General features: G+C 59.3%; 107 protein-coding genes and 1 pseudogene (2 of these 108 cut by a window edge). 16 read left to right on the top strand and 92 right to left on the bottom strand.

Annotation, left to right across the window (positions count from 1 at the left end; translation table 11 throughout):
* The 25 genes from V7773_RS06945 to mtnA form a co-directional block, all read right to left on the bottom strand.
* Positions 1-218, bottom strand: partial view of an acyltransferase family protein gene (locus V7773_RS06945; protein ID WP_336072779.1) — the 5' end (the start) only. Its footprint begins 976 nt before the window's first position; the window shows 218 of its 1,194 coding nt (coding positions 1-218); the start codon lies at positions 216-218; its stop codon lies off the left edge, out of view.
* A gap of 363 nt (positions 219-581) precedes the next feature.
* Positions 582-1,610 (bottom strand): MraY family glycosyltransferase, encoded by a 1,029-nt coding sequence (locus V7773_RS06940; RefSeq protein ID WP_336072778.1) that lies wholly within the window; start codon positions 1,608-1,610, stop codon positions 582-584.
* Between the two features lie 2 nt (positions 1,611-1,612).
* Positions 1,613-2,563: a UDP-glucose 4-epimerase family protein gene (locus tag V7773_RS06935; RefSeq protein WP_336072777.1), complete on the bottom strand. Its 951-nt coding sequence runs from the start codon at positions 2,561-2,563 to the stop codon at positions 1,613-1,615.
* Positions 2,560-3,744: a glycosyltransferase family 4 protein gene (locus tag V7773_RS06930; protein ID WP_336072776.1), complete on the bottom strand. Its 1,185-nt coding sequence runs from the start codon at positions 3,742-3,744 to the stop codon at positions 2,560-2,562. Before V7773_RS06930 ends, V7773_RS06935 begins: the two co-directional genes overlap by 4 nt.
* Before the next feature lie 2 nt (positions 3,745-3,746).
* A complete protein-coding gene (locus V7773_RS06925; protein WP_336072775.1) occupies positions 3,747-5,396 on the bottom strand; it encodes a heparinase II/III family protein in 1,650 nt (549 codons plus the stop codon).
* An 8-nt stretch (positions 5,397-5,404) separates the two neighbouring features.
* Positions 5,405-7,549, bottom strand: a complete 2,145-nt coding sequence (locus tag V7773_RS06920; protein WP_336072774.1) for a bi-domain-containing oxidoreductase — start codon at positions 7,547-7,549, stop codon at positions 5,405-5,407.
* 21 nt (positions 7,550-7,570) lie between these two features.
* A complete protein-coding gene (locus V7773_RS06915) occupies positions 7,571-8,665 on the bottom strand; it encodes a hypothetical protein (RefSeq protein ID WP_336072773.1) in 1,095 nt (364 codons plus the stop codon).
* Entirely contained in the window at positions 8,662-9,624 is a 963-nt protein-coding gene (locus tag V7773_RS06910; protein ID WP_336072772.1) for an AAC(3) family N-acetyltransferase, read from the bottom strand. Before V7773_RS06910 ends, V7773_RS06915 begins: the two co-directional genes overlap by 4 nt.
* A gap of 4 nt (positions 9,625-9,628) precedes the next feature.
* A complete protein-coding gene (locus V7773_RS06905; RefSeq protein ID WP_336072771.1) occupies positions 9,629-10,489 on the bottom strand; it encodes a glycosyltransferase family 2 protein in 861 nt (286 codons plus the stop codon).
* Entirely contained in the window at positions 10,486-11,820 is a 1,335-nt protein-coding gene (locus tag V7773_RS06900; protein WP_336072770.1) for an O-antigen polymerase, read from the bottom strand. Before V7773_RS06900 ends, V7773_RS06905 begins: the two co-directional genes overlap by 4 nt.
* Positions 11,813-13,075: an oligosaccharide flippase family protein gene (locus V7773_RS06895; RefSeq protein ID WP_336072769.1), complete on the bottom strand. Its 1,263-nt coding sequence runs from the start codon at positions 13,073-13,075 to the stop codon at positions 11,813-11,815. The genes V7773_RS06900 and V7773_RS06895 overlap by 8 nt, the downstream gene beginning before the upstream one ends.
* Positions 13,076-13,304: 229 nt before the next feature.
* Positions 13,305-14,573 (bottom strand): UDP-N-acetyl-D-mannosamine dehydrogenase, encoded by a 1,269-nt coding sequence (gene wecC, locus V7773_RS06890; protein ID WP_336072768.1) that lies wholly within the window; start codon positions 14,571-14,573, stop codon positions 13,305-13,307.
* 102 nt (positions 14,574-14,675) lie between these two features.
* The gene (wecB, locus tag V7773_RS06885; RefSeq protein WP_442963446.1) at positions 14,676-15,755 is read right to left on the bottom strand and encodes a non-hydrolyzing UDP-N-acetylglucosamine 2-epimerase; all 1,080 of its coding nucleotides are present in this window, start codon (positions 15,753-15,755) and stop codon (positions 14,676-14,678) included.
* A gap of 334 nt (positions 15,756-16,089) precedes the next feature.
* Positions 16,090-17,136 (bottom strand): LPS O-antigen chain length determinant protein WzzB, encoded by a 1,047-nt coding sequence (locus V7773_RS06880; protein WP_336072765.1) that lies wholly within the window; start codon positions 17,134-17,136, stop codon positions 16,090-16,092.
* A 192-nt stretch (positions 17,137-17,328) separates the two neighbouring features.
* Positions 17,329-17,553 carry a lipopolysaccharide assembly protein LapA domain-containing protein gene (locus tag V7773_RS06875; RefSeq protein ID WP_336072764.1) on the bottom strand — a complete coding sequence of 75 codons (225 nt, stop codon included), beginning with the start codon at positions 17,551-17,553 and terminating at the stop codon, positions 17,329-17,331.
* A gap of 26 nt (positions 17,554-17,579) precedes the next feature.
* Positions 17,580-17,876 carry an integration host factor subunit beta gene (gene ihfB / locus V7773_RS06870; RefSeq protein ID WP_003199243.1) on the bottom strand — a complete coding sequence of 99 codons (297 nt, stop codon included), beginning with the start codon at positions 17,874-17,876 and terminating at the stop codon, positions 17,580-17,582.
* Positions 17,877-18,012: 136 nt separating this feature from the next.
* A complete protein-coding gene (locus V7773_RS06865; protein WP_092222892.1) occupies positions 18,013-18,291 on the bottom strand; it encodes a hypothetical protein in 279 nt (92 codons plus the stop codon).
* A gap of 226 nt (positions 18,292-18,517) precedes the next feature.
* A complete protein-coding gene (gene rpsA / locus V7773_RS06860; RefSeq protein ID WP_014337228.1) occupies positions 18,518-20,212 on the bottom strand; it encodes a 30S ribosomal protein S1 in 1,695 nt (564 codons plus the stop codon).
* A gap of 119 nt (positions 20,213-20,331) precedes the next feature.
* Complete coding sequence (gene cmk / locus V7773_RS06855; protein ID WP_014337227.1) at positions 20,332-21,021, bottom strand: (d)CMP kinase; 690 nt, start codon at positions 21,019-21,021, stop codon at positions 20,332-20,334.
* A complete protein-coding gene (locus V7773_RS06850) occupies positions 21,018-23,225 on the bottom strand; it encodes a bifunctional prephenate dehydrogenase/3-phosphoshikimate 1-carboxyvinyltransferase (RefSeq protein ID WP_057448475.1) in 2,208 nt (735 codons plus the stop codon). Before V7773_RS06850 ends, cmk begins: the two co-directional genes overlap by 4 nt.
* 28 nt (positions 23,226-23,253) lie before the next feature.
* The gene (gene hisC / locus V7773_RS06845) at positions 23,254-24,366 is read right to left on the bottom strand and encodes a histidinol-phosphate transaminase (protein WP_336072763.1); all 1,113 of its coding nucleotides are present in this window, start codon (positions 24,364-24,366) and stop codon (positions 23,254-23,256) included.
* A 13-nt stretch (positions 24,367-24,379) separates the two neighbouring features.
* Complete coding sequence (gene pheA / locus V7773_RS06840; RefSeq protein ID WP_003199233.1) at positions 24,380-25,474, bottom strand: prephenate dehydratase; 1,095 nt, start codon at positions 25,472-25,474, stop codon at positions 24,380-24,382.
* Positions 25,474-26,559 carry a 3-phosphoserine/phosphohydroxythreonine transaminase gene (serC, locus tag V7773_RS06835; protein ID WP_003199231.1) on the bottom strand — a complete coding sequence of 362 codons (1,086 nt, stop codon included), beginning with the start codon at positions 26,557-26,559 and terminating at the stop codon, positions 25,474-25,476. Before serC ends, pheA begins: the two co-directional genes overlap by 1 nt.
* 304 nt (positions 26,560-26,863) lie before the next feature.
* Positions 26,864-29,527, bottom strand: coding sequence for a DNA gyrase subunit A (gene gyrA, locus V7773_RS06830; protein WP_336072762.1), 2,664 nt, complete (start codon positions 29,525-29,527; stop codon positions 26,864-26,866).
* A gap of 442 nt (positions 29,528-29,969) precedes the next feature.
* Positions 29,970-31,046: an S-methyl-5-thioribose-1-phosphate isomerase gene (gene mtnA / locus V7773_RS06825; RefSeq protein ID WP_336072761.1), complete on the bottom strand. Its 1,077-nt coding sequence runs from the start codon at positions 31,044-31,046 to the stop codon at positions 29,970-29,972.
* A 106-nt stretch (positions 31,047-31,152) separates the two neighbouring features.
* On the opposite strand from mtnA, the gene V7773_RS06820 reads away from it, so the two are divergent.
* From V7773_RS06820 to V7773_RS06800, 5 genes are all read left to right on the top strand, one after another.
* Positions 31,153-32,484, top strand: a complete 1,332-nt coding sequence (locus V7773_RS06820; protein ID WP_336072760.1) for a TRZ/ATZ family hydrolase — start codon at positions 31,153-31,155, stop codon at positions 32,482-32,484.
* A gap of 61 nt (positions 32,485-32,545) precedes the next feature.
* Positions 32,546-33,244 (top strand): bifunctional 2-polyprenyl-6-hydroxyphenol methylase/3-demethylubiquinol 3-O-methyltransferase UbiG, encoded by a 699-nt coding sequence (gene ubiG, locus V7773_RS06815; RefSeq protein WP_063322361.1) that lies wholly within the window; start codon positions 32,546-32,548, stop codon positions 33,242-33,244.
* 4 nt (positions 33,245-33,248) lie between these two features.
* Positions 33,249-33,920 (top strand): N-acetylmuramic acid 6-phosphate phosphatase MupP, encoded by a 672-nt coding sequence (gene mupP, locus V7773_RS06810; RefSeq protein ID WP_063322362.1) that lies wholly within the window; start codon positions 33,249-33,251, stop codon positions 33,918-33,920.
* A gap of 167 nt (positions 33,921-34,087) precedes the next feature.
* Positions 34,088-34,828, top strand: coding sequence for a YciK family oxidoreductase (locus V7773_RS06805; RefSeq protein WP_018602937.1), 741 nt, complete (start codon positions 34,088-34,090; stop codon positions 34,826-34,828).
* Positions 34,829-35,181: 353 nt separating this feature from the next.
* Positions 35,182-36,108 (top strand): GGDEF domain-containing protein, encoded by a 927-nt coding sequence (locus V7773_RS06800; RefSeq protein WP_336072758.1) that lies wholly within the window; start codon positions 35,182-35,184, stop codon positions 36,106-36,108.
* Positions 36,109-36,247: 139 nt separating this feature from the next.
* Here the strand turns inward: V7773_RS06800 and V7773_RS06795 are convergent, their stop codons facing one another.
* From V7773_RS06795 to V7773_RS06765, 7 genes are all read right to left on the bottom strand, one after another.
* Positions 36,248-37,018 carry a TenA family transcriptional regulator gene (locus V7773_RS06795; protein WP_219737843.1) on the bottom strand — a complete coding sequence of 257 codons (771 nt, stop codon included), beginning with the start codon at positions 37,016-37,018 and terminating at the stop codon, positions 36,248-36,250.
* A gap of 77 nt (positions 37,019-37,095) precedes the next feature.
* Positions 37,096-39,555, bottom strand: coding sequence for an EAL domain-containing protein (locus V7773_RS06790; protein ID WP_063322365.1), 2,460 nt, complete (start codon positions 39,553-39,555; stop codon positions 37,096-37,098).
* Between the two features lie 190 nt (positions 39,556-39,745).
* Positions 39,746-41,572 carry an ABC transporter ATP-binding protein gene (locus tag V7773_RS06785; protein ID WP_336072756.1) on the bottom strand — a complete coding sequence of 609 codons (1,827 nt, stop codon included), beginning with the start codon at positions 41,570-41,572 and terminating at the stop codon, positions 39,746-39,748.
* Complete coding sequence (locus V7773_RS06780; RefSeq protein WP_336072818.1) at positions 41,565-42,167, bottom strand: DsbA family protein; 603 nt, start codon at positions 42,165-42,167, stop codon at positions 41,565-41,567. The genes V7773_RS06785 and V7773_RS06780 overlap by 8 nt, the downstream gene beginning before the upstream one ends.
* Positions 42,168-42,203: 36 nt before the next feature.
* Positions 42,204-43,145 carry an oxygen-dependent tRNA uridine(34) hydroxylase TrhO gene (gene trhO / locus V7773_RS06775; protein WP_336072755.1) on the bottom strand — a complete coding sequence of 314 codons (942 nt, stop codon included), beginning with the start codon at positions 43,143-43,145 and terminating at the stop codon, positions 42,204-42,206.
* Positions 43,146-43,413: 268 nt separating this feature from the next.
* A complete protein-coding gene (locus V7773_RS06770; RefSeq protein ID WP_336072754.1) occupies positions 43,414-43,713 on the bottom strand; it encodes a BolA family protein in 300 nt (99 codons plus the stop codon).
* Positions 43,714-43,725: 12 nt separating this feature from the next.
* On the bottom strand, positions 43,726-44,244 hold the full coding sequence (locus V7773_RS06765) for a DUF2059 domain-containing protein (protein WP_018602923.1): 519 nt from the start codon (positions 44,242-44,244) through the stop codon (positions 43,726-43,728).
* Positions 44,245-44,446: 202 nt separating this feature from the next.
* On the opposite strand from V7773_RS06765, the gene V7773_RS06760 reads away from it, so the two are divergent.
* A complete protein-coding gene (locus V7773_RS06760) occupies positions 44,447-45,841 on the top strand; it encodes a class II fumarate hydratase (RefSeq protein ID WP_336072753.1) in 1,395 nt (464 codons plus the stop codon).
* Positions 45,842-45,895: 54 nt separating this feature from the next.
* On the opposite strand, the gene V7773_RS06755 is transcribed toward V7773_RS06760, so the two are convergent.
* Entirely contained in the window at positions 45,896-46,858 is a 963-nt protein-coding gene (locus V7773_RS06755) for a DMT family transporter (protein WP_072340428.1), read from the bottom strand.
* Between the two features lie 190 nt (positions 46,859-47,048).
* Here V7773_RS06755 and V7773_RS06750 point away from each other — a divergent pair, with 190 nt between their 5' ends.
* Positions 47,049-47,246 carry a DUF6316 family protein gene (locus tag V7773_RS06750; protein WP_063322371.1) on the top strand — a complete coding sequence of 66 codons (198 nt, stop codon included), beginning with the start codon at positions 47,049-47,051 and terminating at the stop codon, positions 47,244-47,246.
* 150 nt (positions 47,247-47,396) lie between these two features.
* Here V7773_RS06750 and V7773_RS06745 read toward each other — a convergent pair whose 3' ends face one another.
* Positions 47,397-48,581 carry a thiolase family protein gene (locus V7773_RS06745; protein WP_336072749.1) on the bottom strand — a complete coding sequence of 395 codons (1,185 nt, stop codon included), beginning with the start codon at positions 48,579-48,581 and terminating at the stop codon, positions 47,397-47,399.
* A gap of 103 nt (positions 48,582-48,684) precedes the next feature.
* Complete coding sequence (gene pap / locus V7773_RS06740) at positions 48,685-50,202, bottom strand: polyphosphate:AMP phosphotransferase (protein WP_336072748.1); 1,518 nt, start codon at positions 50,200-50,202, stop codon at positions 48,685-48,687.
* Between the two features lie 151 nt (positions 50,203-50,353).
* Between pap and mnmC the strand changes: the two genes are divergently transcribed.
* The 5 genes from mnmC to V7773_RS06715 all read left to right on the top strand — a co-directional run bounded on the left by mnmC (position 50,354) and on the right by V7773_RS06715 (position 57,899).
* Entirely contained in the window at positions 50,354-52,336 is a 1,983-nt protein-coding gene (mnmC, locus tag V7773_RS06735) for a bifunctional tRNA (5-methylaminomethyl-2-thiouridine)(34)-methyltransferase MnmD/FAD-dependent 5-carboxymethylaminomethyl-2-thiouridine(34) oxidoreductase MnmC (RefSeq protein ID WP_336072747.1), read from the top strand.
* Positions 52,337-52,599: 263 nt separating this feature from the next.
* On the top strand, positions 52,600-54,372 hold the full coding sequence (locus V7773_RS06730; protein WP_092144937.1) for an N-acetylglutaminylglutamine amidotransferase: 1,773 nt from the start codon (positions 52,600-52,602) through the stop codon (positions 54,370-54,372).
* Positions 54,373-54,375: 3 nt separating this feature from the next.
* On the top strand, positions 54,376-56,121 hold the full coding sequence (gene ngg / locus V7773_RS06725) for an N-acetylglutaminylglutamine synthetase (protein WP_063322376.1): 1,746 nt from the start codon (positions 54,376-54,378) through the stop codon (positions 56,119-56,121).
* Between the two features lie 178 nt (positions 56,122-56,299).
* A complete protein-coding gene (locus V7773_RS06720; RefSeq protein WP_063322377.1) occupies positions 56,300-57,490 on the top strand; it encodes an osmoprotectant NAGGN system M42 family peptidase in 1,191 nt (396 codons plus the stop codon).
* A 181-nt stretch (positions 57,491-57,671) separates the two neighbouring features.
* A complete protein-coding gene (locus V7773_RS06715; protein ID WP_003199186.1) occupies positions 57,672-57,899 on the top strand; it encodes a YheU family protein in 228 nt (75 codons plus the stop codon).
* Here the strand turns inward: V7773_RS06715 and csrA are convergent.
* The 3 genes from csrA to V7773_RS06700 form a co-directional block, all read right to left on the bottom strand.
* Positions 57,888-58,088, bottom strand: coding sequence for a carbon storage regulator CsrA (gene csrA / locus V7773_RS06710; RefSeq protein WP_072349382.1), 201 nt, complete (start codon positions 58,086-58,088; stop codon positions 57,888-57,890). The two genes, V7773_RS06715 and csrA, sit on opposite strands and share 12 nt — an antisense overlap.
* Before the next feature lie 151 nt (positions 58,089-58,239).
* A complete protein-coding gene (locus tag V7773_RS06705; protein ID WP_063325143.1) occupies positions 58,240-58,572 on the bottom strand; it encodes a YnfA family protein in 333 nt (110 codons plus the stop codon).
* Positions 58,573-58,629: 57 nt separating this feature from the next.
* A complete protein-coding gene (locus V7773_RS06700; RefSeq protein ID WP_336072746.1) occupies positions 58,630-59,445 on the bottom strand; it encodes an SDR family oxidoreductase in 816 nt (271 codons plus the stop codon).
* A 232-nt stretch (positions 59,446-59,677) separates the two neighbouring features.
* Between V7773_RS06700 and V7773_RS06695 the strand changes: the two genes are divergently transcribed.
* Entirely contained in the window at positions 59,678-59,830 is a 153-nt protein-coding gene (locus V7773_RS06695; protein ID WP_018606531.1) for a DUF3309 family protein, read from the top strand.
* 62 nt (positions 59,831-59,892) lie between these two features.
* Here V7773_RS06695 and V7773_RS06690 read toward each other — a convergent pair whose 3' ends face one another.
* From V7773_RS06690 to ccmA, 11 genes are all read right to left on the bottom strand, one after another.
* Positions 59,893-61,986 carry an LTA synthase family protein gene (locus tag V7773_RS06690; RefSeq protein WP_336072745.1) on the bottom strand — a complete coding sequence of 698 codons (2,094 nt, stop codon included), beginning with the start codon at positions 61,984-61,986 and terminating at the stop codon, positions 59,893-59,895.
* A gap of 426 nt (positions 61,987-62,412) precedes the next feature.
* Positions 62,413-62,820, bottom strand: a complete 408-nt coding sequence (locus tag V7773_RS06685) for a hypothetical protein (RefSeq protein ID WP_336072744.1) — start codon at positions 62,818-62,820, stop codon at positions 62,413-62,415.
* Positions 62,821-62,834: 14 nt separating this feature from the next.
* A complete protein-coding gene (gene ccmI, locus V7773_RS06680) occupies positions 62,835-64,037 on the bottom strand; it encodes a c-type cytochrome biogenesis protein CcmI (RefSeq protein ID WP_336072743.1) in 1,203 nt (400 codons plus the stop codon).
* Positions 64,030-64,503, bottom strand: coding sequence for a cytochrome c-type biogenesis protein (locus V7773_RS06675; RefSeq protein ID WP_003199166.1), 474 nt, complete (start codon positions 64,501-64,503; stop codon positions 64,030-64,032). Before V7773_RS06675 ends, ccmI begins: the two co-directional genes overlap by 8 nt.
* Positions 64,500-65,036, bottom strand: a complete 537-nt coding sequence (locus V7773_RS06670) for a DsbE family thiol:disulfide interchange protein (protein ID WP_063322384.1) — start codon at positions 65,034-65,036, stop codon at positions 64,500-64,502. Before V7773_RS06670 ends, V7773_RS06675 begins: the two co-directional genes overlap by 4 nt.
* Entirely contained in the window at positions 65,033-67,021 is a 1,989-nt protein-coding gene (locus V7773_RS06665; RefSeq protein WP_336072742.1) for a heme lyase CcmF/NrfE family subunit, read from the bottom strand. Before V7773_RS06665 ends, V7773_RS06670 begins: the two co-directional genes overlap by 4 nt.
* A gap of 3 nt (positions 67,022-67,024) precedes the next feature.
* Positions 67,025-67,480 (bottom strand): cytochrome c maturation protein CcmE, encoded by a 456-nt coding sequence (ccmE, locus tag V7773_RS06660; protein WP_063322386.1) that lies wholly within the window; start codon positions 67,478-67,480, stop codon positions 67,025-67,027.
* Positions 67,477-67,653, bottom strand: coding sequence for a heme exporter protein CcmD (gene ccmD, locus V7773_RS06655; protein WP_003199159.1), 177 nt, complete (start codon positions 67,651-67,653; stop codon positions 67,477-67,479). The genes ccmE and ccmD overlap by 4 nt, the downstream gene beginning before the upstream one ends.
* Positions 67,650-68,405, bottom strand: a complete 756-nt coding sequence (locus tag V7773_RS06650) for a heme ABC transporter permease (protein WP_063322387.1) — start codon at positions 68,403-68,405, stop codon at positions 67,650-67,652. The genes ccmD and V7773_RS06650 overlap by 4 nt, the downstream gene beginning before the upstream one ends.
* A gap of 94 nt (positions 68,406-68,499) precedes the next feature.
* Complete coding sequence (ccmB, locus tag V7773_RS06645; RefSeq protein ID WP_003199151.1) at positions 68,500-69,168, bottom strand: heme exporter protein CcmB; 669 nt, start codon at positions 69,166-69,168, stop codon at positions 68,500-68,502.
* Positions 69,165-69,800, bottom strand: a complete 636-nt coding sequence (gene ccmA, locus V7773_RS06640; RefSeq protein WP_336072741.1) for a cytochrome c biogenesis heme-transporting ATPase CcmA — start codon at positions 69,798-69,800, stop codon at positions 69,165-69,167. Before ccmA ends, ccmB begins: the two co-directional genes overlap by 4 nt.
* Positions 69,801-69,999: 199 nt before the next feature.
* Here ccmA and fliK point away from each other — a divergent pair, with 199 nt between their 5' ends.
* Together fliK and V7773_RS06630 are read left to right on the top strand one after the other, a co-directional pair.
* Positions 70,000-71,571, top strand: coding sequence for a flagellar hook-length control protein FliK (gene fliK / locus V7773_RS06635; RefSeq protein ID WP_336072740.1), 1,572 nt, complete (start codon positions 70,000-70,002; stop codon positions 71,569-71,571).
* Entirely contained in the window at positions 71,568-71,897 is a 330-nt protein-coding gene (locus V7773_RS06630; RefSeq protein ID WP_063322390.1) for an EscU/YscU/HrcU family type III secretion system export apparatus switch protein, read from the top strand. The genes fliK and V7773_RS06630 overlap by 4 nt, the downstream gene beginning before the upstream one ends.
* A gap of 248 nt (positions 71,898-72,145) precedes the next feature.
* Here the strand turns inward: V7773_RS06630 and V7773_RS06625 are convergent, their stop codons facing one another.
* From V7773_RS06625 to V7773_RS06555, 15 genes and pseudogenes are all read right to left on the bottom strand, one after another.
* Positions 72,146-72,541: a DUF2802 domain-containing protein gene (locus V7773_RS06625; RefSeq protein WP_003183966.1), complete on the bottom strand. Its 396-nt coding sequence runs from the start codon at positions 72,539-72,541 to the stop codon at positions 72,146-72,148.
* Between the two features lies 1 nt (position 72,542).
* Positions 72,543-73,028, bottom strand: coding sequence for a chemotaxis protein CheW (locus V7773_RS06620; RefSeq protein ID WP_003199144.1), 486 nt, complete (start codon positions 73,026-73,028; stop codon positions 72,543-72,545).
* A 72-nt stretch (positions 73,029-73,100) separates the two neighbouring features.
* Positions 73,101-73,976, bottom strand: a complete 876-nt coding sequence (locus V7773_RS06615) for a CheW domain-containing protein (RefSeq protein WP_063322391.1) — start codon at positions 73,974-73,976, stop codon at positions 73,101-73,103.
* A 96-nt stretch (positions 73,977-74,072) separates the two neighbouring features.
* Complete coding sequence (locus V7773_RS06610; RefSeq protein WP_053120309.1) at positions 74,073-74,864, bottom strand: ParA family protein; 792 nt, start codon at positions 74,862-74,864, stop codon at positions 74,073-74,075.
* A 49-nt stretch (positions 74,865-74,913) separates the two neighbouring features.
* Entirely contained in the window at positions 74,914-75,798 is an 885-nt protein-coding gene (gene motD / locus V7773_RS06605; RefSeq protein ID WP_336072737.1) for a flagellar motor protein MotD, read from the bottom strand.
* Between the two features lie 231 nt (positions 75,799-76,029).
* Complete coding sequence (locus tag V7773_RS06600; protein WP_063322393.1) at positions 76,030-76,770, bottom strand: flagellar motor protein; 741 nt, start codon at positions 76,768-76,770, stop codon at positions 76,030-76,032.
* On the bottom strand, positions 76,770-77,903 hold the full coding sequence (locus tag V7773_RS06595; RefSeq protein WP_336072736.1) for a protein-glutamate methylesterase/protein-glutamine glutaminase: 1,134 nt from the start codon (positions 77,901-77,903) through the stop codon (positions 76,770-76,772). Before V7773_RS06595 ends, V7773_RS06600 begins: the two co-directional genes overlap by 1 nt.
* Positions 77,904-77,951: 48 nt before the next feature.
* Complete coding sequence (locus V7773_RS06590; protein ID WP_336072733.1) at positions 77,952-80,204, bottom strand: chemotaxis protein CheA; 2,253 nt, start codon at positions 80,202-80,204, stop codon at positions 77,952-77,954.
* Between the two features lie 30 nt (positions 80,205-80,234).
* On the bottom strand, positions 80,235-81,020 hold the full coding sequence (locus V7773_RS06585) for a protein phosphatase CheZ (protein ID WP_063322395.1): 786 nt from the start codon (positions 81,018-81,020) through the stop codon (positions 80,235-80,237).
* An 18-nt stretch (positions 81,021-81,038) separates the two neighbouring features.
* Positions 81,039-81,410: a chemotaxis response regulator CheY gene (locus V7773_RS06580; RefSeq protein WP_003199125.1), complete on the bottom strand. Its 372-nt coding sequence runs from the start codon at positions 81,408-81,410 to the stop codon at positions 81,039-81,041.
* A gap of 167 nt (positions 81,411-81,577) precedes the next feature.
* On the bottom strand, positions 81,578-82,321 hold the full coding sequence (gene fliA / locus V7773_RS06575) for an RNA polymerase sigma factor FliA (protein ID WP_014337177.1): 744 nt from the start codon (positions 82,319-82,321) through the stop codon (positions 81,578-81,580).
* Positions 82,318-83,148, bottom strand: coding sequence for a flagellar synthesis regulator FleN (gene fleN / locus V7773_RS06570; protein WP_003184001.1), 831 nt, complete (start codon positions 83,146-83,148; stop codon positions 82,318-82,320). The genes fliA and fleN overlap by 4 nt, the downstream gene beginning before the upstream one ends.
* Positions 83,149-83,264: 116 nt before the next feature.
* Entirely contained in the window at positions 83,265-84,614 is a 1,350-nt protein-coding gene (gene flhF / locus V7773_RS06565; RefSeq protein ID WP_063322396.1) for a flagellar biosynthesis protein FlhF, read from the bottom strand.
* 11 nt (positions 84,615-84,625) lie between these two features.
* Positions 84,626-86,755 carry a flagellar biosynthesis protein FlhA gene (gene flhA / locus V7773_RS06560; RefSeq protein ID WP_063325144.1) on the bottom strand — a complete coding sequence of 710 codons (2,130 nt, stop codon included), beginning with the start codon at positions 86,753-86,755 and terminating at the stop codon, positions 84,626-84,628.
* A gap of 358 nt (positions 86,756-87,113) precedes the next feature.
* Positions 87,114-87,272 (bottom strand): annotated as a pseudogene (locus tag V7773_RS06555) (flagellar biosynthetic protein FlhB); the annotation flags it as partial.
* A 261-nt stretch (positions 87,273-87,533) separates the two neighbouring features.
* Here V7773_RS06555 and V7773_RS06550 point away from each other — a divergent pair.
* Positions 87,534-88,631, top strand: a complete 1,098-nt coding sequence (locus tag V7773_RS06550) for an RHS repeat-associated core domain-containing protein (protein ID WP_336072728.1) — start codon at positions 87,534-87,536, stop codon at positions 88,629-88,631.
* A gap of 64 nt (positions 88,632-88,695) precedes the next feature.
* Here V7773_RS06550 and flhB read toward each other — a convergent pair whose 3' ends face one another.
* From flhB to V7773_RS06410, 28 genes are all read right to left on the bottom strand, one after another.
* On the bottom strand, positions 88,696-89,832 hold the full coding sequence (gene flhB, locus V7773_RS06545) for a flagellar biosynthesis protein FlhB (RefSeq protein WP_336072727.1): 1,137 nt from the start codon (positions 89,830-89,832) through the stop codon (positions 88,696-88,698).
* A gap of 3 nt (positions 89,833-89,835) precedes the next feature.
* Complete coding sequence (fliR, locus tag V7773_RS06540) at positions 89,836-90,612, bottom strand: flagellar biosynthetic protein FliR (RefSeq protein ID WP_336072816.1); 777 nt, start codon at positions 90,610-90,612, stop codon at positions 89,836-89,838.
* 10 nt (positions 90,613-90,622) lie between these two features.
* Complete coding sequence (fliQ, locus tag V7773_RS06535; RefSeq protein ID WP_024618176.1) at positions 90,623-90,892, bottom strand: flagellar biosynthesis protein FliQ; 270 nt, start codon at positions 90,890-90,892, stop codon at positions 90,623-90,625.
* Positions 90,893-90,915: 23 nt separating this feature from the next.
* On the bottom strand, positions 90,916-91,665 hold the full coding sequence (fliP, locus tag V7773_RS06530; RefSeq protein WP_003199111.1) for a flagellar type III secretion system pore protein FliP: 750 nt from the start codon (positions 91,663-91,665) through the stop codon (positions 90,916-90,918).
* Complete coding sequence (gene fliO / locus V7773_RS06525) at positions 91,665-92,075, bottom strand: flagellar biosynthetic protein FliO (protein ID WP_063325145.1); 411 nt, start codon at positions 92,073-92,075, stop codon at positions 91,665-91,667. Before fliO ends, fliP begins: the two co-directional genes overlap by 1 nt.
* Before the next feature lie 27 nt (positions 92,076-92,102).
* Entirely contained in the window at positions 92,103-92,561 is a 459-nt protein-coding gene (fliN, locus tag V7773_RS06520) for a flagellar motor switch protein FliN (protein WP_003199107.1), read from the bottom strand.
* Between the two features lie 72 nt (positions 92,562-92,633).
* Complete coding sequence (gene fliM / locus V7773_RS06515; protein WP_003184019.1) at positions 92,634-93,602, bottom strand: flagellar motor switch protein FliM; 969 nt, start codon at positions 93,600-93,602, stop codon at positions 92,634-92,636.
* 9 nt (positions 93,603-93,611) lie between these two features.
* On the bottom strand, positions 93,612-94,115 hold the full coding sequence (gene fliL / locus V7773_RS06510; RefSeq protein ID WP_060738644.1) for a flagellar basal body-associated protein FliL: 504 nt from the start codon (positions 94,113-94,115) through the stop codon (positions 93,612-93,614).
* Between the two features lie 229 nt (positions 94,116-94,344).
* Positions 94,345-95,721, bottom strand: a complete 1,377-nt coding sequence (locus V7773_RS06505) for a flagellar hook-length control protein FliK (protein ID WP_336072725.1) — start codon at positions 95,719-95,721, stop codon at positions 94,345-94,347.
* Between the two features lie 88 nt (positions 95,722-95,809).
* Complete coding sequence (locus V7773_RS06500; protein ID WP_063322400.1) at positions 95,810-96,154, bottom strand: Hpt domain-containing protein; 345 nt, start codon at positions 96,152-96,154, stop codon at positions 95,810-95,812.
* 31 nt (positions 96,155-96,185) lie between these two features.
* On the bottom strand, positions 96,186-97,892 hold the full coding sequence (locus V7773_RS06495; protein ID WP_072341619.1) for an ATP-binding SpoIIE family protein phosphatase: 1,707 nt from the start codon (positions 97,890-97,892) through the stop codon (positions 96,186-96,188).
* 5 nt (positions 97,893-97,897) lie between these two features.
* The gene (locus V7773_RS06490; RefSeq protein WP_336072722.1) at positions 97,898-98,203 is read right to left on the bottom strand and encodes an STAS domain-containing protein; all 306 of its coding nucleotides are present in this window, start codon (positions 98,201-98,203) and stop codon (positions 97,898-97,900) included.
* A 102-nt stretch (positions 98,204-98,305) separates the two neighbouring features.
* Complete coding sequence (fliJ, locus tag V7773_RS06485) at positions 98,306-98,755, bottom strand: flagellar export protein FliJ (protein WP_003199091.1); 450 nt, start codon at positions 98,753-98,755, stop codon at positions 98,306-98,308.
* 6 nt (positions 98,756-98,761) lie between these two features.
* The gene (gene fliI, locus V7773_RS06480; RefSeq protein WP_063322402.1) at positions 98,762-100,120 is read right to left on the bottom strand and encodes a flagellar protein export ATPase FliI; all 1,359 of its coding nucleotides are present in this window, start codon (positions 100,118-100,120) and stop codon (positions 98,762-98,764) included.
* Positions 100,110-100,955 carry a flagellar assembly protein FliH gene (gene fliH / locus V7773_RS06475; RefSeq protein ID WP_336072721.1) on the bottom strand — a complete coding sequence of 282 codons (846 nt, stop codon included), beginning with the start codon at positions 100,953-100,955 and terminating at the stop codon, positions 100,110-100,112. Before fliH ends, fliI begins: the two co-directional genes overlap by 11 nt.
* A gap of 7 nt (positions 100,956-100,962) precedes the next feature.
* Positions 100,963-101,982 carry a flagellar motor switch protein FliG gene (gene fliG, locus V7773_RS06470; protein ID WP_003199086.1) on the bottom strand — a complete coding sequence of 340 codons (1,020 nt, stop codon included), beginning with the start codon at positions 101,980-101,982 and terminating at the stop codon, positions 100,963-100,965.
* Entirely contained in the window at positions 101,975-103,759 is a 1,785-nt protein-coding gene (gene fliF, locus V7773_RS06465) for a flagellar basal-body MS-ring/collar protein FliF (protein ID WP_336072719.1), read from the bottom strand. The genes fliG and fliF overlap by 8 nt, the downstream gene beginning before the upstream one ends.
* A gap of 15 nt (positions 103,760-103,774) precedes the next feature.
* Positions 103,775-104,101, bottom strand: a complete 327-nt coding sequence (fliE, locus tag V7773_RS06460) for a flagellar hook-basal body complex protein FliE (RefSeq protein WP_003199082.1) — start codon at positions 104,099-104,101, stop codon at positions 103,775-103,777.
* Positions 104,102-104,301: 200 nt separating this feature from the next.
* Positions 104,302-105,696 (bottom strand): sigma-54-dependent response regulator transcription factor FleR, encoded by a 1,395-nt coding sequence (fleR, locus tag V7773_RS06455; protein WP_092222861.1) that lies wholly within the window; start codon positions 105,694-105,696, stop codon positions 104,302-104,304.
* Positions 105,697-105,701: 5 nt separating this feature from the next.
* On the bottom strand, positions 105,702-106,910 hold the full coding sequence (locus V7773_RS06450; protein ID WP_442963443.1) for a sensor histidine kinase: 1,209 nt from the start codon (positions 106,908-106,910) through the stop codon (positions 105,702-105,704).
* A gap of 110 nt (positions 106,911-107,020) precedes the next feature.
* On the bottom strand, positions 107,021-108,496 hold the full coding sequence (locus V7773_RS06445) for a sigma-54 dependent transcriptional regulator (RefSeq protein WP_003199076.1): 1,476 nt from the start codon (positions 108,494-108,496) through the stop codon (positions 107,021-107,023).
* A gap of 169 nt (positions 108,497-108,665) precedes the next feature.
* Positions 108,666-108,962 (bottom strand): flagellar protein FliT, encoded by a 297-nt coding sequence (locus tag V7773_RS06440; protein WP_072341599.1) that lies wholly within the window; start codon positions 108,960-108,962, stop codon positions 108,666-108,668.
* A gap of 11 nt (positions 108,963-108,973) precedes the next feature.
* Entirely contained in the window at positions 108,974-109,369 is a 396-nt protein-coding gene (gene fliS, locus V7773_RS06435; RefSeq protein WP_336072718.1) for a flagellar export chaperone FliS, read from the bottom strand.
* Between the two features lie 131 nt (positions 109,370-109,500).
* A complete protein-coding gene (fliD, locus tag V7773_RS06430; RefSeq protein WP_336072717.1) occupies positions 109,501-110,931 on the bottom strand; it encodes a flagellar filament capping protein FliD in 1,431 nt (476 codons plus the stop codon).
* 82 nt (positions 110,932-111,013) lie between these two features.
* Positions 111,014-111,379 carry a flagellar protein FlaG gene (locus tag V7773_RS06425; protein WP_072341590.1) on the bottom strand — a complete coding sequence of 122 codons (366 nt, stop codon included), beginning with the start codon at positions 111,377-111,379 and terminating at the stop codon, positions 111,014-111,016.
* Between the two features lie 72 nt (positions 111,380-111,451).
* Complete coding sequence (locus tag V7773_RS06420) at positions 111,452-112,300, bottom strand: flagellin domain-containing protein (protein ID WP_072341585.1); 849 nt, start codon at positions 112,298-112,300, stop codon at positions 111,452-111,454.
* Between the two features lie 276 nt (positions 112,301-112,576).
* The gene (locus V7773_RS06415) at positions 112,577-113,503 is read right to left on the bottom strand and encodes a ketoacyl-ACP synthase III (protein WP_072341701.1); all 927 of its coding nucleotides are present in this window, start codon (positions 113,501-113,503) and stop codon (positions 112,577-112,579) included.
* Positions 113,504-113,736: 233 nt separating this feature from the next.
* Positions 113,737-115,343 carry the 3' end of a glycosyltransferase gene (locus tag V7773_RS06410; RefSeq protein WP_336072715.1) on the bottom strand. It continues 1,882 nt past the right edge of the window, so 1,607 of the gene's 3,489 nt are visible here — the last part of the coding sequence; its start codon lies off the right edge, out of view; the stop codon is at positions 113,737-113,739.

Raw genomic sequence — 115,343 nt, 5'->3', positions numbered from 1 at the left:
CTGAAAGAAGGCAAAGCCCAAGCATTAGAATGCAAGTAGTAATACCATATATAGGAATGATGAAGAAATACAAAAAATGCAAGATACCCACGCAAACCGTCGAGTGTTACAAACCGACCATGGGAGGAAGGAACCACCAACTTACTCAAAAACAAATTAGTCGATAACAATGCGACCAAAATCGCTATTAACGCAGCGAATGCACCTATAATTTCCACTTGAACACTACTTTTTAAGATAACAAAGAACTATAATATCTGATTTTTTCAGGTACAGCATTCTCTGTGAGATTTTCGGGGATTGCTCTGTACTCTTCGAAGTCACGTCGACTGCCAGACAATCGCGTCCGTACTCGGAACCTTCAGGCCGTCCTCAGCGTCTGGGCAGACAGCGCCAGATACCCTAGCGCCGCTTGCGTCATCTGTTTTTCCTGTCCAAGGCGTCCGCATCCAAAAGGGTATTCGAACCCCTAAACGCGCTGCCGACTCACATCAATCCTGGCTGTTCAGCGCCTCTGGACGCGAGAGCTGATTGAATCAGCCATAGCATTCGAAATCCCCCATGACATGGTCTCATCCAGGCTATGCTTGAGGGTCTGCGAGCTCCACGCCCCCGCCATTAAATTTTATCGCCAGAGCGATCAGTGGCACATACGCAAGAATCAGTACCCAAGAGCCATCGACTTGAAATAGCAGCGTGCACAGCGCAAGGGGTAACAGCCAGAACAGATTGATAGCGGCAACAGCCAAGGTCACCGGCAAATGTTTGCCAAATCGCCGGGATGCGAATTGATAAGCATGACTACGATGCGCTTCGTAAACCCTTTCGCCACGTAACAGACGACGCATCAAAGTGAGCGAAGCATCCACAATAAATACGCCTAGCAGAATCAACCACGCCCAAAGCAGTTGCGATGAAGCGCCTGCTGCCTGGATGGACAAAATGCCCAACGTGATCCCTAGAAAACCGCTTCCGGCGTCCCCCATGAAGATCTTGGCAGGTGGAAAGTTCCAAAATAAAAATCCCAACACGGCCATCGCAAGCAACAGAGGAAGCCAAAGCAGCTCTTGCATCCCTGTTAGCCAATAAATCAAACAAGCCCCTAAACAAGTACAAATGGCCTCTACGCTGGCAATACCGTCTATACCATCCATAAAGTTGTATAAATTGAGCATCCATACCAAATAAAAGGCTGCCAAAATGCTGCCAGCCCAACCCAAGTCAAAGGTCATCCCCAAAATACTGAGTTGGGGCAAGCCCCCCAGCCAGAACAATGCCCAGGTTCCGGCACAAAAATGCCCCAGTAAACGCCAGCGCGCAGCAATATGACCATGATCGTCCATAAATCCAATAATTGCGATTAAGGCACCGGCCCCTCCGACTGCGATCAACACGTCAAGAGTGATGAGCTGCGCCCACCCCAAAATTGGTAAAGCCAAAAGAAACGCGAGAACAATCGCGACGCCTCCCCCACGAGGGGTGGGAACCGCATGGGAACTTCGGGCATTAGGAATATCAATGATATTGCTAGCAAGGGCGTATCGTCGCAGACCGGCAGTCAGCAAAAAAGATAACAATAGAACGACAGGAATCAGCCACCAAAAAGTCATTATTATTTACTTTCCATATATTGTTCAGCGACGAGTTTCAGCGCAGCGTCCACTGAAAGGGGCGGCTCCCACTGAAGCAAGGAGCGGGTTTTACTAATATCTACCTGCAGAGAGCCGCATAGCCGTTGAGCAAGTGCTTTCTTGCCAAACAGATTGGCCGCCAAGTATAAAAATGCGCTAGGAACAGGAAGAAGACGCGTTGGACGTCCCAACGCGCGTGCCATACGACGCAACAACATGGAGGAAGAAAGATCCTCTCCGTCGCTGACCAGAAATGTTTGATTGACAGCCGCTGGATGGTCAAGGGTCGTGATTATCAAGTCAATAAGGTTATCCAGTGCTACCAAACTTCGGCTGTTATAAATTGAACCGAAGGGTAACGGAATACCTTTATCCAACCAACGCACCATACTAAGGAAATTAGCCTTCACACCTGGACCGTAGATCAATACCGGACGGATAATTACTACCTCCATTCCGGTCGCCGCAGCAATCTCTCGCAAACCTTGTTCGGCCTCCCACTTGGAAATACCGTACGGATCAATAGGCTCAGGAATATCGTCAGCGGTATAGGGCCTACCTGGCTGAGTCTCCTCGCCATTGACTTTGATTGAACTGATAAAAATGAAGCGTTTCACTCCACTAGCAGCCGCATGCCTGGCTAAATTGAGTGTTCCTTCTACGTTGACTTTGCGAAACTCGCTTAACGGATCAACCGACTGCTCGTTCATCACGTGCACCCGTGCGGCGCAGTGCACTACCACCGACTGGCCGTCGAGCGAGGAGGTCCAATCATAAGTAGCCATATCGTCGAAAATCACAGGCTCAATACCTTGTACCAAGGCTGTATCAGGATCACGCAAGGCAGCCCTCACCCGATGCCCCGTCTGCATCAATCGTTTCGACGTGGCGCGCCCGACAAATCCGGTAATTCCGGTCAGAAACACGTTCATTTCGACCTACTTCCTGCCAACAACACAATATCTTGCGCCAGCGTCTGCATGATCTTATTCCGAGCAAAGCGTTCGACAAACTCATGTCGAGGCTTGGTCACCATACTTAATGACTCGAATGCTGTAACAGCTTGCTCAACATTACAGGGACTAAACACCGCGGCATTTGGTACGTGCTCGCGAACAAACTCTGCCGAGTAGCCCGCTACGCCAGCCCAGATCGGCTTGCCCAGAGCAGCATATTCGAAAAGTTTCGAGGGTAGGACCTTGCGAAAAGCATCATAGTCATTCAAATGAAGAAATAGCACATCCGCTTCCTGATACGCTGCGATGAGCGCGTCACGGCGAATAGGCGGAGTGATTTCGACATTTTTACATGCGCCGGACTCAATCGCGCTTTGCAGTTGTGTCCGGCGCCCACCATCACCGATACAGCGAAATTTCAGGCGCCCTTCAAAACGTCGGGCAACGTGCGGAATAATCGTATGAAGCCCCTGTCCTTCACCTATGTTACCGGCATAAAGGACTGTCAGTTCTCCCTGCCCGCTTGGCTTTTCGTCAAGAGGCTGAGCCTCAATGAACTCATCATCGATCCCATTGGTAAAAACTACAAATTGGCCTTGGGGATAACGACTTTTGAAATAGGGCAAAAAACCCGCGGAAACAACATTGACACGAGTTGCGGCATTGATGGTCAGGCGTTCAACAATGGAAAACAGTGGTTTGAGTAACCATGTCACCTTTCCCGGCAACACGTCTTTGATGGTGTCGACAAAAATGTCCCGGATATCCAGATACAACGGACACCTAGCCCGCTTGGCCACCAATGCGCCCAATGATGCGGTCATCAGGCGCGACGATGTCGCATAGACAACATCGTACCGCTGGTTACGGGTCATTTTTAAAACAGCTTTGAGGTAACCAAAGAAAGCCTTCGATTGATCAACCATTCCGCTGTTGTGCTCCGACAACGCGATGCGCCGGATCGTCAACCTTGGATGTTGTTCAAGCAACGGAGCCTCAAGTGAAAAGCTGCTGTAGCGATTCGGTTGAGTGGTTATGACCTCGACGCTGGCATCCTCTGGCAGGGTATCAAGCAACGCATTCACCAGCGCCGTGGTGCGAAACGAACCCGCCGACAAATCAGGTTGGTAGTAAAAACTCAACAGCAATACTTTCAAAATCAACTCCAATGTATGTGCGTGGTCAGCGGACGCCCGCTGAATGTCGCTTCAATGCACTGATTGGCAATTGAGCAACCGAATCCAGGGTGCCAAGTCGAAGCAACAACGCGCACTTGGTCGGCGCCAGATAACTCGATCACAACCTTTTTCCCCGCTCCCATGTCGGCCACGAAACGGGAGGCGTCCTGAGATAACAAAACATCGGGATGAATGTAAAGACGGGCCACCGCGACGAACTGATCGCTAGTAACCTGATCGATCATCTCCAGTTTTTCTTCGCTGAAAGTCCAGGTACGACGATGAAAGAGACTGCTGCTCAGGCGCTGGTAACCATTGTGACTGGCCTGGATGCACGAAACGCCGTCCTGTAGATCGAAGCGCTCGATAGCAGGTCTTGCGCGCCTGGCAACACGAAACCCGGCCCATACCTCGGAAGAGTCCCGTCCAGCGACTTCTACTGTACTGTGAGCGCCAGTGCTGCGTTGCCGTTGGCGTTCGGCACCTTCCCCGTACTGTGACGTTCCCGAATTGACAACCAGACGCTGTCCAAAGACGCTCAGCTCGAAGCTCAGCGTATCGGCGTGTGCATGGCCAGGTTGATAGTCGGGGCCGACCTGAGCCAGGTCAAGCAAAGCCTTCACACCTGTCTTGGGTGTTACAACGGCATAACCAGTGGCGGAATTGAGGAAAGCGATGGAATCCGCCGCGACGCCCAGGGTAACAGAGATGCCAAGACGCGCTGCGTACTCCTCGATATGCATGAAGTCGGGGGCAACTCCGAACGCCGCATCGTTGAAAAAACCAATCTTGCCATCGGGATGTAACATACTGCGCAGCCAAACCAAGCCTCGACCAATCACCGCTTGCCAGCGTGGCAAACGCTGGGTTAGGTCAGACAACCCCGAGCGTTGGGCAAGATTGACCAGATCACACATATCCCACAGAAGCGTCGCGTGGTACATGGGAGAAAGTTCAAAGTGTCCTCCATCCTGCAAAAATTGCTCAGCAATTTCCTCATCGAGAATCTGCAACCCCTTGGCCAGCCATTCATCCGCCTTGGCACCCGATAGATAAGCGCCGACAAATACAAGAGCCTTGCCATTGGCAAATAGATGGTTGCCTAAAATTTGATACTCCAGTTGCTGAGACAATGCATCCGCCTGGGTGGCTAGACTATTTAATCGAGGGCCAGCCAGGGATTCATTACGAGAAAACCACTTGACGAGGTTGACTATGCGCAACGAAAGCGGATAGGGCTCCCAACCATTACCCGAAATAGGGGGATTGGCCTGAGTCCAGTTCTGAATAAGCGTCTCAGCGAGGGCAGGCGTCGTATCTATATTCTTCGCGTTTAAGTCATCAAGGTAATGCAGATTATAGAGCCAAAGCTTACTGTGCTGCCCCGCATGCCAGTCTGCGGAATCAGCTAAATATCCCTTTTCGCCAAGGAAGGTAAACGCGATACCATCTTCAGTCGACAACTCACTCCACGCCGGGGCGGACCAGTCAACGGCCCAGATTCTGGGCCTGACGTCATGGTACTCGCGGGGCCGCACCCGAGCAAAACGATAGTAGAGACGAAACACCACCTGCCTCAATTTTAGGTAGCGGATGGTATTAAAAAAGCGACTGGCCTTTTGAAATGTCATTGCTGCGATCAACTTTTTTGGTTGCGCAGCAGCGCTGCCACTTCAATAGATACCTGTGCGACTTCCATAACCTCTTCGAATGGGATGACCGATTTCGTCCCTTTTTCAATGGTTTGCAAAAATGCGCCTGCACATTGTCGTTGCCCCTTGTCCTGCTTCCACAAATTTAACTTACTGAAACCAGGCCAACCAAAACCTTTCAATTTACGGAAATTGTCCAGTTGCAATACTCTGCCAGCAGTGAATATCTCAACACGTTCTTTCGGAAAGCTGCTGGCGCCGTTTGCCAAGTACAAGATGGTCCCAAATGAACCGTCTTCAAAACCCAGCGTTATGGAGGCTTTGTCCTCGCATACTTCAACAGCCGGGGAATCACCCATTCGCCGGGCCTGGATGGAAACAATCGGAGAACCGGCTAAATAGCGCATTAAATCAATGAAATGACAGGCCTCGCCGATGATTCGGCCGCCTCCCGTGGCGATGTCCTGAGTCCAATGGCTGGAAGGAATGGCTCCGGCATTCATCGTCATGATGAACGTTTTAGGCTCTTTCACCGCCTCCAACAGACTCTTCATCTTTTGCACCTGAGGCGCAAAGCGGCGGTTGAAGCCCACCATCAACTGCGGACCATTTCCTTGTTTATGAGCTGTTTGGTAGGCCGTCCGCACCTCTTCCAGCTCGGCCATTGTAATGGCCAAGGGTTTTTCGACGAATACGTGTTTGCCAGCCAACAGCGCCTTGGATACAAACCGCGCATGACTGTCATGTCGAGTCACAATTGCAACAGTGTTGATCGCCGGATCCACCAGCATCTTGTCCATATCTGTCGAAGCCTGAGCGAAACCAGCCTTCTCACCATGGATGACACTATTGATGCCACCTGCAGTGACAATCGTGTGGAGCTGCGCACCAGCCGCCTTGAATGCAGGAATCAGTACCCGAGAGGCATAGTTACCGGCACCAATGAATCCCATGACCGGACGCTGGGAGTCAAACGTAGCGCAACCGGAAAGAGGTACCTCACGCACGGCACGATCTTCGGCTTGGGCTGTGTACAACAGCAGCATCCCGAGGCCTGACTTGTCATCCGTCAGAGCAGCATAAGCGTCAGGCGCATCTTCGAATGCAAAGCGGTGAGTAATCAACGACTTTACATCCAATTGCCCGCTGTCGAGCATATCCAATACTGCTTCAAAGTTACGCTGCTGTGTCCAGCGCACGAACCCCAACGGGTAGTCCCGTCCCTGTTCTTCATATTCGGAATCATAACGCCCAGGTCCATAGGAACAGGACACTTGGAAACTCAGTTCCTTTTCGTAGAAATCAGCGCGATTGAGCTCCAGACCAGTCACCCCGACCAGAATGATTCGCCCACGCTTACGGCTCATTCGCGCCGCCTGGGTCACTGGATCGTTGGATTTGGTCGACGCAGTGATGATGACTCCATCAACCCCCTGGCCGCGACTGAAGGCCATACCGGCAGCCACCGGGTCTTCCCCCTTACCCGGATTGCAAACCTGCGCGCCATACTTTCGAGCAAGCTCAAGTTTGGCTTCGTCGAAGTCAATCGCCAGCACTCGGCACCCGTGCGCCCGCAACAACTGCACAGTCAGTAAGCCAATCAGGCCTACACCAGTAACTACGAAAGCTTCACCCAGTGTAGGTTGTGCCAGGCGGATGCCCTGCAAGCCGATGCTCGCTACCACCACGAACGCCGCTGACTCATCGTCGACCGTATCGGGAATCCGGGCGCAAAGATTCTTGGCGACTTTAACAACGTCAGCATGGGGGCCGTTTGAAACTACGCGATCTCCCGCCTTGAAACCTTCCACTCCGGCGCCAACCTCGGCGACGACGCCCACGTTGCAGTAGCCAAGGGGCAGTGGCTGGGCAAGCTTGGACTGCACAGCTTCAATTGTGGTCATCAGGCCGTCAGTCTTGACCTTTTCCAACACCATCTTGACTTTTTCTGGCTGTTGACGGGCTTTGTCCAAATAGGATGCCTTACCGAACCCGACCAACATCCGCTCGGTACCCGCAGATATAAGCGAAACACTGCTGTTGATGATCACGTGTTCACGGGACACCTGTGGCGCAGGGGCAACCGTCACGGTTGTACCGCCTTTGGCCATATCTTGAAGAATCTGCTTCATATCACCCTCAACACAAAAATATTACTCAGAACCCAAGTTATAAACTTCGGTAGAAAGATCATTTACCCTGTTACCAATAGAATAAGCGAACAGAGTATTATCACGTGCCACGCCGTGAGGAAAAAGAATTGCACCAAACTGAAAAAGCCGATATGGCAAAAAGTCTTTATCTTTAGAAAACAATACGCTGCAAGACAGATCCATTTTGCTCACTACCAGTACATCTGACTTATTTTCGACTATTCCAGGACCAGGCCGGCGATCCAGCAGCGCCAGGACCGGATTGGATTTCTGATCAGAAGGCTCGGTAGCCGTGGAAAAGACAAAATAATCACGCAACTGGCAACCGTAAATGCAAGAACCATTTATTTCCAGTAAAGAATCGGAACGCCACTCACCGTCACGACATGCCAGCAATCTGATTGCGTTGCGATTAATCTGCGTATCTGTCGCATACAGTAGACCCTGCGCTGTCGGGAACGCGACACAGGCACGATACGCCTGTTCCCCGCGAAGAATGGGGTGTACGTCTTTAAAATTATCCTTGACCATCCAAATACTGGCGGAATGCTCAAAATCCCCGGCCAACAACCAAATACAGTTACGCTGCGGATCCGGTACCAGGCCATGTATATGATTGATTTCGCCTTGAGCAAAAGAATAAACTACATTCCAACTGCCATCTTTATCGCGCTTGTAAACATGGACCGGTTCGCGCTTACGATTTCCGAAATACTCACCAAAGTAGATTCCATCTTCAACGCCTGGAACACCTTCGACAACAGTAAAGCTCAACGGTCCACGACCTACCCGGAAAGAAAACTCACAATTTAACAGTGCTCGTTCCGGACAATAGCTATAGAGCCTAGCGCCATAAGAAAAAAAATACAGTCCTTGGAAGAATGCGCCCGTCCCAAAGCCCAACCGCGCCAGACGAAAAGCCCAGCGAGACATCGCCAGGAGACGTCGCTTGCGTGATTCAGGCACCGAGACCAATCGCTCAAGCTCACCGTCGGCGGTGCGTCGATAGAGCGTATTGGCCTTGCCCAGCACCAATCGCCCCCTATCATCCAAGAACAAAGGCTTCAGCTTGGGCAGAATAGCGTCCGGGCTCATGAGCCCACCCAGAAATAAGGGTAGCCTGAACGGTTTCTGGCATCGAGAAATTCGATCAATGCCTTGGCCGAAAGCACCTCGACAATAATCCCGTCAATGGTCGCGGATTTGAGCAAACCAGCCGCCATAAGATCTTTGCACAAAGTACGCTCACCAAAGTGCAACGCTCCCCAACGAGGCGCCCGTTCCCGCAACACACGGGTTTCCTCGAAGTCACCATCCTTGATGACAAACTTTTTCTCTACATACCAGTCCTTGACTGGCCACTGTGCGTCTTTTACATCTTCTGCCACATGAATCATGGTGAGGCTATGGGTCAAGTCAGTGCCCAAGCCGATTATCAATGCGTCCTGTTCGACACAACGCTTCCAAGAGGAATTGACACCACAAGCAAGGGGTGAATCCCCCTCCAGATTACCTTCCATAAGTGCTTCTGCGAGCTTACCGATGGCAACCATGGTATTGATTGGATGACGGCTTCTTACCGATTTTTTTCGTTTGTGCAACGCCGTCGGCAGAATTCCGGTTTTTATCCGCGACTTTTGCACGTTATAGATATAAACATTTTCATCGGGCTCAGGCGAAAGGTACTCCTCCACCGAGCGAGCGTTGGTAAACAACGGCATCGCCGGCATTGCCAAGGTCCCTTCGGTACCAAGATGCTGGAGAAAAAAATCAATCACTTCATCTGGCCCGGCTACGCGCCCTTTAAAGGGGGCAAAGGCAGAATGCACCACCAGCAAAGAACCCGCGCTTACACCGCAATCGACAAGATAACTTTTAAGCGCAGAATAATCGAAAGGCTTGACATCCGACTCTTCGACGAGACGTTTTTTCTTGGCGCTTTTTTTGACCTTGCCCGCCAGACGCTGCACGTTCCGCCAATACAAGCGTCGAGCGAGCATTTCTACATGCGGCGACAAGGCAAAGACTTTTTTAACCAATCCTGTATTAGCCATAATGCTAGGACCTGTCCTTTAAAAAATTCGTATAAAAATAATCGTACGATTTCTTGTGCTCGGCACAGATGAAGTCCAATTTTACCTGGGACGTCGAGGCGTGCTCCTTATCAAAAACCCGCACGCTGGGGACATGCTCGATGTTCAACGCATGCCTGCGCAATTGTTCGGCAACAAACCCCTCCTCTCCAAACAAAAATCGAGGGTAGGCGACGTCCGCGCCCTTGGCAAAGTAACGTCGGGTGAAAATCATGAACGAGCCATGAGCCCCATACATTTGTGGCTGCGGCGAACTGACCGTCATGGTCTTGTTGTCTACCCCACGATCACGCTGCTGTGCACGGGAACGGGTCTGTTCACGCATACGCACCAACTTGTGGTACCAGCGAAATAACACAACGTTTGAGCATACCAGGCGCATGAAATTGATCTTGCGCGCGCTGGGACGATGCATCATTTTCGGGTTCAAGTCGCGACCGTCTTTGTCGGAAAAAATACCTGGCGCAATCAGCCCGGTCTCTATACCGACCGAATGGGCCTGTAGAGTTGAAAAAAAATCATCGGCTACGACAAGATCAACGTTGCATACAACAACAAAATCATAGCCATCAACTCCTTGCGACAGACTGGCAAGTGCTTTATTGAATGCAGGAAAATAACCGACATTCTCATTTTTCAGATACTTGAACGAGTATGAGTATTGTTGCGCAGCAATATCTATCGCTGGATGAACTGTCGAGTTATCCGCCAGAACGACGTCAAGGACGAGACCAGGACATGCACGAAACGCAAGCTCAACGGACTCCAAAAAGCGTAACGCATCCTCGTGGGCGTTGTAACAAACCGGAACTACACAAAGTTTCAACTTAGACCTCGACCAACAAAATTAATTTTCATTACCACAAACAAAAACGCCCACTGAACCATAAAAACCAAGGGAACCGTCAACCACGTCATCGTACTCACCAAATAAGTTTGATAACATATAGCCACAAAATAAACAAAAAAAATCACCGCAAAAGGACTATTACAACGAGACAACAACCGCCAATACATTAAATTACAAAACAACCCTACAAAAAATGCAAAAACTAAGCTCCCGAAAAGGCCAAAGTCATTAATGAGTCCTCGAAAAACGGTAAAAAGATTACCTTTAATGAACTCCCCATAAGTATAGAACTCATCATAGGTGCCCATCGGAACATATCGATCATCTCCGGCCAATTGAAAAAAGGACATGAACGTGTAAAACCCCATTGTTAATGTGTCTTGCTTATAACTCATCAACGACTCGTTTAAATAGCGCTCCGAAAACCAGTCTGAAAAGGCTGGCAAATGTACAGAGGAATAAGTAACCAAATAATATCTCAACCGGTTCAGCACAAGCACAGGGTCGTCGACCGCATAAATGCCTCTAGACACAAACGAAACCAACACTATAGGAAAAACCAAAAGCCCATATAAGAACAAGCTGCGAAATCCGGAATAATCCATCAGCGTATAATTTTTATTATACAACCTAGTTACAAGAACCCCTCCAAGAAATAAAAAAATGGAGAAAAAAAACAATCCTTTTGCACTCTGCAAAAACATTACAAGTAGAGCTGGAAGAAACGCAAATACCAAAAGCTTTATATTTCTTTGTGCGGCACCACGCGAACCGTAAATCAGACCACCAAATACCGCAGTATAGTAACAACATTGAAGACCAAGTTGCGAAAACACATTGGGTATAATTTCACCCGCGTATCTTTTTCCCGCATAAATTCCACCTACAGCAATAGGATTGCTTAACAACTGATCAATTGAGATCCCCTGTTGCAGCACACCAAGAAAATTCATCAATACAGCAAAACCCGCCGCCCCATAAAACGCAGCAACCATCAACGGCCTATTGAAGTAATAGGCCGCATCAGGTTTGCTTTCGTTACGTGCCAATGCCACACGCCAAGGAAATACATAACAGGACAACGAAAAGCTTACACAAAAAAACAGAACATACAAAATCACCAATGGATTAACCGGAGCCTCAAAAGCCACCAACAGTGGGAACGCAGTATAAAAAAACCAAAAAAGTGAAAATATCGATACTGGATTCAACCAAACACTAAAAGCTTTTTTTGCGCTCCATGCCCCAAGCAAAAAAAACGCGGATAGAAAAAAATTAACAATTTTATAGACCCAAAAATCATCCATTTTTTTCGTTCCGTTTGTATTTCCATAAAAAAGCTATCAGCAATGACATCTCCGCAAAAACAAAAGCGATCGCAGCGCCATAAGCATCAAAATAATAGCACGCGACCATTGAGAATAGAAAAGTAGACATTCCTACCGTGAATACCGCTGTCGCGAAATAGGACTGCGCACCGATCAAAGTTAGCCCAACAGCCCCAAACATTGCATTGGCAACACCAAAGATAACCGCTGGAGCCATTAACAGAACCAGGATAAGCGCCTCGTCGCTAAACCCTGGCAAATACCCTAAGGCGCGACCTGCATAGAGCACGAGGGCACCGAGTGGTAGTACGATGAGCATTAGACAAATTTGAATTCTGGTGTTTTTCCAAATCACTTCAAAGGCATGCAAATAGGTTTTATCCTCGACCGCCAACACTGACCAAGCCTTTATGGCCTTGGGTATGAACAGCTGATTGAGAGGACGGGCTAACGCCTGAATACTTTTGATGATTTTTTCAACGACAGCGTAGACTGATACCGCGGCACTATTGGAAACACCAGCCAAGATCAAAACGTTCGCGCCTCGAAATAGAGCTACGGATATATTGCCAAAAAACAGATGACGCCCCTCACGAAGGAGATAAAGCATCCCGCTAACACTGGCTGACCTCACGTTCCTTACGCCGAAATAATGAAGCAAGAATAGGAAAGCCGCGAGACCGGAAACCAGAAAGCTACCTGCCAATATCAATGATGCAATGAATACATCTGCCGCACCGTCAATAGTTAAATAGATCGCCAACACCGCACAAACACGTGAAGCCAATACAAAAACTGCCAATAGTGTGTTGCTTTCTACGGCTTGAAAATAATAGTTACATTGAAGAATCATACCTAGCACGAAACATAGCCACGCCAACATAACTGCCAAACTTGCATCAGTCAAAATATAATAGGCTATGGTCATTGGCACCGCCGAGACGATAAACAACGCAATACGAGTGCCGAGGATGTTAAAGAAACATTCCGCTTCCGCAAGTTTTCCACCCTGCTGCCTGGCCTCGACAATAGACTGGACGCCACTTGTATCGAAGCTGTAAAGACAGACCGTCAACACATAGAATGCCATCGCCTCTGCCACAACCAGTTCAGCAAAAGCATTTGCTCCCAACTCTATGAGTAGAAAAGGAAATACCAATAGTGGAAATAAAGCATTGGCACCCTGTACGGCCACCAACGCCAAACCGTTCGTCAGATTTGAGTTAAGACGCACAGCATTTCCCTATTGGCGTGCAGCACCATGAGAGTAAACGCTTACAGGTGATGATAACTCGGACCTTCAGGTTGGGATTAACCAAGTTCATACTGAAGCTTCCTCCAATGTGCCAGGTAAGGGTTTGGGGAAGGGTTGGATTTTGGAGCTTTCAATCGTCCACCCTGCCCACCCACTATTATCTATATGAATAAACTCTGCCCCAGCGGACAAACCGGTCAATTCACTTTCAAGCAGTCCAGACGCCACGTGTATCAACGACCTTGTGAGAAGTCAGGATACTGGATGGGATTTTCTTGAAAGCTTTGTGATCCACCAGAAGAACGATCACATCGGCATCAGCGATGGCTGAGTCAATAGTGACCAATTTGAGCTGACCTGCCAGTAGCTTCGGCAGCGCCTCGATATTAGGTTCTACCGTGACCACCGGCCCCGGATGAACAGCGAGAATTTTCTGCGTAATGGCAACCGCCGGACTCTCGCGCAAGTCATCAATATCGGGTTTGAAGGCCAAGCCTAAACAAGCAATTTTCACATCAAGAGCAGTCTTATGTGGGTTTGCCTGAAGAAATTCGGCAACCGCCAGTTTGGTTTTTTCCAGAACCCATTCCGGCTTGCTGTCGTTGACCTCACGCGCGGTCCGAATCAAGCGAGCAATGTCAGGCGTCTTGCTGACGATGAACCAGGGATCAACTGCGATGCAGTGCCCACCAACGCCGGGACCAGGCTGAAGAATATTAACCCGCGGATGGCGGTTAGCCAGGCGAATCAACTCCCACACACTTATGTCCAACTTGTCGCATATCATCGACAGCTCGTTGGCGAATGCAATGTTGGTATCACGAAAACTGTTTTCAGTCAGTTTGCACATTTCCGCCGTTCGGGCGTTAGTGATGACACACTCACCTTCGACGAATATCTGATAGAGCGACGCCGCTGCCGCAGAGCATTTTGGAGTCATGCCGCCAATCACTCGATCATTCTGAACCAGCTCGCGCAGAACATGGCCAGGCAGCACGCGTTCGGGACAATGGGCGATACGAATATCGGAGTCTTCACCGCAGTCTTGCGGGAAGCTCAGATCAGGTCGCTCGAGCGCCAGCCAGGCCGACATCTGCTCAGTCGCGCCCACAGGCGAGGTGGATTCGAGAATCACCAAGTCGCCTTTCTTCAGTACAGGCGCGATTGCCTTACTTGCGGACTCAATGTACCCGAGATCCGGCGTGTAATCGTCATTGAAAGGCGTCGGAACTGCGATCAAAAACGCATCAGCAGGCTCTGGTATCGTCGTGGCACGTAGATACCCGCTAGTCACCGCAGCGTGTACCACCATGTCAAGATCGGGCTCGACGATATGGATACTGCCTTTATTGATGATCGCAACCGTATCCGAATTGACGTCGACACCAATGACCTGCTTCTTGCGCGAAGCGAATACGGCAGCAGTAGGAAGCCCAATATAGCCGAGGCCGATGACTGAAATAGTTTGAAACGACATGATGGTCCTTACAGCGGCTTGAACTGAGAAAAACAGGGCCACGTCTGGCAGGTATCGCCTGATGTAAATACAGCAATCAGCACCTGAATGACGGTGGCTCGCTTATTTGTGCAACGAGAGCAAAGCCTCCAGGATACGTTTGCACGCATCACCGTCTCCGTACGGATTATGGGCGTAGCTCATGCTGGCGTATGCGACAGGATCTTCCAATAGCCGAGTGAGCTCTTCGACAATACGGACCGTCTCAGTACCCACCAGTTTTACCGTTCCAGCGGCAACGGCCTCAGGCCGTTCGGTAGTGTCTCGCATGACCAGCACCGGTTTACCTAAGGATGGGGCTTCCTCTTGGATGCCTCCCGAATCGGTGAGAATGATATGCGAACGGCTCATCATATAAACGAAGGGTAAATATTCCAACGGCTCGATCAAATGAACGTTATTAATCCCCGCCAGGAGCCGGTTGACAGGTTCACGTACATTTGGGTTCAAATGCACGGGATATACAATGTCTACCTCTGGATGAGCTCTGGCGACCTCAATCAGCGCCTGACATATACGCTCGAATCCACCACCAAAACTTTCTCGCCGATGTCCGGTCACCAAAATCAACTTGCGATCTGGATCGAGGAAAGCGGCTGGCGCCGCCGCCAGAGCCCTAAGATCGTCATCCTGATCAAGTCGATTCACCACATCCAACAACGCGTCAATAACAGTGTTGCCAGTGACCACGATCCTGTCGGGATTGATGCCTTCTCGTAGCAAATTCTCTTGAGAGGTCTCCGTCGGCGCAAAATGTAGATTAGCCAAGGCACCGGTTAATTTGCGGTTACCCTCTTCGGGCCATGGAGAATAAAGATTTCCGGTACGCAACCCAGCCTCAACGTGTGCCACGGAAATCTGCTGGTAGTAAGCAGCAAGGCTTGCGGCAAAAGTGGTAGCGGTATCTCCATGAACCAAGACAACGTCCGGTCGAAACTCTGCGAGTATGGTTTTCATACCCTGCAGGATCGACGTGGTAACGTCCGTCAGATCCTGACCGGCCTTCATGATGTTCAAGTCATAGTCGGGCTCGATCGCAAACAGCCCCAAAACCTGATCCAGCATCTCGCGGTGCTGACCAGTAACACAGACCTTGGCCTCGAAGCGCTCATCAGCCGCAAGGGCAAGGGCTAATGGAGCCATCTTGATCGCCTCGGGACGAGTACCAAAAACACACAATGTCTTCACGCCAAAACTCCAATAAAAATCTAGTATATCCAGACGTGTCCCATCCACTGCAGAGAGTCAGCGCGGCGCGCACCACTGAGTCGGACGTTGGCCATGTCATGGTTATCCTACCGGGCCGTATGCAGCACGAAATACCAGCTCTGAAGATGCAGGGCCGAGCCCGCAAACAAAAATCACAGTTGCTAAAAACCCGTCATCGCTGATTTCGCAGCGCTGACAGGTCCATGGATTAACAATGTGCTCCCCTTCACCCGTGGCTTTACAAGCCGAAGGAGCTAGCCAGTGTTTTTTATTTTTTTGATGCATCACGAAGCCGAACAAATCGGGCAAATGCAACCACGCCACCGAACATCAAACCGGCAAAGAAGCCCAACACAATAATGATTGCCTTCTTCGGCCTTATCGGGCTCTCGGGCACCTCAACATTACCATCTTGTCGGTATACCGAAATATTATCGGGATCAATGTTCAACTTGTGATAAAAACTGTATCGCATTTGAAGAGAACGAAGATCGGAGATAAAGGCATCATCAGAAGCCCTGGACTCCAGTGCACTAATTTCAGCAATCAATGCTTTGCTACCACGCTGGTAGTCCATTCGGTTACCCGTTTCTACCGTTATATCAACAGCAGCAGAAGAATTGACAGTTGGAGTAGTCAGGCCTATAGACTCAGCGATTTTTAAAGCCTCTCGCAACTGCTGGATCCGATCCTCTCGAGTCCTCTGCGCATTTTCCCGCAGACTTAAAATCCGCTGTTCCAGGTTACGAGCCCTTACAGAGGCTTCCGTCGTTACGTTTTTTATCAGCTCCGACTCGGCAGCATCGCTAGCACGCTTTACGTAAGCCTTGGCCCACTCCGTTGCCCGCACCGGATCATTGCCTTCGGCCGTAACAGAAAAAAGATCAGGATTACCTTTACCGGGCGCTTTGATTACCAGCTCCCGAGAGAAGCGCTCATATATTCGATCAAGTGCATCTTTACGACGAGACTCATCCAGAGAAGGAAGGTAGACCTCGTTGAAAAATGCTTGACGAAGAGATTCAGCTTGAAGATTTCGAGTGAAGACGTCGTAAACGTACTGGATAGAATAAGGATCAAGCTCGGTACTTTTTCCGCGCCCATAGTTCAACTCAGCAATACCGTTCTGAGTGGGAGGCATAATAAAAAGTTTGGCTTCATAGACCGGCTTGCTGAGGAATGCATAGGCAGCAGCAGCAATGGTAACCAAGATAGTAATGCCGACTATCAGCCATTTCTGAGCCCAAATCCCCCGCACAAGCTCAATCAGGTCAATTTCATCAGCATTACGGAGCTCAACATGATTATTTTGCATGCGTAGCCTCGCTTTCTTTCTTCGATTTTACGCTTCCTGATAGACGGGACGCTTTAAAAGACAGGGCAAGCGAAGCCTCTGCAAATACAACTGTAGACAGAACCAAATTAATCTTGAACAAAACGCCCCCATAGTCAGAACAAAGTTATTGGCCGTGATCCTTACACCAAGACTACTGGGCTCACACATCCATTATTTCGACCGTCTGCGCATGCCTAGAAACCACGCAAGCGCCGGCCCGACTATCATACCAGCGAGAAGCGCCAGGATCACGAAAACCGAGACAGGAAGCTGCGGAGCTGACCAACCCAGAAACAGCAATGCCACTGGCTGGTTGTTTTCAAGCACGAACAGGACGATAGCTGAGGCCACGAGCAGCGCAAGTACGACAAGGGTCAAGCGTTTAAAGTTCCGCATGTGAACTCCTCTGTTTTGGGGCTCCATCAGAGCTCATCCCCCTCCTCCTCATTCACACGATCCCTAAGCTCTTTGCCTGGTTTGAAATGAGGAACGAACTTTCCATCAAGGCTGACGGACTGGCCCGTTTTGGGGTTGCGCCCCACCCGCGGAGCGCGGTAGTGCAGGGAGAAGCTGCCGAAACCGCGGATCTCGATGCGATCCCCCGTAGCCAGGCACTGGGACATTTGTTCAAGCATGGTCTTGATGGCCAGCTCCACATCCTTGGATGAGAGTAGCCCTTGATGGGTGACAATTCGTTCGATCAACTCCGACTTCGTCATATTTTTCCCTTCTTTTTCAAGCAGCTAGGAAAATCGCTTGAAAAGGTTTTAGCATGACCGGAGGGATTTGAACAGCCCAAGTATTGACATTCTTCTTGACTCCCCTACCGCCTCTTTGTGCGCAAGCAGGGAGATGCTATCGACAGATGACCAGCATCGTACGAGTCAGATAGCCAGCCGGATTGAAACCAAAGGGGTACTGATCTTCATCCTTCGCGTCGTCGGATCGGGTAATCACCTTGTAGCCAGCCCCCTTACACTCTCTTGCGGCCCTCTTGTGGCACTTCTCCCAACCGGAACCCAACCCCGAGCAGTCGACCTCGATACCACTGACACCACGCACTGCGTGGGTCTTGGCGCTTGTAGAGCAAGCGGCCAGCACCAAGATACTCAACACCAGAAAGAGCTTGTTCATTCAGTTCCTTTAGACAGAGGCCCGGATCGATTATTTATACAAGTCGGAGCCACGCCCTGAATAGATTATTGATCCGCTTCATAAAAGAGACAGCTGGGTTGATGGGTTGGTTTCGCAGCGTCCCGAATGAACTCTGCCATCGGCAGCAGCTTGCAGAGAATCTTGACATTTCGCAGGCACAAAAAAGGGCGACCGAAGTCGCCCTTTTTCTATGGTCTGACAGAACTCAGTTCTGCTTTTCCATTTGTGCACGCAACAGGTCGCCCAGAGTGGTAGGACCAGCAGCAATGTCAGAGGTAGCTGGCTTGTCGCGCAGGCTCTGGATTGCTTCTTTCTCTTCAGCATCGTCTTTCGACTTGATGGAGAGCTGAATTACGCGGCTCTTGCGGTCAACGCTGATGATCTTGGCTTCTACTTCTTCGCCTTCTTTCAGAACGTTGCGCGCGTCTTCAACGCGGTCACGGCTGATTTCGGAGGCTTTCAGAGTCGCTTCGATATCGTCGGCCAGAGTGATGATGGCGCCTTTGGCGTCAACTTCTTTCACGATGCCCTTAACGATTGCGCCTTTGTCGTTCTCTTGAACGTACTCGGAGAACGGATCGCTTTCCAGTTGCTTGATGCCCAGGGAGATGCGCTCGCGCTCTGGGTCAACCGACAGGATAACGGTGTCCAGCTCGTCGCCCTTCTTGAAACGGCGTACGGCTTCTTCGCCCACTTCGTTCCAGGAGATGTCGGACAGGTGAACCAGACCGTCGATGCCGCCGTCCAGACCAATGAAGATACCGAAATCGGTGATCGACTTGATGGTGCCGGAGATTTTATCGCCCTTGTTGAACTGGCCAGAGAAGTCTTCCCATGGGTTGGACTTGCACTGCTTGATGCCGAGGGAGATACGACGACGCTCTTCGTCGATGTCCAGAACCATGACTTCCACTTCGTCGCCGACTTGTACGACTTTCGAAGGATGGATGTTCTTGTTGGTCCAGTCCATTTCGGAAACGTGTACCAGGCCTTCAACGCCTTCTTCCAGCTCAGCGAAGCAGCCGTAGTCGGTCAGGTTGGTAACACGAGCGGTGACGCGGGTGCTTTCTGGGTAACGGGCTTTGATAGCGACCCATGGATCTTCACCCAGTTGCTTGAGGCCCAGGGAAACACGATTGCGCTCGCGATCGTACTTCAGAACCTTGACATCGATCTCGTCGCCAACGTTGACGATTTCCGAAGGATGCTTGATACGCTTCCAGGCCATGTCGGTGATGTGCAGCAGGCCATCGACGCCACCCAGATCGACGAATGCGCCGTAATCGGTGAGGTTCTTGACAATACCCTTGACCTGCTGGCCTTCCTGCAGCGATTCCAGCAGAGCTTCACGCTCGGCGGAGTTCTCGGCTTCCAGGACACTGCGACGGGAAACGACAACGTTGTTGCGCTTCTGGTCCAGCTTGATGACCTTGAATTCCAGCTCTTTGCCTTCCAGGTGCGTGGTATCGCGCACTGGACGGACGTCAACCAGGGAACCTGGCAGGAACGCACGGATGCCGTTAACGTCGACAGTGAAGCCGCCTTTAACCTTACCGTTGATAACGCCCTTGACCACTTCCTCAGCTGCGAAGGCCGCTTCCAGAACGATCCAGCATTCAGCGCGCTTGGCTTTTTCACGGGACAGCTTGGTTTCACCGAAACCATCTTCAACCGAGTCCAGCGCAACGTGAACTTCGTCACCGACGTTGATGTTCAGTTCGCCAGCGTCGTTGTAGAACTGCTCAAGCGGGATCAGCGCTTCAGACTTCAGACCAGCGTGAACGGTTACCCAGCGAGCTTGGTAATCGATATCAACGATAACGCCGGTGATGATGGAGCCTGCCTGAAGGTTCAGGGTTTTCAAGCTTTCTTCAAAGAGTTCCGCAAAGCTTTCGCTCATTTTAATTCCTGTTGATTAGGGCGAAGTAAACGCCCATCTCCACACCCCAGACGATGTGGGTTAGTTTCATATAAAAGAAGCGCCGCAGGACTATGACTGGTCCCCTGCGGAGCTTCCTGTCACCCGGCGATATCGCGAATGGCGATCTCGCTCATGATGCGTTGCAGCACCTGATCGATGGACAACTCCGTGGAATCCAGCTGTATCGCGTCGGCCGCCGGCTTGAGCGGGGCTACTGCGCGCTGGGTGTCACGCTCATCGCGTGCACGGATCTCATCTAGCAGACTCGACAGACTAACATCCTCGCCTTTGCCCTTCAACTGCAAATATCGGCGACGCGCCCTCTCCTCTGCACTGGCGGTGAGGAAAATCTTCAGCGGCGCGTCAGGAAAGACCACCGTGCCCATGTCACGACCATCGGCCACCAGCCCCGGCGGCTCCTGGAAGGCACGCTGGCGTTGCAGCAAGGCTTCGCGTACCGCCGGCAGCGCGGCGACCTGGGAGGCCCCGGCCCCCACGCTTTCGGTACGAATGACGTCGCTGACTTCGTCACCTTCCAGAATGATGCGCTGGAGCTGACCGTCGGTCGCGGCAATGAATTGCACGTCCAGATGAGCCGCCAGCGCCTTGAGCAACTCTTCGTTGGTCAGGTCGACGCCATGGTTCGCGGCAGCGAACGCCAATAGACGATACAGGGCACCCGAATCGAGCAGGTTCCAGCCCAACTGCCTGGCCAGGATCCCGGCGACGGTGCCCTTGCCCGAACCGCTTGGGCCATCGATGGTGATGACCGGTGCCTTGATGTTCACGACTGCGCCTCTTGTGCTACTCGGATACCGACCTGCGCGCACAGCGCCAGGAAGTTCGGGAACGACGTCGCGACGTTGGCGCAATCATGGATGCGAATCGGCGCGCTGGCGCGCAAAGACGCAACACTGAAGGCCATGGCGATACGATGGTCACCGTGACCATGGACTTCGCCGCCGCCGATCTGGCCGCCGTCGATGATGATGCCGTCCGGCGTTGGCTGGCACTTGACGCCCAGGGCGAGCAAGCCATCAGCCATCACCTGGATGCGATCCGACTCCTTGACCCGCAGCTCTTCGGCACCCGTCAATACGGTGCGCCCTTCGGCACAGGCAGCCGCCACGAACAGCACCGGGAACTCGTCGATGGCCAGCGGAACCAGCGCCTCCGGAATCTCGATACCCTTGAGTTTAGCTGCTCGTACGCGCAGGTCCGCCACCGGCTCGCCGCCGACTTCACGCTGGTTTTCCAGGGTGATGTCAGCGCCCATCAGGCGTAGGATGTCGATCACGCCGGTACGGGTCGGGTTGATGCCGACATGCTCGAGCACCAGGTCGGAACCTTCGGCAATCGAAGCGGCCACCAGGAAGAATGCCGACGAGGAGATGTCACCCGGCACTTCGATGTGGGTAGCGGTCAGCTTGCTGCCAGACTCGACGGACGCCGTGGCGCCATCGACCGTGACCGGGTAGCCGAAGCCGCGCAGCATGCGCTCGGTATGGTCGCGGGTCGGGGCCGGTTCGGTGACGGTGGTCTTGCCTTCGGCGTAGAGACCGGCCAGCAGCAAGCAGGATTTTACCTGGGCGCTGGCCATCGGCATGGTGTAGGTCAGGCCCTTGAGCTTGTTGCCACCACGAATGATCATCGGCGGACGACCGTCGGCGGCCGTCTCGATGACCGCGCCCATTTCCCGCAACGGATTGGCGACGCGATTCATCGGGCGCTTGGACAGCGAGGCGTCACCGGTCAGGGTGCTGTCGAAGTCTTGCGCGGCCAGCAGGCCGGACAACAGGCGCATCGAGGTCCCGGAGTTACCCAGGTAGATGGGCCCCGGGGCAGGCTTGAGGCCGTGCAGGCCGACACCATGGATGGTCACGCGACCGTGGTGCGGACCTTCGATGACCACCCCCATGTCGCGAAACGCTTGCAGCGTCGCCAGGGCGTCTTCGCCCTCGAGGAAACCTTCCACTTCGGTCACACCTTCGGCCAGGGAGCCGAGCATGATCGAACGGTGGGAAATCGATTTATCGCCCGGTACACGAATACGCCCGCTCAGGGAGCCACCAGGTTGTGCCAGGAAAATCAGATCGTTGGAGTTCATAGCGTCCACATAGGCCCGACGGGCCAGGATTTTACTGAAATGCTCGCGGGCCACCCTGGCGCGTGTGAAAACGCCCAGCAATTGGTGCCCGTCCCCTGCATCGACCGCGTCGCGCAAGGCGTCGAGGTCGCTGCGAAATGTATCGAGTGTGCGCAAGACAGCTTCGCGGTTGGCGAGGAAGATGTCGTGCCACATGACCGGGTCGCTCCCAGCGATTCTCGTGAAATCGCGGAAACCGCCGGCAGCGTAACGGAAGATCTCAAGATTTTCATTGCGTTTGGCCAACGAATCCACCAGGCCGAACGCCAACAGGTGCGGCAAGTGGCTGGTGGCCGCCAACACTTCATCGTGACGCTCGACCTGCATGTGCTCGACATCCGCGCCCAGTTCGCGCCACAAACGGTCCACCACCGCCAGCGCGGCTGGATCCGTCTGGTCCAGCGGCGTGAGGATCACTTTGTGGCGACGAAACAGTTCGGCGTTGGAGGCTTCCACCCCGCTCTGCTCGGAACCGGCAATCGGATGGCCGGGCACGAAGCGCGCCGGCATCCCGCCGAAGGCCTCGGTGGCCGCACGCACGACGTTGCCCTTGGCGCTACCGACGTCGGTCAGGATCGCTTGCCCCAGGTTCATGGTCGCCAGACGCGCCAGCAGTTTTTCCATGGCCAGGATCGGCACCGCCAATTGGATCACATCCGCGCCCTGACAGGCGATCGCCAGGTCATCCTCGCAGCGATCGACCACCCCCAGCTCCACGGCCAGCTTGCGCGACTGCGGATCCAGGTCGACACCGACCACCTCGCGGCACAGACCGCTTTCACGCAAGCCCTTGGCAAACGAACCGCCAATCAACCCCAGGCCGACCACCACCAGGCGACCGATCATAGGGGCAGCAGGTTGCAGCGAAGTGACATCAACCACGAGCCAAAACCTTGCTCAACGCCTCAAGGAAACGGTTGTTTTCCGCTGGCAGGCCGATGGTGACGCGCAGGTGGTTCGGCATGCCGTAGTTAGCCACCGGACGCACGATCACGCCTTCGCGCAGCAGCCCCTGGTACACCGGCGCAGCGACACGCCCCAGGTCGACGCAGATGAAATTGCCTTTGGATGGAATCCAGCTCAAGCCCAGCTCACGGAACCCCGCTTCCAACTGCTGCATGCCGGCCGCGTTCAGGCGACGGCTTTCGGCCAGGTAGGCCTCATCCTGCAAGGCGGCACAGGCGGCTGCCAGGGCGAAGCTGTTGACGTTGAATGGCTGGCGCACGCGGTTAAGCACATCAGCCACCACGGCGGTGGACAAGCCGTAGCCAACCCGCAGCGAGGCAAGGCCGTAGGCTTTCGAGAACGTGCGCGAAACCAGCAGGTTCGGGTAGGCCGCGAGGAAATCCAGGCCATCGGGCAAATCGCTGCCTTCGGCGTATTCGATGTAGGCCTCGTCCAACACCACGAGCACGTGCGCGGGCACGTCTTGCAGGAAGTCGTCCAAGGCCTGGGCGTCGAACCAGGTGCCGGTCGGGTTATTCGGGTTGGCAATGAAGACCACCCGCGTGTTGGCATCGATGGCGGCCAGCATGGCCGGCAGATCGTGCCCCCAGTCCTTGGCCGGAACCACGTGGGCATCCGCGCCCACGGCCTGGGTCGCGATCGGGTAGACCGCAAACGCGTGCTCGCTGAACACGGCGTTGAGACCCGGCGCCAGGTACGCACGCGCCACCAGCTCAAGAATGTCGTTGGAGCCATTGCCCAGCGTCACCTGGTTCAGCTCGACGCCACAGCGCTCGGCCAGCAAGCTTTTCAACGCAAACCCATTGCCATCGGGGTAACGGGTCAACTCGGCCAGTTCGTCGCGGATCGCCGCCAGTGCCTTGGGGCTCGCGCCCAACGGATTTTCGTTGCTCGCCAACTTGACGATGCTGGCCGGATCCAGGTCCAGCTCGCGGGCCAGTTCGTCGACGGGCTTGCCCGGAACGTAAGGCGAGAGTTGTTGCACGCCTGGCTGAGCCAGAGCGAGGAAGTTGCCACTCATTTGCTATCCGCCCTTAAAGAACTGCCTTGGGGTAGGAACCCAGCACCTTGAGTGCCACTGCTTCCTGACTGATTTTCTCCAGCACACCTTTTACCAGCGGATCGCGGTGGTGGCCGACGAAATCGATGAAGAACACGTAGGTCCATTTACCACTGCGCGACGGACGGGTCTCGATCCGCGTCAGGTCGATACCGTTGTCGTGGAACGGCACCAACAGTTCATGGAGCGCGCCGGGCTTGTTGCTCATGGAGACGATGATCGAGGTCTTGTCGTCGCCGGTCGGCGGTACTTCCTGGCTGCCGATCATCAGGAACCGCGTGGAGTTGTCCGGGCGATCCTCGATTTTCTCGGCCAGGCGCGTCAGCCCGTAGAGGCCGGCCGCCATGTCACCAGCGATCGCCGCCGAGTTCCACTCACCCTTGACCCGCTTGGCCGCTTCGGCGTTGCTCGATACCGCTACGCGCTCGACGTTCGGGTAATGGGCGTCCAGCCACTTGCGGCACTGGGCCAACGATTGGGCGTGGGAATAGATCCGGCTGATGCTGTCGGTCTTGGTGTTCTCGCCGACCAACAGGTGATGGTGGATACGCAGCTCGACTTCGCCGCAGATCACCATGTCATGCTCGAGGAAGCTGTCCAGCGTGTGGTTGACCGCGCCTTCGGTAGAGTTTTCCACCGGCACCACGCCAAAATTCACCGCGCCGGCCGCCACTTCGCGGAAGACTTCGTCGATGGCCGCCATTGGCTTGCTGATCACGGCGTGACCAAAGTGCTTCATGGCGGCGGCCTGGGTGAAGGTCCCTTCCGGCCCCAGGTAGGCGACTTTCAGCGGCTGCTCGAGCGCCAGGCACGAGGACATGATTTCGCGGAACAACCGCGCCATCTCTTCGTTGCCCAGCGGCCCCTTGTTGCGCTCCATGACACGCTTGAGCACCTGGGCTTCACGCTCAGGACGATAGAACACCGGCACTTCGCCTTCGGCCAGGGAGGCCATCTTCACCCGGGCGACTTCCTGGGCGCAGCGCGCACGCTCGCTGATCAGCTCCAGGACCTTTTCGTCCAGGGCATCGATGCGCAGGCGCAGCGCCTTGAGTTCTTGCTCAGACATCAGCCATGTTCCTTCTCGAACTCTGCCATGTAGGCGATCAACGCATTGACGGCGTTGATGTCGACGGCGTTGTAGATGGAGGCACGCATGCCACCGACCGAACGGTGGCCCTTGAGGTTCAGCAGTCCACGCTCGTCGGCACCGGCCAGGAACGGCTTGTCCAGACGGTCGTCGGCCAGGCGGAACGGCACGTTCATCCACGAACGATCGGTCTTGTTGATCGGGTTGCTGTAGAGGCCGCTGGCGTCGATGAAGTCATACAGCGTGCGCTGCTTGACTTCGTTGAGCTTGCCGATGGCTTCGACACCGCCCTGCTCCTTCAGCCATTCGAATACCAGGCCAGAGAGGTACCAGGCCAGGGTCGGCGGGGTGTTGTACATCGAGCCGTTGTCGGCCGCGACCTTGTAGTTGAGCATGGTCGGGCACAGGGAACGGGCACGCCCCAGCAGGTCTTCACGAATGATGCTGACCAGGATGCCGCTAGGGCCGATGTTTTTCTGGGCGCCGGCGTAGATCATGCCGAAACGGGAGATATCCACAGGGCGCGAGAGAATGTCCGAGGACATGTCGGCCACCAATGGCACGTCGCCGGTTTCCGGGATCCAGTTGAATTCCAGGCCACCGATGGTTTCGTTCGGCGCGTAGTGAACGTAGGCCGCGTCCTTGGACAGGTTCCATTCGTTCTGGCCGGGAATCGCGAAATAGTCGTAGGGCTTGGCGGTGGCAGCCACGTTGACGTGACCGTAGCGCGAAGCTTCTTCGATGGCTTTCTGCGACCAGATACCGGTGTCGATGTAGTCGGCCTTGCCACTTTCCGGCAGCAGGTTCAACGGGATCTGGGCGAACTGCTGGCTGGCGCCGCCCTGCAGGAACAACACCTTGTAGTTGGACGGGATGTTCAGCAGATCACGCAGGTCCTGCTCGGCCTTGGTGGCAATGGATACGAACTCATCGCTGCGATGGCTCATTTCCATGACCGACAGGCCTTTGCCGTGCCAGTCGAGAAGTTCACCCTGGGCACGCTTCAGGACCGCTTCAGGCAACGCCGCCGGGCCGGCACAGAAGTTATAGGCTCTCTTGCTCACATCCAATCTCGCTCTGATCTGGTGGTCACTTAAATCTTCATTCACCCATCACCCGATGGTAGCTACCGCTCATGTAAGGATTGCCCTGAACCTGTGGCGAGGGAGCTTGCTCCCGCTGGGCTGCGCAGCAGACCCATTCTATGGGCGCTTCGCACCCAAGCGGGAGCAAGCTCCCTCGCCACAATGAATCAAACAAACCTTAAGTGAGCAGCATCAGCCCCACAGGAGAATGTGCAGTGTCGCAAATTTTCAAACGGGACAAACAACAAGGGGGCGAATCTTCATCCGCCCCCCGCGTGTCCGCTTAGTCCTGCGGTTCTTCTTCGTCTGCGGCAGCGTCGAGCGGTTGGTCACTGGTCATGTCGTCGACATCGGCACCCAGGGTGCCGTCGAACGCCACGCCTTCCTCGCCTTCCAGCTCCTCGCCTTCGACTTCCGATGGCTCCTGCACCCGCTCAAGCCCTACCAGCGTTTCGTCGCTGGCCAGCTTGATCAGCGTCACGCCCTGGGTGTTACGACCCAGGCTCGAGACTTCGGCGACCCGCGTACGCACCAGGGTACCCTGGTCGGAGATCAACATGATCTCCTCGCCATCAAGCACCTGGACAGCGCCAACCAGACGGCCGTTACGCTCGTTGCTGACCATGGCGATCACGCCCTGGCCGCCACGCTTGTACTCAGGGAACTCGCTGATGGCCGTGCGCTTGCCATAACCACGCGCCGAAGCGGTGAGGATCTGGCTGCCCTCTTCTGGGATCAGCATGGAAATCAGCTTCTGGCCTTCCGGCAGGCGCATGCCGCGCACACCGCGGGCGGTACGGCCCATGGCGCGAACGTCGGATTCCTTGAAGCGAGTGACCTTGCCGCCGTCGGAGAACAGCATGACTTCACGCTCGCCGTCGGTGATGGCGGCGGAAATCAGCACGTCGCCTTCGTCCAGCTCCAGGGCAATCAGGCCGACGCTACGCTGGCGACTGAAGGATTCCAGCGGGGTCTTCTTCACGGTGCCGTTGGCGGTCGCCATGAAGATGTAGTGACCTTCGGTGTATTCCTCCACCGGCAGCATGGTGGTGATGTATTCACCGTCGTCCAGCGGCAGCAGGTTGACCAGCGGACGACCACGGGCTGCGCGGGACGCTTCGGGGATTTCGTAGGTCTTGAGCCAGTACACCTTGCCCTTGCTGGAGAACAGCAACAGCGTGGTGTGGCTGTTGGCGACCAGCAGGTGAGCGATGTAGTCCTCGTCCTTGACGCCGGTCGCCGACTTGCCTTTGCCGCCGCGACGCTGGGCCTGGTAGGCGGCCAACGGCTGGGTCTTGGCGTAGCCGCCGTGGGAAATGGTCACCACGCGCTCTTCTTCCGGGATCATGTCGCCCAGGGTCAGGTCGAGGCGCGCATCGAGAATCTCGGTGCGGCGTACGTCGCCGTATTCGGCGCGGATCACTTCCAGCTCTTCGCGGATCACTTCCATCAGGCGCGTGGCGCTGTTGAGGATGCGGATCAGTTCGCCGATCTGGTTGAGGATCTCCTGGTACTCGGCCAGCAGCTTCTCGTGTTCCAGGCCGGTCAGGCGGTGCAGGCGCAGTTCCAGGATGGCTTGCGCCTGTTCCGGGGACAAGAAGTACTTGCCTTCGCGCAGGCCGTATTGCGGGTCGAGGTTCTCCGGACGGCACGAATCGGCACCGGCACGCTCCACCATCGCCACCACCGCGCTGGACTCCCAAGGCGTGCTGATCAGCGCTTCCTTGGCTTCCGACGGCGTTGGCGAGGCCTTGATCAGGGCGATCACCGGGTCGATGTTCGACAGGGCAACGGCCTGGCCTTCAAGAATGTGGCCACGCTCGCGAGCCTTGCGCAGTTCAAACACGGTGCGGCGGGTAACCACTTCGCGACGGTGACGTACGAAAGCTTCCAGCAGGTCCTTGAGGTTCAGGATCCGCGGACGGCCGTCGATCAGCGCAACGATGTTGATGCCGAACACACTTTGCAGTTGGGTCTGGGCGTAGAGGTTGTTGAGGATCACCTCAGGCACTTCACCACGACGCAACTCGATCACGACGCGCATGCCGTCCTTGTCGGACTCGTCACGCAGCTCGGTGATGCCTTCGAGCTTCTTCTCTTTCACCAGCTCGGCGATCTTCTCGATCAGGCGAGCCTTGTTTAGTTGGTACGGCAGCTCGGTGATGACGATCTGCTGGCGGCCGCCAACCTTGTCGATGTCTTCGACGGTGGAACGGGCGCGCATGTAAATACGGCCACGGCCGGTGCGGTAGGCTTCGATGATGCCGGCGCGACCGTTGATGATCGCGGCGGTCGGGAAGTCCGGACCCGGGATGTATTGCATCAGCTCATCGACAGTCAGCTCGGGATTGTCGATGAGGGCCAGGCAACCGTCGATGACTTCACCGAGGTTGTGCGGCGGGATGTTGGTCGCCATGCCCACGGCGATACCGCTGGAGCCGTTGACGAGCAGGTTCGGGATACGGGTCGGCATGACCGCCGGGATCATTTCGGTGCCGTCGTAGTTCGGCACCCAGTCCACGGTTTCCTTGTGCAGGTCGGCCAGCAGTTCGTGGGCCAGCTTGGTCATGCGCACTTCGGTGTATCGCATGGCCGCGGCGTTGTCGCCGTCCACGGAACCGAAGTTGCCCTGGCCGTCTACCAGCAGGTAGCGCAAGGAGAATGGCTGCGCCATACGAACGATGGTGTCGTACACGGCAGTGTCGCCGTGGGGGTGATACTTACCGATCACGTCGCCGACGACACGGGCAGATTTCTTGTACGGCTTGTTGAAGTCGTTGCCCAGTTCGCTCATCGCGAACAGCACGCGCCGGTGCACGGGCTTCAAGCCATCGCGCGCATCCGGCAGCGCCCGCCCGACGATTACGCTCATTGCGTAGTCGAGGTAGGACTGTTTCAGCTCGTCTTCGATATTGACCGGGAGGATTTCTTTGGCCAGTTCGCCCATGAGAAGCCTGATTCCTTTTTCTGGTGAAACCTCGTCACATCCAGATGGGACGAACGAAGCTCGCCGCTGCAGAACAAGTGCCGTGCAGCGACTTACGACAAATCAACGAGTTATGCCATGGATCTGCGCAGTAAAGGCCACCTCGCGAGGCAGCCTTGGAAACCGCCGGATGTTATCACAAGAGCCGCCACGCACCTATCCCCCAGATGCGCATGGTGCATAGTTAGTTGACCGGTGACAGGCTGATATGGGACCAGAGGGGCTTAGAAGCGCTGTGAATGGAGAATCAGGGCGAAAATGCAAGGCATTTGTTGCCTTTGAGGACCTTATCGCGAGCAAGCTCGCTCCCACAAGGACTCTTATGTCCGAAATTTCAGACATCCCTTATCCACTGTGGGAGCGAGCTTGCTCGCGATGGCGGCAGATCACCCTCTGGAAATCTTCAGTGCAACCGCTTGCGGCACATCAGCTGCGCCAGCTTGGCGGTGTCCGGACGCTCGATGATGCCCTTCTCCGTGACGATGACGTCGATCAAATCCGCCGGGGTGACATCGAACGTCGGGTTGAAGGCGTCCACCTCCCCACCGAGCCTCTTGCCGCCGATTTCCAGCAGTTCACGCCCATCACGCTCCTCGACCGGAATGTCATCACCGCAGGCCAGGCTCATGTCGATGGTCGAACTCGGCGCCACCACCATGAAACGCACACCATGGTGCATGGCACAGACCGCCAGTTGATAGGTACCGATCTTGTTCGCCACATCGCCATTGGCGGTGATGCAGTCGGCACCGACAATCACCCAGGTCACACCTTTCGTCTTCATGATGTGGGCGGCGGCGGAATCGGCGTTGAGGGTCACCGGGATGCTCTCACGGGCCAGCTCCCACGCCGTCAGGCGCGAGCCTTGCAGCGATGGACGGGTTTCGTCGGCATAGACGCGCTCCACCATGCCTTCGATATACGCGCCACGGATGACACCCAAGGCCGTGCCGAAGCCACCGGTCGCCAGGCCGCCGGTGTTGCCGTGGGTGAGGATGGCCTGGGCGTTGCCCTGGTGCTTGCGGATCAGGTCGACACCGAGCTGGGTCATGGTCAGGTTGGCTTCGCGGTCACTTTCGTGGATCGCGATGGCTTCAGCCTCAAGTACCGCCAGCGGCTCGGCGTGCTCTTTCAAGCGCCCTAACCGGTCGCGCATCCGATCCAGCGCCCAGAAGAGGTTCGCCGCTGTCGGCCGGGCCTCGGCCAGCAAGGCGAAATCAGCCTCCAGGGCCGATTGCCAGTCACCGCCCTCGGCCACCCTGGTCCGCGCCGCCAGCACGACACCATAAGCCGCGCTGATGCCGATGGCCTGCGCGCCGCGCACCACCAGCGAGCCAATGGCCTCGGCCACATCGGCGGCACAGGTGCAGGCGATCCAGTTTTCCTCGAACGGCAAGACACGCAGGTCCAACAGGTACAGGACGCCATCACGCCAATCGATGGCCTTCACCTTCTCCGCAGCCAATAGTCGATCGCGCATCCTTCACCCCGTACTCATGAACAAAAGCCGCCGATTATAGCGATCCCTCCGCGAAGACGCTCGGGTATACTTCGCCATCCTTTATACCCCATGGAACCGTTCCACGATGCCCAAGCCTGCCGTTGCGCTCGACTTATTATTGCTGCCGACCTGGTTGGTGCCTGTCGAACCCGCCGGTGTAGTGCTCAAGGATCATGGCCTGGGCATTCGCGACGGCCGCATCGCGTTCATCGGTCCACGGGCAGAAGCCCTCAGGTGTGACGCCGCCCAGGTCCGTGAGCTGCCCGGCATGCTGCTCAGCCCGGGCCTGATCAATGCCCATGGCCACGCAGCCATGACCCTGTTCCGCGGCTTGGCCGACGACCTGCCCTTGATGACCTGGCTCGAACAGCACATCTGGCCGGCGGAAGCCAAATGGGTCGATGAGCATTTCGTACGCGACGGCACCGACCTGGCCATCGCCGAGCAGATCAAGGGCGGCATCAGCTGCTTCTCCGACATGTATTTCTACCCCAAGATCGCCAGCGAGTGTGTCCACGACAGCGGTATTCGTGCGCAAATCGCGATTCCAATCCTCGATTTCCCGATCCCCGGTGCCGCCAGCGCCGACGAAGCCATTCGTCAGGGCATCGAATTGTTTGGCGACCTCAAGCACCACCCACGGATCAAAGTCGCATTCGGCCCGCACGCTCCCTACACCGTGGGCGACGAGAACCTGGAGAAAATCCGCGTGATCGCCGAGGAACTGGACGCGGCCATTCATATGCACGTTCACGAAACCGCCTTCGAAGTGCAGCAGGCTGTGGATAACACTGCGGAGCGACCGCTGGCGCGCCTGGGACGACTTGGCCTATTGGGGCCACGCTTTCAGGCCGTGCACATGACTCAAATCAGCGACGAAGACCAGGCCTTGCTGGTAGAAAGCAACTGCAGCGTGATCCACTGCCCGGAATCGAACCTGAAGCTGGCCAGCGGTTTCTGCCCAGTGGAGCGCCTGTGGCAGGCCGGCGTCAATGTGGCGCTCGGCACCGACGGTGCGGCGAGCAACAACGACCTGGATCTGCTGGGCGAAACCCGCACCGCGGCCCTGCTGGCCAAGGCCGTCGCCGGCTCCGCCACGGCCCTGGATGCCCACCGGGCACTACGCATGGCCACGCTCAATGGCGCCCGGGCGCTGGGCATCGAGGCGATTGTCGGCTCGCTGGAAGTGGGCAAGGCCGCCGACCTGGTGGCCTTCGATCTGTCGGGCCTGGCCCAGCAGCCGATCTACGACCCGGTGTCGCAGTTGATCTATGCCACCGGTCGCGATTGCGTAAAACACCTGTGGGTGGGCGGCAAGCCGTTATTGGAGGATGGCCGACTGACCCGCATGGACGAATCAAGACTGATCGCCACGGCCCAGGCCTGGGGTCGGCGCATCAGCGGCCACAACGAATAACCACGCCCCTTGAGCCACGGCTCGGGGCACCTGATTTTTCAAGCTTTTCGAGGATCTGCACATGAGCAACGTCGACCACGCCGAAATCGCCAAGTTCGAAGCCCTGGCCCATCGCTGGTGGGACCGTGAAAGCGAATTCAAACCGCTGCACGACATCAACCCGCTGCGGGTCAACTGGATTGACGAACGGGTCAACCTGGCTGGCAAGAAGGTGCTCGACGTCGGTTGTGGCGGCGGCATCCTCAGCGAAGCCATGGCCCAGCGCGGGGCGACGGTGATGGGCATCGACATGGGCGAAGCGCCACTGGCCGTGGCGCAACTGCATCAATTGGAGTCGGGCGTCAGCGTGGAATACCGGCAGATCACCGCCGAAGCCCTGGCCGAAGAAATGCCCGGCCAATTCGACGTGGTCACCTGCCTGGAAATGCTCGAGCACGTGCCTGATCCGTCGTCGGTCATCCGCGCCTGCTTCCGTATGGTCAAGCCCGGCGGCCAGGTGTTCTTCTCCACCATCAACCGCAACCCGAAGGCCTACCTGTTCGCCATCATCGGCGCCGAATACATCATGAAGCTGCTGCCGCGCGGCACTCACGACTTCAAGAAATTCATCCGCCCTTCCGAACTGGGCGCCTGGAGCCGCGCGGCCGGGCTGACCGTCAAGGACATCATCGGCCTGACCTACAATCCGCTGACCAAGCACTACAAGCTGGCCGCCGACGTTGACGTCAACTACATGATCCAGACCCTGCGCGAGGAGTAAGTCGATGCGTCTCAAAGCGGTTCTCTTCGACATGGACGGCACGCTGCTCGACACCGCGCCGGACTTCATCGCCATCTGCCAGGCCATGCGCGCCGACCGTGGCTTGCCTCCGATGAACACCCAGCACATTCGCGACGAGATTTCCGGCGGCGCCCGGGCGATGGTCGCGGTGACCTTTTCCATGGACCCGGAATCACCGGGGTTCGAGGAACTGCGCCAGGAGTTCCTCGACCGCTACCTCAAGGGATGCGCGGTCCACAGTCATTTGTTCGACGGCATGGCCGAGGTGCTGGCCGATATCGAAGCGGCCAACCTGATCTGGGGCGTGGTCACCAACAAGCCGGTGCGTTTCGCCGAGCCGATCATGCAGCAACTGGGCCTGGCCGAGCGCTCGAAAGTGCTGATCTGCCCTGATCACGTGAAGAACAGCAAGCCAGACCCGGAACCGCTGACCCTGGCGTGCAAGATGCTCGACCTGGACCCCGCCAGCGTGCTGTTCGTGGGCGATGACCTGCGGGACATCGAGTCCGGACGCAGCGCCGGTACCAAGACCTGCGCGGTGACCTACGGCTACATCCACCCGGACGACAACCCGAAGCACTGGGGTGCGGACGTCGTGATCGACCACCCTTCGGCGCTGCGTGAAGTGCTGGATAACGCGTTGTGCAGTTGCTGAACTGAGCCCTTGTGGCGAGGGAGCTTGCTCCCGCTGGAGCGCGAAGCGGTCCCCTGGACGACGGCTGCGCCGCCGAGCGGGAGCAAGCTCCCTCGCCACAAAAGCCTCTTTGCCACAAAAGCTTCCTCGTCACCGGTACTGTGCTGCTCTAATTGTTGAGGTTTTTTATGTTTGATTATTCCGCCCGCCCCGACCTGCTCAACGGCCGGGTGATTCTGGTCACCGGCGCCGGTCGCGGTATCGGTGCCGCAGCGGCGAAAGCCTATGCCGCCCATGGCGCCACCGTGCTGCTGCTGGGCAAGACCGAAGCCAACCTGACCCAGGTCTACGATGAAATCGAGGCGGCCGGTCATCCGCAGCCAGCGGTGATCCCGTTCAACCTCGAAACCGCACTGCCTCATCAGTACGATGAACTGGCGGCCATGATCGAAACCGAGTTCGGTCATCTGGACGGCCTGCTGCACAACGCCTCGATCATCGGCCCGCGTACACCGCTGGAACAGTTGTCCGGTGAGAATTTCATGCGGGTGATGCACGTTAACGTCAACGCGATGTTCATGCTTACCAGCACCTTGCTGCCCCTGCTCAAGCTGTCCCAGGATGCGTCCGTGGTGTTCACCTCCAGCAGCGTCGGGCGCAAGGGCCGGGCGTACTGGGGCGCCTATGGCGTGTCCAAGTTCGCCACCGAGGGGCTGATGCAGACCCTGGCCGACGAAGTCGACACCGTCGCCGCCGTGCGCGCCAACAGCATCAACCCCGGTGCCACCCGCACCAGCATGCGAGCCCAGGCCTACCCGGGGGAAAACCCGCTCAACAATCCGACGCCCGAGGAGATCATGCCGGTCTACCTGTACCTCATGGGCCCGGACAGCACCGGCGTCAATGGCCAGGCGTTCAACGCGCAATAATGGCCTCGGCCTGCATCGCGACGACTTACCGTCGCGATGCAGGCTCCATTCGATGCCCAACCAAGCGAACCGCCAAACCCACGTCGCTGGAAATATCGCTATTTTCCGCCAACAAATTGATTCCTAAGCGGTTTTTATTGAAGTGAACCGAATGGCACGACTTTCGCTCTAAACTTCCTCAAACATGCCATGTTCGGCAAGTAGTGGACGTTGAGACGAGACTTATGCCTGCCAGGGAAAGCAGACTAAACTCAAATCAGTGTCCTACGGGACTGAAGGACCAGTACGACGCGCAGCCCAAAGCCGCCACACCCAACCTGCCAGGACAGATTTAGCTTAGGGGCTAACGCCATATGAAAACGCCCACCCAGATCAACGCGATTGACTTCGACAGCGCCAAATTGCAGCGTCTGGGTCTTGGCCAGCCATCGCCGCTCGCGGCACGCTCCGTCAGTCTTTCCCAATTGCGCCAGCAACTGAGCCAACAGCTGCAGACCAGCCTGGAGCCACAGCGAATCCTCGGCCTGTTTTTCCGGGAAATCCAGCGGCTGGTGCCCCTGGATGCGCTGGCTTACCAGCACAAAGCCAGTGATTTGCGCCTGGAGTTCGGGCAACGCGGGCATCACACCCTCAGCTATAACCTCAGCCATGAAGGCGAACACCTGGGCGAACTGGTATTCCGTCGCAACCAGCGCTTCACCGAAGCCGAACAAAGCGACCTTGAATCCAGCATGTCGACGCTGCTGTATCCACTGCGCAACGCATTGCTCTATCGGGCCGCCACCCAGAGCGCCCTGCGCGATCCGCTGACCGGTACCGGCAACCGCATTGCCATGGACCAGACGCTGATGCGTGAAATCGACATGGCCAAGCGTCATTCGCAACCCTTGTCGGTGCTGATGCTCGACATCGACCATTTCAAGCGCATCAACGATAGCCATGGTCACGGCGTTGGCGACGAAGTGCTCAAGGCCGTGGCCGAGTCGATCAAGGGCCAACTGCGCAACGTGGACATGGTGTTCAGGTTCGGCGGTGAAGAGTTTCTGATCCTGCTGGCCAATACCAGCCGGGATGCTGCGGCCATGGTCGGGGAGCGACTGCGCTACGCCGCCCAGACCCAGGATTATTTCGCCGCGAGCACAAGGATCGAGCTGACGGTCAGCCTGGGTTGCGCCACCCTGCTACCAGGGGAATCATCGGAAAGCCTGCTGCGCAGGGCTGACAGCGCACTGTACGTGGCCAAGCGCGAAGGCCGTAATCGACTGGCAATGGCAGGCTGAAAACCTCTGTGCAAGCGAGATTGTGTGGGAGCGAGCTTGCTCGCGATAGCGGCCTGGCAGTCAACCTCCCCGTCGACTGTCAGACCTCTTCGCAAGCAGGCTCGCTCCCACAGGTTGTGGCTATCTGTAGCGGTAGTAATCAGCTCCCGGCCAGTGCCAGGCGCTCACGGGTGGATGAGGACTTGCTCACCGTCTCCGACTGCTCCAGTTGCATGCAGCGCTCCAGGAACAGGTACATGTAGTCATAGCTCTTGCAGACGGCCTGGCGCAGCTCCGTTTGCAGGGCTTTGCTTGGGTTCATCCCCGCCAGCGTACAGATGATTTCCAGGGCTTCCCAAGGATGGGCATCGTCGTACTGGGCATGCATCTTCAGCCATTTCATCGCCCGCTTGCGGTCTTCCTCGGCGAAAGCGGCCGCGTAGACACCGCTGGAACACACGAGCGCCGACCACTCACCCGTGGCCCCCTCAATGGCATAGTTGGTCGCGGCGATGGCCACGATCAGCGAATCCGAGGAACTGGTGTGCCAGCACCAGTGGCTCAAGGCATGCAACTCAGGCGGCACATGCTGGGCTTGCAGGTCTTCCAGGGTCACGCCATGGGCGGCGCTCCAGTTGACCCAGTAGTCGGCATGGTTGAGTTCGACACGAATGTTGCGCATCAGCCAGCGACGTGCCATGTCCTCACCGGGGTGGCGGGCAAAGCGGGTCTTGGTGAGGTTCTGTGCCATGTATAAAGCGAACTGTTCGACGACCGGCCAACCACCAATGAGGTAGTGGCGCATGGTCCTGGCGCTGAGCTTGTTGTCGCGCATGCGCTGGTACAGTTCGTGTTCGACAACCCGGCGCTTGCTCTCGCTGCAATCGGTAATGAGCTGCTGTGCCCATTTCGGATAGCTCGTGGCGTCCATGAGCGGGCCTGTTCGGTTGAATGTGTCGATCACTGTCGGGCTCCTTTTGATTGTGATTTTCCAGATCAGCAAGAGTTTCAGCGGAACGTGCCGGGGGCCTTGAATAACAACGGCTGCGGCCGGGCCGGCCGACATTGCAACGTGTCACAGGTAAACAATTGCGGGCGTTCGATCACATACCCCTGAGCGTAATCCACCCCTATCTCCAGCAATGCCTGCTCGATCTGGGCGGTCTCAACAAACTCGGCAATCGTGCGCTTACCCATGACGTGGCCGATGTGATTGATCACTTCGACCATTGCTCGGTTAATCGGGTCGTCCAGCATATCCTTTACGAAACTCCCGTCGATCTTCAGGAAGTCTACAGGTAAATGTTTCAGGTAGGCGAATGAAGACATTCCGGCGCAAAAGTCATCCAGCGAGAAGTAACATCCCAAGCTCTTGAGTTCATTGATAAAGCGGATCGCACTGCCCAAATTCGAAATAGCGCTGGTTTCTGTAATTTCAAAACAAATCATTTCCGGCGGAATCGAGTAGGCCACGAACTGTTTACGCAGGAAATCGAGGAACGCCTGGTCTCCAATCGTTGTGCCTGACAGATTGATCGCACACATCGCCATAGGCCCCTGTCGCGAATCATTCAGGCACTGGCGGATGATCTTGAAGACATTCTCCACCACCCAACGGTCCAGGGAGGTCATCAGGCCGTAGCGTTCCGCCGCGGGAATGAAGCTGTCCGGCAGGATCATCCGCCCGGCTTCGTCATGCAGGCGCAACAGGATCTCAATATGCCCGCCGCCATGGTCGCCCGGGCCCAACGCGGCGATTTCCTGGGCGTAGAGGCAGAAGCGATTTTCCTCCAGGGCCATGTGCAAGCGCTGGACCCAGGCCATTTCGCCAAAACGCAGGGACAGCTCCGAGTCGTCGGCATGATAGACCTGGACCCGGTTGCGGCCCTTTTCCTTGGCCATGTAGCAGGCCATGTCGGCAGCCCGCAGGGACGCCTCGAGGGTCGTCGGCGTCTGGGCGATATGCACCAGGCCGATGCTCACGGTGGTCACGAACGGCCGGCCCTTCCAGACAAAGTGCAGGTTCTGCACGGTCTGGCGCAGCCCTTCGGCAATCTTTTCCGCCGCTTCCGGCGAACAGTTCTCCAGCAAGATCCCGAACTCATCCCCGCCCAGCCGGGCCAGGGTGTCGTTTTCCCGCAGCCCCGATTGCAGCAAGGCGCAGATATGGCGCAACAATTCGTCACCCGCTGCATGGCCGCAGGTGTCGTTGACCAGCTTGAACTGATCCAGGTCGAGAAACATCAAGGCATGACGCCCGACCTGGCGAGTGAGGTTGTGCAATGCCTGCTCGAGGCGATACTCGAATTCCCGGCGGTTCGCCAGGCCAGTCAGGGCATCATGAGTAGCCTGCCACGACAGGTTGGCGATGTATTGGCGCTCCTGGGTCATGTCATGCAACACCAGCACGGCGCCGCTGACCTTGCCCGCATGACGGATTGGCGCGCCCACCAGGGTGACCGACACGGTACTGCCATCCAGGCGCTGGATCAGCTTGGAATGTTCGCTGGCACCGCTGAGCCGACCGCTGAGGATGTGCTCGATCAGGGTCAGCCCCTCGGTCTGGGCATTGTCATCGAGCAAATTGAACAATGCGGCCAAGGGCAAGCCCGTCGCATGTTCAGCCTTCCAATGGGTCATCGCTTCGGCAGCGGGGTTCATGTAGGCGATGGCACCTTCGACGTCGGTGGTGATGACCCCGTCGCCAATGGATTGCAGGGTGATCTGCGCCCGCTCTTTCTCCATCTGCAGCGCGTTGGCGAACACCTGCCGCTGGGCGAGCAATTTATGGGTCCGCAACAACGCCAGGACGATCAGTCCCAGGGCGGTGGCGAAATTGGTCACCAACAAAAGCTGCAAAATGAAACGCGAGCCCTCGCCCAATGCGTCGCTGAAGGCCTTGGCAGCCGGGGTAACGGAATCGTTGATCGCAAAGATCTGGGCCTTCCAGCCGCGAATATCCACCTCCGACGCCTGGCCTGCGGTAATGCTGTTGTGCATCTGCCGGGCGACGTTATCCAGCTCGATCAGGTAGCCGTCGCCCACCGTCCAGAGATCGATGGCTTCTTCCAGGTAACTGAAGTGGCGAAAATTGAGGTACAACCAGATCAAGCTGGAAACGTCATCCGGATGGTTGCCACCTTGGAGAATCCCGGCCCGTGCAGCTTCGAGATCCGGCGGTTCGCGATCCAGCGCCACGCGCAGTTCATGGCCGCCCTCGGGGACGGCGATGGCTTGCTGGTATTTGCGGAAAATCGCCTCGTCGCGGCTGTCGGCGTAGAGGTTGAGATAATAGATGGCGTCTTTCTGGCCCTTGGACCAGAGACTCTCCCCCGCCACATAGCCGCGAACGGCAGACAGCACGTAAAGGCTGACGCCGCCAAGCAATGCCTGAAATAGCACGACGGCAATGAAGGGCCAGACGATGCCTAGCAGCCGTGGTGTTCCGAGAGTCTGCTTTTGCTTCATGAGGTCCCTTGCACAGGTATTGCCAGACGAACACCCGCCAGAATTCCGCTCCTGACTCAATAGCCTAGGCTAGTTTTCAACCTTTCGAATGAATGGATGAACAGATCGACAGACTTTGCGTGGAATTCAGAAAAATCGGCGTGTTTGCCTGCTTTTTTTCCGATACTAAGCGCAGAAAAGCGCTAGAAACTCAAGGCTGCTGAATCTGTTGCAAATGACCATAGAGTCGCGCGTACAGGCCACCTTCGGCAATCAGCTGCAAATGGTCGCCGTCTTCGGCGATTTGCCCACCGTCGAACACCAATACCCGATCGGCCTGCTTCACCGCCGAGAGCCGGTGGGCGATGATCAGCGTGGTGCGTGCGCTCAAAAAACGCGCCAGTGCCTGGTGAAGGTTGTACTCGGTGGCCGCGTCCAATGCCGAGGTGGCTTCGTCGAGAATCACCACCCGTGGGTCGGCCAATACCATGCGAGCGATGGCCAGCCGTTGACGCTGTCCGCCCGACAGGCGCACCCCGGAACGCCCAACGACGCTCTCCAGACCCTGGGGCAGCGCCCGTACGGTGGCATCGAGCTGGGCGATTTCCAGAGCACGCCAGCAGTCGTCGTCACTGCACTCACGGCCCATGGCGAGGTTTGCCCGCACCGTATCGTTGAACAGCGCCGGATGTTGCAACACCACTGCAACATTCTCCCGGATGGTCTCCAGGCCGATCTCCTGTTGCGTGGCGCCACCGAAACGAATGCTGCCTGACTGTGGCGTGTACAGCCCCAGTAACAACTGCACCAGGGTGCTCTTGCCACCGCCGCTGGCGCCAACGATGGCGACTTTCTCGCCCGGCGAGATGGACAGGTTCAACTGGTTGAGCACCAGTTCCTCGCCGTAGCCGAAACTCAACCCCTGGATCTCGATGCCCACCGTGTCACGGCCCTTGAACGGATCGACGACGCCCGTGTACTGGGGCTCGTCGGCCCGGGCCAGCAGTTCATTGATCCGGTTCAAGGCACCGCCGGCGGCGTAATAGGCGTACTGCAGGTTCAACAGTTGCTCGACCGGACCGATCATGAACCAGAGATAGCTGAACACCGCCAGCATCTGGCCGATGGACAGGTCGGAAAACACCACGGTGAGCATGGCCGCCGCGCGAAAAATATCGATGCCGAACTGGAACAGCAAACCACTGGCGCGGTTCGAGGCATCGGTTTTCCACTGCGAACTCACGGCGTAATCGCGGACCTCCTTGGCGCGCATCCCCAAGCGGCCAAGAAAATACCCCTGGCGGTTACCGGCGCGCACTTCCTGGATGGCATCCAGGGTTTCGGTCAAGGCCTGGGTGAAGCGCGAGGTGCTGTCGTTCTCCAGCTTCTTGAGGTGCTTGACCCGCTTGCCCAACTGCACCGTGGCGTAGATCACCAACGGATTGAACAGCAGGATCAGCAGCGCCAGCTCCCAGTGCATCCACACCAGGATCCCGGCGGTGCCCACCAGGGTCAGCATCGCCACCAGGAAACGACTGAGGGTTTCGCCGATGAATTTGTCCAGGGTGTCCAGGTCGGTGACCAGATGGGCCGCCACGGTACCGCTGCCCAGGCTTTCGTATTCGCCCAGGGAAATTCGCTTGAGACGTTCGATCAAGCGGATGCGAATGCGATAGACGATGTCCTTGGCCAAGCGGGCGAACAAGCGCGCCTGCAGCACGTTGAACAGCAATGCGCCACAGCGCAGGGCCAGGGTTACCAGCAACATCAGTCCAATGTAGCCGGCCGCGCGCTGCCAGCCCATGGGCAACGCCTGGTTCATGACTTTCAGGGCCGTATCGCCATGCCCCAGCAGGACTTCATCCACCAGCAACGGCAATAGCAACGGGATCGGTACGCTGCACAGCGTCGCCAGCACGGCCACGCCATTGGCGATCCACAGGGCTTTTTTATGCTTGAGGGCCAGGCGACGGATTTCCGCCCAACTCAACCGGTCGATGCGCTGCGAGGCCGATGTATCTGGTGGCCGCTCAGGCACAGGTCGCGCGCTCCAGCCAGCGGCCAAGCAAAGGCGACAGTTGGCTCAGGGGCTGGTAACCGTTGGTCAACAAGGCCAACTGGCCATCACGCTCGGCCAACAGTGTGGGGAACCCGGCAATGCCCAGGTCCTGTACCCAGGTGAAATCCGCAGCCGTGGCCGCATGTTGATCGGCGCGATCGAAGGCAGCGGCGAATTCGATGCGTGGCAGCCCGGCCTGTTCGGCCAGCTCCACCAGCACGCTGGCGTGGGTCACGTCGCGGCCTTGCACATAAAAAGCCTGCTGGATCAGCTTCACCAACTTCCAGGCCAGGTCCGGAGCCAGGCTGCGGGCCGTGACCAGTGCCCGGCAGGCAGGCTCGGTGTCGTAGACGAAACCGTCCGGCAACGCGCCTTCAAGCTTGAAGGGCTGGCCGGTGGCCTGGGTAACGGCTTGCCAGTGTTCAAGAATGTAGCGCCGGGTGGTCGGCTCCAGCGCCGAACCGCTGCCGGTGCGCAAGCCGCCCACCACCAGGTGCAACTCCACCCCCGCGACCTGCGCCTGCTCTACCAGCGCCTCGGCCACCGGCGCAAAACCCCAGCACCAGGAACACATCGGGTCCATCACATAGAGCAGGCGTGACGCCATGGTTCAAGCCTCGGAAGATGATTGCTTGTAGTTGTAGCCGATCGGGTGCGGCATGTTGCGAGCCTTGGCCAACTCGATCTGCTTTTGCCGGTCGATGGCACTGCGACGGGTCTTCTCGCTCAGTTTGTCCCAGCAGTGCGGGCAACTGATGCCAGGCACATAGTGCTCCGAGGCGCGGTCTTCTACGCTTACCGGAGTACGACAAGCGTGACATTGATCGTAGTCCCCTTCGCTGAGGTCGTGGCGGACGGTTACGCGGTTGTCGAACACGAAGCAGTCGCCGCGCCACTTGGTTTCTTCCTGGGGGACCTCTTCGAGGTATTTCAGGATGCCACCCTTGAGGTGATAGACCTCGTCGAAACCCTGGCCAAGCATGTAGCTGGAGGCTTTTTCACAACGAATGCCGCCGGTGCAGAACATCGCGACTTTCTTGTGCCTGGCCGGGTCGAAGTTGGCCTTGATGTATTCAGGGAATTCGCGAAAGCTGGTGGTCTTGGGGTCGATGGCGCCCTCGAAGGTGCCAATGGACACTTCGTAATCGTTACGGGTGTCGATCAACAACACTTCCGGATCGCTGATCAGTGCGTTCCAGTCCTGTGGTTCGACATAGGTGCCGACCTGCTTGTTGGGATCCACGCCTTCGACGCCGAGGGTGACGATTTCTTTTTTGAGCTTGACCTTGGTGCGGTAGAACGGCTGTTCATCGCAGTACGACTCTTTATGGTCGATGTCGATCATGCGCGGATCATTCTTGAGCCAGGCCAGCAGGCCATCGATGCCTTCGCGAGTGCCGGAAACCGTGCCGTTGATGCCTTCTTCGGCGATCAGCAACGTGCCTTTGATGCCGTTGTCGAGCATGGCCTTGAGCAAGGGCTCACGCAGCTCGACGTAATCTTCAAGGGTGACGAACTTATACAGTGCCGCCACGACAATGGGTTGTGTCATGGGTGTTTCTCCAGGTGGCTACCCTCGTAAAGGGTGAACCGGATGCGAAAAAAAACGCGCCGGGTGAGCGGCGCGTTGCGGATTCTAGCAAAAACACGGTGGCTTTAGGAGCTGCACGCGCCTGTGAGCCGGACCATTGTGGCGAGGGAGCTTGCTCCCGCTCGGCGGCGAAGCCGTCGTCTGGATCAGTTTCCAGGGGACCGCTTCGCGGTCCAGCGGGAGCAAGCTCCCTCGCCACAACAAGCATCCGCGCGACAAACAACCACTTTCAGTGCTTGCTACCCCCGGCACACGTCGGCGAAGCCGGGGCCGCGTCGATCTGGGCCCATTCTTCAGGGGTGTAGGTGTGCAGCGCCAACGCATGGAATTCGCCCATCAGCTCGCCCAGCGTGCCGTAGACCTTCTGGTGACGCTTGACACGATTGAGCCCTTCGAACTGCTGGCTGACCACCACGGCCTTGAAGTGGGTCTGCTGGCCACGGCTGTGCATGTGGCTTTCATCCAGCACTTGCAAGTGCTCGGGCTGCAAGAGCCCGAGTGTCGATTCGATGCGTTGTTGCATGCTCATACCAGGCTCCGCTTACGGCTTTTTCTTGGCAGGGGCGGCTTTGGGCTCGAGCTCGGCCGTCATGTCCGCCAGCAGCTTGTTGACCACCGGCACCGCGCTTTCAAGCTTGGCCTGGGTCAGTTGGGCTGATTGCTGGGTCAGTTGCGGCATTTTTTCCAGGACTTTCTTGCCCAGTGGCGATTGATAGAAAGCGACCAGGTCCTTGAGCTCCGATTCGCTGAAGTTGCTGGTGTAGAGCTTGACCATGTCCGGCTTGAGCTTGTTCCAGCCGATAGCTTGGTCCAACGCGGCATTGGCCTTGGCCTGGTAGGTTTCCAGGGTGGCTTTTTTCGACTCAGGGGCCTTGGTCTGTTCAAAGCGCTGGGCAAACATCTGCTGCACTTGCATGTATACCGGAGTGCCCAGTTTGTCAGCGTGCGCCAGGGTCAGGAACGCTTCGGCGCTGGCGTTGTGGCTGGCGGTATCGGCGAAAACAGGGCCGCTGGCACACACCAGAGCAACTGCGGTACAGATGGCACGAAGACGGGTCATCGAGTTTCCTTTCATTACAGGCGAGGTAGAACCCCAAGGGCGACCATTCTGCGCCTAAAAAACGCTGGGCCTCAACCCCGATGCTTGCCGGGTCCGATTGACGGGCCGAACCCACCGCTCCTGGATTGAAGGATGATTGAGGGAACCGGTGCCGCCCATCTGGGCCTAAACTGCGCATTCAGCCCTTAAGGAGTTTGACCCGATGAGCCGTATCGAAACCGACAGCCTTGGCCAGGTTGAAGTCCCGGACGACGCCTACTGGGGCGCCCAGACGCAGCGTTCCATGATCAACTTCGCCATTGGCAACGAACGCATGCCACTGTCGGTGTTGCACGCCTTGGCACTGATCAAGAAAGCCGCCGCACGGGTCAATGATCGCAATGGCGACCTCCCCGCCGACATCGCCCGCTTGATCGAACAGGCCGCCGACGAAGTGCTGGCCGGCCAGCATGACGACCAGTTCCCGCTGGTGGTCTGGCAGACCGGCAGCGGCACCCAGAGCAACATGAACGTCAATGAGGTGATCGCCGGGCGCGCCAACGAACTGGCCGGCAACCCCCGCGGTGGCAAGAGCCCCGTGCACCCCAACGACCACGTCAACCGCTCGCAGAGCTCCAACGACTGCTTCCCCACCGCGATGCACATTGCCGCTGCCCAGGCCGTCCACCAGCAATTGTTCCCGGCCATCAGTGAGCTGTCCGGCGGCCTGGCGGAACTGGCGGCGCGCCACATGAAACTGGTCAAGACTGGCCGTACCCACATGATGGATGCCACGCCAATCACCTTTGGCCAGGAACTGTCGGCGTTCATTGCTCAACTCGATTACGCCGAACGAGCGATCCGCGCCGCGCTACCGGCGGTCTGCGAACTGGCCCAAGGCGGCACGGCGGTCGGCACCGGGCTCAATTCGCCCCATGGTTTCGGCGAAGCGATTGCCGCTGAACTGGCGGCGCTGTCGGGCCTGCCGTTCGTCACCGCGCCGAACAAGTTTGCCGCGCTGGCCGGCCATGAACCCTTGACCGCCTTGTCCGGCGCCCTGAAAACCCTCGCCGTGACCCTGATGAAAATCGCCAACGACCTGCGCCTGCTGGGTTCCGGGCCGCGGGCGGGGTTTGCCGAAGTGAAATTGCCGGCCAACGAACCGGGCAGTTCCATCATGCCCGGCAAGGTCAACCCGACCCAGTGCGAAGCCTTGTCGATGCTGGCCTGCCAGGTCATGGGCAACGACGTGACCATCGGCTTTGCCGCCAGTCAGGGGCATTTGCAGTTGAACGTGTTCAAACCGGTGATCATCCACAACCTGCTGCAATCGATCCGGCTGCTGTCCGATGGCTGCAGCAACTTCCAGCAGCACTGCATCGCCGGGCTCGAGCCGGATGCCGAGCAGATGGCCGCGCACCTGGAACGCGGGTTGATGCTGGTGACCGCGCTGAACCCGCACATCGGCTACGACAAGTCAGCGGAAATCGCCAAGAAAGCCTACGGTGAAGGGCTGACCTTGCGTGAAGCGGCGCTGCAACTGGGGTACCTGACCGATGAAGAGTTCGATGCCTGGGTGCGCCCGGAGAATATGCTGGAGGCCGGTGGCCAGGGCTGAGTCTTGCGTTGAGCCCTAGGCCGCTATCGCGAGCAAGCTCGCTCCCACGGCGGGCTAACGCCCGACAGCCAAACGCTCGCGCCGGGCCTTGAGCCCGGCGATCAGAGAGGGCCCCAGGGCGACCAACGCCGAACCCAGCACCACCAGCACCGCCCCGCCATACCCCAGCAGATTGATCTGCTCGGCATGGACATAATCAGGCCACCACCAAGCCGCCATCGCCACCGCGGCGAACGTCACCAGCGGCGTGATCGCCAGGGTCGCACTGACCCGCGACGCCTCCCAATGGGCCAAGGCTTCGGCAAACGCGCCATAGGCAATCAACGTGTTGAGGCAGCAAGCGAGCAACAACCAGCCTTGCAACGGACTCAATTGCAGCGCCTCCAACGGGTGCACCCAAGGCGTGAGCAGCAACGCGCAGAACAGGTAGATCACCATCATCACCTGCAACGAATTCCACACCGTCAACAGTTGCTTCTGGCCCAGGGCATAGAACGTCCAGACCGTCGACGCCAGCAACACCATCAGCACCCCGGCGGTGTAGTCGCTCAGGGACGTCAGCAACTCACCCAGGCGCTGGTTGAAAAACAGCGTAAAACCGATCAGCAACACCAGCAGGCCGATGCCCTGCCCCACACTGAAGCGCTCCTTGAACACGAACAGGCTGGCGACCAGCAACATGATCGGCCCCATCTGCACCACCAGTTGCGCGGTGCCGGGGCTCAAGCGATTCAGACCCATCAGGTACAACACGTAGTTGCCCACCAGCCCGAGCACCGCCATCGCCACCAGCCAGCCTCCGCGCGGGCCAAGGACCTTGTGACTGGGCAGGCGCCGGGTGGCCGCCAGATAGATGAACAGCAAACCGCCGGACACCAGCAAGCGAAACCAGGTCACGGTGACCGGGTCCATCACTTGCAGCACTTGCTTGAGCTTGATCGGCAGGATTCCCCAGAGCAGGGCAGTCAGCAGGGCGAGGAACAGGCCGTAGACCCAGCGACCGGACGATATGTGCATGCAACCCTCGAAGCCCAAGACAAAGGACGTCCATTCTAGGCGTCTATTGCGTCACGACACAGGGACAGTTGGGCAGAGGCCGCCCACGGGATTGTATGGGTCGTAGCCGTCGATCGGCTGGGCAGGCGGGAATCAGGGACAACACATATGCTCATTTGAAACAGACCTTGCTGCACTCTGGAGACCCGACATGCTTGGAAAACGCGCCTTGGATCCCGCCCCTACGACTATTTTTCGCAGTGACCGGATCTGCCGGGTCAACGGCGAGTTTTATTTCAATACACGTGAGGGCACCCAGGAGGGTCCGTTCGCCACCCGCGAGGCGGCAGAGCGGGAGATAGAGGCGTATATCGGCCGGATGCTACAGCTGACACAGGTTGCCAGCTAGGCAGGATGTGGCGAGGGAGCTTGCTCCCGCTGGGCCGCGAAGCGGCCCCTGTTCAAACAGCACGGTACTGATAAGCCAGCGACTGCTTCGCAGCCGAGCGGGAGCAAGCTCCCTCGCCACAGATTGCCCCCCAGCCTCTTCGGCAAACGGTTAACGAACCACCTCAAACAACCCCGTAGCCCCCATCCCACCGCCCACGCACATGGTTACGACACCGTAGCGCAGGTTGCGTCGCTGCAGCTCGCGCACCAGGTGCCCCACTTGCCGCGAGCCGGTCATGCCGAATGGATGGCCGATGGAGATCGAGCCGCCGTTGACGTTGTATTTGCCGGGATCGATTTCCAGTCGGTTGCGGCTGTACAGGCACTGGGAAGCAAAGGCTTCGTTGAGTTCCCACAGGTCGATATCGGCGATCTGCAAGCCCTTGGCCTTGAGCAGCTTGGGCACTGAAAACACCGGGCCGATGCCCATCTCGTCCGGCTCGCAACCGGCCACGGTGAAGCCGCGAAAAAACGCCTTGGGCTTGAGCCCCAGCGCCAGGGCTTTTTCCAGGCTCATCACCAAGGTCATCGAAGCTCCGTCGGACAACTGCGACGAGTTGCCCGCCGTCACCGAACCGTCTTCGGCGAACACCGGTTTCAGGCCTGCCAGGCTTTCGTAGGTGGTGTCCGGGCGATTGCAATCGTCGCGATCGACCACACCGTCGAGGATCTGCACAGCGCCAGTGTTCTTGTCCTCGACCCGGTACTTGACCGCCATCGGGATGATTTCGTCATCGAACAACCCGGCCGCCTGGGCCTTGGCGGTGCGCTGCTGGCTCTGCAAGGCGTAGCGGTCCTGTTCCTCGCGGCTGACCTGGTAACGACGGGCAACGATCTCGGCCGTCTGGCCCATGGGGAAATAGATCCCGGGCACCTGTTCCTTGAGTAGCGGGTTGATCAGGTGGTCGGTGTTGACGCTTTTCATCGTCAGGCTGATGGACTCCACGCCGCCCGCCACGATGATGTCGCTGCAACCGGAAGCGATCTGGTTGGCGGCGATGGCAATGGCTTGCAGGCCCGAGGAACAGAAGCGGTTGAGGGTCATGCCGGCGGTGCCGGTGCCCAATCGCGAGAGCACCGCCACGTTACGCCCGATGTTGTAGCCCTGGGCGCCTTCATTGGACCCGGCCCCGACGATGCAGTCCTCGACACTGGCCGGGTTGATGTCGTTGCGCGCCAGCAAGGCATCGACACAATGGGCCGCCATGTCGTCTGGACGGGTCATGTTGAACTTGCCGCGAAAGGACTTGGCCAGGCCGGTCCGTACGCTGTCGACGATCACCACTTCACGCATGGCTGTACCTCATTGTTGTAGTCGGTTGAGAGTGAATCGAGCATAAATCCACTGCATAACCGACTGCGACAATCATTCACCCCGCGTATGCGCCCCCATCGCCCTAGCCCTTCTTTTTCTTGCGAGCCTGCTTTGCACTCCGCTCGAAAGCCGCCTCCAGCGCCTGGTTGAGGGTGCGCAACACCTTGACCCGCGCCCAGCGCTTGTCGTTGGCTTCCACCAATGTCCAAGGGGAAATCTCGGTGCTGGTGCGGTCGACCATGTCGCACACGGCGGCCCGGTAAGCGTCCCACTTGTCACGGTTGCGCCAGTCATCCTCGGTGATCTTGAAGCGCTTGAACGGAATATCCTCGCGCTCCTGGAAACGCTCCAGCTGGGTTTGCTTGTCGATGGCCAGCCAGAACTTGACCACCACCACGCCGGCGTCGGCGAGCTGTTCCTCGAAGTCGTTGATTTCCCCGTAGGCCCGCAGCCAGTCGGCCTGGCTGCAAAACCCTTCGACCCGCTCCACCAGCACCCGACCGTACCAGGAGCGGTCGAACATGGTGAACTTGCCCCGCGCGGGAATATGCCGCCAGAAGCGCCACATGTAGGGGTGGGCGCGCTCTTCTTCCGTGGGCGCGGCAATGGGCACGATGCTGTATTGGCGCGGGTCCAGGGCCGCCGTGACCCGCCGGATCGCCCCGCCCTTGCCCGCCGCGTCATTGCCTTCGAACACCGCCACCAGGGCATGCTGGCGCATGCGCTTGTCCCGCAGCAGGCCAGAGAAGCGCGCCTGCTCGGTGATCAATTGTTCTTCGTAGTCGGCCTTGTCCAGGCGTCGGGTCATGTCCAGGCTGTCGAGCAACGTGATCTGGCCATCCAGCGCGGGCAGCGGCGCCACGCTGACCTTTTGCGGCCTGATCTTCGGCCGGTCCAGGGCCTGGCGCAAACCGTCGAGCAAGATCCGCCCGACGGTGAGGCTGCGATAACAGCTGTCCATGCCTTCGATCACATGCCACGGCGCGTAATCGCGACTGGTGCGACGCAGCACGCGCTCGCCGTATTTGACGAACTTGTCGTAGGTCTGGGACTGCTGCCAGTCCAGCGGGCTGATGCGCCAGCTGTGCAGCGGGTCATCCTTGAGCCCCTTGAGCCGGGCCTTCATCTGCTTCTTGGACAGGTGGAACCAGAACTTGAAGATCAGCGCGCCTTCGTCGCAGAGCATTTTTTCCAGGCGCTCGGCACCGGCAATCGCCTGGTCGAGCCGTGGGTCCTTGAACTCGCCATGGACCCGGCCCTGCAGCATCTGGCTGTACCAGTTGCCGAAGAAAATTCCCATCCGGCCCTTGGCCGGCAGCATTCGCCAATAGCGCCACGCCGGAGGCCGCGCCAATTCCTCGTCGGTCTGTTGGTCAAAGGTGCGCACTTCGATCAGCCGCGGGTCCATCCACTCGTTGAGCAACTTCACCGTCTCGCCCTTGCCCGCGCCTTCGATGCCATTGATCAGCACGATGACCGGGAACCGGCCCTGCTGCTGCAACTCGAACTGCGCCTCCAACAACGCTTCACGCAGGGCCGGCACTTCGGCCTCGAAGGTTTCTTTATCGATGACGTGACCGATTTCAGCGGATTCGAACATGGACAGCTCCTTCCAGGGATTGGGGCAAGACTAGCGGATTGGATGCGGCCCTGTGCAGCAGATTCCATCAAGAACAACGCTGTGTTGCGATGGGTCAAGCAAGCCGATACCGATCGGCTAGAATGGCCGCTCAGTTTCGACCGAGCCTGCCATGACGCCTGTACAGCACCACGCCCAACTCGACTGGGACGACCAGGGTCGCCCGCGCTCGCGGGTATTCGACGACGTGTATTTCTCCGATCAGTCCGGGCTGGAAGAAACCCGTTATGTGTTCCTTGAGCAGAACAACCTGGCCGAGCGTTTCGCGGCCCTGGCCGATGACGGGCGGCTGGTGATCGGGGAAACCGGATTTGGCACCGGTTTGAATTTCCTTTGCGCCTGGCAGTTGTTCGAACAATGCGCGCCGACCGGGGCGCGGCTGCATTTCGTCAGCGTCGAGAAGTACCCATTGACCCCGCAAGACCTGTGTCGGGCCCTGGCCCTCTGGCCGCAGCTCGCCCTCCAGGCCGAGCAACTGCTTGAGCAGTACGTGGCCATCCACCAGGGTTTCCAGCGCCTGGTCCTGGCGGGCGGACGGGTGACGCTGACCCTGTTGATCGGCGATGCCCTGGAGCAGTTGCCGCAGCTGGACGCACAGATCGACGCCTGGTTCCTCGACGGTTTCGCACCGGCCCGAAACCCAGAGATGTGGACCGCCGAGCTGTTCGCCGAACTGGCCCGGCTGGCCGCTCCCGACGCCACCCTCAGCACCTTCACCAGCACCGGTTGGGTCAGGCGATTGCTGAACGCGGCGGGCTTCAAGATGAAGCGCACGCCGGGCATCGGCCATAAGTGGGAAATCCTGCGCGGTGTGTTTCTTGGCTGGCCGGAGCAGACACCGGCGCCGGCCTCGGCAAAACCCTGGTATGCCCGCCCCTTGCCGCCCATCGACGAGCGCCGGGCCCTGGTGATCGGCGGCGGCCTGGCCGGTTGTGCCAGCGCTGCCAGCCTCGCCGCGCGTGGCTGGCAGGTGACGCTACTGGAGCGTCATGCCGGGTTGGCCGAGGAAGCTTCCGGCAACCCCCAGGGCGTGCTGTATCTCAAGCTATCGGCCCACGGCACGGCGTTGTCGCAGATGATCCTCAGCGGTTTCGGCTACACCCGGCGCGTGCTGGAGCAACTGCAACGCGGCATTGACTGGGACGCCTGCGGAGTCTTGCAACTGGCCTTCAACAGCAAGGAAGCCGAGCGTCAGGCACAACTGGCCGAGGCGTTCCCAAGGGATTTGCTGCACCCCCTCGATCAATCCGAGGCGCAAGTGCGGTCTGGCATCGGCCTGGCCTGTGGTGGTCTGTTTTATCCCGAGGGCGGCTGGGTGCATCCACCGGCCTTGTGTCGCTGGCAAGCCTCAGGCACGGCGATCGACGTGCAGCCCCATCATGAAGTGCTGCAACTGCGCCGCGTGGACGGCCAGTGGCAGGCATGGGACGGCGAACGATGCCTGGCCAGCGCACCGGTGGCGATTCTCGCCAGCGCCGCCGAAATCAAACGTTTCGAACCGGCCGCCGATTTGCCGCTCAAGCGTATTCGCGGGCAAATCACCCGGTTGCCGCAAACCACCCGCAGCCAGAGCCTGGCGACCGTGGTTTGCGCCGAAGGCTATGTGGCCCCGCCGCGGCTGGGCGAGCACACCCTGGGCGCCAGTTTCGATTTCAACAGCGACGACCTGACGCCCACCGCCGCCGAGCACGCCGGCAACCTGCAGATGCTCGAAGAAATCTCCCAAGACCTGGTGGATCGCCTGAACGCCGGCAGCCTGGACCCGGAACGCCTCGAAGGCCGTGCGGCATTCCGTTGCACCAGCCCGGATTACTTGCCGATTGTCGGACCGTTGGCGGATAGGCAGGCGTTCAGCGAGGCCTATTCGGCCCTGGGCAAAGACGCCCGCCAAGTGCCAGACAACCCCTGCCCGTGGTTCGAGGGTTTGTACATCAACAGCGGCCATGGCTCCCGTGGCCTGATCACTGCACCGCTGTCGGGCGAACTGATCGCCGCCTGGCTGGACAACGAGCCTTTGCCGCTGCCCCGCAGCGTGGCCGAGGCCTGCCATCCGAACCGATTTGCGTTGCGGGCATTGATTCGGGGCAAGGTCTGACACCCTTTAATGGTGTGCCCCAATCCCTTGCTCGCGATGGCGGTGGATCAGTTGGCATCTGAGTTGACTGCCCCACTGCTATCGCGAGCAAGCTCGCTCCCACAGGTTCCTCTTATCCCGTGAGGCATGGGGCACCCCCTACCCGCCGGCTTATAACGCATCGATCTAAAACTCACAGCAATCCCTCCGGTCAGTTTCAGGGTACCCGCCCTTTTGGCGGGTGCGGCTTGACCCCTCCCCAACGGAAAAACCGGTAAGGACTTATGTGCGGATTAGCTGGAGAGTTACGTTTCGATCAACAACCTGCGGACCTTGCGGCCGTAGAGCGAATCACCCATCACCTGGCCCCTCGCGGCCCCGACGCCTGGGGTTTTCATAGCCAGGGACCGATTGCCCTTGGGCATCGGCGCCTGAAAATCATGGACCTGTCGGACGGCTCGGCCCAGCCGATGATCGACAATCAGCTGGGCCTGTCCCTGGCCTTCAACGGCGCGATCTACAACTACCCGGAGCTGCGCAGCGAACTCGAAGGCCTGGGCTACAGCTTCTATTCCGGTGGCGACACCGAAGTGCTGCTCAAGGGCTATCACGCCTGGGGCGAAGCGCTGCTGCCCAAGCTCAACGGCATGTTCGCCTTCGCCATCTGGGAACGCGATGCCAAGCGCCTGTTCATCGCCCGCGACCGCCTCGGCGTGAAGCCGCTGTACCTGTCGCGCACCGGCCAACGGCTACGTTTCGCCTCGGCATTGCCGGCGCTGCTCAAGGGCGGCGATATCAACCCGATGCTCGACCCGGTGGCCCTCAACCATTACCTGAATTTCCACGCGGTGGTCCCGGCGCCCCGCACCTTGCTGGCGGGTGTTGAAAAACTGCCGCCCGCCACTTGGATGCGCATCGAAGCCGACGGTAGCACCGAGCAGAAAACCTGGTGGACCCTGCCCTACGGACCACGGGCCGACGAACTGCACCTGAACCTGGAAGACTGGATCGAGCGTGTGCTCGACAGCACCCGTGAAGCGGTCGCCATTCGCCAACGCGCCGCCGTGGATGTCGGCGTACTGCTTTCCGGTGGCGTGGATTCGAGCATGCTCGTGGGCCTGCTGCGGGAAGTTGGCGTAGAGGACCTGTCGACCTTCTCTATCGGTTTCCAGGATGCCGGTGGCGAGCGCGGTGACGAGTTCCAGTATTCGGACCTGATCGCCAAGCACTACGGCACCCGCCACCACCAACTGCGTATCGACGAAAAAGAGATCATCGAGCAACTGCCGGCAGCGTTCCGTGCCATGAGCGAACCGATGGTCAGCCACGACTGCATCGCCTTCTATCTACTGTCGCGGGAAGTGGCCAAGCACTGCAAAGTGGTGCAAAGCGGCCAGGGCGCCGACGAGTTGTTTGCCGGTTACCACTGGTACCCGCAGGTCGATGGCGCCAGCGATCCGTACGCGGCCTATCGCGCGGCCTTCTTCGACCGCAGCCATGAAGAATATGCCGCCACCGTGCAGCCCAAATGGCTGACGGCCAACGACGCCGCCGGCGACTTCGTCAAGGAACATTTCGCCCAGCCCGGGGCCGATGCCGCGGTAGACAAGGCCCTGCGCCTGGACAGCACCGTGATGCTGGTGGACGACCCGGTCAAGCGCGTCGACAACATGACCATGGCCTGGGGCCTGGAAGCGCGCACGCCCTTCCTGGACTACCGCCTGGTGGAACTCTCGGCCAGGGTCCCCGCGAAGTTCAAGCTGCCCGATGGCGGCAAACAGGTACTCAAGGAAGCCGCCCGGCGGGTGATCCCCGGCGAGGTCATCGACCGCAAAAAAGGCTATTTCCCCGTGCCAGGCCTCAAGCACCTGGAAGGCAACACCCTGGCCTGGGTTCGCGAACTGCTGCTGGATCCGAGCCAGGACCGCGGCCTGTTCAACCCGGCCATGCTCGACCGCCTGCTGACCGACCCCAACGGCCAGCTCACGCCATTGCGCGGCTCACGACTGTGGCAACTGGCGGCGCTGAACCTGTGGCTCAGCGAGCAAGGAATCTGATCGATGAAACCTCATGCAACGGTTCACAACCAACGCCTCTTGCGCGGCCAGGCGCCCTCCTATGAACGCCTGCAGGCACGCCTGGCCGAAGACGGCAGCGAATTGGGCGCCGACCCGATCGCGGTGCATTGCGGCTGGGGCCGACTTTTGATCGGCCACACCTTCCCGGACCCGGCAAGCCTGGCCCGGGAACTGCTCAACGAACAACCCGGCGAAAGGGACATTGCCTTATACGTGGCCGCACCCCAGCAAGTGCTGGGGCTGGAACCGGCCCAACTGTTCCTCGATCCGTCCGACACCTTGCGCCTGTGGTTCAGCGACTATCGCCAGGCCACGCGGGTATTTCGCGGCTTTCGGATTCGCCGGGCCCAAGGCGAGACCGACTGGCAGGCCATCAACCAGCTCTACCAAGCCCGGGGCATGTTGCCCATCGACCCACTGCGCCTGACCCCGCGCCATGAGGGTGGCCCTGTCTATTGGCTGGCCGAAGATGACGACACCGGTGCGGTGATCGGCAGCGTCATGGGCCTGAATCACCAGAAGGCCTTCAACGACCCGGAAAACGGCAGCAGCCTCTGGTGCCTGGCCGTGGACCCGCAATGTCCGCGGCCCGGTGTTGGCGAAGTGCTGGTACGTCACCTCATCGAGCATTTCATGAGCCGTGGCTTGAGTTACCTCGACCTGTCGGTGTTGCACGACAATCGCCTGGCGAAAAACCTCTACGCCAAACTCGGTTTTCGCAATCTCTCGACCTTCGCCATTAAACGCAAGAACGGCATCAACCAGCCGTTGTTCCTGGGGCCAGGCCCCGAAGCGCAGTTCAATCCTTATGCGCGTATCATTGTCGAAGAAGCTCACCGCCGAGGCATCGACGTTCAGGTAGACGATGCCGAGGCTGGCTTGTTCACCCTGGTCCATGGCAGCCGCCGGGTCCGATGCCGCGAATCCTTGAGCGACCTGACCAGCGCCATCAGCATGACGCTGTGCCAGAACAAAAGCCTGACCCACAAAGTGCTGAAAAGCGCCGGCCTTAACCTGCCGGCCCAACAGTTGGCGGGCAATGCCGATGACAACCTGGCGTTTCTCGACGAGCACGAACGGGTGGTGGTCAAGCCGCTGGACGGCGAACAGGGCCAAGGCGTGGCGGTGGATTTGCGCACCATCGAGGAGGTGCAGAGCGCCATCGAAGCGGCCCGGCAATTCGATAGCCAGGTCTTGCTGGAAAGTTTCCACGAGGGTCTGGACCTGCGCATCCTGGTGATCGGTTTTGAAGTGGTGGCGGCGGCGATCCGGCGCCCGGCGGAAGTGATCGGCGATGGCCGGCACACCATCGGCGCGTTGATCGAAGCCCAGAGCCGCCGACGCCAAGCGGCCACGGGCGGCGAAAGTAAAATCCCGATGGATGGCGAGACCTTGCGCACACTCAACGCGGCGGGGTTCGACTACGACAGCGTGCTGCCCGCTGGGGAGCACCTGTTCGTACGGCGTACGGCGAACCTGCATACCGGCGGCGTGCTGGAGGATGTCACCGGGATCCTGCATCCGACCCTGGTCGATGCGGCGGTGCGCGCCGCACGGGCGCTGGACATCCCCATGGTCGGCCTCGACCTGCTGGTGCCGGCGGCCGATCAACCCGAGTATGTGTTCATCGAAGCCAACGAACGCGCAGGCTTGGCCAACCACGAACCACAACCCACCGCCGAGCGCTTTGTGGATTTGTTGTTTCCCCATAGCCAGGCGGTGGCCTAGCCCTTCTTCTGTGGCGAGGGAGCTTGCTCCCGCTGGGCTGCGAAGCAGCCCTTCTCCGTTGCCCTCCGGGTCTGTGCATTGACCTGGAGCTCAAAGGGGACCGCTCGCGGTCCAGCGGGAGCAAGCTCCCTCGCCACAAGGTTCCCCTATTCAACTTAATGTTCCGTGAGGAGTTTCCATGATCAGCAAAATTCCAGAACCGGATCTCGAATACCTGCAGAAAGTCCTGCTGGAAATGCTCGCCATTCCCAGCCCTACCGGCTTTACCGACACCATCGTGCGTTATGTCGCCGAGCGGCTCGAAGAGCTGGGGATCGCTTTTGAAATGACCCGCCGTGGCACAATCCGCGCCACGCTCAAGGGGCGCAAGAGCAGCCCCGACCGGGCCGTGTCGGCGCACTTGGATACCATCGGTGCCTCAGTGCGGGCCATCAAGGACAACGGCCGCCTGACCCTGGCCCCGGTGGGTTGCTGGTCCAGCCGATTTGCCGAAGGCAGCCGGGTCAGCCTGTTTACCGACACTGGCGTGATCCGTGGCAGCGTGCTGCCGTTGATGGCGTCCGGGCACGCGTTCAATACCGCCGTGGATGAACTGCCCATCAGTTGGGACCACATCGAGCTGCGCCTGGACGCCTACTGCGCCACGCGCGCCGATTGCGAAACCCTGGGGGTGGGCATCGGTGATTACGTCGCCTTCGATCCCCTGCCGGAATTTACCGAAAGCGGCCACATCAGCGCCCGGCACCTGGACGACAAAGCCGGGGTCGCAGCCCTGTTGGCGGCGCTGAAGGCGATTGTCGACAGCGGCGAAGAGCTGCTGATCGATTGTCACCCACTGTTCACCATCACCGAGGAAACCGGCAGCGGTGCAGCGGCGGCACTGCCCTGGGATGTCAGCGAATTTGTCGGCATCGACATCGCGCCCGTCGCCCCTGGCCAGCACTCAAGCGAACATTCGGTCAGCGTGGCGATGCAGGACTCCGGAGGCCCCTACGACTATCATCTGTCGCGGCACTTGCTGAAACTGGCCAAGGAGAACGAGGTACCGGCACGCCGCGACCTGTTCCGCTACTACTTCAGCGACGCTCATTCGGCCATCACCGCCGGCCACGATATCCGTACCGCCCTGCTCGCCTTCGGCTGCGACGCCACCCACGGCTACGAACGCACCCACATCGACAGCCTGGCCGCCCTCAGTCGCCTGCTCGGCGCCTACATCCTCAGCCCGCCGGTGTTCGCCAGCGACGCGCAACCCGCCCAAGGCTCACTGGACCGCTTCAGTCATCAGATCGAACACGATACCCAGATGGAAAGCGATACCCGGGTGCCATCGGTGGATAGCCTGGTGGGGCAGCGCTCCGATAGCTGATCCAACATTCACAGTCTGGGCTATTGCCATCGCGAGCAAGCTCGCTCCCACACTTGAAATGCATTCCTCTGTGGTAGCGAGCTTGCTCGCGATGAGGCCAGAACCGGCCCCACAAAACCCAAGGCTAGCCGCAAAAGCCCATTGGCCGTAGCATCGTCCCATTGTCTAGCCGAGGTACCCCATGCTCATCCCCCACGACCAACTCGAAGTCGACACGCTCACCCGCCTGATCGAGGATTTCGTGACCCGCGACGGCACCGACAATGGTGACGACACCCCACTGGAAACGCGGGTTCTGCGGGTCAGGCAAGCACTGACCAAAGGCCAGGCGTTGATCGTCTTCGACCCCGAAAGTGAACAGTGTCAACTGATGCTCAAGCACGACGTGCCAAAACACCTATTCGACTGAACAGGCCTTGCGAATGGCCTGGGCCTTTTTCTTCTGGATCTTGTCGTAGATTTCGGAGCGATGGACATCGACGTGCCGTGGCGCTTCCACGCCGAAACGCACCGTGCCGCCGCTGACCGACAGCACACGGACGGAAATATCGTCACCAATGGAAATCAACTCACCTACAGCGCGGCTTAATACAAGCATGGTTCTTGTCCTTAAGAATGTCTGGACCCTGACCATGCCCGGCCTGTTCCCCGTTCTCAAGACACCCGCGAGAATTCAGTAAGGCCCTACAAGCAAAGTTCTTGTGACTGACGGAAACTTCCTGCAAAACCCTGTCGGACCGCCGGTTATTTCAGGGGGCCGAGAACCGCGGGCCGAATAGAATCACACTCGCCCCCAAGACGCAGAGTGCCACGCCAATCCAGTCGGACCCCAGTGGTCGCACCCGCTCAACCACCGCCAGCCAGCCGATCGACGCAATGATATAGAGGCCGCCATAAGCGGCGTAGGCGCGCCCGGCGTACGTCGCTTCGACGCGGGTCAACAACAGGGCGAACAACGTGAGACTGAGCAACGCCGGGGCGATCCACCAGGCACTCTTGCCCTGGCGCAACCACATCCAGAAGGCGTAGCAGCCCGCGATCTCAAACAGGGCGGCGAGAAAAAACCACAGGTAATTGAGCATGCAGATGTCCATCAGGAAGGCCGAATGGCGCCATCCTGAGGACATCGGGCACCCAGGTCAATTGAGGTTTTGCCGGGCCTTGGCGCGCATCTTGTCAGCCATGACGGCCATTTCGTCGTACAGCAACTGTGGGTTCTTCTGCTTGAGGGCCCAAGCCATGCGTCCCTGTTCGTGGGGCAGGATCATGAACTGCCCCTGGGCGACCTGCTGATAGATGTAGTCGGCAATGTCCGTGGCGCTGATCGGTGAGCTTTCCAGCAACTTGCCGACCTGGGCTTTCATGGCCGGGGTCGGGCCACGGAAGGAGTCCAACAGATTGGTCTGGAAGAACGACGGACACACCACGTGTACACCCACTTCCTGCTGCGCCAGCTCCACCAGCAGGCTTTCCGACAGCGCCACGACACCCGCCTTGGCCACGTTGTAGTTGCTCATGGCCGGGCCCTGCATCAGGGCTGCCATGGAGGCGATGTTGATGATCTTGCCACGGCTTTTTTCCAGCAGCGGCAAGAACGCCTTGCAGCCCTTGACCACACCCATGAGGTTGATCGCGATCTGCCAGTCCCAATCCTCCAGGGAAAGCTCGCTGAAGAAGCCGCCCGAGGCCACGCCGGCATTGTTGACGATGATATCGATACCGCCGAATTTCTCTTCGCAGGCCTGGGCGAACGCAGTCAATTGGCTGTAGTCGCGCACATCGCAGCGCTGGATGAAGCCGTCGCCACCGGCACCACGCACTAGCTTGAGGGTTTCCACGAGGCCCGGTTCGCTGACATCCGATAAGGCCAGGCGCCATCCTTCGCGGGCCCAGCGCAGCGCGATTTCGCGACCCAGGCCAGAGCCGGCACCAGTGATCATCATGCGATTTTGCATAGCAGACAGCCTTGTTGTTCCGGGAGAGATAGGCCGAGTGTAGCGAAGGCGTTCAACGGACCCACGCTCCATCAGAGTGCTGAATGGCGAGGGCAAACCGTAGGCGCTACAAAAACTTTGAATTTTCTACAAGGCGCAACGGTCGGACTTATTAAGCCGCCCGGATTTAACGCATGCGCGCTGGTAGTTGGAAGTTGTATCACTCCAGAACTGACCAATAAGGAAATCTACAATGGGCACAATACTTATCATTATCCTGATCCTCCTGCTGATCGGTGGTCTTCCCGTCTTCCCGCACTCAAGAAGTTGGGGTTACGGCCCGTCCGGTATCATCGGTGTGGTGTTGGTAGTGCTGTTGATCCTGCTACTACTGGGCAAGATATAAACCACTCAGTAAGCGCAAAAAAAAGAGGCCTTGGCAGGCCTCTTTTTTATGTGCGCCGTTTATCAGTCCGGCTTGCCGTCAACAACGCCGGCGGTGTTATCCAGCAGGCTCTTGGTCGCGGTTTGCAGGAAAGATTCAAGCTTGAGTTTCATCGGCGCGGTGTCCGGTGCATTCGGGATGATTTCCGCACCTGGGTTGGCGCCCAGTTCATAGCGATACATCTTCGGTTCCATTTCCTTTTCCTTCGGCAGGACCAGGATATGGTCATCGCGGATGATCGCCGTGGTCTGCTCGCTGCCCGACGGCTTGATCACACCAAAACCGGGATCGCCTTGCGGCAGGTTCAACAGGTCACGGCCCCAGCACTGGTTCCGTACTTGCCCACCGATCCGGCCCATGATGGTCGGCACGATGTCGACCTGAGTACCTACGGTGTGATTACGCTGGCCGAATTTCTCCTGGACGCCCGGGCCGATCAACAGCATCGGCACGTTGAAACGGCCCAGGTCCATCTCGGTGATCTGGCGTTCGTTGCCAAAGCCATGGTCGCCGACCACGACGAACAGGGTTTCCTTGAAGTAAGGCTCCTTGCGGGCCTTCTCGAAGAACTGGCCCAGGGCCCAGTCGGAGTAGCGCATGGCGGTCAGGTGTTCGTTCAGCCGACCACGGTCGGTGACCGGCTCGACCGGCAACGGCGTCGGCAATGCATAAGGGGTGTGGTTGGACAGGGTTTGCAGCAAGGCATAGAACGGCTTGCCGTTTTCCCGCGCCTTGAGCTCGATCAGGCCACGGTCGAACATGTCTTGGTCGGACACACCCCAGGTGGGATCGGAAAACACCGGGTTCACATAGTCGTTACGCCCGATGAAGTTGGTCATGCCCTGGCTGCTGAAGAACCCCGACTGGTTGTCCCAGGCGAAATCGCCGTTGTAGACATACACGTCGTCGTAGTCACGGGCGCTGAGCAGTTGCGGCAGGCCTGACAGCTTGTGGCTGCCCTCCGGCGTCTGCATCAGGTATTCGAAACCCGGCAGGTTCGGGAAGCACGCCATGGTGGCGAACATGCCCTGGTGGGTGTGGGTGCCGTTGGAGAAGAAACGGTCGAACAGCAGGCCTTCCTTGGCCAGTTTGTCCATGTAGGGCGTGATGTTGCCCGGCGCGCCCAAGGCGCCCACCGAGTGACCGGCCATGCTTTCCATGAGGATCACGACCACATTCTTGATCGGCAGGGTCTTGTCCGCCGGTGGCGTGTAGTCGCGGCGCACGGCGGCTGTCGCGGTGTCCACCAGTTTATCGTCAGGCATCACCAGCATGTCGCGCACGGTCTGCTGCGCCAGCGATTGCTCAAGGGTGGCTTTCCAGATGTTGTCGCGGTCTTCGGACATCCGGCTCTTGGCCGCCGCCACCAGCGACAAGGTGCCGTTGAGGCCCAACTGGTTGGCGAAGTTCGAATCGGTGGTGTAGACGTCGCCCCAGCGCAGGGGCGGCCCTTGGCGCAAGGTGCCGCGCGCGGCGGTCACGGCGACCAGCAGGCAAACGACAAACACCGCGACACGCCCATACCACGGGGCGATCTGCCGAGTGCCAATGGTGCCGCCACTGAACGGCCCGCGGGGACGCGTGGCGCGGTCGGCACCCTTGAACGCCAGACTGAGGATAATGGTGCCGCCGGCCCACGCCAGCAGGTAGCGCACCACCGGGAAACCGTACCAGAGCATGCTCATCACGGTTTTCGGGTCTTCCTTTACATACTGGAAGACCAGGCCGTTGAGGCGCTGGTGGAATTCACGGTAGAAATCCATCTCCATCAAGCCCAGGAACAGCGCGATGCTGGAAGTGACAGTCAGCCAGAAACGAAAGAACCCACGGGCCGCCATGGCCCTTGCGCTGAACAACGCCAGCAACAACGGGATGCAGAGGTAGACCACCAGGCGCAAGTCGAAACGCAGGCCGTTGACGAAGGCTTCAACGAAGGTCGAAGCCGGCGTGTCGAGGATCATCTCGCGGTTATAGACCAGCAGCGCCACGCGCAGCAGGCTGAACATGACCATCATCACCAAGGCACAAAGCAACGTGTAGGCCAGGTGCGATTTGACAGTCGGTTGCAGCAGGCGATGCGTGGTGCGCTGCTGACTCAGGGCGTCCGGGATTGCCATGTCGTTTAAGGACCCTATCGGAATTGGAGTGACAAAAAGAAACAACGGCGCGCCCTCTGTTGGCCAAAACCTGGCCCCGGGACTTGCGCGAGTGCGCAAATGTTGCACGAACGGCTATGGCATTGCCATTAAATAACCGACGGCGATATGAGCGCGGGGGATTGTCCGCAAGATTTAGTGAAAATTTCGTTCAAAGAATATCCAGAAACACAAAAATCCCGGCCTGGTAATGCGGTTGAGCCGAACACTGTTGTGGCGAGGGAGCTTGCTCCCGCTCGGCTGCAAAGCAGTCGTAGAACCCGAATAACGAAATAGGCCTGACGGACCGCGGTGGCCGGATTGGGGCTGCTTCGCAGCCCAGCGGGAGCAAGCTCCCTCGCCACAGGGTGGCCGATCACATCCAGTCCAGTGTGAAAACGATCATCGTCAATGAAACTGGCGTCCAAGACCCGCCGGCACGCCTTCGATGGTGGTGTCTTCCCATGGGCCATTCGGGCTGACGGAACGGCTCCAACCATTGTTCCAGCGGTAATAGGTTCGCTGGCGATAAAACGTGTTCGTCTGGTTGTCCAGCACATAGACCCCAAGCTTGGCGTCCCAATGGCTGTTGCCACCCGGCGGCGGGGCGAAGCTGGCGGAAGTACGCGGCAGCGGTTTGGCCGGCTTGTTCGGGATGACAGGTTTGCCCGGCGGTGTGGACGGGGCCGGTTTGCTGGTCGGGGTCGACGACGGGATCGGTGGCAGCGGCGCCGAGGGCTCCGACGGACGCTGGACCGCACAAGCGCTCAGGCCCATGACGAGCGTGAGCAGGGTGATACGAGCGATGGCGGTCATGGTGCGAATTCCTGTTATTTGTCCGGACTGTCGATGGTCAATTGTTGCTGCGCCGTGGTGCTGCTCGCCAGGGGCTGGCTGCGGCCGATCCACTCACCCGCGGTCGGCTGGCCGGCCCGGGAGATGCGCGCCACCAGTTGGACTTCGGGGAAGTTCGACAGTTTCAACTGCGGCATCATGGCGTCCGCGTCGCCCAGTTCCACCGTGACCGGCAGATCGGCGACCGTCAGGCGCTTGGCGGCCAGCGGCGCAGGTGGGCCGGAAACGGCGCGAGCGAAGATGAACACACTGTCGCCCGGCTGCACCTTGGCCTTGAGTGCCGGCGCCAGGTCCACGCGCACCTTGAGCAATGCCGCAGCCTTGGCGATAGGCGCCTGGGCGACCTTGCCGCCACTGGCCTGCAGCTTCTCGGTGGCACGGGTAATGCCGCCCTGCAGCGCCTCCCGTGACTTGTCGCCCTCCGGCAGTTGCGCGAGCAGACGCCCCCAGTAGTCGATCGCATCCTGATAACGCTCGCCTTCAAACGCGGCGATGCCCAACAGGCCGAGGCTGGTGACTTCCTTCGGATCGAGTTTGAGCGCTTCGTCGGTCAAGGCCTGGACTTTATCCGACCATTTCTTGCCATCGGCGAAATACTGCGCCTGGGCCCACTGGCCCAACAGTTCCGGTTGACGACCGGCGACGGCCACGGTGCGCTCGAAGAGCTTCGCCGCGTCCGCCGGCCGATCCTGCGCCATGTAGGTTCGCCCGAGGAAGTACAGCCCCTCGGCATTATCCGGCTGCGCCGCCACGGCGCGTTCCAGGCGCAGGGTCATCTCTTCCATCGACTGCGGCGCCTGGGCGAATTCACGGGTCAGCTCGACCTTGTCACTGGCACCGAAATGCAGGTACAGCGCCAGGCCCAACAACGGTACCAGCGCGGCGGCGAGCAACGGCAACGGCTTGCCCAACCGGGATTCGCGCGGTGTGTCGGCGCCCTCGGTGTCGGCGAGCAGTTCACGGGCGGCTTCGGCGCGACCGGTGTCCAGTTGCGCCGCGTTGAGCACACCCTCCTCCCGCTCGGTCTGCAATTCGGCGACACGTTCCTGATACAACGCCACGTTGAGTGCGGTACGGTCCTCCTCCAGTTGGGCGCGACGACCGCGCAGCACAGGGATCAACAGAAAACTCAGGGCAACCAGAAGAAGCAGACCTGCGGCGAGCCAGAAATCAATCATGTTTGGTTTTATCCAACAGTTGGTCGAGGCGCTGGCGCTCTTCGACAGAAAGCGTGTCCGGGGCGGCGGTGCGCTGGACCCGGCGGCGGCGCACGATCACTGCAATGACAACGAAACCACCAAACAACAGCCCGGCGGGGCCGAACCAGAGCAGCGCCGTCTTGGAGGACAGGGCGGGGTTGTAGCGCACGAACTCACCGTAGCGATCGACCATGAAATCGATGATCTGCTGGTTGTCCTTGCCCTCACCGAGCATGCGGAAGATTTCCTTGCGCAGGTCGGCGGCAATTGGCGCGTTGGAGTCGGCGATGTCCTGGTTCTGGCACTTGGGGCAGCGCAGTTCCTTGGTCAGTTCGCGAAATCGCTCGCGCTCGCCGTCGTTGGCGAATTCGTAGGTATCAATGGCGGCATGGGCCACACCGGCAAGGCTCAGGCCGAGGATGGCGGCAGCTAACCAGCGCTTCATGGCTTGGCCTCGTCCACCAGTGCCTGATACTTGGCGGCCAGTTTCTCGCGCCAGACCTGCTCGTCGATCACGCCGACGAACTTGTCGCGGATGATGCCCTTGGCATCGATGAAGAACGTTTCCGGCGCGCCGTAGACACCCAGGTTCAGGCCCAGGGAGCCGTCTTCATCGCGAATGTCCAGTTGATACGGATTGTGGAACTCGGCCAGCCATTTCAAGGCGTCGGCATTGACGTCCTTGTAATTGACGCCATAGATCACCACCCCGTTCTGGGCCAGCTTGTTCAACACCGGGTGCTCGACCCGGCAGGAGATGCACCAGGTGCCCCACACGTTGACCAGCGCCGGCTTGCCCAGCAGGTCGGCGCGGGTCAAGGTCTTGTCGCCCTGCACCGATGGCAGGGAGAAATCCGGGAACGGCTTGCCGATCATCGCCGAGGGCAACTCGCTCGGGTTCAGGTACAGCCCGCGGTACAAAAACACCGCCATCAACAGGAACAGCGCCAGCGGCACCAACATCAACCAACGTTTCATGCAGTGGCTCCCGTCATGCCCAGGGTCTCACGCACCCGGGTTTTCACCTTGACTCGATAACGACGATCCAGCGCCGCCAACACCCCACCCAGGCCGGTGAGTAAGCCACCGAACCAGATCCAGCGTACGAACGGCTTGACGTGGACCCGTACCGCCCACGCGCCGTCGCCCAGGGACTCGCCCAGCGCCACGTAGAGATCGCGGGTGAAACCGGCATCGATGCCAGCTTCGGTCATGACCGAGTTCTGCACGGTGTAGAGACGTTTTTCCGGGTGCAGCACGGTGATTTCCTGGCCGTTGCGAATAACCCGCACAGTGCCTTTGTCGGACGTGAAGTTCGGGCCCTCGAAATGTTTGGCGCCCTCGAAAACGAACTGATAACCGGCCAGGTCCATGGACTCACCCGGCGCCAGGCGCAGGTCGCGCTCGGCGCTGTTCTGGCTGGACAGCACCACGCCCAGGGCGCAGACGGCGATGCCCAGGTGGGCGACCTGCATGCCCCAGTAACTGCGGGTCAGGGTCGGCAGGCCCTTGATCAGGCCTTTGTGCCGGGTCTTGTCGAAGATGTCCCGCACACCCGCCAGCAATACCCAGGCCGCCAGCACGAACGTCGCCAACACCGCCCAGTTGAAATCGCCATACGCCACGCCGGCCACCACGGCCAGAGCGGCCGTGCCCAGCAGCACCGGGGTCAACATGCCCAGCAGCCACTTGACCGGGGTGTCTTTCCAGCGCACCAGCACACCGATGGCCATCACCACCATCAGGATCGCCATCAGCGGGATGAACAACGCATTGAAGTATGGCGGCCCCACCGACAGCTTGGCGCCGGACAACGCATCGAGCACCAGCGGGTACAACGTCCCCAGCAGGATCATCGACGCGGCCACCACCAACACCAGGTTATTGCCCAGCAACAGGGTTTCCCGTGACCAGAGGTTGAAGCCGACCTGGCTCTTGACCACCGGCGCACGCAGGGCGAACAGCGTCAGCGAACCGCCGACCACGAGCAGCAGGAACATCAGGATGAACACGCCGCGCTCGGGGTCAGAGGCAAAGGCGTGCACCGACGTGAGTACGCCGGAACGCACCAGGAAGGTTCCCAGCAGGCTCAGCGAGAACGCCGCGATGGCCAGCAACACGGTCCAGCTCTTGAACACCCCGCGTTTTTCCGTGACAGCCAGGGAGTGAATCAGCGCCGTGCCCACCAGCCAGGGCATGAAGGACGCGTTTTCCACCGGGTCCCAGAACCACCAGCCGCCCCAGCCGAGCTCGTAGTAGGCCCACCACGAGCCAAGGGTGATGCCGATGCCGAGGAAGGCCCAGGCGACGATGGTCCACGGACGCGACCAGCGTGCCCACGCGGCATCGAGGCGCCCACCGAGCAACGCGGCGATAGCGAAGGCGAAGGCCACGGAGAAGCCGACGTAGCCCATGTAGAGCATTGGCGGGTGAACGATCAGGCCGATGTCTTGCAGCAATGGGTTGAGGTCGCGGCCATCCGTCGGCATCTGCGGCAGGATGCGCTCGAACGGGTTGGAGGTGACGATCAAAAACAGCAGGAAACCGGTGCTGATCATGCCCATCACCGCCAGCACCCGGGCCAGCATCACTTGGGGCAACTGCCGGGAAAACACCGAGACGGCGAAGGTCCAGCCGGCAAGGATCAACGCCCAGAGCAACAGCGACCCCTCATGGGCGCCCCACACCGCGCTGAACTTGTAGTACCAGGGCAAGGCGCTGTTGGAGTTGCTGGCGACGTAGGCCACCGAAAAATCGTCAGCCATGAAGGCATAGGTCAGGCAACCGAAGGCAAACAGCATGAAGGCGAACTGGCCCCATGCCGCCGGCTGGGCCAGGCTCATCCACAAACGGTCGCCGCGCCAGGCACCTAGCAAGGGCACCACGGCCTGCACCAGTGAGAAACACAGGGCCAGGATCATCGCCAGGTGGCCCAACTCGGGAATAAAAATGCCTGTGGTCATCGATCAACCCTCCTTCACGGGAGCGGGCGCCGACTGGCCGCTGTCTTTCAGCGCCTTGGTCACTTCCGGCGGCATGTATTTTTCGTCGTGCTTGGCCAGCACTTCATCGGCCACCACCACGCCGTCGGCGTTGAGCTTGCCCAGGGCGACGATGCCCTGCCCTTCGCGGAACAGGTCCGGGAGGATACCGCGATAGGTGATGGTCACGGTCTTGTTGAAGTCGGTGACATTGAACTTCACATCCAGTGAATCCCCGGAGCGCTCCAGCGAGCCTTTTTCCACCATACCGCCAGCGCGGATGCGGGTGTCCTTGGGTGCTTCACCGTTGGCGATCTGGGTCGGGGTGTAGAACAGGTTGATGTTCTGCTTCAGGGCACTCAGGGCCAGGGCGACCGCGACACCGACACCCACCAGGATCGCAAGAATGATGACAAGACGTTTTTTGCGCAGCGGATTCACTGACCGTTCTCCCGGCGCAGACGACGCGCCTCTTGTTGCAGATACCGCTTGCGGGCCAGGATCGGCACCGCCACGTTGAGGGCCAGCACCACCAGGCAAATGCCATAGGCTGACCAGACATACAGGCCATGATGGCCCATGGCGAGGAAATCGCCGAATGAAGCGAAACTCATCGAACGGCCTCCAGACTGTTCTGCACTTCGGCCTTCACCCAACTGGCCCGGGACTCGCGCTTGAGCACTTCCAGACGCATGCGCAGCAACAGCACCGCGCCGAAGAAACAGTAGAAACCCAACACCGTCAGCAACAGCGGCAGCCACATTTCGACGGGCATCGCCGGTTTTTCGGTAAGGGTGAAGGTTGCACCCTGGTGCAGGGTGTTCCACCACTCCACCGAGTACTTGATGATCGGGATGTTGATCACGCCGACAATCGCCAGCACTGCGCAGGCCTTGGCGGCACTGTCACGATTGCTGATGGCGTTGCCCAGCGCAATAAGACCGAAGTACAGGAACAGCAGGATCAGCATCGATGTCAGTCGCGCATCCCAGACCCACCATGAACCCCAGGTCGGCTTGCCCCAGATGGCCCCGGTGACCAGCGCCACGGCCGTCATCCAGGCACCGATGGGCGCGGCGCATTGCAGGGCTACGTCAGCCAGCTTCATCTTCCACACCAGCCCGACCACACCGCACACCGCCAGCATCACGTAGACGGACTGGGCCAGCAGCGCCGTGGGCACGTGGATGTAGATGATGCGAAAGCTGTTGCCTTGCTGGTAGTCCGGCGGTGCGAAAGCCAGGCCCCAGACCACGCCAGAACCAATCAACAACAATGCAGCGATGCTCAACCATGGGAGCAGTTTGCCGCTGATGCCGTAGAACCACTTGGGTGAGCCGAGCTTGTGAAACCAGGTCCAGTTCATCGTTGTTTCCATCACGGTTGCGGCTCGCCGTCACGAACCGCCGGGGCAGCCTTTACTTCCAAAGAAGTGGTCAATTTTTGACCAGGCCTCGTTATTATTCGCCGACGCTGATCTTCAGGCCAGCGGCTATTGCAAAGGGTGTCAGGGTTATCGCCAGGGCGGTCAGGCTCCCAAGCCACAGCAGATAACCGGTCGCGGGCATGCCTTGCAACGCCGCTTGCAAGGCACCACTGCCCAGGATCAGGACCGGGATATACAACGGCAGGATCAGCAGCGCCAGCAATAGGCCGCCGCGCTTCAACCCCACCGTCAACGCCGCGCCCACCGCACCGAGCAGGCTCAGCACCGGCGTGCCCAGCAGCAGCGACACCAGCAGCACCGGCATGCACGCGCCGGGCAGCCCCAGCATCATTGCCAGCAATGGCGAGAGCAATACCAGTGCCAGCCCGGAAAAAACCCAGTGTGCCAGCACCTTGGCCAAAACCAGAAGGGCCAGGGGGTGCGACGAAAGGACCCACTGTTCCAGCGAGCCGTCTTCGAAATCACTGCGGAAAAGCCCGTCCAGCGAGAGCAGGACCGATAAAAGCGCGGCGACCCAGACCAGTCCCGGAGACAAGGTTTGCAACAATTGAGTCTCCGGCCCGACCGCCAACGGAAACAATGCAATGACAATCGCGAAGAACACCAGCGGATTGGCCAATTCGGCCGGACGACGGAACAGCAGGCGCGCCTCGCGGGCAAGCAACAGGCCAAACACACTCATACGGCCCAGTTCCCCAGATCAATGTTGCGATAACCGGCCGGCATCCGCGCCAGCGTGTGGTGGGTGGTCAAGAGCACCATGCCACCGTTTTCACAGTGCTGGGCCAAGTGTTCCTCGAGTTGCGCGACGCCCTGCTTGTCCAGGGCGGTGAATGGCTCGTCGAGAATCCACAGCGGCGGGCTGTCCAGGTACAGCCGGGCCAGCGCCACGCGGCGTTGCTGGCCGGCAGACAGGGTGTGGCTCGGCACGTCTTCAAAGCCGCGCAGCCCTACCGCCGCCAACGCCTGCCAGATCGCTTCGCGGCCGACCGGCGTATGCAAAGCGCAGAGCCAACTGAGATTTTCTTCGGGGGTCAGCAAATCCTTGATACCGGCGGCATGGCCGATCCAGAGCAGATTGCGGGCCAGCTCGCTACGCTGGTCGTGCAAGGGCTGGCCATTGAGCAACACCTGGCCTGCGGTCGGTTGCATCAAACCGGCCAGCAGGCGCAGCAAGCTGGTCTTGCCGCTGCCGTTGGGACCACTGATTTGCACCATATCGCCGGGCGAGAGTCTCAATTCGAGATTTTCGAAAAGCAGCCGCAAGTCTCGCTCACAGGCGAGGCCGACGGTTTGCAGGAGAGGACTGGTCAAGGGATCGCGGGCCTTATACGGTTCAAGTCGGCGGTGCAGCGGCCGTTAAAGAGGTGCAGCATAGATGCTTTGACGGCCTGTTCCACAGAGCTGCGTCAAACAATTGCAAGGTTTTCGCCACTCCCTGAAAGACGGGCGGCATTATACATGTGATGCCCTACTCTCAAGAGGGCTTATTTTCCCCAGGGTAAGACCGCAGATGACAGGCGACATCAACATCCTGCCGCTGCCCCAGGCCACGGCAACGACGCGTATGCCAGCGGTGACGGGCGAGCTGCTCAAATTGCTGGCACCGGCCGAAGGGCTGATCGGCCCCGGCCAGACCGCCCAGGCCGAAGTGCTGTCGCTCAAGCAGGCGGACCAGACCTTCCAGTTGCTGCTCAAGGTCACGTTGGAAAGCGGCCGCCAGACCACCGTGCAGGCCAGCAGCACCCAGCCGTTGCCACAGGGCACCAGCCTGGCCGTGACCCAACCGTCCGCCAGCAACCTGGCCATCACCGTGCAACAGGCCGTCGCTTCCAGCGTCGCCACCCTGACCCGGATCGACACCGCACAGTTGCCGGTCGGCACCCTGCTGCAAGGCAAGGTGCTGACCAGCCAGGCCCTGCCGCAATTGCCTGGGCAACCGGCGGTGTATCGCTCGTTGGTGAGCCTGCTCAACACCGCCCAGGCCGGCAGCACCCTGGACATCGACAGCCCGCAACCGCTGCGAATCGGCACGCTGTTGAGTGCCCAGGTGCAAGATGCCCAGACGCTGAAGTTCGTTCCGCTGAGCAACCGCCACGAGCAATTGGCGGTGAGCCAGCAATTGGTCACGCAAATGAGCCAGCAGGGCTCGCTGGACAATCTGATCACCGTCCTGCAAAACCTTCCGGCCAACGATGACACCGGTGCCGAGCTGCGCGCCGCGGTGACACGCCTGTTGGCCAGCCTGCCGGATGTCCAGCAACTGAGCACGCCCAAGGGGCTGGCCCAGGCCATGGTCGCCAGCGGTGTGTTCCTGGAAAGCAAGTTACTCGCAGGACAGCCGCCGGGGCCGGCACCCGACCTCAAAGGCGACCTGCTCAAGCTGATCGCCCAACTGACGCCGGCCCTGCCCGCATCCACCAACCTCACGGCCATCATTGCCGCCAACACCCTGGCCCAAGTACTGCCCAGTTTTGTCCGCAACGCCCTGGGAACCCTCGGCCAGGTCAGCGCCAAGCCGCAACCCACCAGCTTCCCCCTGCCCTCACGCCAGATGAAAGGCCAGGACGAAGAAGGCGACCTCGAACACCTGCTGCGCCTGGCCGCTGCCGCCGTGTCGCGCCTGCAAAGCCATCAATTGTCGAGCCTGGAGCAAACTGGCCTGACTGACGACGGTCGGCTGATGAGCACCTGGCAATTGGAAATCCCGATGCGCAATCTGCAGGACATCGTGCCCTTGCAGGTCAAGTTCCAGCGCGAGGAAACCCCGCCCCGGGAGCAACCAGACGAACGCCGTGAAGAACGCGAGCCGAAACAGCAGCTCTGGCGGGTGGAATTGGCGTTCGACATGGAACCGCTGGGGCCGCTGCAGGTTCAGGCGCAATTGCTCAGCGGCAGCCTGTCGAGCCAGCTGTGGGCCGAACGGCCGTACACCGCGAGCCTGATCGAAAGCAACCTGACAGCGCTGCGTGAGCGCCTGGTGACCTGTGGCCTGAACGTCGGCGACCTGGACTGCCACCTCGGCACTCCGCCCCAAGGCCCCAAGACTCGTCTGGAACAACGCTGGGTGGACGAAACCGCATGACAACCCACACCGAACCCCGCCAGGCCATCGCCCTCAAGTACGACGGCCACCACGCCCCGACCCTCACCGCCAAGGGCGACGAAGCCCTGGCCGAGGAAATCCTGCGGATCGCCCGGGAAAGCGAAGTACCGATTTATGAAAACGCTGAGTTGGTGAAGCTGTTGGCCCGGATGGAATTGGGCGACAGCATTCCGGAGGAGCTGTACCGCACGATTGCCGAGATCATTGCGTTTGCCTGGAACCTCAAGGGCAAGTTTCCCCAGGGCTACGACCCGAATGCGCCGAGTGCCGAGAAGGACGTGACGGACCGCGGCGAGGATTACTGATTACAGCAACGCTGTTCCCGCGGCGAGGGAGCTTGCTCCCGCTCGGTTGCGCAGCAACCGCAAAAAGATGGGGCCGCTGCGCGCCCCAGCGGGAGCAAGCTCCCTCGCCACAGGGGCTGAGCGGGAAAAATTGGTCCGCCAGAAAAACCTGTGGGAGCTTGCTCGCGATGGCGGGCGCACAGTTGTGTTGACTGTTACACCGCTATCGCGAGCAAGCTCGCTCCCACATTGGATTGGGGTGAACGCGATCAGCCGCCCTTGTGCAGCTTACTCATCAACTCCGCCTCGGCCTGGGTCAGGCCGCAGGCTTGGGTCAGTTCGTCGACGCTGGCGCCCATGCCCACCAGGCGGGCAGCCTGGGCGAAGGACAGGCTGGAGGGGTCGCGCTGTTCCAACTGGGCGAGTTTATCCGGCAACGGCGCGACCACGGCACGCAGCTCATGGAGCGCTTCGCCCATGCGCACGGTGCCGTTCTGGTAATCATCGACGCGCTTGGCCAGGTCCTTGATGCGCTGGTCGCGCAGCGCATCGCCCTGGGCCTGCTGAGCGGCGATCTGCCGCTGGCCACGTATATACGCCAAGAACATCGCCAGCGTGCCTGCCCAGAAAAGGAACAGGACAATGACTGCTACCTCAAGAATCAAATCAGATACTCTCCAGTTCCGACCACTCTTCTTCGCTCATCATCTTGTCCAGTTCAACCAGAATCAGCAACTCGTTGTTCTTGTTGCACACGCCCTGGATGAACTTGGCGGATTCTTCGTTACCCACGTTCGGCGCCGTCTCGATTTCCGACTGACGCAGGTAAACCACTTCAGCGACGCTGTCGACCATGATGCCAACCACTTGCTTGTCGGCTTCGATGATGACGATCCGGGTGTTGTCGCTGATCTCGGCATTCATCAGGCCGAAGCGCTGGCGGGTATCGATCACCGTAACCACGTTGCCACGCAGGTTGATGATGCCCAGCACGTAGCTCGGTGCACCCGGTACCGGGGCGATCTCGGTATAGCGCAGCACTTCCTGAACGCGCATCACATTGATGCCGTAGGTTTCGTTATCGAGCTTGAAGGTTACCCATTGCAGAATCGGATCTTCAGAACCCTTTTGAGACGACGCCTTATCATTCATACCCTGACCCCTCGAAAAACCGCCTGTGGCGGCGTGTATTCTGTCCGGCGACGCTGTGCGCCGCCGGTTGTCTTATTTCGGTTTCTGGACCGGCTTCTTACTGCCGCCCAAGTGTTTTGCCCCGCCGCTGGCGATCAGCTCCGCCAGCTCGGAAACGTCCAGCAAGGCGCACATATGCTCGATCACCGTACCGGCCAGCCATGGCCGTTGCCCTCGATGGCTGCGCCACTTGATCTCGTTCGGGTCCAGGCGCAGCGAACGGCTGACCTGATGCACCGCCAAACCCCATTCGTAACCTTGCACCGAAATCACGTATTGCAGGCCCTGGCGAAAATCATCGCGATAACGGTCCGGCATGACCCAGCGCGCGGTATCCAGCACCTTCAGGTTGCCGGCCTGGCTCGGCAGGATTCCGAGGAACCATTCCGGCTGGCCAAACAACGGCGTCAATTCCTGCCCGGCCAAGGAATAAATCGATCCCAGGCATACCAGCGGCACCGCCAGGGTCAACCCGGCCACATCGAACAACAAACACTCGAACGGCTCGGCAGCCCAGGCCGGACGGTCGTCGCCCGGCACCGGCGGTGGCGGGCTGCTCGGCGGCAGGTGGATTTCCACCACCGGCGTCACCAGGCCTTGCAGCAACGGGGCAACGGTCGAGACCGGCGCCAGGATCGGCGCAGGTGCGTCCATGACCGCCACCTGAGGCTTGATGAACGGTGCCTCGACCGCCGCAGCCACTACTGCTTTCTGTGCATCACGGGCCTGCTCTTCGAGCACGGCCGCCTGAAACTCATCCAGCACACCCTTGGCTTCGACATTCTCGGGCAACGCCTCGATCAGGCTGGGCTGTGGTGGCAATTCTTCGGTTGCTTCCTGCAACAGCCCATCCAGATAGGATTGCAGGGCCATTTGCGGACGCGAAGTTGTCTTTATCGGGCGGCTCATAGGAACAGTGCGCCACTTGAAGAGGTTATCGGCATGAATGCGCTAGGACTTGAGCGTTCGCAAGCGAACGCAGTGCCAGTGGAAAGCCTCGTCACCTTAAGCCACCTGCTGCGGAACAAGCTGCTGGGCCAACAGGTGCTTGAGCAGCGCCCGGTAGGCCAGCACGCCACGGCTCTTGCCATCGAATTGCGAGGGCGTCACACCCGCGCGGCTGGCGTCCCGCAAGCGGGTATCGACGGGGATATAGCCTTGCCAGATGTCCTCCGGGTACATGTCCCGCAACACCCGCAGGGTGCCCAGGGACGCCTGGGTGCGACGATCGAACAAGGTCGGCACGATGTTGAAGGCCAGCGTCTGCTTGCGCGAGCGGTTGACCATCGCCAGTGTATTGACCATGCGCTCCAGGCCCTTGACGGCCAAGTGCTCGGTCTGCACCGGGATCACCAACTGCTGGCTGGCAGCCAAGGCATTGACCATCAGCAAACCCAGCAACGGCGGGCTGTCGATGATCGCGTAATCGAAATCCTGCCACAGCTGCGCCAGACTCTTGGCGATCACCAAGCCCAGCCCGCTCTGCCCGGGCGACTGTCGCTCCAGGGTGGCGAGAGCGGTGCTCGATGGCAGCAGGGAAATCCGCTCGTCGCTGGTGGACAACAGCAACTGCCCCGGCAGGCCCTCGGGCACAACGCCCTTGTGCAGGAACAGGTCGTAGTTGCTGTGCTCCAGGCTATCGGGATCGTAGCCGAAATAGCTGGTCATCGAGCCATGGGGGTCCAGATCGACGATGACCACGCGCTTGCCCGCCTCGGCCAGCAACCCGGCTAAAGCGATGGAAGATGTGGTCTTGCCCACACCACCTTTTTGATTGGCGACTGCCCAGACTCTCATTCGGATCGTTCCTCCCGGCCGAAACAGGCTCGACCGAGAAATAGCTCGGTTATAAAGCGGGTGACGGAGAATTGACGGCACTCTGTCTTCCCGGCGACTTGACCGGAGCCGGTGCAGTTTGTGTGCCAGCCCGCTTCAAGGCGGCGTCCGGTTTTGCATTGGTCGTGCCGGTACCGGTCAGGCTGCGGCGCACATCGAGGTTTCGCGACACCACCAACACTACGCGCCGGTTACGCGCCCGCCCCTCGGCCGTGGCGTTATTGGCCACCGGCTGGAACTCGCCATAGCCCACCGATGCCAGGCGACCGGGGTTCACGCCCTGCATGGCCAACATGCGCACGATGCTCGCCGAACGGGCCGAGGACAGCTCCCAGTTGGTCGGGTACTGCGCGGTACGAATCGGTTGGTCATCGGTGAAGCCCTCGACATGGATCGGGTTGTCGAACGGTTTCAGGATCGCCGCCACCTTATCGATGATATTGAATGCCATATCACTGGGCATGGCGTCGCCGCTGCCGAACAGCAGGCTGGAGTTGAGCTCGATCTCGACCCACAGCTCATTGCCACGCACGGTCATCTGGTTCGAGCTGATGAGATCACCGAACGCCGCGCTGATGTCGTCGGCGATGCTTTTCAACGGATCGCTACTGCCGGCGATACCGGCCTCGACCTGCTCGCTGTCCTTGACCAAGGGTTTGGCCGGGGTGGTGGTCTTGGGCCGCTCCTCGCCGATAGGGATGGGCTTGAGGGCTCGGTCGGAATCGGTGAAGACCCCAATCAACGCCTCGGAAATCACTTTGTACTTGCCTTCGTTGACCGACGAAATCGAGTACATGACCACGAAAAAGGCGAACAGCAGCGTAATGAAGTCGGCATAGGAAACCAGCCAGCGTTCATGGTTGACGTGTTCTTCATGATGCCTGCGACGTGCCATGTTAGAACGTGCCCAAAGTAAATGACGAAACAGAACCTGCCGCGGTCCTTGTGGCAAGGGGATTTAGCGCAACGTCGCAATACCCCGCAGGGTTGCGCAGCAGCCCCAAGGCAAACGACTCGATCAACCTGACACATCGAAATGTCAGGCTTTGGGGCCGCTTCGCGACCCAACGGGGATAAATCCCCTCGCCACAGGTTTGGCGCAATCCTGAGCGTCCTACGCCCCCCATCAGTCCATGAAGCCCTGGAGCTTCAACTCAATGGAGCGCGGGTTTTCGCCTTCGGCGATCGACAGGATCCCTTCCAGCAGCATTTCGCGATAGCGCGACTGGCGCAACGCGATGGACTTGAGTTTGGCGGCGATCGGCAACAGCACCAGGTTCGCGCTGGCCACGCCATAGATCGTGGCGACGAACGCCACGGCGATGCCGCTGCCCAGTTGCGATGGATCGGCCAGGTTGCCCATTACGTGGATCAGGCCCATCACCGCACCGATGATGCCGATGGTCGGCGCGTAGCCGCCCATGCTTTCGAATACCTTGGCCGCCTCGATATCGCGGCTTTCCTGGGTGTAGAAATCCACTTCCAGAATGCTGCGGATGGCTTCCGGCTCGGCGCCGTCCACCAACAATTGCAGGCCCTTGCGCGAGTAGCTGTCGGGCTCGGCATCGGCCACCCCTTCCAGGCCTAGCAAGCCTTCCTTGCGCGCGGTCAGGCTCCAGTTCACCACCCGGTCGATACCACCGGCCAAGTCGACACGGGGCGGGAACAGAATCCAGATCAGCACCTGCATGGCGCGTTTGAAAGCACTCATGGGCGACTGCAACAGCGCCGCGCCAATGGTGCCACCGAGCACGATCAACGCCGCCGGGCCGTTGGCCAGCGCGCCCAGATGCCCACCTTCCAGATAATTGCCGCCAATGATGGCGACGAACGCCATGACGATGCCGATCAGGCTGAGCACATCCATTACAGGCACGCCTCGACCAGGTGTCTACCGATGTCGTCCAGCCCGTACACCGCGTCGGCGAGGTCCGCCTTCACGATGGCCATCGGCATGCCGTAGATCACACAGCTGGCTTCGTCCTGGGCCCAGATCGCACTGCCGCCCTGCTTGAGCAGGCGCGCGCCTTCACGACCGTCGGCGCCCATGCCGGTGAGCACCACCGCCAGAACTTTGTCACCGTAGGACTTGGCCGCGGAACCGAAGGTAATGTCCACGCAAGGCTTGTAGTTCAGACGCTCGTCACCGGGCAGGATTTTCACCGCGCCGCGACCATCGATCATCATCTGCTTGCCACCGGGTGCCAACAACGCCAGGCCGGGACGCAGGATGTCGCCATCCTCGGCTTCCTTGACGCTGATGTTGCACAGCTTGTCCAGACGCTCCGCGAAAGCCTTAGTGAACGCCGCCGGCATGTGCTGGATCAGCACGATGGGGGCCGGGAAGTTGGCCGGCAACTGGGTCAGGACCCGTTGCAGTGCCACCGGGCCACCCGTGGACGTACCGATAGCGACCAGCTTGTAGGCTTTGCGCTTGGGTGCCGGCGATGACGTACTGGCGGGCGCCGAGCGAGCCGGCGCTGGGGCTGGTGCCGGTGCACTGCGTACCGGTGCCGGATTGAAGCTGCTCGATGCTGTCGGAGCCGGGCTTGGCGCCGCAACCGGGGCTGGCGCCGGTGCGCTGTAGGCACCGACACGGCGATTGCTGCGGGAAATGCTGTGGACCTTTTCGCACAGCAACTGCCGGACCTTGTCGGGGTTGCGCGAAATGTCTTCGAAGTTCTTCGGCAGGAAATCCACCGCCCCGGCGTCCAGCGCATCGAGGGTCACCCGAGCGCCTTCATGAGTCAGGGACGAGAACATCAATACCGGGGTCGGGCAGCGCTGCATGATATGCCGCACGGCCGTGATGCCGTCCATCATCGGCATCTCGTAGTCCATGGTGATCACGTCCGGCTTGAGCGCCAGGGCCTGATCAATCGCCTCTTTGCCATTGGTCGCGGTACCGACGACCTGAATACTCGTGTCCGCCGAAAGAATTTCCGAGACGCGGCGGCGGAAAAACCCCGAATCGTCCACCACCAGGACTTTAACTACCATAAACACTCCGTTAGACGAGGCGCGGCCCTGGGCCACGCCCCTCCAGAATCAAATACGCCGAGCGGCGTAACGCTTGAGCATGCTTGGCACATCGAGGATCAACGCGATGCGGCCGTCGCCGGTGATGGTGGCGCCGGACATGCCCGGGGTGCCCTGGAGCATCTTGCCCAACGGCTTGATGACCACTTCTTCCTGGCCCACCAACTGGTCGACAACGAAGCCGATCCGCTGGGTGCCCACCGAAAGGATCACCACATGGCCTTCGCCCTGCTCCACATGAGCGGCGGAACTGACCAGCCAGCGCTTGAGGTAGAACAGCGGCAGTGCCTTGTCCCGTACGATCACCACTTCCTGGCCGTCCACCACGTTGGTGCGCGACAGGTCGAGGTGGAAAATCTCGTTGACGTTGACCAGCGGGAAGGCGAACGCCTGGTTGCCCAGCATCACCATCAGGGTCGGCATGATCGCCAGGGTCAGCGGGACCTTGATGACGATCTTCGAGCCCTGGCCCTTGGTCGAGTAGATATTGATCGAACCGTTGAGCTGGGAAATCTTGGTTTTCACCACGTCCATGCCCACGCCACGGCCCGACACGTCGGAAATCTCGGTCTTGGTCGAGAAACCCGGGGCGAAGATCAGGTTGTAGCACTCGGTGTCGCTCAGGCGGTCAGCGGCATCCTTGTCCATCACACCGCGTTTCACCGCGATGGAACGCAGCACGTTAGGGTCCATGCCTTTGCCGTCGTCGGAGATCGACAGCAGGATGTGGTCGCCTTCCTGCTCGGCGGCCAGGATCACCTTGCCGCTGCGGACCTTGCCCGAGGCTTCGCGTTCTTCCGGCGACTCGATGCCGTGGTCGACCGCGTTGCGCACCAAGTGGACCAGCGGGTCGGCCAGGGCCTCGACAAGGTTCTTGTCGAGGTCGGTTTCTTCACCCACCAGTTCCAGGTTGATTTCTTTCTTGAGCTGGCGAGCCAGGTCGCGAACCAGGCGCGGGAAGCGCCCGAAGACTTTCTTGATCGGCTGCATCCGGGTCTTCATGACCGCGGTCTGCAGGTCCGCCGTGACCACGTCGAGGTTCGACACGGCCTTGGACATGGCTTCATCCTGGCTGTTGAGGCCCAGGCGCACCAGACGGTTACGCACCAGCACCAGTTCGCCGACCATGTTCATGATCTCGTCCAGGCGCGCGGTATCGACCCGAACGGTGGTCTCGGCTTCGCTGGCCGGCTTTTCCGCTGGCGCAGCCGCCGCAGCACGGGCGGGCGCCGGGGCAGCAGCGGCGGGCTTGGCGGGTTCGGCCTTCGGTTCCGGTGCCTTGGCAGCGGGTTTGGGCGCAGCCTTGGCCGCCGGTGCAGCGACAGCGGCAGCAGGCGCAGCAGAAGCGGTACCGACTTCGCTGAACTTGCCCTTGCCATGCAGCTCATCGAGCAGTGATTCGAATTCGTGATCGCTGATCAGGTCGCTGCCTGCGGTAGCAGCGGCAGGCTTGGCCGGTGTCGGCGCCGAAGCGATGGCTGAATCCAGCGCGTCAACGGCAAAGGTGCCCTTGCCATGCAACTGATCGAGCAAGGCTTCGAATTCGTCGTCGGTGATATCCGAGCTGTCGCCTGCGGCTTTCGGGGCGGCCGGAGCCGTCGGCGGCACGACCGCATCCGGCGCGAACTGGCCCTTGCCGTGGAGCTGGTCGAGCAGTGACTCGAACTCGGCATCGGTGATTTCATCGCTGGCCACCCCATCGGCGACCGGTGCAGCAGGTGCAGCAGGAACGACCGGCGCCTCGGCCTGGGCCTTGACGGTATTCAGGGAGTCCAGCAGTTGTTCGAATTCGTTATCGGTGATGTCGCCCGATGCCTCGGCGACCGGTTCTTCAACCGCAGGCTCGGCAACCGGAGCCGCTTCGTCAGCCGATTGCGGCTCGGCCAGGCGCGCCAGCGCAGCGAGCAGTTCGGGGGTGGCAGCGGTGATCGGCGAGCGCTCACGCACTTCGCTGAACATGCTGTTGACCGCATCCAGCGCTTCAAGCACCACGTCCATCAGTTCCGAATCAACGCGACGCTCACCCTTGCGCAGGATGTCGAACACGTTTTCGGCAATGTGACAGCACTCCACCAACTCGTTGAGCTGGAGGAAGCCGGCGCCTCCTTTTACAGTGTGGAAACCGCGAAAAATTGCATTGAGCAGATCCGCATCATCTGGTCGGCTTTCCAGCTCGACCAGCTGTTCAGACAGTTGCTCTAGAATCTCGCCGGCCTCAACCAGGAAATCCTGAAGGATCTCTTCATCGGCGCCGAAGCTCATTAATGGCTGCTCCTAAAACAGGGCTAAAACTCAGAATCCAAGGCTGGACAGCAAATCGTCCACATCGTCCTGACCGGACATAACGTCTTCTCTTTTATCGGCATGAATCTGCGGACCTTCACCCTGAGAGAGATGTTTTTGTGGATCTTTTTCAGCGAGCATCGCTTCACGGTCGTGTTCGATGCCTGCAAAGCGGTCGACCTGGCTGGCCATCAACACCAGTTTGAGCAGGTTGCTTTCGACTTCGGTGACCAACTGGGTCACGCGCTTGATCACCTGGCCGGTCAGGTCCTGATAGTCCTGAGCCAGCAGGATGTCGTTGAGGTTGCTGGCCACGGCGCGGTTCTCGTTGCTGCTGCGCGTCAGGAAACCGTCGACCCGACGGGCCAGCTCCCGAAACTCTTCGGCGCCGACTTCGCGCCGCATGAACCGACCCCAGTCGGTGCTCAGGGCCTGGGCTTCGTCGCTCAGGCCGTTGACCAGGGGCGTTGCGCTTTCCACCAGGTCCATGGTGCGGTTGGCCGCAGCCTCGGTCAGCTTGACCACATAACCCAGACGCTCGGTGGCGTCGGTGATCTGCGAGACTTCCTCGGCCTGCGGCATATTCGGGTCGATCTGGAAATTGACAATCGCGCTGTGCAATTCACGCGTGAGCTTGCCCACCTCCTGATACAGACCCCGGTCACGGGTCTGGTTGAGCTCATGGATCATTTGAACCGCATCGCCAAAGCGACCTTTTTCAAGGCTGTCGACCAGTTCGCGGGCATGTTTTTTCAGGGTCGATTCGAAATCGCCCATTGAAGATTCGTTATCCATAGCTCCCCCGTGGCGCCGTTAACCGATGCGTTCGAAGATTTTTTCGATCTTCTCTTTCAACGCCTGGGCCGTGAAGGGTTTGACCACATAGCCGTTTACACCGGCCTGGGCCGCTTCGATGATCTGCTCGCGCTTGGCTTCGGCAGTGACCATCAGCACCGGCAGATGCTTGAGTTTTTCGTCGGCACGCACCTGGCGCAACAGGTCGATACCGGTCATGCCCGGCATGTTCCAGTCGGTGACCAGGAAATCGAAGTTGCCACTGTGCAACATCGGGAGCGCAGTGGTCCCGTCATCTGCTTCGGCCGTGTTGGTGAACCCAAGGTCACGCAACAGGTTTTTTATGATCCGCCGCATCGTTGAGAAGTCATCAACGATGAGGATTTTCATGTTCTTGTCCAATTCGACCTCCAAGCAGTCTTAAACGCGCCCAGCACCTGGACGCGCCATTTCAATCAATCCGGCACAACACTCGACAACGGTCTGGAGCACAACGGATGGAGACTGGTACAGCACCTGCCAGGCCAGCCTCGTTCGCAGTGTCCCCACACTGCCTGTCAACGCGCTCGCCACTCCCCCAAACGCCCCCGCAAACGGGCCGCGCACTGGCTGTGTAACTGGCTGACCCGCGATTCGCTGACCCCCAGGACCTCACCGATTTCCTTGAGGTTCAGCTCTTCGTCGTAGTACAGCGCCAAGACCAGCCGCTCACGCTCCGGCAAATTGGCAATCGCATCCGCCAGCGCGCTCTGGAAACGTTCATCTTCCAGGTCACGCGACGGCTCCATGTGAGCACTTGCATTATCCTCGTGCAGCCCTTCATGTTCGCCGTCCTGCAACAGGTCGTCGAAACTGAACAGGCGACTGCCCAAGGTATCGTTCAAAATCCCGTAATAATCGTCGAGACTCAACTGGAGTTCGGCCGCAACCTCGTGATCTTTAGCGTCACGCCCGGTTTTAGCTTCAATTGCCCGAATTGCATCACTGACCATGCGCGTATTGCGGTGTACCGAACGCGGCGCCCAATCGCCCTTGCGGACTTCATCGAGCATCGCACCGCGAATGCGAATACCGGCATACGTCTCGAAACTCGCGCCCTTGCTCGCGTCGTATTTGTTCGACACTTCGAGCAGGCCGATCATGCCCGCCTGGATCAAGTCCTCGACCTGGACACTGGCCGGCAACCGCGCCAGCAAGTGATAGGCGATACGCTTGACCAGTGGCGCGTAACGCTCGATCAATTCGTATTGGGCGTCCCGTGCCGATTTTTTGTAGAGATGGTTGTAACCGCTGGCTGTCATAGCACGGGCCCTGCTGTTTGTTGCACAAGACGCTCGACGAAAAATTCCAGATGCCCGCGAGGGTTGGCCGGCAGTGGCCAGGTATCGACCTTCTGGGCGATTGCCTTGAACGCCAGCGCGCATTTGGAACGTGGAAAGGCTTCATAAACGGCACGTTGCTTCTGGACGGCCTTGCGTACGCTTTCGTCGTAAGGCACTGCGCCGACGTATTGTAGGGCGACGTCCAGGAAACGATCCGTGACCTTTGTCAACTTGGCGAACAGGTTGCGTCCTTCTTGCGGGCTCTGGGCCATGTTGGCCAGGACGCGGAAGCGGTTCATGCCATAGTCGCGGTTAAGCAACTTGATCAGGGCATAGGCGTCGGTGATGGACGTCGGTTCGTCGCATACCACCAGCAGCACTTCCTGGGCCGCGCGAACAAAACTGACGACCGAGTCACCGATACCGGCTGCGGTGTCGATCACCAGCACATCGAGGTTGTCGCCGATGTCGCTGAAAGCCTGGATCAGGCCCGCGTGCTGGGCCGGGGTCAGGTGAACCATGCTCTGGGTGCCCGAGGCAGCCGGCACGATGCGAATCCCGCCCGGCCCCTGCAACAACACGTCACGCAGCTCACAGCGCCCTTCAATCACGTCCGCCAGCGTGCGTTTGGGTGTAAGCCCCAACAACACGTCGACGTTCGCCAGGCCCAGGTCGGCGTCCAGCAGCATGACCCGTCGGCCAAGCTCTGCCAGAGCCAGGGACAAGTTCACTGACACGTTAGTCTTCCCGACGCCACCTTTGCCGCCGGTCACCGCGATCACCTGTACGGGATGCATGCTGCCCATGTTCGTTCTTTACCTTGTCTTACTTAGACGGAGGCCACATTACTGGCTGCGCGTTCACATACGGAACAATGCATGGCAGACCATCGATGTAGGTACAAAAAATATTCATGATTACCTCAGCCGACCTGCTTGGTCGGGCTGTGGTAGATATCAGCGAACATATCAGCCATGGCTTCTTCGCTGGGTTCTTCCTGCATTTGCACACTCACGGCACGACTGACCAGTTGATGACGGCGCGGCAGATGCAAATCATCCGGGATCCGCGGCCCGTCGGTCAGGTAGGCCACCGGTAATTCATGACCGATCGCCAGGCTCAACACCTCGCCCAGGCTTGCCGTTTCGTCCAGCTTAGTCAGGATGCAGCCGGCCAGCCCGCAGCGTTTGTAGCTGTGGTATGCGGCGGTTAGAACCTGTTTCTGGCTGGTGGTTGCCAATACGAGATAATTTTTTGACTTGATACCGCGTCCGGCCAGGCTTTCGAGCTGCATGCGCAGGGCTGGATCGCTGGCTTGCAGGCCTGCGGTATCGATCAGTACGACGCGTTTGCGCAGCAGCGGCTCCAGCGCCTGGGCCAGGGACTGACCCGGATCCACATGGGTCACCGACACATTGAGGATCCGGCCGAGGGTCTTGAGCTGCTCCTGGGCACCGATGCGGAAACTGTCCATGCTCACCAGGGCAATGCTCTGGGCGCCGTACTTGAGTACATAACGGGCGGCGAGCTTGGCCAGGGTGGTGGTCTTGCCCATGCCGGCAGGACCGACCATGGCGATTACCCCGCCTTCTTCCAACGGCTCGACTTCCGGGGTCGCGATCATCCGCGCCAAGTGCGCCAGCAACATGCGCCAGGCCTGACGAGGCTCCTCGATATCATTGATCAGCGCCAGCAGGTCCCGGGACAACGGGCCGGACAGGCCGATGCGTTGCAGGCGACGCCACAGGTTGGCCTGGGCTGGACGGCTGCCTTGCAGCTGGTTCCAGGCCAGGGAGCCGAGCTGGACTTCCATCAGCTCACGCAGGCTGTTGAGTTCAAAGCGCATCGAATCCAGGGCCCGCGGATCGACACCCCGGGCAGGTGCTGCGGGCGCCGGCTCAGGACGACGCGGTTCGGCGTGGGCCTGCTCGATCAGCGGTTCGGCAGCAGTCAAAGGCAGGCCGGCCGTCAGCGGCTGACCGGCAAACAATTGACGATTGGTGCCTGCCGCGCCCTCGCCTTCGCTGCTGCGCAGGCTCAGCTCGGCCTGGGCGCTGGCGATGCGCGATTGGGTCTTGCGCAGCTCGTCTTCGAGCTCCATGTTCGGAACCCGGGGAGCCAGCGCCGACAATTTATAATCCAGCGCAGCCGTCAGTTCGACACCGCCAGCGATCCGGCGATTACCGATGATGGCCGCTTCAGCGCCCAGCTCGTCACGAACCAGCTTCATGGCCTGACGCATATCGGCGGCGAAAAAACGCTTCACTTGCATAAACCACTACCTCAGCCGTTGGGCCCTACTGTCGCAACGATGGTCACTTGCTTGTTGTCCGGTATTTCCTGGTACGCCAGCACATGCAGCCCCGGAACCGCGAGGCGCCCGAATCGCGAGAGCATCGCGCGAATCGGACCGGCCACCAGCAGGATCACCGGTTGGCCTTGCATCTCTTGCCGCTGGGCTGCTTCGATCAGCGAACGCTGCAGCTTCTCGGCCATGCTTGGCTCCAGCAGAACACCCTCTTCCGAGCCTTGTCCTGCCTTCTGCAGACTATTGAGCAATATCTGTTCCAACCTTGGCTCCAAGGTGATCACAGGCAGCTCAGACTCAGTGCCTACAATGCTTTGGACGATTGCGCGGGACACGCCGACCCGAACCGCAGCCACCAGGGCGGCGGTATCTTGACTCTTGGAAGCATTGTTGGCGATAGCCTCGGCAATACTGCGTATGTCGCGCACGGGCACTTGTTCGGCCAACAGCGCCTGCAGCACCTTGAGCAACTGCGACAACGAAACCACACCCGGCACCAGCTCTTCGGCCAGCTTCGGCGAGCCTTTGGCCAGTACTTGCAGGAGTTGCTGGACTTCTTCGTGGCCGATCAGCTCGCTGGAGTGTTTGTACAGGATCTGGTTCAAATGGGTCGCCACCACCGTACTGGCGTCCACCACGGTATAGCCGAGGGACTGCGCCTGGGCCCGCTGGCTGATTTCGATCCACACCGCTTCCAGGCCAAAAGCCGGATCCTTGGCGGTGATGCCGTTGAGGCTGCCGTAGACCTGCCCCGGGTTGATCGCCAACTCGCGGTCGGGGTAGATCTCGGCTTCGGCCAGGATCACCCCCATCAGCGTCAGACGGTAGGCACTCGGCGCCAGATCGAGGTTGTCGCGGATATGCACGGTGGGCATCAGGAAGCCCAGGTCTTGGGAGAGCTTCTTGCGCACCCCCTTGATCCGCGCCAGCAACTGACCACCCTGGTTGCGGTCGACCAATGGAATCAGGCGATAACCGACCTCCAGGCCGATCATGTCGATTGGCGTCACGTCATCCCAGCCCAGTTCCTTGGTTTCCATGGCGCGAGCCGGCGACGGCAGCAGTTCCTGCTGGCGCTTGACCTCTTGTAGGGCCTGGACTTTCTGCGCGTTCTGCTTCTTCCAGAACAGGTAGGCACCACCCGCTGCGGCGGCGGCCATGGTCAAGAAGGAAATGTGCGGCATGCCTGGCACCAGGCCCATCACCGCCATTAGACCGGCGGCAACGGCCAGGGCCTTGGGCGAGGCGAACATCTGCCGGCCGATCTGTTTGCCCATGTCTTCGGAGCCCGAAGCACGGGTCACCATGATCGCGGCCGCTGTGGATAACAACAGTGATGGCAATTGCGCCACCAAACCGTCACCGATGGTCAACAAGGCGTAGACCTTGCCGGCGTCGCCAAACGTCATGTTGTGCTGGAAGATACCGACGGCCATGCCGCCGATCAGGTTGATGAACAGAATAAGCAAACCGGCGATGGCGTCACCGCGTACGAATTTGCTGGCACCGTCCATGGAACCGTAGAACTCGGCCTCCTGGGCCACTTCCAGGCGACGCAGCTTAGCCTGGCCCTGGTCGATCAGGCCGGCGTTGAGGTCGGCGTCGATCGCCATTTGCTTGCCGGGCATCGCGTCGAGGGTAAAACGCGCACTCACCTCGGAAATCCGCCCGGCGCCCTTGGTCACCACGACGAAGTTGATGATCATCAAGATGGCGAAGACCACGATACCGACCACGTAGTTGCCGCCGATCACCACCTCACCGAAGGCCTGGATCACCTTGCCGGCGGCAGCGTGCCCGTCCTGGCCATGGAGCATCACCACGCGGGTGGATGCCACGTTCAGCGCCAGGCGCAACAACGTGGCCACCAGCAGAATGGTCGGGAATACGGCGAAATCCAGCGGCCGCAGGGCGTATACACACACCAGCAGCACAACGATCGACAGGGCGATGTTGAACGTAAAGAACACGTCCAGCAGGAACGGCGGCACCGGCAGCATCATCATGGCGAGCATGACCAGCAGCAACAGCGGCACGCCCAGATTACCCCGACTGAGGTCTACGACATTGCTGCGCGCGGTGCTGAATAACTGAGAGCGATCCACCAATATTCCCCGTTCCTGTGAAGCAAACTTTTGACGCCCCGGACGGGCGCAGACGGGGTATTGCAAGAAGCCTTCCAACTTTGGCCGCAGGTAGGAACGGAGGGCGCTACAGGAAAAATCATGCCCCGCCGAACGCAGAACCTGTGGTGAGGGAATTTATCCCCGACGGGCTGCGAAGCGGCCCCTGAATCTGGGATATTCAGGTATGCCTGGGGAATTGAGTGGGTCTGGTTTGGGGCCGCTTCGCAGCCCAGCGGGGATAAATCCCCTCGCCACAGGGTCCGCCGTGAACCCACTCCAAACAGAACAGTTCTGCACCTGGTTCAACGCTTGCCTATAGCCAGACTCAGGAATCGCGTCACAAATCCGGTGGAATCGGCAAATCCTTGAGTGGCTCGGGGCGCTTGCCCTTGCCGGCGCGGTGTTGGCGAATCTGGTAGACGTAGGCCAGCACCTGGGCCACGGCCAGGTACAGGCCGCCAGGGATTTCCTGGTCGAGTTAAGTGGAATAGTAAATCTGCGATTCATGGAGGATGACGTCACCGCGAACCTACCCGGGCCCTCGGCAGGAGCGCTCTTCGTGGCGAGGGAGCTTGCTCCCGTTCGGTTGCGCAGCAACCGCCAGTAAGCGAGGGCCGCTGCGCGACCCAGCGGGAGCAAGCTCCCTCGCCACGGGGTTTGTCGATACCCGCGCAAACCTAACAGTTCTGCTAGTCCCCCCCTCTGCGTCCAAGCCTCGATAATCCCCCCTGAGCCTCATCCAAACGGAGCGTCGATCATGCAAACCACGCAGCTCTGCACTTACCGCTACGACCCGCTGGACCGCCTCACCAGCCACAACACCGCGACTCACGCCCCAGTCCAGCGGTTCTACTGCAAATCGCGCCTGGCCACGGAGATTGGGGGCGCTATCAGTCGATCGATCGTCCAGCACGACGACCAACTGCTGGCCCAGATTGAGACCCAAGGCGACACAAGCCAGGCAACATTGTTGGCAACCAATCAACAACGCTCGGTATTGCATGCCATGGTCTCCAACGAATCACGATCCTTTGCCTATTCGCCCTATGGCTATCGGCCTGCTGGCAATGGCTTGCTGAGCCTGCTCGGCTTCAATGGGGAACGACCGGACCCGGTGACCGGGTATTATTTGCTGGGGAATGGTTATCGGGCGTTCAATCCGCTTTTGATGCGGTTTAATAGTCCGGATAAATTAAGCCCGTTTGGCGAGGGTGGATTGAATCCTTATGCATATTGCTCAGGGGACCCAATAAACAGGAGCGACCCGAGCGGGACGACAGGTATTATACAAGTACTTCGACAAATGTTTTCGCATTCAGGCAGCCGTGGTCAGGCGATCTCACGCCTCCGCACCCGCAATGCATACACAAAAATAACAGCCTATACGATAAAAGCAGATGAAGAAGCCTCCACAATCGTTCTAACCCAAACAAAATACACTGAGCGTGATGGCATTACTACGAGGTTAGGTACAACTGACACCGCCCGCTACACGAAGCTAACACCCAAAAACCCAACCCTTAAAGAACTCGCCCTCTCAAATGTGTCGAATTTTACGGGACTTGATGAACTCGCGCTCGATACAGCGGCACTTGAGCGCATCTCCCTTATCAATTTTTTTAACCATGCAGAAAGAAGCAGAGCACACTTGAGCCTCTTACCTGATATCACTCTTAAAAAATATCAGACATCGGATTTTTATAATAAATTACTGAGCACTGCAAACTCTGGAAAGTTGCAAGGGGTCGCTCCGAGCGCGATTAAATCTCTAAACCCCATAAAAGAGACCGCACCCAGCGCTTATTTAAGTAGATATCACGAAGAACTACAAAAAATTAGGCAGACTTTGAAATAATCGCCTTTTTTTCGACTAGCGAATTTTCAGCAATTAAAAAGCGACATATGTCGACACTCAAAAATCAAGAGTCCCGTCGCAAATCCGGCGGAATCGGCAAATCCTTGAGAGGTTCGGGACGCTTGCCCTTGCCGGCGCGGTGTTGGCGGATCTGGTAGACGTAGGCCAGCACTTGGGCCACAGCCAGGTACAGGCCGCCAGGGATTTCCTGATCGAGTTCGGTGGAGTAGTAAATCGATCGCGCCAGGGCCGGGGATTCGAGCAACATCACTTCATTGGCCACGGCGATTTCACGGATTTTCAGCGCCAGGAAGTCACTGCCCTTGGCCAGCAACACCGGAGCGTTGCCTTTTTCGGGGTCGTACTTGAGGGCTACGGCGTAGTGAGTCGGGTTGGTGATGACCACATCGGCGTCTGGGATCGCCGCCATCATCCGCCGCTGGGAGACCTCGCGCTGCAACTGTCGGATCCGCTGCTTGACCTCCGGCTTGCCCTCCGAGTCCTTGTGCTCGTCGCGCACTTCCTGCTTGGTCATCATCAGCTTCTGTTTGCTCTGATACAGCTGGATCGGCACGTCGATGGCGGCGATGAGGATCAGGCCGCAGGCTATCCACAACGTGCTCCAACCCACCAACTGCACACTGTGGATGATGGCCTGCTCCAGCGGCTCGTGAGCGATGCGCAACAGATCGTCGATGTCGGACTGCAACACCGTCAGCGCAACAAACAGAACCAGCAGGAATTTCCCGAAAGCCTTGAGCAGTTCCATGAGCGCCGAGGTCGAAAACATGCGTTTAAGACCAGCGGCGGGGTTCATCCGACTGAATTTGGGGGCCAGGCTACCGGCGGCGAACAACCAGCCGCCCAGGGAAATCGGGCCGATAACAGCGGCCAGCAACAGGAAGATCAGAACCGGCTGCATCGCCAGAATCGCGATTTTGCCCGAGTGCAGCAGATACTGGGCCATGGACCCCGGCGTGAGCAGTACCTCACGGGGCAGCGAGAAATTCAGCCGCATGATTTCCAGCAGATCCAGGGCCAACCCGCCACCATAAATCAACAACCCACCCACCCCGGCCAGCATCACCGCCAGGGTATTGAGTTCCTTGGAACGGGCGATCTCGCCCTTTTCCCGGGATTCGCGCCGGCGCTTGTCCGTGGGGTCTTCTGTCTTGTCCTGGCCACTCTCGCTCTCGGCCATGGTTCAGCGTGCCTGTGCCATGTCGCGTAGCAGTTGCAAGGCCTGGATGGCCAGCGGCTGATACTGGTTGAGGATATCCCCCAGGCTGATCCAGAAAATCACCATGCCCAGCGTGAGGATCAGCGGGAAACCGATGGAGAAAATGTTCAGCTGCGGCGCTGCCCGGGTCATCACGCCAAAGGCGATGTTGACCACCAGCAGCGCAGTGATCGCGGGCAATACCAGCACCATCGCCGCACCCAGGACCCAGCCGAGTTTGCCGGCGATTTCCCAGAAATGATTGACCAGCAACGCGCTGCCCACCGGCAAGGTGGTAAAACTCTCGGTCAATACCTCGAACACCACCAGATGCCCGTTCATGGCAAGAAACAACAGCGTTACCAGCATCGTCAGGAACTGACCGATTACCGCCGTCGTCACGCCATTGGTGGGGTCGACCATGGACGCGAAGGCCATACCCATCTGGATAGAAATGATCTGCCCCGCTACCACGAACGCCTGGAAAAACAACTGCAGCGAAAAGCCCATCAAGGCGCCGATGAGGATCTGCTCGGCGATCAACATCAGGCCGCTGAGGTCCAGGGCATTGACCGGCGGCATCGGTGGCAACCCGGGCGCAATGACCACCGTGATTGCCAAGGCGAAATACAGCCGCACGCGGGTCGGCACCAAGGTTGTACCGAACACCGGCATGCTCATGAGCACCGCGGCGACGCGAAACAGCGGCAGGATGAACGACGCCACCCACGTACTGATCTGGGTGTCCGTCAGCGCGAGCATCGACATGAGGTCAGCCGATCAACTGCGGAATACTGCCGTACAACTGCAGGATGTATTCCATGAAGGTTTGCACCAGCCAGGGCCCGGCGACGATCAGCGTCACCAACATCACCAGCAGGCGCGGCAGGAAGCTCAAGGTCTGCTCGTTGATCTGGGTCGCAGCCTGGAACATTGCCACCAGCAACCCCACCAGCAGACTGGGGATCACCAGAATGGCAACCATCACGGTCGTCAGCCAGAGTGCTTCACGGAACAGGTCTACCGCTACTTCAGGCGTCATATCGCCCTCCCCGCACAAAAGGCCTAAACACCGCCGAAACTGCCCGCCAGGGTACCGATGATCAGCGCCCAGCCATCCACCAACACAAACAGCATGATCTTGAACGGCAAGGAAATGATCAGCGGAGAGAGCATCATCATGCCCATGGCCATCAGGATACTGGCGACCACCAGGTCAATGATCAGGAACGGGATGAAAATCATGAAGCCGATCTGGAACGCGGTCTTCAGCTCGGACGTCACGAACGCCGGCACCAGGATGGTCAGCGGCGCCTGGTCGGCACTGGGGATATCGGTGCGCTTGGACAGGCGCATGAACAGCTCCAGGTCGCTGCTGCGGGTCTGGGCCAGCATGAAATCCTTGATCGGCACTTCAGCCTTGGCCACGGCATCCTGGGCGGTGATTTTTTCTGCCAGGTAAGGTTGCAGCGCATCCTGGTTCACCCGGTCGAACACCGGCGCCATGATGAACATGGTCAAAAACAGCGCCATACCGGTGAGGATCTGGTTCGAGGGGGTCTGTTGCAGGCCCAGGGCCTGGCGCAGGATCGAAAAGACAATGATGATCCGGGTGAAGCTGGTCATCAGCATGACGAACGCCGGGATGAAGCTCAGCGCGGTCATGATCAGCAGGATCTGCAGGCTGACCGAGTATTCCTGGGCCCCTTCGGCGTTGGTTCCGAGGGTGATCGCCGGGATCGACAGCGGATCGGCGGCGAACGCCAACGGTGCGGCCAGCATCAAGGCCAATGCCAACAGAATGCGCAATGGCATTACTTTTTATCCTTCTGGTCTTTACCCAACAGTTCCATGAGGCGCTGGGCAAATTCGGGGCTGGCCTGCTCGGCGGAGGGCACCTGCACCGGCTCCTTGAGGACGTGCAAGGCGGTGATGGTACCCGGGCTCAAGCCGAGCAGGATCTGCTCGTTACCGACCTGTACCAGCACCAGCCGGTCGCGCGGTCCGAGCGCGCGGGAACCGACGATGTCGATGACCTGCCCCTTGCCAGCCGGCCCCGCCTGCTGCACACGCCGCAACAACCAGGCGAGAAAGAAGATCAAGCCCAGAACCAGCAGCAAGCCGAGCACCAACTGCGCCAATTGCCCGGCGATACCACTGCCTGCTACCGGCGCAGCGGCGGCCGTGGCAACCGGTTCGGCCGCCAGCACACTCAATGGCAGCATCGCGGCTGCAGCGAAGAAACCTTTCACTCAGCGCAACTTCTTGATGCGTTCGCTCGGGCTGATCACGTCCGTCAGGCGAATGCCGAACTTCTCATTGACCACCACCACTTCGCCATGGGCGATCAAGGTGCCGTTGACCAGTACGTCGAGCGGCTCGCCGGCCAGGCGGTCCAGTTCGATCACCGAACCCTGGTTGAGCTGCAGCAGGTTGCGGATGTTGATGTCGGTGCTGCCCACTTCCATGGAGATCGACACCGGGATATCGAGGATCACATCCAGGTTCGGACCATCGAGCGTCACCGGCTCATGACTCTTCGGCACGCTGCCAAATTCTTCCATCTGCAGGCGACTGGACGCATGGGCGCCAGTGTCGGCGGCCAGCAAGGCGTCGATGTCGGCTTGCCCGGCATCGCCGGTTTCTTCCAGGGCCGCGGCCCATTCATCGGCCAGCGCCTGGTCATCCTGGGTATTCATATCGTCAGCCATCACGTGTCCTCGGCGGGCAAAAATTCAGTTAGAAGCAAAAAACCATTACAAACTTAAGGCGTTCGACACCGCTCAGCGGCGTTCGATCGGCTCGATCACCTGCAACGCCAGGTTGCCTTTGTGAGAGCCCATCTTGACCTTGAAGGCCGGCACGCCATTGGCGCGCATGATCATGTCTTCCGGCATCTCGACAGGGATGATGTCCCCCGGCTGCATGTGCAGGATGTCCCGCAGGCGCAGTTGCCGGCGAGCGACCGTCGCACCGATCGGCACGTCGACATCCAGCACGTCCTGGCGCAAGGCATTGATCCAGCGCTCGTCCTGATCGTCGAGGTCCGACTGGAAACCGGCGTCGAGCATTTCACGCACCGGCTCGATCATCGAGTACGGCATGGTCACGTGCAGATCGCCGCCACCGCCATCGAGTTCGATGTGGAAGGTCGAGACCACAATGGCCTCGCTCGGGCCGACAATGTTGGCCATGGCCGGGTTCACTTCCGAGTTGATGTACTCGAAGTTCACTTCCATGATCGCCTGCCAGGCTTCCTTCAGGTCGACGAAGGCCTGCTCCAGCACCATGCGCACCACCCGCAACTCGGTTGGGGTGAATTCCCGACCTTCGATCTTGGCGTGACGGCCGTCACCACCGAAGAAGTTGTCCACCAGCTTGAACACCAACTTGGCGTCAAGGATGAACAACGCGGTGCCGCGCAACGGCTTGATCTTCACCAGGTTGAGGCTGGTGGGCACGTACAGCGAGTGCACGTACTCGCCGAACTTCATCACCTGCACGCCACCGACGGCCACATCGGCCGAACGGCGCAGCATGTTGAACATGCTGATGCGGGTGTAGCGGGCGAAACGTTCGTTGATCATTTCCAGGGTCGGCATGCGTCCGCGAACGATGCGGTCCTGGCTGGTCAGGTCGTAGCTTTTGACGCTGCCCGGTTCAGCAGCGTTTTCGGTCTGTACCAGACCGTCGTCGACACCATGCAACAGCGCATCGATTTCGTCCTGGGACAGCAGGTCCTGCACGGCCATGTCGTGTTCCTACTGCAATACGAAGTTAGTGAAGAGCAACTGTTCGATCACCACTTTGCCAAGCTCTTTCTGAGCGACTTCCTGCACGCTGGCCGTGGCTTTCTGACGCAACATTTCCTGGCCGACGGGCGTGGCCAAGGTGTCGAAACTCTGTCCGGAAAAGAGCATCACCAGGTTATTGCGGATCAGTGGCATGTGTACCCGCAGCGCTTCCAGGTCAGCCTGGTTGCGACCTTGCAGAGTAATGCTGACCTGCATGTAGCGTTGACGACCGTTCACGGTGTAGTTGGCCACGAAAGCGGGCGCCATCGGTTCGAAAATCGCCGGCTGCTTGCCCACCGGCGCAGCCTCGACCGCCACTGCCGGCTTGCTCTGAGCGCTGTGCATGAAATACCAGGTCGCCCCCACGGACACGCCGATCGCCAGGAGCAAACCCACCACGATCATGATGATCAGCTTGAGTTTGCCTTTGGTTGCAGGGTCTTTTACAGCTGCTGCTTCACTCTTCGCCATGCCAATAATCCGTCACTAATCGGGGTTTTCACTGTTGCACGGCAAGGCTGGAGCAAGTGTTATGCCAGAAGTGACAAGAGAGAAGATGGCGGGCCGGATGCAATCTTTGATCGCCCTGAAACCAATGTGGGAGCGAGCGTACTCGCGATAGCGAAGGATCAGTTACCCGCAAGGTGACTGACAAGCCGCTATCGCGAGCACGCTCGCTCCCACTGAGGGGTGTGTGACATCAGGCGTAGTAGTCGACCGCACTGGAGCCAATGACGCTGGTGGTACTGGCCGCCACTTCCGCAACGCTGGCCGGCAGGTGTTCATCCGCTGAGTCCACTCGCCCACCGGACGACGTCGTGCGCCCGGCCTGGGCTTGCTGCTGGGCCTGCTGCCCCTGGTTCTGCGAGCCTCGGGATTGATCGGACACGCTGACATCGACCTGGCCCATGCCCTGCTGAGCGAAACTGTCCCGCAGGCGATGCATCTGCCCCTCGAGAGCTTCGCGAACGCCGGAATGGGCACTCATGAACGTGACCTGGGTCTGCTGGTCCGGAACCATGTTCACCCGGATATCCAGGCGTCCAAGTTCGGCGGGTTGCAGTTGGATGTCGGCCGCCTTGAGATTGACGCTGGACAGGTACATCACCCGGTTGACCACCTCTTCGGTCCAACCGCTCTGATTCATCGCGATAGGTTGATTGACCGGCACCGCGTTGGCGGTCTTGGGCGTAGCAGCCTGGGTCAGTGCGGCCAGGCGGTTGGCGAAATCGTCCACGCGAGTATCACTGGAAGCGGCGCTCAGGTCCTTAAGGCCTTCGCTGATCAAGCCGCCGAATGCCTTGTCACCGCCCTGCTGGCTACCGGACTCGGTACTGTTCTGGTCGGCCTGCACCGTGAGCATGCTCGCCATGCCTGCGGCGAAGGTCTGCGCCGAAGTCGGCTCACCGTCGAGCGACGCCGAGGCAGCAGTCTTGGATTGCGCCTGGCTGGAGGCGGAAACATGACCGCCCTGTTCCATCGCCAACCGCAAGGCGGGCAATGCGTCGAGCGGGTCGGCTTCAGGGTCAAAGGCTGGGTCGACCTCCGGGACCACCGCAGCCTGGGCTGGCGCCACCAGCGGGGCAAGCGGTGCCGCGACGGCTGTGGTGACCTGAGTCTCGGGCGTGGCCACAGGCGCAGGTTCCGGCGCGATTGTCGCCACCGGCACCGTCACGTCGGGTAGCAATCCTGGATCAAGGCTCGGATCGACGGGTGCAGCCTCCGCCACTGGCGTCTCAGCCGAGTCGGCGTTGTCGTCACTGGCAGTCTCGTCGTCGGCGCTAACCGGTTTTTCCGCGGGCAAGGGTTTGCCGCTATCGGCAACTGTCGGTTCCGAGGTGGCAGGGGTTTGGTTGCCGGTGTCTTTTTTGACGGTGTTACTGGAAGCGTTGTCGCGCGCCGATTTCACTGGTGGCTCAGGGGCCGCCGCAGCCTTGTCAGGCGCCTGCTTGGCGAAGACTTGAGCGAAGCTGGAGGCTCTATCCCCGAGATCCGGGGCCGCTGCCGGTGAATTGACGGCGGCCTTGGGCTTGGCCTGGACAGAGGCCTGAAGCAGTGTATTGGGGGTAACGGGCATAAAAAGGTCTCCGCTGCACTGGAATCATAGGTACAGTCGAGACTAGGCAATGCAAGGCACGGGCCAACGTCTGCCCGACCGTCAAATCTCAGCAGTGAAAGCCTTCGCGCTCTTCCCTGCAAAGCTTGCGAACATAAGCAAATTCGCTGTCGATTTCGTTGACCAGTTTCTCGATACCGCCCAATGACGGCTGCTTGGCACGTTGTTCCAGTTCGCCACACAGCTCGGCCAGGCGGATAGCGCCCATGTTGCTGCTGCTGCCCTTGAAGCTGTGGGCCGTGGCGCTCAGTTTTTCAGCGTCCCGTGCCTCATGCAGCACGCGCAAGCGAGCCTCCGAGTCATTGAGAAACGTATCCAGCAACTCCAGATACCCCTCCTCCATGACTTCCTTCAGCGTGCTGAGGACGTCGCGGTCCAGATGAATCTCGTTCACTTGTTCGCTCCCTGATCAAGAATGGCGCCGATTATGCCGGAGCCTCCCAGAAAAACTCCACGCGGGCACTACGACCATCGTCTGACCAACTGGCTTGGTGGCTCAACTGGCGTACCAGGCTCACGCCGCGCCCCGACAACCGATCAGTGTCCACAGGGCGCGCCAGCACCCTGGCGACGTCAAAACCCTCGCCACTGTCCTCGACCTCTATGGCCAGGCGACCACCCTCGCCGCTTGGCGAGACATGCAAGTGCACCCGCACATAGCCGTCGCTCAGCTCATCCAGGCGCGTATTGCGCTCTCTGTAATAGCGGGCAAAACCCACCGCGTCACGCTTGAGGCTGGAGTCGAGCCCCAGCACCCCATGATCCAGGGCATTGGAATACAGCTCCGACATGACGCTGTAAAGGGCGCCACTTTGCACCCTGAGCCCATGGACCTCAAGTAACAACTGCAGCAAATAGGGCATCGGATTGAAGCGCTTGAGCGTTTGCGCCCGGAATTCGAAGCTCACCGACCAATCCAGAGGGCTGGACTGGCCGCTATCGGAATAGACCGGTGGCGGCGGATTGAGTTGCGTCGGGGCGACCAGTCGCAACTCGACCATGCTGAAGTCATCCCGCGACTCACCGCGAAAATCTCGCAAGGCCTGCTGGATATCTTCAAACAGCAGGTCGGGTTCACGGTTGGCGGCAAATACCTGTTGCAGCCGTTCAACGCCAAACAGTTGCTCGTCTTCGTCAGTGGTATCGATCACGCCATCGGACAACAGGAACACCCGGTCACCCAGCGACATGGTATGCACTTCGGTGCGGTCATCGAATAATTGAGGGGTGAGCACGCCCAATGGCAGGTGACGCGCCGGCAATGGCGTACGCACGCCGCTGAGGCTGTCATGCAGGTATCCATCGGGCATGCCGCCGTTCCAGATCTCTACCGTGCAACGCTGGAAGCTCAGGCATAACAACGTCGCGCAACAGAACATGTCCACGGGCAGGATGCGTTTGAGCTTGGCATTCATCTCTCGCAGGATCTGCGCCAAGCCATAGCCTTTGGCGGTCATCCCGTAGAACACTTCCGCCAGCGGCATCGCGCCGACCGCCGCCGGCAAACCGTGGCCGGTGAAATCCCCCAGCAGGACGTGCATGTCGCCGGCCGGATTGAACGCTGCCAACAGCAGGTCACCGTTGAACAAGGCATATGGCGATTGCAAGTAACGGATGTTCGGCGCGCTCAGGCAGCCGGAGTGGGCGATCTTGTCGAACACGGCCTTGGCGACCCGTTGCTCGTTGAGCAAGTAGTCATGGTGCCGGGCAATCTGGTCGCGCTGCTCCACCACCGTGGCCTGCAACCGACGCAAACGGTCCATGGCCTTGATCTTGGCCGCCAGGATCACTTGGTTGTAGGGTTTGGCCAGGAAATCGTCGCCGCCCGCCTCCAGGCAACGGGCCAGGGCTTCGCTCTCGGTCAACGAGGTGAGGAAAATGATCGGGACCAACTGGTCCCCGGCCAACTGCTTGATTTTCTGCGCGGCTTCGAAGCCGTCCATTACCGGCATCATTGCGTCCATCAGCACCAGGTGCGGACGCTTTTCCAGATAGACCTCGACCGCTTCGGCGCCATCGGCCGCAGTGAGCACATGATGCCCCTGGCGGCGGACGATGGTCGACAACAGCAGTCGATCAGCGGCACTGTCTTCGGCAATCAGGACCGTCAGTGGCTCCGACGACGATTGCATGGCGATCAACTGATGTCGAACAGCTTGTCAAAATTGGAGATCGCAAGGATTTTCTTGACGTCGCTGCTGCTGTTGACGACCCGGATGTCCGACTCGTCGCCACCGGCATGATCACGTAACAGCAAGAGCATGCCCAAGGCGGAACTGTCGAGATAGGTGGCCTTCTTCAAATCCACCACAATGGACTCGGGCTTGTTAATGAGTCTCTCGTAAGACTCGCGAAACTCCTGGTGCCGTCCGAAATCGAATCGACCTTCGATCGAAATCGTCAATTTCTTCCCATCTTGGGATACTTCTGTAACGACTGACATGTTCAGCTTCCCTGTCATGGACATACGTGTACAAGGTGTAGCATCAGGTAGAGGTCTGAGCAAGGTTTTGCCTCGATCATCCGACAAAATCCTGGCTTCTCATCAATAGGGATTCTGACGCGGCAGGCGCTGGGACAATTCATCCAGCAGTTTCTGTTCGCGCTTGTCTTCCAGTTGCCGCGCCTCATCAATATAGCGCTGCACCAGTTTGCGCAACCCTTCGACCCGGGCAAACGCCTCTTGCCAGCTCTGACGGGCCTTTTCCAGGTTGTTCTGGTGCCAGACCAGGCTTTGACGCTGTTGGTCGATAGCGGTACCCAACTGCGCGAGGAATCCTTGGTAACCCAACAACCACTGCCCGGAAACCCCATGGGCGCCACGGGCGATCCACTGTTCCTGGTATTCGAGTCGAAAGTTTTCGAGGTCAGCCAGCTTGCTTTCGGCGACTTTGACCTGGCCCTGGAAATAGGCCAGTCGCTGGACGGCGGTCTTCTCGGCCTTTTCGGCCATGTCCACCACTGGCGCCAGGCGTGCCGCACGACTCGTGGCCATGGCCGGTTACGTGCCTGAGACCGGGGCGAAAATAGTCTGCAAGTGCGCTTCGCTGGCGCCCATGCCGATGTTGTCGTTCAGGCTCTGGCGCAGATAAACGGCCATGGACGGGTAAAGACTGATGGCGGTGTCGGTCTCGCGATCACCGCCGGGGACATAGGCGCCGACGCTGATCAGGTCGCGGCTTTGCTGGTAGCGCGACCAGTACTGCTTGAACTGCTGGGCCCGCTTCATGTGTTCGGCACTGATCACCGACGGCATGACCCGACTGATGGACGCCTCGATGTCGATGGCCGGGTAATGCCCTTCTTCGGCCAGGCGCCTGGACAGCACGATGTGCCCGTCGAGTACGCCCCGGGCCGAGTCGGCGATGGGGTCCTGCTGGTCGTCGCCTTCGGACAGCACGGTATAGAACGCGGTGATGGAACCGCCGCCCTTTTCCGCATTGCCTGCGCGTTCCACCAGTTTCGGCAGCTTGGCGAATACCGAAGGCGGATAACCCTTGGTGGCCGGCGGCTCGCCGATGGCCAAGGCGATTTCCCGCTGAGCCTGGGCGAAACGGGTCAGAGAATCCATCAGCAACAGGACGTTCTTGCCTTTGTCGCGGAAGTACTCGGCAATGCGCGTGCAGTACATGGCTGCCCGCAGGCGCATCAATGGCGCATCGTCCGCTGGCGAAGCCACCACCACCGAACGCTTGAGCCCTTCCTCGCCAAGAATGTGCTCGATGAATTCCTTCACCTCACGACCCCGCTCGCCGATCAGTCCCACCACGATGATGTCGGCCTCGGTGAAACGGGTCATCATGCCCAGCAGCACACTCTTGCCCACCCCGGTACCGGCAAACAGGCCCAGGCGCTGGCCGCGCCCGACCGTCAATAAACCGTTGATGCAGCGGATACCCACGTCCAGCGGTACGCTGATGGGGTCGCGCTTGAGGGGGTTGATCGTCGGGCCGTCCATCGGCACCCAATCTTCGGCCTTCATGCCGCCCTTGCCATCCAGGGCGCGCCCGGCCCCGTCCAGCACGCGCCCGAGCATGCTCATGCCCATGGGCAGGCGACCGTTATCGGCCAGGGGTACCACGCGCGCACCGGGCGCGATACCGGCGACACTGCCCACCGGCATCAAGAAGACCTTGCTGCCGGAAAACCCCATGACTTCGGCTTCGACCTGCACCGGGTGGTAGCTGTCGTCGTTGATCACCATGCAACGGCTGCCCATGGCGGCACGCAGGCCCTCGGCTTCGAGGGTCAAGCCGACCATGCGCAGCAGGCGACCTTCCAGGATCGGTTGGCCGGCCAGCTCACTGGCCTCGGCGTAGCTGCCCAGGCGCTTGCCGAAGCTGGTTCGCTCAAGGCGCATCGCGGCTGTCCAGTGCAGAAGCGTCCAATTCAGGTACATCCAAGCCAGCATCGACCGGCGCGGCATCAGCGCTGATCAGGGGTTCGTCCGGCAGTTCCAGGCTCAGGTCGGGAGCGGCTGGATGCAGGGCCTGTTCGTGCAACTGGTCGAACAATTTGGCCATGATCTGGCTGATGCGAGTTTCAACGGTTGCGTCGATGCGGCTGTGTTCGGTTTCCACACGGCAACCGCCGGGCAGCAGCGAAGCGTCCTCGACGATACGCCAGGTTTCTTCATGGCGTTCGCGCAGGGCCTTGACCAGCTCGAAGTCCTGGGGATTGATGTACAGCCGCACATTGCCCACGCCCAATGGCAACAACTTGAGCGCTTCGCGCATGACATGTTCGATCTGGGTCGAATCGATGGCCAGTTCACGCTGGATGACTTGCCGGGCAATGTGTTGCACCAGCCCGACCAGGGATTTCTCGATCTGGGTGTCCTGCTCGGCGATGGGGTCGAACAGGTTGAGCATCAGCGATTCCAGCGCACGGAGCTTGGCCGTCAGCGCCACGTCGGCTTCCTGGCGGACCTTGAGCGTGGTGCTGTGGAAGCCTTCCTTTTCACCCACGGCAAAGCCTTCGTTGTAGGCCTCCTGGCGAATGCTCTCGACTTCCTCGAGGGTCAGTGGCTGGACTTCTTCCAGCGGCACTTCCTCCGGTTCCGGCAGCTCTTCCACCGGTTCCGGCTCAGGCTCGGGAACATGGGGGTCGAAGCTGGGCAGCGACCAGACGTCGAAACCACCGACGTCACGGGCGCGGATCAGGTCGCTGGGTGCTTCATCACTCTTGGCAGACATAACGACCTTAGATCATCTCTTCGCCGCCCTTGCCACCGAGAACGATCTCCCCGGCTTCGGCCATGCGGCGGGCGATGGTGAGGATTTCCTTCTGTGCGGTTTCCACGTCGCTGACGCGTACCGGGCCCTTGGCCTCGAGATCGTCGCGCAACAGTTCGGCCGCCCGCTTGGACATGTTCTTGAAGATCTTTTCCTTGACGCCTTCGTCCGAGCCCTTGAGGGCCAGTACCAGCACGTCGGACGACACTTCGCGCAACAGCGCCTGGATGCCACGATCGTCGACATCGGACAGGTTGTTGAACACGAACATGAGGTCTTCGATCTGACCGGACAGGTCTTCGTCGAACTCGCGGATCGAGTCCATCAACTGACCTTCGATCGAACTGTCGAGGAAGTTCATGATGTCCGCCGCGCGCTTGATGCCGCCCAGGGTGGTGCGCGAGGCATTGGAGTTGCCCGAGAACTGCTTCTCGAGAATCTGGTTCAATTCTTTCAGGGCCGCCGGCTGCACGGTGTTGAGCGAAGACACCCGCAGGATGATGTCCAGGCGCACCTTGTGGTCGAAATTGCCCAGCACTTCACCGGCCTGGTCCGGGTCGAGGTAAGCCACCACGATCGCCTGGATCTGCGGGTGCTCGTAACGGATCACGTCGGCAACCGCCCGCGGCTCCATCCACTTGAGGCTGTCCAGGCCGCTGGTGTTGCCGCCCAGCAGGATCCGGTCGATCAGGCCGTTGGCCTTGTCCTCACCCAGCGCCTGGGTGAGCATCTTGCGCACGTAGTCGTCGGAACCGACGCCCAGGCTGGTCTGATCGCCGACGATGTCGACGAACTCACTCATCACCTGCTCGACCTGCTCACGGTGCACGTTACCCATCTGCGCCATGGCCACGCCCACCCGCTGGACCTCCTTGGGCCCCATGTGGCGCAGCACCTGGGCAGCGTCGGTCGAACCCAGGGACAGCAGCAGGATCGCGGCTTTGTCGACCCGGGACAATTTGGCAACAGCGGCTCGATTATCACTCATCTGCGTTAATCCACTCTTTCACGACCTGGGCCACACGACCCGGATCTTCTGCCACCAGACTCTTGATAGCGTTCAACTGAGCGTCATAGCCTTCGCTCGGGCTTGGCAGCAGAATGCTCTGCGGCCCGCCGAGGCTGACGCGATCGTTGGCCAATTCGCCATCCAGGCCGCCCATGCCTCCCAGCTCGACATCACCGAAGCCTGCCAACTGCTTGCTCTTGCCGCCACCGGTGATGTTGTTGAGCACCGGACGCAGCACGCCAAACACCAGCACCAGGATAAACAGCACACCCAGTACTTGCTTGACCACATCCCAGAACCAGGGTTGCGAATAAAACGGAATATCGGCGACCACTTCACCGCGCTCCAGGGAGAACGGCACGTTGATCACGCTGACGCTGTCGCCGCGGCTGGCGTCGAAACCGACGGCGTCCTGCACCAGGCGAGTAAAGCGCGCCAATTCGTCGGCGCTCCATGGCGCACGACTGGTTTCGCCGTTGGCCGCGTTGACCTTGACCTGATCGTCCACCACCACGGCGACCGACAGGCGATTCAAGCGGCCCTGCTGTTGCTTGGTGTGGCTGATGGAACGGTCGAGTTCGAAGTTCTTGGTCGACTGCTGACGCTTGTCGGCCGGATACGGCGCCAGCATCGGCTGGCCGGTGGCCGGGTCCATGATCTGCTGGCCATTGGCATCGATCAGCGGCTGCCCAGGCTGGACCATGCCGGCGGCCGCGGTGGCGCCACCGGTGGTCTGCGGCGCGCTGGCCGGCGATGGCGGCTGGTTGCTCAGGGCACCCGGTACGCCTTGCGGGCCATTGCTGGCGGTACGCTGTTCATTCACCGACTGTTCGCTGCGCAACGCCGGTTGGTCCGGGTTGAACTGCTCGGAAGTGGACTCGACGGCGCTGAAATCCACATCGGCCGACACTTCGGCTTTGTAGCGATCGTTACCCAGGATCGGTTGCAGGATGTTGTGCACCCGCTGGGTCAGCATGCCTTCCATGCGGCGGCTGTAATCGAATTGCTTGCCAGCCATGGTCAGTTCGGAGTTTTCCGCCTGATCGGACAACAGGTTGCCTTTCTGGTCGACCACGGTGATCTGCGATTTGCTCAGTTCGGGTACGCTGGTCGCCACCAGATTGACGATGGCCACGACCTGGCCTGGCTCCAGGGAACGGCCCGAATACAGCTCGACCAATACCGAAGCGCTGGGCTTGCGCTCATCGCGCACGAACACCGAGCTTTTAGGGATCGCCAGGTGCACACGGGCACCCTTGACGTTGTTCAGGCTGGAAATGGTCCGCGCCAGCTCACCTTCCAGGCCGCGACGATAACGGGTCGCTTCCATGAATTGGCTGGTTCCCAGGCCCTGGTCCTTGTCCAGGATCTCGAAACCGATGTTGCCATCGGTAGGCGTCACGCCAGCGGCGGCGAGCTTGAGGCGCGCACGGGCAACGTCATCAGCCTTGACCAGCAACGCGCCGGAATTGGGTTCGACGGTGTAAGGAATGTCGGCGGAAGCCAGGGTTTCCATGACTTGCTTGGCGTCCATGCCCGCCAAGCTGCCATATAGCGGCCGGTAGTCCGGCTGCTGGGACCACAGCACCACGGCAAAACCAATCGCCACGCTGGCAGCCAGGCCGACCAACAGGCCCACCTGACGCAGCATGGTCATCTCGGAGAGATTTTCCAGGAAGGACAGACCGAACAGCGGCGGTTTGCCGTCTACCGGAGTGGCCTTGGCCGGAACGTTATCAACGGCTGCTTCTGCCATGACTCAATAATTTCCTTAAACCGGCATCTGCATGATGTCTTGGTAGGCTTGAACCAGCTTGTTACGAACCTGGGTCAACGCCTGAAACGAGACACTGGCTTTCTGCGAGGAGATCATTACGTCCGTCAGGTCGACGCCACTTTTGCCAATCTCGAAAGCACTGGCCAACTGGTTCGATGCCTGCTGGGTATCGTTCACTTTATTGACGGCCTGACCGAGCATGTCGGAAAAGCTGCTGCCACCCACCTGGGGGACCGCGACCGATTTAGGCTGGGCCATGGCGTCCATTTGCATGGCCCGCATGTCCAGCATCAACCGATTAAATTCAATACCTTGGCTCATGGTCTACTCTCTCTGGCGGCCCGCATTTTTTTGACACTTACTCAGCGGGTATTCAGGTATTAGCAACAAGGGTGCCAGCTCCATGGCGATGGAAAACAAATGCGCGCACTGCCTCATTGTGGGAGCGAACTTGCCCATCACATCACTGACCCGCCGCTATCGCGAGCAAGCTCGCTCCCACAGCGGGGTCTTATGCTTATTCAACTGGCGAACAGATAAGCCTCGACATCCATGCCGGCGTCGCGCATTTGCGCCAGCTTGTAGCGAAGGGTGCGCGGGCTGATCCCCAGGCGTTCGGCCGCCTCCTTGCGACGACCGCGTTCGGCGCGCAGGGTGTCGATGATCATCTGGAACTCGCGACGACGCAGGTCGTCTCCCAAGGCGCCGGCCGACTCGCCTTCCACTTCCACCGAGGGGGCAAAGGCCGCTGCTGGCACCGGCGACAGCGCAGGCAACGGTGCGCAGGCCACCGGCCCCGCCAGGCAGAAATCCTCCGGCTGGATCAAGCCACCCTGCTGCAGGATCAAGGCCCGCTGGATGGCGTTATCGAGCTCTCGGACATTACCCGGCCACGGGTAGGCAACCAGACAAGCCCGGGCTTCGGCTGAAAGCCGGGCCGCCGCGTGCTTCATTTTATTGACGTGCTTGTTCAGCAACCGCTCGGCCAGCGGCAGGATATCGGCGGTGCGCTCGCGCAACGGACGCCAAGCCAGCGGGAATACCGACAAGCGGTAATAGAGGTCCTCACGAAACCGTCCCGCCGCCACTTCGCTGGCCAGATCGCGGTTGGTGGTTGCCACCACGCGGATATCCAGGCTGATGGGCTTGCGCGCGCCGACCCGCTCCACTTCCCGCTCCTGCAATACCCGCAACAGCTTGGCTTGCAAGCCCATCGGCATTTCGGAAATTTCATCGAGCAGGATCGTGCCACCGTCGGCCTGCTCGAACTTGCCGGCCTGGGCCGCGATGGCGCCGGTGAACGAGCCCTTTTCGTGGCCGAACAACGTCGCCTCGAGCATGTTGTCGGGAATCGCCGCGCAATTGATGGCAATGAACGGTTCGCTGGCGCGCCGGGACTGCTGGTGGATATAGCGCGCCAGCACTTCCTTGCCCGTACCGGACTCGCCGGAAATCAACACGGTTGAATCGCTGCGCGCCACCCGCGCGGCCAATTCCAGCAGTTGCGCACTGGCCGGTTCGATGGCCACCGGGCCTTCGCCCTCGACCGCGAGGCTGCCCAAGGCATGGCGTGCGACCAGGTCCAGCAGTGCTTTTGGCTCGAACGGCTTGACCAGGTAATCCGCGGCGCCCTGGCGCATGGCGTCCACCGCGCGCTCGACGGCGCCGTGAGCGGTCATCAGCAAGACGGGCAATTGCGGCTGACGGGCACGTAACAGGCCGAGCAATTGATGGCCGTCCATGCCCGGCATATTGACGTCACTGACCACCAGGCTGAACGCTTCGCGGCCCACCGCCAGCAGCGCCTCTTCCGCCGAACCGACGGCGGCGTAGTCGTGCCCGGCCAGCACCAGGGTATCGGCCAGCGCCTCGCGCAGGGCCCGGTCATCCTCAACCAGTAACACCTTGATCGCCATTGCTTTCACTCCACCTCTGGCGCATTGGAAAACAGCGGCAAGCACACCGTCGCACAGGTGCCACGGCCCAGCCGCGAGCGCAGTTGCAATTCTCCCTGATGGGCACGGGCCACGGCCTTGACCACGGTCAGGCCCAGGCCGGTGCCAGTGGTCTTGGTGGTAAAGAACGGCTCGCCCAGGCGCGCCAGCACGGCCGGCTCGATACCGCTGCCGTTGTCGCTGACACACAGGCGCAAGGTGTTGTCCCGTGTGTACAAGTGCACTTTCAGCCGGACGTCGCCACCGCTGGCCTGGATCGCGTTTTCGATGAGGTTCAACACCGCGCCCACCAACGTGTCGCGGTTGCACAACACTTCGCCGACGTGACTGTCGCACTGCCAGCGGATCGGCAGCTCCTGTACATGGGTCAACGCCGCGGCCTGCAGCGATTGCAACAAGGCCTTGGGGGTGACACGGTCGGTCAACGGCAGCTCGCCGCGAGCGAATACCAGCATGTCCCGCACCTGGTGCTCCAGTTCGTGCAGGCGCTCTTTCAAGCGTCCAGCGAAGCGTTGCTGGGTTTCCATCGGCAATTGCTGTTCAGTCAGATGACTGGCATAGAGCAGCGCGGCAGAAAGCGGCGTACGAATCTGATGGGCCAGCGAGGCCACCATCCGCCCCAGGGAAGACAAGCGCTCGTGGCGAGCCAACTGGTCTTGCAAGTGCCGGGTTTCAGTCAAGTCATTGAGCAGCACCAACTGCCCCGGCTCGGCGTCCAGCGAGCGCGTCGAGATGGACAGGCGCCGACCATCCTTGAGGGACACTTCATGGCCATCGTCGTCCCGGGGCGCAAAGCAACGGGCAATGACGTGCCGCCACAGCTCGCCTTCCAGGGGCAGGCCGAGCAACTCGCAGGCCGCCGGGTTGGCTTCGCGCACACGGCCGTGGGCGTCGATGACGATCACGCCACCGGGCAACAGGTCGAGGAGATTTTGCAGACGATTGGCCAGGCGCTCCTTTTCCGCCAGCTCCTGCATGCGCTGGGCGCTGACCACGGCCAGCTCGCCCTTGAGCTCGGTGACCCGGGCTTCAAGCAGGCTGTAGGAATCCGTCAGTTGGCTGGACATCTGGCTGAACAGCGAAAATGCCTGCTCAAGTCCAAGCCGGCTTGCCTGCTCGGCGGAGGGCATGTGTCCCGGCTCGGGGACAGGAGACATCTGGGCGACTTGGGTCATCGTGCTCTCTCGCTTGGCTGACCGTCAGTTAAACGGAACGTTGCGAGGGCTATAGCAATACCCGTGCCGAAAAAAAACCGCCTGAAAATCAGGCGGTTGGAAAACAGGCGTCAATCATCCGCCTGTTCATCTCCTTCGCGACGGCTCATGCCGTACTTGCGCATCTTCTCCACCAGGGTGGTGCGACGGATGCGCAGGCGTTCTGCGGCGCGGGCCACGATGCCGTTGGCATCGTCCAGCGCCTGCTGGATCAGCCCTTGTTCAAGGCCTCCCAGGTAATCCTTGAGATCCAGGCCTTCGGGCGGCAGCAAGGCATTGGCGGTAAAGTCCGGCGTGTGACCGTTGATGGCCACCCGCTCCTCCAGGTCGCTGCGCAGGCTGTCGACCATTTGCTCGTCTTCGTCGTCGACGTAGCGGAATTTCTTCGGCAGTTCGTTCACGCCGATCACCCCGTACGGGTGCATGATCGCCATGCGCTCCACCAAATTGGCCAGCTCGCGGACGTTGCCCGGCCAACCATGGCGACAGAGGGACATGATCGCCGCCGAGTTGAAGCGGATCGAACCGCGTTTCTCGTGCTCCATGCGCGAGATCAGTTCGTTCATCAGCAACGGGATGTCTTCGACCCGCTCACGCAGCGGCGCCATTTCGATCGGGAAAACGTTGAGACGGTAATAGAGGTCTTCGCGGAAACTGCCAACCTCGATCATGCTCTCGAGGTTCTTGTGCGTAGCGGCAATGATGCGCACATCAACGCTCTGGGTCTTGTTGCTGCCCACGCGCTCGAAGGTGCGCTCCTGCAGGACTCGCAACAGCTTGACCTGCATCGGCAGCGGCATGTCGCCGATTTCATCGAGAAACAGCGTACCGCCGTTGGCCAGCTCGAAACGCCCGGCGCGGCTGGTGATCGCGCCGGTGAAGGCGCCTTTCTCATGGCCGAACAGTTCGCTTTCCAGCAACTCGGCCGGGATCGCGCCACAGTTGACTGGCACGAACGGCGCTTCGCGGCGCTTGGAGTGGTAATGCAGGTTGCGCGCGACCACTTCCTTGCCGGTGCCCGACTCGCCCAGGATCAGTACGCTGGCGTCGGTATCGGCGACCTGCTGCATCATCTGGCGCACGTGCTGGATCGCCCGGCTGGTGCCGACGAGGCTACGGAAGAGATTGGGTTCGCGATGCCTGCCACGCTCGCGGGCCTGGTCGTACATCTCGCGATAAACCTGCGCGCGATGCAGAGAATCCAGCAGCTTGCTGTAGCTGGGCGGCATTTCGAGCGTGGAAAGTACCCGGCGGCGCTGGTCTTCAGGCAAGTCAAGGGAAGAATTTTCGCCCATTAACAAAACCGGAAGGAACTCATCCCAGGTTGAGAGTGTCTTTAGCAAGCCCAAAAGCGTTGCGGGAGCATTTACGGTCCCGATAAGGACACAGATGACTTCACGACTGGACGACAATGAGCCGACAGCCTGCTGCCAGTCATGGCTTCCGCAGGGTAAATTTTCTTCACCAAGAAAATTTAGGATCACCGCCAAGTCGCGGCGGCGGACGCTATCGTCATCGATCAGGAGAATTTTGGTTTCACGCCACATGCAATAGCAACTTCCCTAGTCAACCCAATGCCCGAAATTAGGGGGCAAGCTAGACGCTTGCAGACTTGTCATGCCTGTAGACGCCTTAAATCTGTAAACAGCTACTAGTTAAGTCAAAAAACCGTGCACAGTCAAATTTATGGCGCAACGGGTTCGGATTAACTGAGCATTAACCGAACAGATGGTAAACCTTTGCGGCGTTCTGTGCTTGATGGATCTGTTGCATCTCGTCGACGATCGCCTGACGCTCTCCCGTCGCAGCCTCCAGCAATTGCCGATAGACCCCTAGCAATTCCTCAAGATTGATCCGCAACGCCGCCTCGTCCACCTGAGGCTCACCCAGGACGTCTTCCATGCAGGAACGGCAAGCCAGGTCCAATTGACCGATGGCTTCCCAGTTTCGCTCGGCCAAGGCATCGACCAGGGCATCACGGGTATGTTCGATTCGCTGCAGGACAAGACTCATGAGAGCACTCCTTAGAATTGCGGACCAGGCGCGGCAATGGCATCCCAGCCTTCCTTGACCGTGCGAAGCAGATCGGCGACTTCGTCGAGGAGCTTCACATCGGCCTTGACGTTGGCTTCGGCCAGACGTTTCATCATGTAGGTGTAGAGCGCATCCAGTTCGGCCACTGACTCGGCCTGGTTTTCCAGGTCCAGACCTTCACGCAAACCGCCGACGATGCCGATGGCCTTGCTGATCAACACGCCTCTGCTGGCGATATCGTTGCGCTCCATCGCACCCTTGGCCTGGGCGATACGATCCAGGCCACCTTCCATGAGCATCTGTACCAGACGATGGGGGCTTGCTTCGGAGGTTTGCGCCTGGGCGCCAATCTTCTGGTATTGGCGAAGGGCTAACATCGGATTCATGTTCTACCTCATCTGAAAACTTCGGTTCGTATAAACAGCGTATCGACGTCGCGTCAAAAAACTTTAGACCGAAAAGCCGAAAGCCCGGAGCGCTGTCAAAACGTTGCCGGGCTTTTTGCGTCGGTCGAAAATCAGCTGTTTTTCTGTTGTGCCGTCAATGCTTCGAACATCGAGGTGATGTTGCTAGCAGTCGCCTTCAGCTTGCCGACCAGGGTGTCCATGTCGTTGTACTTTTTGGTCAGCACGGCGGTGAGGGTCTCGACTCGGCGGTCCAGGGCCGCCTGATCGTTCGTCAGCCGGGTCTGGGTCTTGTTCAGCGCCGTGGTCCGCTGATCCAGGATACCGCCGGTCTGGGAGTAGGGTTCGATAGCCTTGCCCATACGCTCCAGCAGACCATTGGTACCGGTGAACAACGTCTGGACTTCACCGCTGAGCTTCTTGTCGTTCATCGCCGTGGTGAACTTGGTGGTATTGAAATCCAAGGCACCGGTCTTCTGGTTGGTGGTGATACCCAGTTGCGCCAGTACGGTGAGCTTGTCGCCAGAACCGGTCTCCGACAGCGGACCGCGAATCGACGCCAGCAGCGAACGAGGCAACGCGTCACCGGTCAACTTTGCCGGCACGGTAGGGTTACCGTCAGCATCGAGCGAAGGCTTGGTCAGCGCGGTGATACTGGTGGCAATGGCGTTATAGGCGTCGACGAATTTCTGGATGGACGCTTTCAGACCATCATTGTTCGGCGCGACGGTAATGGTTGAAGTAGCGCTCGCTCCCCCGCTAAGCAAATTCAACGTCAGTCCGGAAATAGCCGTGCTTACGGTATTGCTTTTGCTGGTCAGCGCCATGCCGTCGATGGAGAACGCGGCATCCTGCGCCACAGCACCAATCGCGCCCGCCGAAGTTGCTGTCAGCGCAGCGCCGCCAGCACCCACGACGTTCGTCCCGTCTATCTCAAGTCCGGCTATGCCGCTGACTGAGATGTCGGATCCAGCCCCCGTAGTCGTCGAACCTAACACCAAGCGCGAACCAAAGGAGTCGGTCACGATGTTGGCACTGAAACCCGCCGCCTTGAGGGACACGTCGGCGTTGATCGAGTCGCGAACCGATTGCAGGGTCGCGCCTGCCCCCACGTTGAGGTTGTAGTCGACGCCGTTCTGCTTGATGGTCAGCGTTCCGGTCGGGATGGCACTGCTGGCACCACCGGCAAAGGCCGCTGTGGTGACCTTGGAAGCCGTTGCAATTTTATCGACCTTGATTGAATAGGTACCACCCACCGCAGAGTTGCTGGCGGTAGCCGTCAGGACACCAGGGGCGGAAGATGTCGCGGCAAAACCCGAGAATTGCGGGTTCGTGGTACTGGCCAAGTCCTTCATGGCGGTATTGAAGGCCGCCAACAATGACTTCAGGGTTCCGACCCCGGAGATACTGTTGGTAGTCGTCGTCGTCGCTCGGGTGATCTGACCTTGCTTGGCGGCCTTGTCGGAATCGACCAGCGCCTTGACGATCGCGGTGGTATCAAGGCCAGAGCCTAGACCCAAGCCAGGTAGAATTGGACTTGCCATGTGGGACTCCCTTCAGTGTGTCGCCGGCCTTTTGACCTTTACAACGCCCAAAAGAACATAACAACAAAATTCGTGCCGGTTGTCAGGCTTCGGCGCTGAACAACAAGCTGTTTGCATCATTCAAACTGTTGGCCAGTTTCAGAACTTCTTCGTTCGGGATCTGGCGAATCACTTCACCGGAACCACTGGCAATCACTTTGACCACTACTTTGCCTGAAGGCTCATCAATAGAGAACTCCAGGTTGCGCTTGACCGACTGAACAAACTTCTCGATTTCCTGAACGGCCTTCTTGAGTTTGTCCTGCTCGGCGGCAGCGTCTTTAGGCGCTTGCTTGACCGGGGTTACGGTAGCAACCTCGGCTTGAGGCTTCTCCACGGGCTTGTCGACCACTGCAGGCACCGGCTTCGCCGCTGGATAAGACAAGTTCAGCTTCACGCTCATATCCATGTCCATCACCTCTTGAACGGAAAAAGCGAGAGAGCACGCAAGCGCACTCCCCCGCTAAAACTCATCCGGCTATTACTGAAGCAGCTTCAGTACAGCGGATGGCAGTTGGTTGGCCTGGGCCAGAACCGAAGTAGACGCTTGCTGCAGAGTCTGCTGCTTGGTCAGTTGCGCAGTTTCAGCCGCGAAGTCAGTGTCTTGTACGCGACCCAGTGCAGCACTGGCGTTTTCGTTGATGTTCTGCAGGTTGGAGATGGTGCTGGAGAAACGGTTTTGTGCGGCACCGAGGTCGGCACGGGCAGTGTTGATGTCTTGCAGTGCCGAGTCGATCGCAGTGATGGCAGCCGAGAAGTTGGTTTCAGCAATGGCGCTGGTGGAGCCAGCGATGGTGATTGCCGAACCTACACCCATGGTGTCAGCGTCGAAGCTGGCGCTCAGGGTCAGCGTGATCTGGTTGGAGGCACCAGCGTTGGAGCCGACCTGGAAGGTCATGGTGCTGGCGGTACCGTCAAGCAGGTTCTTGCCGTTCAAGTTGGTGCTGTTGGCAATACGGGTCAGCTCGGCGCTCATCTGCGAGAACTCTTTGTTCAGAGCGTCACGATCGGTTGCGCTGTTGCTGTCGTTGCGAGACTGAACAGCCAGTTCACGCATACGTTGCAGGATGTTGGTTTGCTCCTGCATCGCGCCTTCAGCGGTCTGCGCCATGGAGATACCGTCGTTGGCGTTCTTGATCGCCATGGTCTGACCGCGGATTTGCGAGGTCATGCGGGTAGCGATCTGCAGGCCGGCGGCGTCGTCTTTGGCGCTGTTGATTTTCAGGCCGGAAGACAGACGGGTCATCGAAGTGGACAGAGCATCGGAAGCCTTGTTCAGGTTCTTCTGAACGTTCAACGATGTGACGTTAGTGTTTACTGTTAAAGCCATGACGAATTCCTCGTTGGTTGGGTACTGCGGCTTCCGGCCCTGGCAACCGCCGGGTGTGGCCTAGAGAACCTTCGTAATAGTTATCGTCGGGTTGGGAACTTGCTTGAGGGCTTTTTTCAAAAAATTTGCTAGCAGACTGCCACCCCTTGTGAAACAAGGGGTTAGCGTTGGGCAAAGGCCCGAAAAATGGCGTCAAGAAACCGCAGAACAAAACCGCAGGCAAAAAAATAGCGCCACAGGCTGACCTGAAGCGCTAATAGGGAAGGAGGTAATCAATCAATCACGATAAAGAATCGCCGATCCCCAGGACAGGCCTACACCGAAACCGCTAATTGCCACGCGCTTCCATTCGGCGTCCAGGACGTGCTTTTCCAACAGCAGCGGAATGCTCGACGACACGGTATTACCGGTCTCGACCATGTCCTTGATGAATTTCTCAGGATCTCCCTCGAAACGCCGCGCCACGGCATCGACAATCGCCGCACTGCCCTGGTGGATGCAAAACGCATCAATATCGCTCGCCTGCAGTGAGGACTCATTCAGCAGTTCGTGCAAATGAGCCGGCACTTTCAGCAAGGCAAAATTGAACACCTGGCGACCGTTCATGAAAAACACACCGTCGCTGACCTTAAGGTGCGGCGCGCCGGACCCGTCGGTGCCAAATTTGGATTTGCCCAACTGCCAGCTGGCACCCTCCGCCATCCAGGTGGCCGTGGCCGCATCGCCAAACAACATGGTGGTGTTGCGATCTTCAGGGTCGACAATTTTCGAATACGGGTCGGCGGTGACCAGCAATCCGTTCTTCAGCCCTGCAGCCTCCATGAAGCCTTTCAGAGCATATATGCCGTACACGTAGCCCGAGCAGCCGAGCGATATATCGAACGCCGCCACATGGGTCGGCAGCCCGAGCTTGTCCTGCACGATGGCGGCCGTGTGCGGCAACCCCTCTTCGTCACCGTTTTGGGTAACGACGATCAGTGCATCGATTGAATCGCGCGAAAGCTCCGGGTTGTTGGCGAACAACGCGTTCACTGCTTGTACACACAGATCCGAGGTTTCCTGGTCAGCGTCTTTGCGCGGCAAGAACGCCGAACCGATCTTTCCAAGGATGAACTCTTCATCCTTCTCGAATTTGGCACCCTGAGCGTAGTTATCCACACCAGCGGTCGGCACGTAACTCGCTATGCTTTTTATGCCAATCATCATGGCTTCCCGATCATAAATAGCTACTGAATATGTACCCCAGAAACGCGGAGGGGGTGCTTCCAACGATTGAACCGCGGCCCCGGACGCGAAGTTCGATGAACTGAACGCGCCTCCGGCCCGGAGAACACAATACATTGAAGATGCACTTTATGACCTATGCGTCACGCCGTTTTCTATAGGAAAACAATTTATCCTCGCGCGACCATGCAGCGAGGTGATGTTTTTCATATTCAATCGGGCAGCCAGATGTCGCGTGAAACCAACAACGCGGGGCCTGTCAGCGTCCAGTTGCGGCCCACACGTTCACGCAGGGCATCCCCAACCTGTGCTGCGGCATCAAGATCACTCAGAAAAGCCCGAATGCCATCCATCCACGCTTCGTAACTGTTGTTGACGCGCATGATTGGCAAGTCGATTCGATAAGCCTCGACGTCGCTGCAAATGACCGGATAGCCACACGCCCCATATTCCAATAATCGCAGGGGGGTCTTGAAGCGGCTGGCTGAGCTGTCACCCAGCGGCGCCAATGCCAGATCGAGATTCAGCGATGCCAACTTCTTCGGATAGGAGGCAATATCGACGTTGCCATGACACTCATGAACGAAGGGGCGTAGATGATCCGGACATGGGCCAAGCACCACCCATTGCACCTCGCCAGCAAGGTCTTTCACCACATTGGCAAGCATATCAAGCTCACTGGCGTCGCCGATGCCTCCGGCCCAACCGATTCGCGGCTGATCTGCGCAACGGCGCTGACTGTCCAAGCCGCCCCAGTCTCCCGGGGACAGATGGGGAGCAAAGACCCGGATATCGGAATGAAACCCTTTGAATGCCTGCGCCATTGCCTCGCTGTTCACCACCAGCCGATCCATATAGGACAGGCCCTGATATAACGTCGAGAGCGCCTGCTCGGACAACGATGGATATTCACTTGTATCGTAGATTTTGAAAGCCTTGGAAAAAGCCCCCATGCGCCGCATCGCCTCAAGGTTGCTATCGCTGACCGGCTGCGCCATCACAATGACATCTGCGGAGTAGCGCTCCAGTTCCACCATGGTAAGCAAGGCGGACGACAGGCGGCCGTCGATCAATCCGGCCTCATGCAGCGCGTTGAAGGACTGGATGACTCGACGCCCACCAGGGGCTCCTTGAGTGCCGGGATAAGCTAAAACAGTCGGCAGAGCCTTACAGGCTGCCAAGGGACGCCAGGACAGCTTCGAGTCCGCGAGCTTGAACGCCGCACCGGCCGCAAGCGAAAAATTGAGGTTATATGCCGGATCCCGAGCCAGTTGAGGCAACCATCGCTCATATAAACAGTATTGCTGCTCCGGCGAAGCCGCGGGACTTTCCGACTCGCTAACCAACAACTTCACTCGCGGCGTCCACACATTCAAATAACCGGTTTGCTGGGCCTTCAGGCAAAGATCCACATCCGCCCAAGGCGCAAGTTCTTCGTCAAAGCCCCCCAGCGCCAGGAAGAGCTCCTGACGCAGCATCAGGCACTGGCCACTCACAGCACTGTAGTTCTGATCCGCTTGTCCCCGGAGCATATAGCCTGCCGTATCGGCGCTCTGGCCTAGCAATGGTCTGCCCACGGTACCGCCCAGCCCCGTCAACAGCCCGGCATGACGCAGCTTACCGTCCGCATCAATCAACTTCGCCCCGACACACCCTACTTCTGGGCGCATGACATGGTTAAGCAATTGTTGCAGCCAGCCCTGCTCGATCACCCCGATGGCGCAGTCGAGGAACAAAAGCACATCGCCCCTTGCTCCACTGGCGGCCTGGTTGCGAATGGCTTCGACCGATGCGCTGGAAGAGAAACGCAGTACCTGGA

Source organism: Pseudomonas sp. 3JA, assembly GCF_036961705.1.
Lineage (GTDB): Bacteria > Pseudomonadota > Gammaproteobacteria > Pseudomonadales > Pseudomonadaceae > Aquipseudomonas > Aquipseudomonas fluorescens_Q.
This window is presented reverse-complemented; position numbering and strand designations above follow the sequence as displayed.

Bases quoted from the DNA above. Each gene is read 5' to 3' on its own strand.
- V7773_RS06940 (WP_336072778.1), bottom strand. From the start codon at position 1,610: ATGACTTTTTGGTGGCTGATTCCTGTCGTTCTATTGTTATCTTTTTTG.
- V7773_RS06935 (WP_336072777.1), bottom strand. From the start codon at position 2,563: ATGAACGTGTTTCTGACCGGAATTACCGGATTTGTCGGGCGCGCCACG.
- V7773_RS06925 (WP_336072775.1), bottom strand. From the start codon at position 5,396: ATGACATTTCAAAAGGCCAGTCGCTTTTTTAATACCATCCGCTACCTA.
- V7773_RS06920 (WP_336072774.1), bottom strand. From the start codon at position 7,549: ATGAAGCAGATTCTTCAAGATATGGCCAAAGGCGGTACAACCGTGACG.
- V7773_RS06915 (WP_336072773.1), bottom strand. From the start codon at position 8,665: ATGAGCCCGGACGCTATTCTGCCCAAGCTGAAGCCTTTGTTCTTGGAT.
- V7773_RS06910 (WP_336072772.1), bottom strand. From the start codon at position 9,624: ATGGCTAATACAGGATTGGTTAAAAAAGTCTTTGCCTTGTCGCCGCAT.
- V7773_RS06900 (WP_336072770.1), bottom strand. From the start codon at position 11,820: ATGGATGATTTTTGGGTCTATAAAATTGTTAATTTTTTTCTATCCGCG.
- wecC (WP_336072768.1), bottom strand. From the start codon at position 14,573: ATGTCGTTTCAAACTATTTCAGTCATCGGCCTCGGCTATATTGGGCTT.
- wecB (WP_442963446.1), bottom strand. From the start codon at position 15,755: ATGGCTCCATTAGCCCTTGCCCTTGCGGCTGATGAGCGCTTCGAGGCC.
- V7773_RS06880 (WP_336072765.1), bottom strand. From the start codon at position 17,136: ATGCAAAATAATCATGTTGAGCTCCGTAATGCTGATGAAATTGACCTG.
- V7773_RS06875 (WP_336072764.1), bottom strand. From the start codon at position 17,553: ATGCGGAACTTTAAACGCTTGACCCTTGTCGTACTTGCGCTGCTCGTG.
- ihfB (WP_003199243.1), bottom strand. From the start codon at position 17,876: ATGACGAAGTCGGAGTTGATCGAACGAATTGTCACCCATCAAGGGCTA.
- V7773_RS06865 (WP_092222892.1), bottom strand. From the start codon at position 18,291: ATGAACAAGCTCTTTCTGGTGTTGAGTATCTTGGTGCTGGCCGCTTGC.
- rpsA (WP_014337228.1), bottom strand. From the start codon at position 20,212: ATGAGCGAAAGCTTTGCGGAACTCTTTGAAGAAAGCTTGAAAACCCTG.
- V7773_RS06850 (WP_057448475.1), bottom strand. From the start codon at position 23,225: ATGATCGGTCGCCTGGTGGTGGTCGGCCTGGGGTTGATTGGCGGTTCG.
- hisC (WP_336072763.1), bottom strand. From the start codon at position 24,366: ATGAGTGGCAACTTCCTCGCTCTGGCTCAGCCAGGCGTGCAACAACTC.
- pheA (WP_003199233.1), bottom strand. From the start codon at position 25,474: ATGTCTGAGCAAGAACTCAAGGCGCTGCGCCTGCGCATCGATGCCCTG.
- gyrA (WP_336072762.1), bottom strand. From the start codon at position 29,527: ATGGGCGAACTGGCCAAAGAAATCCTCCCGGTCAATATCGAAGACGAG.
- mtnA (WP_336072761.1), bottom strand. From the start codon at position 31,046: ATGCGCGATCGACTATTGGCTGCGGAGAAGGTGAAGGCCATCGATTGG.
- V7773_RS06820 (WP_336072760.1), top strand. From the start codon at position 31,153: ATGCCCAAGCCTGCCGTTGCGCTCGACTTATTATTGCTGCCGACCTGG.
- ubiG (WP_063322361.1), top strand. From the start codon at position 32,546: ATGAGCAACGTCGACCACGCCGAAATCGCCAAGTTCGAAGCCCTGGCC.
- mupP (WP_063322362.1), top strand. From the start codon at position 33,249: ATGCGTCTCAAAGCGGTTCTCTTCGACATGGACGGCACGCTGCTCGAC.
- V7773_RS06805 (WP_018602937.1), top strand. From the start codon at position 34,088: ATGTTTGATTATTCCGCCCGCCCCGACCTGCTCAACGGCCGGGTGATT.
- V7773_RS06800 (WP_336072758.1), top strand. From the start codon at position 35,182: ATGAAAACGCCCACCCAGATCAACGCGATTGACTTCGACAGCGCCAAA.
- V7773_RS06795 (WP_219737843.1), bottom strand. From the start codon at position 37,018: ATGGACGCCACGAGCTATCCGAAATGGGCACAGCAGCTCATTACCGAT.
- V7773_RS06790 (WP_063322365.1), bottom strand. From the start codon at position 39,555: ATGAAGCAAAAGCAGACTCTCGGAACACCACGGCTGCTAGGCATCGTC.
- V7773_RS06780 (WP_336072818.1), bottom strand. From the start codon at position 42,167: ATGTGTTCCTGGTGCTGGGGTTTTGCGCCGGTGGCCGAGGCGCTGGTA.
- trhO (WP_336072755.1), bottom strand. From the start codon at position 43,145: ATGACACAACCCATTGTCGTGGCGGCACTGTATAAGTTCGTCACCCTT.
- V7773_RS06770 (WP_336072754.1), bottom strand. From the start codon at position 43,713: ATGAGCATGCAACAACGCATCGAATCGACACTCGGGCTCTTGCAGCCC.
- V7773_RS06765 (WP_018602923.1), bottom strand. From the start codon at position 44,244: ATGACCCGTCTTCGTGCCATCTGTACCGCAGTTGCTCTGGTGTGTGCC.
- V7773_RS06760 (WP_336072753.1), top strand. From the start codon at position 44,447: ATGAGCCGTATCGAAACCGACAGCCTTGGCCAGGTTGAAGTCCCGGAC.
- V7773_RS06755 (WP_072340428.1), bottom strand. From the start codon at position 46,858: ATGCACATATCGTCCGGTCGCTGGGTCTACGGCCTGTTCCTCGCCCTG.
- V7773_RS06750 (WP_063322371.1), top strand. From the start codon at position 47,049: ATGCTTGGAAAACGCGCCTTGGATCCCGCCCCTACGACTATTTTTCGC.
- V7773_RS06745 (WP_336072749.1), bottom strand. From the start codon at position 48,581: ATGCGTGAAGTGGTGATCGTCGACAGCGTACGGACCGGCCTGGCCAAG.
- pap (WP_336072748.1), bottom strand. From the start codon at position 50,202: ATGTTCGAATCCGCTGAAATCGGTCACGTCATCGATAAAGAAACCTTC.
- mnmC (WP_336072747.1), top strand. From the start codon at position 50,354: ATGACGCCTGTACAGCACCACGCCCAACTCGACTGGGACGACCAGGGT.
- V7773_RS06730 (WP_092144937.1), top strand. From the start codon at position 52,600: ATGTGCGGATTAGCTGGAGAGTTACGTTTCGATCAACAACCTGCGGAC.
- ngg (WP_063322376.1), top strand. From the start codon at position 54,376: ATGAAACCTCATGCAACGGTTCACAACCAACGCCTCTTGCGCGGCCAG.
- V7773_RS06720 (WP_063322377.1), top strand. From the start codon at position 56,300: ATGATCAGCAAAATTCCAGAACCGGATCTCGAATACCTGCAGAAAGTC.
- V7773_RS06715 (WP_003199186.1), top strand. From the start codon at position 57,672: ATGCTCATCCCCCACGACCAACTCGAAGTCGACACGCTCACCCGCCTG.
- csrA (WP_072349382.1), bottom strand. From the start codon at position 58,088: ATGCTTGTATTAAGCCGCGCTGTAGGTGAGTTGATTTCCATTGGTGAC.
- V7773_RS06705 (WP_063325143.1), bottom strand. From the start codon at position 58,572: ATGCTCAATTACCTGTGGTTTTTTCTCGCCGCCCTGTTTGAGATCGCG.
- V7773_RS06700 (WP_336072746.1), bottom strand. From the start codon at position 59,445: ATGCAAAATCGCATGATGATCACTGGTGCCGGCTCTGGCCTGGGTCGC.
- V7773_RS06695 (WP_018606531.1), top strand. From the start codon at position 59,678: ATGGGCACAATACTTATCATTATCCTGATCCTCCTGCTGATCGGTGGT.
- V7773_RS06690 (WP_336072745.1), bottom strand. From the start codon at position 61,986: ATGGCAATCCCGGACGCCCTGAGTCAGCAGCGCACCACGCATCGCCTG.
- V7773_RS06685 (WP_336072744.1), bottom strand. From the start codon at position 62,820: ATGACCGCCATCGCTCGTATCACCCTGCTCACGCTCGTCATGGGCCTG.
- ccmI (WP_336072743.1), bottom strand. From the start codon at position 64,037: ATGATTGATTTCTGGCTCGCCGCAGGTCTGCTTCTTCTGGTTGCCCTG.
- V7773_RS06675 (WP_003199166.1), bottom strand. From the start codon at position 64,503: ATGAAGCGCTGGTTAGCTGCCGCCATCCTCGGCCTGAGCCTTGCCGGT.
- V7773_RS06670 (WP_063322384.1), bottom strand. From the start codon at position 65,036: ATGAAACGTTGGTTGATGTTGGTGCCGCTGGCGCTGTTCCTGTTGATG.
- V7773_RS06665 (WP_336072742.1), bottom strand. From the start codon at position 67,021: ATGACCACAGGCATTTTTATTCCCGAGTTGGGCCACCTGGCGATGATC.
- ccmD (WP_003199159.1), bottom strand. From the start codon at position 67,653: ATGAGTTTCGCTTCATTCGGCGATTTCCTCGCCATGGGCCATCATGGC.
- V7773_RS06650 (WP_063322387.1), bottom strand. From the start codon at position 68,405: ATGAACTGGACCTGGTTTCACAAGCTCGGCTCACCCAAGTGGTTCTAC.
- ccmB (WP_003199151.1), bottom strand. From the start codon at position 69,168: ATGAGTGTGTTTGGCCTGTTGCTTGCCCGCGAGGCGCGCCTGCTGTTC.
- fliK (WP_336072740.1), top strand. From the start codon at position 70,000: ATGACAGGCGACATCAACATCCTGCCGCTGCCCCAGGCCACGGCAACG.
- V7773_RS06630 (WP_063322390.1), top strand. From the start codon at position 71,568: ATGACAACCCACACCGAACCCCGCCAGGCCATCGCCCTCAAGTACGAC.
- V7773_RS06620 (WP_003199144.1), bottom strand. From the start codon at position 73,028: ATGAATGATAAGGCGTCGTCTCAAAAGGGTTCTGAAGATCCGATTCTG.
- V7773_RS06615 (WP_063322391.1), bottom strand. From the start codon at position 73,976: ATGAGCCGCCCGATAAAGACAACTTCGCGTCCGCAAATGGCCCTGCAA.
- V7773_RS06610 (WP_053120309.1), bottom strand. From the start codon at position 74,864: ATGAGAGTCTGGGCAGTCGCCAATCAAAAAGGTGGTGTGGGCAAGACC.
- motD (WP_336072737.1), bottom strand. From the start codon at position 75,798: ATGGCACGTCGCAGGCATCATGAAGAACACGTCAACCATGAACGCTGG.
- V7773_RS06600 (WP_063322393.1), bottom strand. From the start codon at position 76,770: ATGGATGTGCTCAGCCTGATCGGCATCGTCATGGCGTTCGTCGCCATC.
- V7773_RS06595 (WP_336072736.1), bottom strand. From the start codon at position 77,903: ATGGTAGTTAAAGTCCTGGTGGTGGACGATTCGGGGTTTTTCCGCCGC.
- V7773_RS06590 (WP_336072733.1), bottom strand. From the start codon at position 80,204: ATGAGCTTCGGCGCCGATGAAGAGATCCTTCAGGATTTCCTGGTTGAG.
- V7773_RS06585 (WP_063322395.1), bottom strand. From the start codon at position 81,020: ATGGATAACGAATCTTCAATGGGCGATTTCGAATCGACCCTGAAAAAA.
- V7773_RS06580 (WP_003199125.1), bottom strand. From the start codon at position 81,410: ATGAAAATCCTCATCGTTGATGACTTCTCAACGATGCGGCGGATCATA.
- fliA (WP_014337177.1), bottom strand. From the start codon at position 82,321: ATGACAGCCAGCGGTTACAACCATCTCTACAAAAAATCGGCACGGGAC.
- fleN (WP_003184001.1), bottom strand. From the start codon at position 83,148: ATGGGCAGCATGCATCCCGTACAGGTGATCGCGGTGACCGGCGGCAAA.
- flhF (WP_063322396.1), bottom strand. From the start codon at position 84,614: ATGCAAGTGAAGCGTTTTTTCGCCGCCGATATGCGTCAGGCCATGAAG.
- V7773_RS06550 (WP_336072728.1), top strand. From the start codon at position 87,534: ATGCAAACCACGCAGCTCTGCACTTACCGCTACGACCCGCTGGACCGC.
- flhB (WP_336072727.1), bottom strand. From the start codon at position 89,832: ATGGCCGAGAGCGAGAGTGGCCAGGACAAGACAGAAGACCCCACGGAC.
- fliR (WP_336072816.1), bottom strand. From the start codon at position 90,612: ATGCTCGCGCTGACGGACACCCAGATCAGTACGTGGGTGGCGTCGTTC.
- fliQ (WP_024618176.1), bottom strand. From the start codon at position 90,892: ATGACGCCTGAAGTAGCGGTAGACCTGTTCCGTGAAGCACTCTGGCTG.
- fliP (WP_003199111.1), bottom strand. From the start codon at position 91,665: ATGCCATTGCGCATTCTGTTGGCATTGGCCTTGATGCTGGCCGCACCG.
- fliO (WP_063325145.1), bottom strand. From the start codon at position 92,075: ATGCTGCCATTGAGTGTGCTGGCGGCCGAACCGGTTGCCACGGCCGCC.
- fliN (WP_003199107.1), bottom strand. From the start codon at position 92,561: ATGGCTGACGATATGAATACCCAGGATGACCAGGCGCTGGCCGATGAA.
- fliM (WP_003184019.1), bottom strand. From the start codon at position 93,602: ATGGCCGTGCAGGACCTGCTGTCCCAGGACGAAATCGATGCGCTGTTG.
- fliL (WP_060738644.1), bottom strand. From the start codon at position 94,115: ATGGCGAAGAGTGAAGCAGCAGCTGTAAAAGACCCTGCAACCAAAGGC.
- V7773_RS06505 (WP_336072725.1), bottom strand. From the start codon at position 95,721: ATGCCCGTTACCCCCAATACACTGCTTCAGGCCTCTGTCCAGGCCAAG.
- V7773_RS06495 (WP_072341619.1), bottom strand. From the start codon at position 97,892: ATGCAATCGTCGTCGGAGCCACTGACGGTCCTGATTGCCGAAGACAGT.
- V7773_RS06490 (WP_336072722.1), bottom strand. From the start codon at position 98,203: ATGTCAGTCGTTACAGAAGTATCCCAAGATGGGAAGAAATTGACGATT.
- fliJ (WP_003199091.1), bottom strand. From the start codon at position 98,755: ATGGCCACGAGTCGTGCGGCACGCCTGGCGCCAGTGGTGGACATGGCC.
- fliI (WP_063322402.1), bottom strand. From the start codon at position 100,120: ATGCGCCTTGAGCGAACCAGCTTCGGCAAGCGCCTGGGCAGCTACGCC.
- fliH (WP_336072721.1), bottom strand. From the start codon at position 100,955: ATGTCTGCCAAGAGTGATGAAGCACCCAGCGACCTGATCCGCGCCCGT.
- fliG (WP_003199086.1), bottom strand. From the start codon at position 101,982: ATGAGTGATAATCGAGCCGCTGTTGCCAAATTGTCCCGGGTCGACAAA.
- fliF (WP_336072719.1), bottom strand. From the start codon at position 103,759: ATGGCAGAAGCAGCCGTTGATAACGTTCCGGCCAAGGCCACTCCGGTA.
- fliE (WP_003199082.1), bottom strand. From the start codon at position 104,101: ATGAGCCAAGGTATTGAATTTAATCGGTTGATGCTGGACATGCGGGCC.
- fleR (WP_092222861.1), bottom strand. From the start codon at position 105,696: ATGGCGATCAAGGTGTTACTGGTTGAGGATGACCGGGCCCTGCGCGAG.
- V7773_RS06450 (WP_442963443.1), bottom strand. From the start codon at position 106,910: ATGACCCAAGTCGCCCAGATGTCTCCTGTCCCCGAGCCGGGACACATG.
- V7773_RS06445 (WP_003199076.1), bottom strand. From the start codon at position 108,496: ATGTGGCGTGAAACCAAAATTCTCCTGATCGATGACGATAGCGTCCGC.
- V7773_RS06440 (WP_072341599.1), bottom strand. From the start codon at position 108,962: ATGAGTCTTGTCCTGCAGCGAATCGAACATACCCGTGATGCCCTGGTC.
- fliS (WP_336072718.1), bottom strand. From the start codon at position 109,369: ATGAATCCGATGTTAGCCCTTCGCCAATACCAGAAGATTGGCGCCCAG.
- fliD (WP_336072717.1), bottom strand. From the start codon at position 110,931: ATGGCAAGTCCAATTCTACCTGGCTTGGGTCTAGGCTCTGGCCTTGAT.
- V7773_RS06425 (WP_072341590.1), bottom strand. From the start codon at position 111,379: ATGGATATGAGCGTGAAGCTGAACTTGTCTTATCCAGCGGCGAAGCCG.
- V7773_RS06420 (WP_072341585.1), bottom strand. From the start codon at position 112,300: ATGGCTTTAACAGTAAACACTAACGTCACATCGTTGAACGTTCAGAAG.
- V7773_RS06415 (WP_072341701.1), bottom strand. From the start codon at position 113,503: ATGATTGGCATAAAAAGCATAGCGAGTTACGTGCCGACCGCTGGTGTG.